Annotated in this window: 94 protein-coding genes and 1 pseudogene (2 of these 95 only partly in view); 61 read left to right on the top strand and 34 right to left on the bottom strand. The window is 67.0% G+C overall.

The window, feature by feature from the left end; genetic code table 11:
* The 19 genes from dnaA to AC5P7R_RS07420 form a co-directional block, all read left to right on the top strand.
* On the top strand, positions 1–1,079 hold the 3' portion of the coding sequence (gene dnaA / locus AC5P7R_RS07510) for a chromosomal replication initiator protein DnaA (RefSeq protein ID WP_019658797.1). 253 nt of this gene lie to the left of the window's left edge; 1,079 of the gene's 1,332 nt are visible here — the last part of the coding sequence; its start codon lies beyond the left edge, outside the window; its stop codon occupies positions 1,077–1,079.
* 275 nt (positions 1,080–1,354) lie between these two features.
* Entirely contained in the window at positions 1,355–2,455 is a 1,101-nt protein-coding gene (gene dnaN / locus AC5P7R_RS07505; protein WP_005411731.1) for a DNA polymerase III subunit beta, read from the top strand.
* 979 nt (positions 2,456–3,434) lie between these two features.
* Positions 3,435–4,529 (top strand): DNA replication/repair protein RecF, encoded by a 1,095-nt coding sequence (gene recF, locus AC5P7R_RS07500; protein ID WP_134732187.1) that lies wholly within the window; start codon positions 3,435–3,437, stop codon positions 4,527–4,529.
* Between the two features lie 112 nt (positions 4,530–4,641).
* Positions 4,642–7,101, top strand: coding sequence for a DNA topoisomerase (ATP-hydrolyzing) subunit B (gyrB, locus tag AC5P7R_RS07495; RefSeq protein WP_495213812.1), 2,460 nt, complete (start codon positions 4,642–4,644; stop codon positions 7,099–7,101).
* 67 nt (positions 7,102–7,168) lie between these two features.
* Positions 7,169–8,014: a CPBP family intramembrane glutamic endopeptidase gene (locus tag AC5P7R_RS07490; RefSeq protein WP_021204594.1), complete on the top strand. Its 846-nt coding sequence runs from the start codon at positions 7,169–7,171 to the stop codon at positions 8,012–8,014.
* Positions 8,015–8,085: 71 nt separating this feature from the next.
* Positions 8,086–8,892, top strand: coding sequence for a M48 family metallopeptidase (locus AC5P7R_RS07485; RefSeq protein WP_019658801.1), 807 nt, complete (start codon positions 8,086–8,088; stop codon positions 8,890–8,892).
* A 132-nt stretch (positions 8,893–9,024) separates the two neighbouring features.
* A complete protein-coding gene (locus AC5P7R_RS07480; RefSeq protein WP_329859424.1) occupies positions 9,025–10,212 on the top strand; it encodes a tetratricopeptide repeat protein in 1,188 nt (395 codons plus the stop codon).
* Between the two features lie 143 nt (positions 10,213–10,355).
* Entirely contained in the window at positions 10,356–11,024 is a 669-nt protein-coding gene (locus AC5P7R_RS07475) for an energy transducer TonB (RefSeq protein WP_010487418.1), read from the top strand.
* Positions 11,025–11,117: 93 nt separating this feature from the next.
* Positions 11,118–11,879, top strand: coding sequence for a TonB-system energizer ExbB (gene exbB, locus AC5P7R_RS07470; RefSeq protein WP_004132614.1), 762 nt, complete (start codon positions 11,118–11,120; stop codon positions 11,877–11,879).
* Between the two features lie 62 nt (positions 11,880–11,941).
* Positions 11,942–12,367 (top strand): ExbD/TolR family protein, encoded by a 426-nt coding sequence (locus tag AC5P7R_RS07465; protein ID WP_005411739.1) that lies wholly within the window; start codon positions 11,942–11,944, stop codon positions 12,365–12,367.
* 3 nt (positions 12,368–12,370) lie between these two features.
* The gene (locus tag AC5P7R_RS07460) at positions 12,371–12,784 is read left to right on the top strand and encodes an ExbD/TolR family protein (RefSeq protein ID WP_005411740.1); all 414 of its coding nucleotides are present in this window, start codon (positions 12,371–12,373) and stop codon (positions 12,782–12,784) included.
* A gap of 102 nt (positions 12,785–12,886) precedes the next feature.
* The gene (gene cls, locus AC5P7R_RS07455; RefSeq protein ID WP_026346894.1) at positions 12,887–14,347 is read left to right on the top strand and encodes a cardiolipin synthase; all 1,461 of its coding nucleotides are present in this window, start codon (positions 12,887–12,889) and stop codon (positions 14,345–14,347) included.
* A 40-nt stretch (positions 14,348–14,387) separates the two neighbouring features.
* The gene (locus AC5P7R_RS07450; RefSeq protein WP_010487410.1) at positions 14,388–14,657 is read left to right on the top strand and encodes a hypothetical protein; all 270 of its coding nucleotides are present in this window, start codon (positions 14,388–14,390) and stop codon (positions 14,655–14,657) included.
* A gap of 9 nt (positions 14,658–14,666) precedes the next feature.
* A complete protein-coding gene (locus AC5P7R_RS07445) occupies positions 14,667–15,410 on the top strand; it encodes a pyridoxine 5'-phosphate synthase (RefSeq protein ID WP_478405568.1) in 744 nt (247 codons plus the stop codon).
* A 145-nt stretch (positions 15,411–15,555) separates the two neighbouring features.
* Positions 15,556–16,647: a PA0069 family radical SAM protein gene (locus AC5P7R_RS07440; protein ID WP_227852630.1), complete on the top strand. Its 1,092-nt coding sequence runs from the start codon at positions 15,556–15,558 to the stop codon at positions 16,645–16,647.
* A gap of 157 nt (positions 16,648–16,804) precedes the next feature.
* Entirely contained in the window at positions 16,805–17,935 is a 1,131-nt protein-coding gene (locus tag AC5P7R_RS07435; protein ID WP_495213811.1) for a DUF6531 domain-containing protein, read from the top strand.
* An 81-nt stretch (positions 17,936–18,016) separates the two neighbouring features.
* Positions 18,017–20,020: a hypothetical protein gene (locus AC5P7R_RS07430; RefSeq protein WP_495213810.1), complete on the top strand. Its 2,004-nt coding sequence runs from the start codon at positions 18,017–18,019 to the stop codon at positions 20,018–20,020.
* A gap of 15 nt (positions 20,021–20,035) precedes the next feature.
* Positions 20,036–22,252: an RHS repeat-associated core domain-containing protein gene (locus AC5P7R_RS07425; protein ID WP_312542928.1), complete on the top strand. Its 2,217-nt coding sequence runs from the start codon at positions 20,036–20,038 to the stop codon at positions 22,250–22,252.
* A gap of 5 nt (positions 22,253–22,257) precedes the next feature.
* Entirely contained in the window at positions 22,258–22,440 is a 183-nt protein-coding gene (locus AC5P7R_RS07420) for a hypothetical protein (protein WP_021204611.1), read from the top strand.
* 62 nt (positions 22,441–22,502) lie between these two features.
* On the opposite strand, the gene AC5P7R_RS07415 is transcribed toward AC5P7R_RS07420, so the two are convergent.
* The 3 genes from AC5P7R_RS07415 to AC5P7R_RS07405 all read right to left on the bottom strand — a co-directional run bounded on the left by AC5P7R_RS07415 (position 22,503) and on the right by AC5P7R_RS07405 (position 25,797).
* Positions 22,503–23,210, bottom strand: coding sequence for a 2OG-Fe(II) oxygenase (locus AC5P7R_RS07415; RefSeq protein ID WP_019337497.1), 708 nt, complete (start codon positions 23,208–23,210; stop codon positions 22,503–22,505).
* Positions 23,211–23,318: 108 nt separating this feature from the next.
* Positions 23,319–24,335 (bottom strand): class 1 fructose-bisphosphatase, encoded by a 1,017-nt coding sequence (locus AC5P7R_RS07410; RefSeq protein WP_021204612.1) that lies wholly within the window; start codon positions 24,333–24,335, stop codon positions 23,319–23,321.
* A gap of 259 nt (positions 24,336–24,594) precedes the next feature.
* On the bottom strand, positions 24,595–25,797 hold the full coding sequence (locus tag AC5P7R_RS07405) for an amino acid aminotransferase (RefSeq protein WP_111099267.1): 1,203 nt from the start codon (positions 25,795–25,797) through the stop codon (positions 24,595–24,597).
* A gap of 172 nt (positions 25,798–25,969) precedes the next feature.
* Between AC5P7R_RS07405 and AC5P7R_RS07400 the strand changes: the two genes are divergently transcribed.
* Positions 25,970–28,060 (top strand): TonB-dependent receptor family protein, encoded by a 2,091-nt coding sequence (locus tag AC5P7R_RS07400; protein ID WP_478405570.1) that lies wholly within the window; start codon positions 25,970–25,972, stop codon positions 28,058–28,060.
* Between the two features lie 75 nt (positions 28,061–28,135).
* On the opposite strand, the gene AC5P7R_RS07395 is transcribed toward AC5P7R_RS07400, so the two are convergent.
* A complete protein-coding gene (locus AC5P7R_RS07395; protein ID WP_005411772.1) occupies positions 28,136–28,474 on the bottom strand; it encodes a hypothetical protein in 339 nt (112 codons plus the stop codon).
* Between the two features lie 147 nt (positions 28,475–28,621).
* Between AC5P7R_RS07395 and AC5P7R_RS07390 the strand changes: the two genes are divergently transcribed.
* The 3 genes and pseudogenes from AC5P7R_RS07390 to ligD form a co-directional block, all read left to right on the top strand.
* Positions 28,622–29,020, top strand: coding sequence for a hypothetical protein (locus AC5P7R_RS07390; RefSeq protein WP_021204615.1), 399 nt, complete (start codon positions 28,622–28,624; stop codon positions 29,018–29,020).
* Positions 29,021–29,159: 139 nt separating this feature from the next.
* Positions 29,160–30,080: a non-homologous end joining protein Ku gene (gene ku, locus AC5P7R_RS07385; RefSeq protein WP_021204616.1), complete on the top strand. Its 921-nt coding sequence runs from the start codon at positions 29,160–29,162 to the stop codon at positions 30,078–30,080.
* Positions 30,081–30,189: 109 nt separating this feature from the next.
* Positions 30,190–31,137, top strand: a pseudogene (gene ligD, locus AC5P7R_RS07380) (non-homologous end-joining DNA ligase); the annotation flags it as partial.
* A 75-nt stretch (positions 31,138–31,212) separates the two neighbouring features.
* On the opposite strand, the gene AC5P7R_RS07375 reads toward ligD, so the two are convergent.
* The 4 genes from AC5P7R_RS07375 to AC5P7R_RS07360 all read right to left on the bottom strand — a co-directional run bounded on the left by AC5P7R_RS07375 (position 31,213) and on the right by AC5P7R_RS07360 (position 34,478).
* Entirely contained in the window at positions 31,213–31,605 is a 393-nt protein-coding gene (locus tag AC5P7R_RS07375) for a hypothetical protein (RefSeq protein ID WP_031270839.1), read from the bottom strand.
* 103 nt (positions 31,606–31,708) lie between these two features.
* Positions 31,709–32,737 carry an alcohol dehydrogenase AdhP gene (adhP, locus tag AC5P7R_RS07370; protein ID WP_021204618.1) on the bottom strand — a complete coding sequence of 343 codons (1,029 nt, stop codon included), beginning with the start codon at positions 32,735–32,737 and terminating at the stop codon, positions 31,709–31,711.
* A 96-nt stretch (positions 32,738–32,833) separates the two neighbouring features.
* The gene (eda, locus tag AC5P7R_RS07365; RefSeq protein ID WP_111099265.1) at positions 32,834–33,472 is read right to left on the bottom strand and encodes a bifunctional 4-hydroxy-2-oxoglutarate aldolase/2-dehydro-3-deoxy-phosphogluconate aldolase; all 639 of its coding nucleotides are present in this window, start codon (positions 33,470–33,472) and stop codon (positions 32,834–32,836) included.
* Positions 33,459–34,478: a sugar kinase gene (locus tag AC5P7R_RS07360; RefSeq protein WP_026346897.1), complete on the bottom strand. Its 1,020-nt coding sequence runs from the start codon at positions 34,476–34,478 to the stop codon at positions 33,459–33,461. Before AC5P7R_RS07360 ends, eda begins: the two co-directional genes overlap by 14 nt.
* A 285-nt stretch (positions 34,479–34,763) precedes the next feature.
* Here AC5P7R_RS07360 and AC5P7R_RS07355 point away from each other — a divergent pair, with 285 nt between their 5' ends.
* Positions 34,764–37,514 carry a TonB-dependent receptor gene (locus AC5P7R_RS07355; protein ID WP_029550752.1) on the top strand — a complete coding sequence of 917 codons (2,751 nt, stop codon included), beginning with the start codon at positions 34,764–34,766 and terminating at the stop codon, positions 37,512–37,514.
* A 138-nt stretch (positions 37,515–37,652) separates the two neighbouring features.
* Entirely contained in the window at positions 37,653–41,456 is a 3,804-nt protein-coding gene (locus tag AC5P7R_RS07350; RefSeq protein WP_495213809.1) for a LamG-like jellyroll fold domain-containing protein, read from the top strand.
* 34 nt (positions 41,457–41,490) lie between these two features.
* Here the strand turns inward: AC5P7R_RS07350 and AC5P7R_RS07345 are convergent, their stop codons facing one another.
* From AC5P7R_RS07345 to AC5P7R_RS07335, 3 genes are read right to left on the bottom strand one after another with little or no spacing between them, the layout of a single operon-like run.
* The gene (locus AC5P7R_RS07345) at positions 41,491–42,078 is read right to left on the bottom strand and encodes a cysteine dioxygenase family protein (protein ID WP_111099263.1); all 588 of its coding nucleotides are present in this window, start codon (positions 42,076–42,078) and stop codon (positions 41,491–41,493) included.
* A 51-nt stretch (positions 42,079–42,129) separates the two neighbouring features.
* Positions 42,130–43,752: a carboxylesterase family protein gene (locus tag AC5P7R_RS07340; RefSeq protein WP_207049686.1), complete on the bottom strand. Its 1,623-nt coding sequence runs from the start codon at positions 43,750–43,752 to the stop codon at positions 42,130–42,132.
* On the bottom strand, positions 43,749–44,723 hold the full coding sequence (locus tag AC5P7R_RS07335; RefSeq protein WP_478436580.1) for an alpha/beta hydrolase: 975 nt from the start codon (positions 44,721–44,723) through the stop codon (positions 43,749–43,751). Before AC5P7R_RS07335 ends, AC5P7R_RS07340 begins: the two co-directional genes overlap by 4 nt.
* 174 nt (positions 44,724–44,897) lie before the next feature.
* Here AC5P7R_RS07335 and AC5P7R_RS07330 point away from each other — a divergent pair, with 174 nt between their 5' ends.
* From AC5P7R_RS07330 to AC5P7R_RS07290, 9 genes are all read left to right on the top strand, one after another.
* On the top strand, positions 44,898–45,725 hold the full coding sequence (locus tag AC5P7R_RS07330; protein WP_019337392.1) for a 2-keto-4-pentenoate hydratase: 828 nt from the start codon (positions 44,898–44,900) through the stop codon (positions 45,723–45,725).
* Between the two features lie 40 nt (positions 45,726–45,765).
* On the top strand, positions 45,766–46,767 hold the full coding sequence (locus tag AC5P7R_RS07325; RefSeq protein ID WP_021204623.1) for a TRAP transporter substrate-binding protein: 1,002 nt from the start codon (positions 45,766–45,768) through the stop codon (positions 46,765–46,767).
* Positions 46,768–46,777: 10 nt separating this feature from the next.
* On the top strand, positions 46,778–47,308 hold the full coding sequence (locus AC5P7R_RS07320) for a TRAP transporter small permease (RefSeq protein ID WP_031270840.1): 531 nt from the start codon (positions 46,778–46,780) through the stop codon (positions 47,306–47,308).
* Between the two features lie 3 nt (positions 47,309–47,311).
* A complete protein-coding gene (locus AC5P7R_RS07315; RefSeq protein WP_005421133.1) occupies positions 47,312–48,595 on the top strand; it encodes a TRAP transporter large permease in 1,284 nt (427 codons plus the stop codon).
* 17 nt (positions 48,596–48,612) lie between these two features.
* Entirely contained in the window at positions 48,613–50,202 is a 1,590-nt protein-coding gene (locus AC5P7R_RS07310) for a family 43 glycosylhydrolase (protein WP_019337389.1), read from the top strand.
* A gap of 39 nt (positions 50,203–50,241) precedes the next feature.
* Entirely contained in the window at positions 50,242–51,300 is a 1,059-nt protein-coding gene (locus AC5P7R_RS07305) for a LacI family DNA-binding transcriptional regulator (protein WP_019337388.1), read from the top strand.
* A gap of 197 nt (positions 51,301–51,497) precedes the next feature.
* Positions 51,498–52,346, top strand: coding sequence for a 5-dehydro-4-deoxy-D-glucuronate isomerase (gene kduI / locus AC5P7R_RS07300; RefSeq protein WP_019337387.1), 849 nt, complete (start codon positions 51,498–51,500; stop codon positions 52,344–52,346).
* Between the two features lie 71 nt (positions 52,347–52,417).
* Entirely contained in the window at positions 52,418–53,173 is a 756-nt protein-coding gene (kduD, locus tag AC5P7R_RS07295; RefSeq protein ID WP_005421125.1) for a 2-dehydro-3-deoxy-D-gluconate 5-dehydrogenase KduD, read from the top strand.
* Positions 53,174–53,274: 101 nt separating this feature from the next.
* The gene (locus AC5P7R_RS07290) at positions 53,275–54,375 is read left to right on the top strand and encodes a GDSL-type esterase/lipase family protein (RefSeq protein WP_111104108.1); all 1,101 of its coding nucleotides are present in this window, start codon (positions 53,275–53,277) and stop codon (positions 54,373–54,375) included.
* 55 nt (positions 54,376–54,430) lie between these two features.
* Here AC5P7R_RS07290 and AC5P7R_RS07285 read toward each other — a convergent pair whose 3' ends face one another.
* The gene (locus AC5P7R_RS07285) at positions 54,431–55,090 is read right to left on the bottom strand and encodes a DMP19 family protein (RefSeq protein ID WP_021204626.1); all 660 of its coding nucleotides are present in this window, start codon (positions 55,088–55,090) and stop codon (positions 54,431–54,433) included.
* Positions 55,091–55,121: 31 nt separating this feature from the next.
* Positions 55,122–56,015, bottom strand: coding sequence for a phenylalanine 4-monooxygenase (gene phhA, locus AC5P7R_RS07280; protein WP_021204627.1), 894 nt, complete (start codon positions 56,013–56,015; stop codon positions 55,122–55,124).
* Positions 56,016–56,140: 125 nt separating this feature from the next.
* Between phhA and AC5P7R_RS07275 the strand changes: the two genes are divergently transcribed.
* Both AC5P7R_RS07275 and AC5P7R_RS07270 read left to right on the top strand, forming a co-directional pair.
* On the top strand, positions 56,141–56,623 hold the full coding sequence (locus AC5P7R_RS07275; protein ID WP_004153377.1) for an Lrp/AsnC family transcriptional regulator: 483 nt from the start codon (positions 56,141–56,143) through the stop codon (positions 56,621–56,623).
* Positions 56,624–56,708: 85 nt separating this feature from the next.
* Positions 56,709–58,706: a hypothetical protein gene (locus tag AC5P7R_RS07270; protein ID WP_021204628.1), complete on the top strand. Its 1,998-nt coding sequence runs from the start codon at positions 56,709–56,711 to the stop codon at positions 58,704–58,706.
* Positions 58,707–58,747: 41 nt separating this feature from the next.
* On the opposite strand, the gene AC5P7R_RS07265 is transcribed toward AC5P7R_RS07270, so the two are convergent.
* Together AC5P7R_RS07265 and AC5P7R_RS07260 are read right to left on the bottom strand one after the other, a co-directional pair.
* Entirely contained in the window at positions 58,748–59,740 is a 993-nt protein-coding gene (locus tag AC5P7R_RS07265) for a patatin-like phospholipase family protein (protein WP_021204629.1), read from the bottom strand.
* Between the two features lie 173 nt (positions 59,741–59,913).
* A complete protein-coding gene (locus tag AC5P7R_RS07260) occupies positions 59,914–60,927 on the bottom strand; it encodes a TIGR00266 family protein (protein ID WP_021204630.1) in 1,014 nt (337 codons plus the stop codon).
* A gap of 159 nt (positions 60,928–61,086) precedes the next feature.
* Between AC5P7R_RS07260 and AC5P7R_RS07255 the strand changes: the two genes are divergently transcribed.
* Positions 61,087–63,357 (top strand): TonB-dependent receptor, encoded by a 2,271-nt coding sequence (locus AC5P7R_RS07255; RefSeq protein ID WP_478436129.1) that lies wholly within the window; start codon positions 61,087–61,089, stop codon positions 63,355–63,357.
* Between the two features lie 132 nt (positions 63,358–63,489).
* Here AC5P7R_RS07255 and AC5P7R_RS07250 read toward each other — a convergent pair whose 3' ends face one another.
* Positions 63,490–64,329 carry an acid phosphatase gene (locus AC5P7R_RS07250; RefSeq protein ID WP_021204632.1) on the bottom strand — a complete coding sequence of 280 codons (840 nt, stop codon included), beginning with the start codon at positions 64,327–64,329 and terminating at the stop codon, positions 63,490–63,492.
* A gap of 262 nt (positions 64,330–64,591) precedes the next feature.
* Between AC5P7R_RS07250 and AC5P7R_RS07245 the strand changes: the two genes are divergently transcribed.
* Positions 64,592–65,470 carry a lipase family protein gene (locus AC5P7R_RS07245; RefSeq protein ID WP_021204633.1) on the top strand — a complete coding sequence of 293 codons (879 nt, stop codon included), beginning with the start codon at positions 64,592–64,594 and terminating at the stop codon, positions 65,468–65,470.
* 11 nt (positions 65,471–65,481) lie between these two features.
* Complete coding sequence (locus AC5P7R_RS07240) at positions 65,482–66,684, top strand: DUF4785 domain-containing protein (RefSeq protein WP_019658840.1); 1,203 nt, start codon at positions 65,482–65,484, stop codon at positions 66,682–66,684.
* 128 nt (positions 66,685–66,812) lie between these two features.
* Here AC5P7R_RS07240 and AC5P7R_RS07235 read toward each other — a convergent pair whose 3' ends face one another.
* Entirely contained in the window at positions 66,813–67,598 is a 786-nt protein-coding gene (locus AC5P7R_RS07235; protein WP_020723483.1) for an ABC transporter ATP-binding protein, read from the bottom strand.
* A gap of 187 nt (positions 67,599–67,785) precedes the next feature.
* On the opposite strand from AC5P7R_RS07235, the gene AC5P7R_RS07230 reads away from it, so the two are divergent.
* From AC5P7R_RS07230 to AC5P7R_RS07215, 4 genes are all read left to right on the top strand, one after another.
* Positions 67,786–68,988 (top strand): DesA family fatty acid desaturase, encoded by a 1,203-nt coding sequence (locus AC5P7R_RS07230; protein ID WP_021204634.1) that lies wholly within the window; start codon positions 67,786–67,788, stop codon positions 68,986–68,988.
* Positions 68,985–69,317, top strand: coding sequence for an EF-hand domain-containing protein (locus tag AC5P7R_RS07225; protein ID WP_021204635.1), 333 nt, complete (start codon positions 68,985–68,987; stop codon positions 69,315–69,317). The genes AC5P7R_RS07230 and AC5P7R_RS07225 overlap by 4 nt, the downstream gene beginning before the upstream one ends.
* Positions 69,318–69,336: 19 nt before the next feature.
* Complete coding sequence (gene mutM, locus AC5P7R_RS07220; RefSeq protein ID WP_021204636.1) at positions 69,337–70,149, top strand: bifunctional DNA-formamidopyrimidine glycosylase/DNA-(apurinic or apyrimidinic site) lyase; 813 nt, start codon at positions 69,337–69,339, stop codon at positions 70,147–70,149.
* Positions 70,150–70,254: 105 nt separating this feature from the next.
* Positions 70,255–71,859, top strand: a complete 1,605-nt coding sequence (locus AC5P7R_RS07215; protein ID WP_019658845.1) for an OpgD/OpgG family glucan biosynthesis protein — start codon at positions 70,255–70,257, stop codon at positions 71,857–71,859.
* 520 nt (positions 71,860–72,379) lie between these two features.
* Here AC5P7R_RS07215 and AC5P7R_RS07210 read toward each other — a convergent pair.
* Positions 72,380–73,000, bottom strand: a complete 621-nt coding sequence (locus AC5P7R_RS07210; RefSeq protein ID WP_021204637.1) for a thymidine kinase — start codon at positions 72,998–73,000, stop codon at positions 72,380–72,382.
* A 101-nt stretch (positions 73,001–73,101) separates the two neighbouring features.
* On the opposite strand from AC5P7R_RS07210, the gene AC5P7R_RS07205 reads away from it, so the two are divergent.
* From AC5P7R_RS07205 to AC5P7R_RS07190, 4 genes are all read left to right on the top strand, one after another.
* Positions 73,102–75,078, top strand: coding sequence for a UvrD-helicase domain-containing protein (locus AC5P7R_RS07205; RefSeq protein WP_111202213.1), 1,977 nt, complete (start codon positions 73,102–73,104; stop codon positions 75,076–75,078).
* A 107-nt stretch (positions 75,079–75,185) separates the two neighbouring features.
* Entirely contained in the window at positions 75,186–75,926 is a 741-nt protein-coding gene (locus tag AC5P7R_RS07200; RefSeq protein ID WP_177179515.1) for a DUF3592 domain-containing protein, read from the top strand.
* 38 nt (positions 75,927–75,964) lie between these two features.
* A complete protein-coding gene (locus tag AC5P7R_RS07195; RefSeq protein WP_134732414.1) occupies positions 75,965–76,432 on the top strand; it encodes a DUF3592 domain-containing protein in 468 nt (155 codons plus the stop codon).
* A gap of 91 nt (positions 76,433–76,523) precedes the next feature.
* Positions 76,524–77,048 (top strand): GNAT family N-acetyltransferase, encoded by a 525-nt coding sequence (locus tag AC5P7R_RS07190; protein WP_227854070.1) that lies wholly within the window; start codon positions 76,524–76,526, stop codon positions 77,046–77,048.
* A gap of 117 nt (positions 77,049–77,165) precedes the next feature.
* On the opposite strand, the gene AC5P7R_RS07185 is transcribed toward AC5P7R_RS07190, so the two are convergent.
* A complete protein-coding gene (locus tag AC5P7R_RS07185; protein WP_021202273.1) occupies positions 77,166–77,819 on the bottom strand; it encodes a YceH family protein in 654 nt (217 codons plus the stop codon).
* A gap of 101 nt (positions 77,820–77,920) precedes the next feature.
* Between AC5P7R_RS07185 and AC5P7R_RS07180 the strand changes: the two genes are divergently transcribed.
* From AC5P7R_RS07180 to plsB, 4 genes are all read left to right on the top strand, one after another.
* The gene (locus tag AC5P7R_RS07180; RefSeq protein ID WP_134732410.1) at positions 77,921–78,844 is read left to right on the top strand and encodes a 5'-nucleotidase, lipoprotein e(P4) family; all 924 of its coding nucleotides are present in this window, start codon (positions 77,921–77,923) and stop codon (positions 78,842–78,844) included.
* Positions 78,841–79,566: an orotidine-5'-phosphate decarboxylase gene (gene pyrF / locus AC5P7R_RS07175; protein ID WP_021202271.1), complete on the top strand. Its 726-nt coding sequence runs from the start codon at positions 78,841–78,843 to the stop codon at positions 79,564–79,566. The genes AC5P7R_RS07180 and pyrF overlap by 4 nt, the downstream gene beginning before the upstream one ends.
* 424 nt (positions 79,567–79,990) lie before the next feature.
* On the top strand, positions 79,991–80,944 hold the full coding sequence (locus AC5P7R_RS07170; protein WP_019662244.1) for a hypothetical protein: 954 nt from the start codon (positions 79,991–79,993) through the stop codon (positions 80,942–80,944).
* Positions 80,944–83,580 carry a glycerol-3-phosphate 1-O-acyltransferase PlsB gene (gene plsB / locus AC5P7R_RS07165; protein ID WP_019662245.1) on the top strand — a complete coding sequence of 879 codons (2,637 nt, stop codon included), beginning with the start codon at positions 80,944–80,946 and terminating at the stop codon, positions 83,578–83,580. Before AC5P7R_RS07170 ends, plsB begins: the two co-directional genes overlap by 1 nt.
* Positions 83,581–83,696: 116 nt before the next feature.
* Here the strand turns inward: plsB and AC5P7R_RS07160 are convergent, their stop codons facing one another.
* Positions 83,697–83,900: a YdcH family protein gene (locus AC5P7R_RS07160; RefSeq protein WP_005407501.1), complete on the bottom strand. Its 204-nt coding sequence runs from the start codon at positions 83,898–83,900 to the stop codon at positions 83,697–83,699.
* A gap of 91 nt (positions 83,901–83,991) precedes the next feature.
* Between AC5P7R_RS07160 and ttcA the strand changes: the two genes are divergently transcribed.
* Genes ttcA through AC5P7R_RS07145 form a run of 3 tightly spaced genes read left to right on the top strand, consistent with a single transcriptional unit; the run spans position 83,992 to position 86,693 of the window.
* Positions 83,992–84,912, top strand: a complete 921-nt coding sequence (ttcA, locus tag AC5P7R_RS07155) for a tRNA 2-thiocytidine(32) synthetase TtcA (protein ID WP_171953210.1) — start codon at positions 83,992–83,994, stop codon at positions 84,910–84,912.
* 36 nt (positions 84,913–84,948) lie between these two features.
* On the top strand, positions 84,949–85,854 hold the full coding sequence (locus AC5P7R_RS07150) for a recombination-associated protein RdgC (protein ID WP_021202267.1): 906 nt from the start codon (positions 84,949–84,951) through the stop codon (positions 85,852–85,854).
* A gap of 59 nt (positions 85,855–85,913) precedes the next feature.
* Entirely contained in the window at positions 85,914–86,693 is a 780-nt protein-coding gene (locus AC5P7R_RS07145) for a M48 family metallopeptidase (protein ID WP_021202266.1), read from the top strand.
* 325 nt (positions 86,694–87,018) lie between these two features.
* On the opposite strand, the gene AC5P7R_RS07140 is transcribed toward AC5P7R_RS07145, so the two are convergent.
* Positions 87,019–87,885: a methylglyoxal synthase gene (locus AC5P7R_RS07140; protein WP_111102371.1), complete on the bottom strand. Its 867-nt coding sequence runs from the start codon at positions 87,883–87,885 to the stop codon at positions 87,019–87,021.
* Positions 87,886–88,052: 167 nt separating this feature from the next.
* On the opposite strand from AC5P7R_RS07140, the gene AC5P7R_RS07135 reads away from it, so the two are divergent.
* The gene (locus AC5P7R_RS07135) at positions 88,053–90,461 is read left to right on the top strand and encodes an ATP-binding protein (RefSeq protein WP_197575742.1); all 2,409 of its coding nucleotides are present in this window, start codon (positions 88,053–88,055) and stop codon (positions 90,459–90,461) included.
* On the opposite strand, the gene AC5P7R_RS07130 is transcribed toward AC5P7R_RS07135, so the two are convergent.
* The 3 genes from AC5P7R_RS07130 to AC5P7R_RS07120 all read right to left on the bottom strand — a co-directional run bounded on the left by AC5P7R_RS07130 (position 90,447) and on the right by AC5P7R_RS07120 (position 96,972).
* Positions 90,447–91,892, bottom strand: a complete 1,446-nt coding sequence (locus tag AC5P7R_RS07130; RefSeq protein WP_019661976.1) for an FAD-dependent oxidoreductase — start codon at positions 91,890–91,892, stop codon at positions 90,447–90,449. The genes AC5P7R_RS07135 and AC5P7R_RS07130 overlap by 15 nt on opposite strands.
* A 61-nt stretch (positions 91,893–91,953) precedes the next feature.
* The gene (gltB, locus tag AC5P7R_RS07125) at positions 91,954–96,408 is read right to left on the bottom strand and encodes a glutamate synthase large subunit (protein ID WP_495213808.1); all 4,455 of its coding nucleotides are present in this window, start codon (positions 96,406–96,408) and stop codon (positions 91,954–91,956) included.
* Between the two features lie 174 nt (positions 96,409–96,582).
* On the bottom strand, positions 96,583–96,972 hold the full coding sequence (locus tag AC5P7R_RS07120) for an I78 family peptidase inhibitor (RefSeq protein ID WP_026347258.1): 390 nt from the start codon (positions 96,970–96,972) through the stop codon (positions 96,583–96,585).
* Positions 96,973–97,083: 111 nt separating this feature from the next.
* Here AC5P7R_RS07120 and AC5P7R_RS07115 point away from each other — a divergent pair, with 111 nt between their 5' ends.
* Positions 97,084–98,142: a DNA topoisomerase IB gene (locus AC5P7R_RS07115; protein WP_019661973.1), complete on the top strand. Its 1,059-nt coding sequence runs from the start codon at positions 97,084–97,086 to the stop codon at positions 98,140–98,142.
* Here AC5P7R_RS07115 and AC5P7R_RS07110 read toward each other — a convergent pair.
* Positions 98,130–98,438 (bottom strand): putative periplasmic lipoprotein, encoded by a 309-nt coding sequence (locus tag AC5P7R_RS07110; protein WP_019661972.1) that lies wholly within the window; start codon positions 98,436–98,438, stop codon positions 98,130–98,132. The genes AC5P7R_RS07115 and AC5P7R_RS07110 overlap by 13 nt on opposite strands.
* Positions 98,439–98,634: 196 nt before the next feature.
* Between AC5P7R_RS07110 and AC5P7R_RS07105 the strand changes: the two genes are divergently transcribed.
* Positions 98,635–99,741 (top strand): SDR family oxidoreductase, encoded by a 1,107-nt coding sequence (locus tag AC5P7R_RS07105; protein WP_021203608.1) that lies wholly within the window; start codon positions 98,635–98,637, stop codon positions 99,739–99,741.
* A 30-nt stretch (positions 99,742–99,771) separates the two neighbouring features.
* On the opposite strand, the gene AC5P7R_RS07100 is transcribed toward AC5P7R_RS07105, so the two are convergent.
* Positions 99,772–100,839: a serine hydrolase domain-containing protein gene (locus AC5P7R_RS07100; protein ID WP_111102374.1), complete on the bottom strand. Its 1,068-nt coding sequence runs from the start codon at positions 100,837–100,839 to the stop codon at positions 99,772–99,774.
* Between the two features lie 189 nt (positions 100,840–101,028).
* Between AC5P7R_RS07100 and AC5P7R_RS07095 the strand changes: the two genes are divergently transcribed.
* A complete protein-coding gene (locus AC5P7R_RS07095) occupies positions 101,029–101,415 on the top strand; it encodes a BlaI/MecI/CopY family transcriptional regulator (RefSeq protein ID WP_019661969.1) in 387 nt (128 codons plus the stop codon).
* Positions 101,416–101,418: 3 nt separating this feature from the next.
* Positions 101,419–103,392 carry a M56 family metallopeptidase gene (locus tag AC5P7R_RS07090; RefSeq protein ID WP_495213807.1) on the top strand — a complete coding sequence of 658 codons (1,974 nt, stop codon included), beginning with the start codon at positions 101,419–101,421 and terminating at the stop codon, positions 103,390–103,392.
* A 92-nt stretch (positions 103,393–103,484) separates the two neighbouring features.
* Here AC5P7R_RS07090 and AC5P7R_RS07085 read toward each other — a convergent pair whose 3' ends face one another.
* The 3 genes from AC5P7R_RS07085 to AC5P7R_RS07075 form a co-directional block, all read right to left on the bottom strand.
* Positions 103,485–103,799, bottom strand: a complete 315-nt coding sequence (locus AC5P7R_RS07085; RefSeq protein ID WP_058983243.1) for an I78 family peptidase inhibitor — start codon at positions 103,797–103,799, stop codon at positions 103,485–103,487.
* A gap of 78 nt (positions 103,800–103,877) precedes the next feature.
* Positions 103,878–104,900 carry a ribonuclease H-like domain-containing protein gene (locus tag AC5P7R_RS07080; RefSeq protein ID WP_478419071.1) on the bottom strand — a complete coding sequence of 341 codons (1,023 nt, stop codon included), beginning with the start codon at positions 104,898–104,900 and terminating at the stop codon, positions 103,878–103,880.
* Positions 104,897–107,386 (bottom strand): DEAD/DEAH box helicase, encoded by a 2,490-nt coding sequence (locus AC5P7R_RS07075; protein WP_478405577.1) that lies wholly within the window; start codon positions 107,384–107,386, stop codon positions 104,897–104,899. Before AC5P7R_RS07075 ends, AC5P7R_RS07080 begins: the two co-directional genes overlap by 4 nt.
* A gap of 498 nt (positions 107,387–107,884) precedes the next feature.
* On the opposite strand from AC5P7R_RS07075, the gene AC5P7R_RS07070 reads away from it, so the two are divergent.
* Both AC5P7R_RS07070 and AC5P7R_RS07065 read left to right on the top strand, forming a co-directional pair.
* Positions 107,885–108,403, top strand: coding sequence for a hypothetical protein (locus AC5P7R_RS07070; RefSeq protein WP_111098117.1), 519 nt, complete (start codon positions 107,885–107,887; stop codon positions 108,401–108,403).
* A 39-nt stretch (positions 108,404–108,442) separates the two neighbouring features.
* Positions 108,443–109,117 carry a hypothetical protein gene (locus tag AC5P7R_RS07065; RefSeq protein ID WP_478436136.1) on the top strand — a complete coding sequence of 225 codons (675 nt, stop codon included), beginning with the start codon at positions 108,443–108,445 and terminating at the stop codon, positions 109,115–109,117.
* Positions 109,118–109,227: 110 nt separating this feature from the next.
* Here AC5P7R_RS07065 and AC5P7R_RS07060 read toward each other — a convergent pair whose 3' ends face one another.
* The 5 genes in view from AC5P7R_RS07060 to AC5P7R_RS07040 are tightly spaced (at most 7 nt apart) and all read right to left on the bottom strand, a layout consistent with a single transcriptional unit that may run on beyond the window.
* On the bottom strand, positions 109,228–111,036 hold the full coding sequence (locus AC5P7R_RS07060; RefSeq protein WP_478436137.1) for a hypothetical protein: 1,809 nt from the start codon (positions 111,034–111,036) through the stop codon (positions 109,228–109,230).
* Positions 111,033–113,195, bottom strand: coding sequence for a hypothetical protein (locus AC5P7R_RS07055; RefSeq protein ID WP_134729790.1), 2,163 nt, complete (start codon positions 113,193–113,195; stop codon positions 111,033–111,035). The genes AC5P7R_RS07060 and AC5P7R_RS07055 overlap by 4 nt, the downstream gene beginning before the upstream one ends.
* Complete coding sequence (locus AC5P7R_RS07050) at positions 113,192–114,313, bottom strand: BatA domain-containing protein (RefSeq protein WP_478436138.1); 1,122 nt, start codon at positions 114,311–114,313, stop codon at positions 113,192–113,194. Before AC5P7R_RS07050 ends, AC5P7R_RS07055 begins: the two co-directional genes overlap by 4 nt.
* Positions 114,310–115,206 (bottom strand): DUF58 domain-containing protein, encoded by an 897-nt coding sequence (locus tag AC5P7R_RS07045; RefSeq protein WP_021203293.1) that lies wholly within the window; start codon positions 115,204–115,206, stop codon positions 114,310–114,312. Before AC5P7R_RS07045 ends, AC5P7R_RS07050 begins: the two co-directional genes overlap by 4 nt.
* A gap of 7 nt (positions 115,207–115,213) precedes the next feature.
* Positions 115,214–115,343, bottom strand: the final stretch of a protein-coding gene (locus tag AC5P7R_RS07040; RefSeq protein ID WP_019661957.1) for an AAA family ATPase. Its footprint extends 854 nt past the window's final position; 130 of the gene's 984 nt are visible here — the last part of the coding sequence; the start codon falls outside the window, past its right edge; it ends in the stop codon at positions 115,214–115,216.

The raw sequence follows: 115,343 nt of genomic DNA, 5'->3' as shown, positions 1-115,343 counted from the left end.
ACGCGCCGGTTTCCACGTCGTCGGCGCCTGTGTCCAGCGAACCGCAGGTGCCGTTTGCCGGCAATCTGGACAATCACTACACCTTCGCCAACTTCGTCGAAGGCCGCAGCAACCAGCTGGGCCTGGCCGCCGCCTTCCAGGCAGCGCAGAAGCCGGGCGACCGCGCGCACAACCCGCTGCTGCTGTACGGAGGCACCGGCCTGGGCAAGACCCACCTGATGTTCGCCGCCGGCAACGCCATGCGCCAGGCCAATCCGGGCGCGAAGGTGCTGTACCTGCGTTCGGAACAGTTCTTCAGCGCGATGATCCGGGCCCTGCAGGAAAAGACCATGGATCAGTTCAAGCGCCAGTTCCAGCAGGTCGACGCGCTGCTGATCGATGACATCCAGTTCTTCGCCGGCAAGGACCGCACCCAGGAAGAGTTCTTCCACACCTTCAACGCGTTGTTCGATGGCAAGCAGCAGATCATCCTGACCTGCGACCGCTATCCGCGCGAGGTCGAAGGCCTGGAAGCGCGCCTGAAGTCGCGGCTTGCCTGGGGCCTGTCGGTCGCGATCGAACCGCCGGACTTCGAGACCCGCGCCGCGATCGTGCTGGCCAAGGCGCGCGAACGTGGCGCCGAGATTCCCGATGATGTTGCGTTCCTGATCGCCAAGAAGATGCGCTCCAACGTGCGCGACCTCGAAGGTGCGCTCAATACCCTGACCGCCCGCGCCAACTTCACCGGCCGCGCGATCACCACCGAATTCGCCCAGGAAACCCTGCGCGACCTGCTGCGCGCCCAGCAGCAGGCGATCAGCATTCCCAACATCCAGAAAACCGTTGCCGACTACTACGGCCTGCAGATCAAGGATCTGCTGTCGAAGCGTCGGACCCGCTCGCTGGCCCGCCCGCGCCAGGTCGCCATGGCCCTGACCAAGGAACTGACCGAGCACAGCCTGCCCGAGATCGGCGACGCCTTTGCCGGTCGCGATCACACCACGGTGCTGCATGCCTGCCGCCAGATCCGGACCCTGATGGAAACCGACGGCAAGCTTCGCGAGGACTGGGACAAGCTGATCCGGAAGCTGAGCGAATGATGCACGGATGCCGATGAGGCGTCATCGCACAAAACGGTGCAGAATCCGGTAGCAAGCGCGGGACACGTTGTGGATAAAAATGGCGTTTGAAATCGCGCTGGAGTTATCCACAGCTTTCCCCACCCTCTGGGGGTCGGTAATACAGAGGGTTTCGAGGCCAGAAACTCTTTTATTTACAAAGACTTAGCGTTGTTTTCCAGCGATTCTGTCTCTACCAGCACCACCAAGCTTTTGATTTATTCCACATTTTTTAAAGCATAGGGGCACGGAACCACATGCGTTTCACACTGCAGCGCGAAGCCTTTCTCAAGCCGTTGGCACAGGTCGTCAACGTGGTCGAACGCCGCCAGACCCTTCCGGTTCTGGCCAATTTCCTGGTCCAGGTGCAGAACGGCCAGCTGTCGCTGACCGGTACCGACCTGGAAGTGGAGATGGTGTCGCGGATCGCGGTTGAAGATGCCCAGGACGGCGAAACCACCATTCCCGCCCGCAAACTGTTCGAGATCATCCGCGCCCTGCCCGACGGCAGCCGGATCACCGTCTCGCAGACCGGTGACAAGATCACCGTGCAGGCCGGTCGCAGCCGCTTCACCCTGGCCACCCTGCCGTCCAATGACTTCCCGTCGGTGGACGAGGTGGAAGCCACCGAGCGCGTGGCCATCGGCGAAGCAACCCTGAAGGAGCTGATCGAGCGCACCGCGTTCGCGATGGCCCAGCAGGACGTGCGCTACTACCTCAACGGCCTGCTGTTCGACCTGCGCGGCGATGCGCTGCGCACCGTCGCCACCGACGGTCATCGCCTGGCCCTTTGCGAAACCGACCTGGCCAAGCCCAGCGGTTCCAAGCGCCAGATCATCGTGCCGCGCAAGGGCGTGACCGAGCTGCAGCGCCTGCTGGAAAGCGGCGATCGCGAGATCGAGCTGGAAGTTGGCCGTAGCCACGTCCGCGTCAAGCGCGACGATGTCACCTTCACTTCGAAGCTGATCGATGGCCGTTTCCCGGACTACGAAGCGGTGATCCCGATCGGCGCCGACCGCGAAGTGAAGGTTGATCGTGAAGCACTGCGTGCCTCGCTGCAGCGCGCTGCGATCCTGTCCAACGAGAAGTACCGCGGCATTCGCGTGGAAGTCTCGCCGGGCAACCTGAAGATCAGCGCGCACAATCCGGAACAGGAAGAAGCCCAGGAAGAGATCGAGGCCGACACCACGGTCAGCGATCTGGCCATCGGCTTCAACGTGAACTACCTGTTGGATGCCCTCTCCGCCCTGCGCGACGAGGAAGTGATCATCCAGCTGCGCGACTCCAACTCCTCGGCGCTGGTGCGTGAGTCCAGCAGCGAGAAGTCGCGCCACGTGGTGATGCCGCTGCGTCTCTGACGGAAACGCTGTTTCACGTGGAACCCAGAAGCGCCCGGGACCTCCCGGGCGTTTTTTTATGTTCCACGTGGAGCATTGTCGAAACAGATCGGAGAAAGTCCGGACGCGCCCTGCTCGGCTCCAGACCAACTCGATCTCGCTTGCTCGAAGCAACTCAGGATCCAGGACCCTGGGGAGGCGCCTTGCAGTGCTCGTCGGGCTCCATGTTTTTGGGGTTCTGGCAGCGAGTTCTTCGCATATCCCACTTCGCTGTCCTGATCTTCACTGCTGGAAGCAGCAGATCCTCTTCCTGGAGGAGGTCCTCCGCTTCTGCAAACGGCACTGTCCACAGACCGGCTCGGGGGCAATTTGGGGAAATCCTAGCTTCTAAATCTGGGTATAAATCTAAAGCCTGGTGGTGATGGTAGAGCCAGATTTCGTGGAAAAATGTATTATCTATTTGTTTTTAAAGGGATTTATGAGTCTGAAACCCCCTGTATAGAGGGTCCTCGGGCTGGTGGGGAACCTGTGGATAGTTTTGAGCGCTTAACAAAAGGGCTTTTTTATCCACAGATTGCCCATACCTTGTGTATAAGCCATACATCCCTGCTGTGGACAGCGTGGAACGAGCGTCCTGAATTTCTTGAAATCTGTGGAACCCTCCAAGGCATCGGATCGCAGATTTGAAGGAATCGGCGGGGTCATCCGTCGGAGCCACCCGCGAGGTGTCCAGCGGGTGGCCCTGCAGTGCTCGCGAAATCGGCGAAATCCGAGGGCCTGGACGCTGGAACCTCGCGCAGATTTGAAGAAATTTCGGGCCTTTGCAGCCCGGAACGTGCGAGCGCGTCATCCGCATTTCACGTGGAACGCGTCCATCGATGGGTGCAGAAGCTGCACCTTCGGCTCGACCGGCCTGCCACCGCGCCCGGCTTGACCGATGCAGTAAGCTGATGGATTCCCTGCCCCTCTACCGCCTCGTGCGGATGGTCTTTCGCGCCCCATGCAGATCCGCCGCCTCGCCTTGCATCAACTGCGTCGCTTCAGTGCGGTGGACCTGTCGCCCCAGCCGGGATTGAACCTGCTGACCGGTGACAACGGTGCCGGCAAGACCAGCGTGCTCGAAGCCCTGCATCTGATGGCGTATGGGCGGAGCTTCCGAGGCCGGGTACGCGATGGTCTGGTGCGCCAGGGCCAGGAAGCCCTGGAAATCTTCGTCGAATGGGACGAACAACGCGCGAACCACCCGCCGCACCGCCGGAAGGCCGGCCTGCGCCACAGTGGCCAGGACTGGAAGGGACGATTGGACGGTGAGGACGTGGCCCAGTTGGGCAATCTATGCGCAGCGCTGGCCGTCGTGACGTTCGAGCCCGGCAGCCACGCGCTGGTCAGTGGAGGCGGTGAACCCCGTCGCCGTTTCCTCGATTGGGGCTTGTTCCACGTGGAACCTGATTTCCTGTCCCTGTGGCGCCGCTATTCGCGTGCGCTGAAGCAGCGCAACGCCCTGCTCAAGCAAGGCGGGCCGCCACGGATGCTCGATACCTGGGATCATGAGCTCGCGGAGGCCGGAGAGCCTCTGACCAGTCGTCGCCAGCACTACCTGGAGCGCTTGCAGCAGCGCACCGTGGCGCTGGCTGCCAGCCTGGCGCCGCAGCTCGGCATCCAGGGCCTGGAACTCAGTGCGGGGTGGCGTCGGCATGAGCTTCCTCTGGCCGATGCCCTGCTTCTGGCACGGGAACGTGACCGCCAGGCCGGTTACACCTCGGTCGGGCCGCACCGGGCCGATTGGAGCGTGGATTTCCACAGCATTCCCGGTCGTGACGCGCTCTCTCGCGGCCAGGCCAAGCTGACGGCATTGGCGTGCCTGCTGGCACAGGCCGAGGACTACGCAGAGCAGCGCGGCGAGTGGCCGGTGATTGCCCTCGACGATCTGGCTTCGGAGCTGGATCGGACCCACCAGGCGCGGGTACTGGAGCGCCTGCTCAGCGGACCGGCACAGATCTTTGTCACTGCCACCGAAACCCCGGCAGCGCTGCAGGAGCTGACCCATATTGCCCGGTTCCACGTGGAACATGCACAGATCGTGGCTGTGCCATAGTGGGCACACCAGGGCCGCTCGACCCCGGCTGGTATAATTCGGGTTGGAATCCTTTCATTCTCGGCACACCGCTCCACGCGGTGGCCGACCTGCGGAGCCTACGGCAAGCGCAATGAGCGACGAACAGAACACCCCGGCAAACAACGGCAACTACGACGCCAACAGCATTACGGCCCTGGAAGGCCTGGAGGCTGTCCGCAAGCGTCCCGGCATGTACATCGGTGACGTGCATGACGGTACCGGTCTGCACCACATGGTGTTCGAGGTGGTCGACAACTCGATCGACGAGGCGCTGGCCGGCCACGCCGACCACGTTGCAGTGACCATCCACGCCGATGGCTCGGTCTCCGTGTCCGACAACGGCCGTGGCATTCCGACCGGCAAGCACGAGCAGATGAGCGCCAAGCTTGGTCGCGAAGTGTCCGCTGCCGAAGTGGTGATGACGGTCCTGCACGCAGGCGGCAAGTTCGACGACAACAGCTACAAGGTTTCCGGCGGCCTGCACGGCGTCGGCGTCAGCGTGGTCAACGCGCTGTCGCAGAAGCTGGTGGTGGATGTGTTCCAGAACGGCTTCCACTACCAGCAGGAGTTCAGCAACGGCGCCGCCGTGACCTCGCTGGCCAAGCTGGAAACCACCACCAAGCGCGGTACCACGGTGCGCTTCTGGCCGTCGACCGTCGCCTTCCACGACAACGTGGAATTCCACTACGACATCCTGGCCCGTCGCCTGCGCGAGCTGTCGTTCCTGAACTCCGGCGTCAAGATCGTCCTTGCCGACGAGCGTGGTGATGGCCGTCGCGATGATTTCCACTACGAAGGCGGCATCCGCAGCTTCGTGGAGCATCTGGCCCAGCTGAAGACCCCGCTGCATCCGAACGTCATCTCGGTCACTGGCGAGCACAACGGCATCGTCGTGGAGGTGGCGCTGCAGTGGACCGACTCCTACCAGGAGACGATGTACTGCTTCACCAACAACATTCCGCAGAAGGACGGCGGTACCCACCTGGCCGGTTTCCGCGGTGCGTTGACCCGCGTGCTCAACAACTACATCGAGCAGAACGGCATCGCCAAGCAGGCCAAGATCAACCTGACCGGCGACGACATGCGCGAAGGCATGATCGCGGTGCTGTCGGTGAAGGTGCCGGACCCGAGCTTCTCCAGCCAGACCAAGGAAAAACTGGTCAGTTCCGATGTGCGTCCGGCGGTGGAAAACGCCTTTGGTGCGCGCCTGGAAGAGTTCCTGCAGGAAAACCCCAACGAAGCCAAGGCGATCGCCGGCAAGATCGTCGACGCCGCGCGCGCGCGTGAAGCCGCGCGCAAGGCCCGCGACCTGACCCGCCGCAAGGGCGCGCTGGATATCGCCGGCCTGCCGGGCAAGCTGGCCGACTGCCAGGAAAAGGATCCGGCGCTGTCCGAACTGTTCATCGTCGAGGGTGACTCGGCAGGTGGTTCGGCCAAGCAGGGCCGCAACCGCAAGAACCAGGCAGTGCTGCCGCTGCGCGGCAAGATCCTCAACGTGGAACGCGCGCGTTTCGACCGCATGCTGTCCTCCGACCAGGTCGGTACGCTGATCACCGCGCTGGGCACCGGCATCGGCCGCGACGAGTACAACCCGCACAAGCTGCGTTACCACAAGATCATCATCATGACCGACGCCGACGTCGACGGCGCTCACATCCGCACCCTGCTGCTGACGTTCTTCTACCGTCAGATGCCGGAACTGATCGAGCGCGGTTACGTCTACATCGGCCTGCCGCCGCTGTACAAGATCAAGCAGGGCAAGCAGGAGCTGTACCTGAAGGACGACCCGGCGCTGGACAGCTACCTGGCCAGCAGCGCGGTGGAAAACGCCACGCTGGTGCCGGCCACCGGCGAACCGGGCATCGAAGGCCTTGCGCTGGAGAAGCTGCTTCTGGCCTACGCGGCCGCGCTGGATTCGATCGAGCGCAACGCACATCGTTACGACCGCAACCTGCTTGAAGCGCTGGTCGATTTCGTGCCGATGGACCTGGAGAGCCTGCGCAGTGCGGGTGAAGGCGAAGGGCTGGATGGACTTGCCAAGCGGCTCAACCAGGGCAGCCTGGGCAGCCCGCGTTTTACGCTGGAACTGCAGGAAGCCAACGACGAGCGCCCGGCCGCTGTGCTGGTGACCCGTCGCCACATGGGCGAACAGCACGTCCAGGTGCTGCCGATGTCGGCGTTTGAAAGCGGCGAACTGCGCGCGATCCATCAAGCCTCGAAGCTGCTGCACGGCCTGATCCGCGAAGGCGCCACCATTTCCCGCGGCGCCAAGTCGATCGAAGTGGACAGCTTTGCCAAGGCACAGAACTGGCTGCTCGAGGAGGCCAAGCGCGGCCGCCAGATCCAGCGATTCAAGGGCCTGGGTGAAATGAATCCGGAGCAGCTGTGGGACACCACGGTGAATCCGGAGACCCGCCGACTGCTGCAGGTGCGCATCGAAGACGCTGTCGCTGCCGACCAGATCTTCAGCACGCTGATGGGCGATGTCGTCGAACCGCGTCGCGACTTCATCGAAGACAATGCGCTGAAGGTCGCAAACCTGGATATCTGACACAATCCGGACACGGCCGGCGCGCGGGGAGGCGCGCCGGCTTTCGACTCTTGAACGCAGGTACCTGATGTCCGCATCCGCCCCGGTTTCCGCTCCGCCCCCGGTTCCGCCGTCTTCTGTCGCGCCGCGTGCGGTTTCGCCGTTGGCGGGGTTCTTCATCGACCTGGGCATCGCCGCTGTCACGTTGTTCGGCCTGAGCCTGATCAGCGGCGTGCTGTGGGGCTTGTACCGTGGCGTGGTGGTCGGTTACGCGACCGCGCAGGCCGGCGCTGGCGCACCCGACGCCAGTTCGGTGGCGGCGTCATTGGGCCAGCCCGGCGCACTTGCGCAGATTCTCATGGCGCTGTTTGCCACCGGCGGCGCCGCGCTGCTGCTGTACTTCTGGCGACGGCCGGCCAACGCCGCCGAACGTCATGCGTCGCGCCAGGCACTGCGCCGCCCCTCCACCTGGGGCTGGACCCTGCTGGTGGCGACCCTGATCGTGCTGGGCAGCAACGGTATCGCCTTCCTGGCCAAGCAGTTCGGCATCGAACCGGTCCCCACCAACCTGGCGCTGATGCAGAGCGCGATCGCGCGCTTCCCGTTGTTCCTGATGCTGTTCGCGGTGGTACTGGCACCGGCCTACGAGGAACTGCTGTTCCGCCGCGTGCTGTTTGGACGCCTGTGGAAGGCGGGGCGCCCGTGGCTGGGTGTTGTACTGAGCAGCCTTGCTTTCGCCCTGATCCATGAAATCCCTGGCACCAGTGCAAACGGCCCGGCCGAAATCGCACAGCTGTGGCTGGTCTATGGCGGCATGGGCGCCGCGTTCTGCTGGTTGTACCAGCGCACCGGCACGCTCTGGGCCGCGATCACCGCGCACGCCCTGAACAACGGCGTGGCGCTTGCCGCGCTTGTGTTTTTCGGGGCAACGTAACGCCGTGTCCGCTTGACGAAAGATTAAGCCGCTACGCTACACACTGCGCATATGAACACGGGGGTGGACCCATGAAACAACTGCTGCTGGCCCTTGTCATCACCACCCTGGTCAGCGCCTGCGCGACCACGACCTCCCCTACCGGCCGCCGGCAGATGGTGGGCGGTGTGTCGCAGGCACAGCTGGACCAGCTCGGCGCACAGGCGTTCGCCGAAACCAAGCAGAAGGAAAAGATCAGCACCGACGGCCGCCAGAACGGTTATGTGCAGTGCGTGGTCAACGCTCTGGTCGCGCAGCTGCCGCCTCAATACCGTGGCGTACGGTGGGAGACGGCCGTGTTCGTCGACAAGGAGCCCAACGCCTTTGCCCTGCCCGGTGGCAAGGTTGGCGTGAACACCGGCATCTTCACCGTCGCCAAGAACCAGGATCAGCTGGCTGCCGTAATCGGCCATGAAATCGGGCATGTCATTGCCCGTCACCACGAAGAGCGCATCACCCGCCAGATGGGCGCACAGACCGGACTGGCCGTGCTCGGTGCGTTGGCCGGTGCGGCGTACGGTGAAGGTGCCGCCAGCACGGTCAACCAGCTTGGCGGAATGGGCGCGCAGGCGGCCTTCCTGCTGCCCGGCTCGCGCACCCAGGAGAGTGAGGCCGACGTAATCGGCCAGCGACTGATGGCCCAGGCCGGCTTCAACCCGGCGCAGGCGGTCGATTTGTGGCAGAACATGATGGCTGCCAGTGGTGGCCGCAGCCCGCAGTGGCTGTCCACCCACCCTGATCCGGCCAACCGCATCCAGGAACTGCGGCGCGATGCGCCGGGGCTGACGCCGGTCTACCAGCAGGCGCAGGCCGCCGGGCTGCGGCCAAAGTGCGGATGAGTGCGCAGTTCTATGCTGTATTGCAGCACATAAAACGATTTCTCACGCCATCTGTTTCTGATACGTTTGGCGGCTCAGATTTTTCTGACAGTCCGACTTTGCCGCTATCCGGCGGTTCGATCGAGGTGAACGATGATTTTCCGTAACCACAAAGCTGTGCTTTCCGTCCTCGTCGCGACCGCCCTGACCGGCGCCGTGGTCACTGATGCCTTCGCGCAATCCTCGCGTTCCTCCGAGCGTGGCAACCGCGGCGGCAAGCAGGCCAAGGCCGAAGCGCTGTACCCCAACGCGACCCGCCAGGAGCCGACCGTCAAGGCATCGGCCAAGCTGGGCAGCAAGCTTCAGAAAATGATTGACAGCTACAACAAGGAAAAGTTCCCGGAGACGCGCACGCAGGCCGACGCGATCCTGGCTGACAGCGCCGCGAACGAGTATGACAAGTCGCTGGCCGCGCAGCTGGCGTCGCAGGCTGCCTACCAGACCGACGATACCCCGGCTGCCATTGCCTACCTGAAGCAGGTCCTGCAGTTCAACGGCCTGGACAACAACGGCCACTTCCAGTCCATGCTGATGCTGGGCCAGTTGCAGCTGCAGGAAGACCAGACCGCCGAAGGCCTGGCGACCTTGGACAAGTACTTCGCCGAGAGCAAGTCGACCAAGCCGGAAGAGCTGATCGCCAAGGGCCAGGCGCTGTACCAGCTGGAGCGCTACCAGGAAGCGATCCCGGTGCTGAAGCAGGCCATCGCCGGTGCCACCGAACCGAAGGACAACTGGAACCAGCTGCTGATGGCGGCCCTCGCCGAAGCCGGCCAGTCCGGCGAAGCGGTGAAGGAAGCAGAGGCTCTGGCCGCCAAGAACCCGAACGACAAGAAGGCCCAGCTGAATCTGGCCAGCATGTACATGCAGGCCGACCAGATGGAAAAGGCCGCCGCGGTGATGGACAAGCTGCGCAACAGCGGCCAGCTCACCGAAGAGCGCGAGTACAAGCAGCTGTACTCGATCTATGCCAACACCGAACACAAGGAAAAGGACGTCATCGCGGTCATCAACGAAGGGTTGCAGAAGGGCATCCTGAAGCCGGATTACCAGGTCTACCTGGCGCTGGCCCAGTCCTACTACTACTCCGACCAGGTGCCGCAGGCGATCGATGCGTGGCAGAAGGCTGCCCCGCTGTCCAAGGACGGTGAGACCTACCTGAACCTGGCACGCGTCCTGCATGCCGAAGGTCGTATCCCGGAGGCCAAGCAGGCCGCCCAGCAGGCGCTGGCGAAGGGTGTGAAGAACCAGGCTGATGCCAAGAAAATCATCAACCTGAAGTAAGTAGGAATAACGCCTGAATGCCTGCACAGTTGATGCGCAGGCGCTCAGGATTGGTATAAGCTTGGAGGTTCCTGCGGTGTCATGCACCGCTGATCAGGGATTCCGCCCCCGGCATCCCGGCCCCACTATTGAGCTCTTGGCGCATGACGGAACAACTAGTCGTTCACCGGTACGAACAACCCGATGACAAGGGGCTGAGCTGGCCTCGCATCGTCGGCATCGCGTTTGTAATTGCCCTGCATCTGGCCGCCTTCATGATGCTCCTCATTCCCGCCGTGGCTCCCAAGGCCGTTGCGGAGAAGGAGCGCAACGTCATGGTGACCATCGTCGACGCACCGCCGCCGCCGCCCCCGCCGCCGCCGCCGCCGCCGCCGACGGATACTCCACCGCCGCCGGTGAAGAATCTGTCGCCGCCGAAGCCGTCGCCGGTCCCGCCGCCGCCGCAGGCGCCGGTCGTGGACGTGCCGGAGCCGCGCCCGAACGACATCGTCACCCCGCCGTCGCCGCCGGCACCGCCGGCACCGCCGACCTCGATCGAGGCCAGCGTGGACATCTCGTCGAAGGCCATGAATCCGCCGCGCTACCCGCCGGCAGCCTTCCGCGCGGGTATCCAGGGCGAAGTGATCCTGATCATTGATGTCGATGCCAGCGGCAACGTCACCAATGTCACGGTGGAAAAGTCCAGCCGTAACCGCGACCTGGACCGTGCTGCGATGGAAGCGGCTCGCAAGTGGCGCTTCAACGCCGCTGAAGCAGGCGGTAAGAAGACGGCAGGTCGCGTTCGCGTTCCGGTCAACTTTGCGCTGAACTGATGCGCCCGGGTGGCCGCCGGCCACCCCCGCTCCCGGTTCGATTGTTTAGCTTAGCTACACCCTTTATCACCACACACAACAAAGGTAAGCGTCATGCTGCAGGAAATTTTCATCGCCGCTGCTGCCGGGGGCAATCCGTCCAACGCCCTGTCGCAGATGGGCTTCGAGCACCTGATCCACGAAATGACCACCAAGCCGGGTGATTTCGCGGTTTCCTGGGTCGTGCTGCTGACCCTGGTCGTCATGTCGGCCATGTCCTGGTACTGGACCGTCATCAACATCTTCCGTGCTACCCGCCTGAAGAGCGCCGCCGATCGCGTCGTCAGCCTGTTCTGGGACACCCCGAACGCGCAGGACGCCATCCGTGCGATGGAAGAACAGCCGGCTTCCGAGCCGTTCTCGAAGATCGCCCTGGACGCTGCCCAGGCGGCTGCCCACCACCAGCGCGCTGAAGGCGGCGCCACCGGCGGCGTGGGTGAGAACCTGAGCCGTTCGGAGTTCGTCGACCGCGCCCTGCGTCAGGCCGTGACCCGCGAAAGCAACAAGCTGCAGTCGGGCATGACCCTGCTGGCCACCGTCGGTGCAACCGCTCCGTTCGTCGGTCTGCTGGGTACCGTGTGGGGCATCTACGGCGCGCTGATCAAGATCGGTGCCACCGGCTCCGCTTCGATCGACGCCGTTGCCGGCCCGGTGGGTGAAGCGCTGATCATGACCGCGATCGGTCTGTTCGTCGCGATCCCGGCCGTGTTCGCCTTCAACTTCTTCAGCAAGATCAACAGCGCGACCATCAGCAAGTTCGATACCTTCGCGCACGACCTGCACGACTTCTTCGCCACCGGCTCGCGCGTCCGCTGATTGCGGCGCGCGTCACCCAGCGACGAACGTAAGTAGTCACCAAGATCTAGACGGAGCCCGTTATGGCTTTCAGTAGTGGTAACAGCGGCGGCCCCATGGCCGACATCAACGTTACGCCCCTCGTGGACGTGATGCTGGTGCTGCTGATCATCTTCATCATCACGGCGCCCCTGATGTCCCACAAGGTCAAGGTGGATCTGCCGGAAGCCAACCTGATCCAGAAGCCGGAAGACGCTGAAAAGCGTTCCGGACCGATCACCCTGGCAGTCAAGGAAGACGGCTCGATCTACTGGAACGACGAAGAAATCAACAAGCAGACTCTCGAGTCGCGCTTGGCGACCGCCGCCCAGCAGACCCCGCAGCCGCCGCTGAACCTGCGTGGTGACCGCACCACCAAGATGCGTGTCATCAACGACCTGACCAAGGTCGCGCAGGAGCAGGGCATGCTTGACGTCGGCTTCGTCGCGACCAAAGAAAAGGGGCAATAAGCCATGGCATTCAGTAGTGGTGGTGGCAAGGGCCCCATGGCAGACATCAACGTCACGCCCCTCGTGGACGTGATGCTGGTTCTGCTGATCATCTTCATCGTGACCGCGCCGATCATGACGTACCCGATCGCCGTGGACCTGCCGCAGCGCGTGCTCAACCCACCGCCGCAGCTGGTCGAACCGCCGCCGCCGATCGAACTGAAGATCGACGCCAGCAACCAGGTCTCGTGGAACAACAGCCCGATCAATACCAGTGAGCTGCAGCAGCGGATGGAGCAGGAGGTCCAGCGTGACCCGACCAACCAGCCGGAACTGCGCATCGACGCCAGCCCGGATTCCGAGTACGACGTGATGGCCAAGGTTCTGGCCGCTGCGAAGAACGCTCAGATGAAGAAGATCGGTTTTGTGCAGCAGTAATCGCTACACCGCAACACAACAGTCATGACGCGACTGCAGACGCCCCTGGAGACAGGGGCGTTTTTTTTTATGCCTGCCGGCCTGGACCGCTATGATCGGCGGATGCTCGCCCTCTTCGACTCCCTGCGTCATTGGCTCGACGGCATCGCCCACCTTGGCTCGATCCTGGCGGTGGCCTACCTGCTGTACCTGCTCGCGCTGACCGGCTGGATCATGCTGCAGAAGCGTGAGCCGGTCGCCACGCTGAGCTGGATCCTGTCGTTGGCGCTGCTGCCCTACCTCGGCTTGTTCATCTACTACCTGCTGGGCCCGCAGAAGGTGAAGCGGCAGCGTCTGCGCCGTGGCCGCGCGCGGTCGGGCATGGAGCACTACAGCGACGTCTGCCCACCCGACGCCGACTGCACCGAGCTGGCCAAGATCGCCCAGGCCACGACCGGGCTTGCGCCGAGCAGCGCCACCGAAGTGACATGGCTGGTGGACGGCGCGGCGACCTACGCGGCGCTGCTTGAGGCCGTCGCACAGGCACGCGACCACGTGCATCTGGAGTACTACATCTTCAACCCGGACCATGCCGGCACCGCCCTGCGTGACGCGCTGGTGGAACGCGCACAGGCCGGCGTGCAGGTTCGCCTGCTGCTCGACGCCGTGGGCTCTTCGGCCCTGCCCCGCCGCTTCCTGCAGCCGCTGCTCGACGCCGGTGGTGAAGCGATCTGGTTCCACCCACGGCAGCTGCTGAAGCCGTTCAAGCGCCCGTGGTTGAACCTGCGTACCCACCGCAAGCTGGTGATCGTCGATGGGCGCCTCGCCTTCACCGGTGGCATCAACATCACCGACGACGAGGATGAAAGCCGCAGGGCGGATGCCTACCGCGACCTGCACATGCGCATCCGCGGTCACGTGGTGCGCAGCCTGCAGCTGGTGTTTGCCGAGGACTGGCTCTACGCAAGTGGGCAGGACCCCTCGCGCATGGACATCGCCCGTCTGTGGCCGGCCGACATGCCGCTGCGTGGCGATGGTGCGATCAACGCCCAGGTGCTGGTCTCCGGTCCGGACTCGGGCTGGGAAACGATCCATCGCCTGCACGTGGCGGCGATCCAGGAAGCGCATGAGCGTGTCTGGCTGGTCACGCCCTACTTCGTGCCGGGCGAAGCGGCGCGGATGGCGTTGACCTCGGCCGCGCTGGGCGGCCTGGACGTGCGCCTGCTGGTGCCGAAGATGAGCGATTCCTGGTTCGTCACCCAGGCCGCCCGCTCCTACTTCGACGAGCTGCTGCATGCCGGGGTGAAGATCTACGAGTACGGCCCGCGCATGCTGCATACCAAGGCCTTCATCGCCGATGACGACGTCTGCATCGTTGGCAGTGCCAACTTCGATCACCGCAGCTTCCGGCTGAACTTCGAGCTGTCGATGATGATCAGCGACCGTGACCGGGTGGCTGCCCTGGCCGAACTGCTGCAGGGCGAATTCGACCGTTCCACGCGGGTGCACGACCAGGCCGGCCGTTCGCTGTGGCTGCACCGCCTGCCCGAGGCCTTCGCCCGGCTGGCCTCGCCGCTGCTCTGACGCAGCGCTACACTGCGGCGATCACCCGGGGAGCCCCACTATGTACTGGTTGTACCTGCTGCTGGCGCTGGGCTGTTTCGCCTTCGCGCTGAAGACCCCCAGCGCCGGGCTGATGACTCTGTGCCTGCTGGCCGCCCTCGCCTTCCTGCTGGCCTGGGTACGAGGCCGCTACGTGGCCCGCTTCGGTGATCTGCAGCGCGACCCTGCCACCCTGGTCGATGCCGAGGAACTGCGCCGCCTGCGCGAGCGGGCCCAGGCCCGCCCCGGTGACGACCACAACGATCACGATCCATCCCCTCTTTCCAAGTAGTTCCGTTCCATGACCCAGCTCAGCGTCAACGTCAACAAGATCGCCGTCCTGCGCAATTCGCGCGGCGGTGCCGAACCGGACGTGGTGCGTGCCGCCCAGGCCTGCCTGGATGCCGGCGCGCATGGCATCACCGTGCATCCGCGACCGGACCGCCGCCATATCACCGCCGAGGACGTGCTTGCGTTGTCCACACTGACCCGCGCGCGCGGTGTCGAGTTCAACATCGAAGGCAACCCGTTCGCGCCGCCGCGCGAGGGTTACCCCGGCCTGCTGCCGCTGTGCGCGCAGACCCGCCCGGCGCAGGCCACCCTGGTGCCTGACGGCGACGGCCAGATCACCTCCGACCACGGTTTCGACTTCGAACGCGACGCCGAGCGCTTGCGCCCGTTGATTGCCCAACTGAAGGCGATGGGCTGCCGGGTCAGCCTGTTCGTGGATGCGGGCAACCCGTCGCTGGAGCAGGCCGCCGAGGTCGGTGCCGACCGCATCGAGCTGTACACCGGCCCCTACGCAGAGGCGCATGCGGCGGGCGACGCTGCGGCAATGCTCGAACTGTTCGCCACTGCTGCACGCCGTGCGCAGGCCGTCGGCCTGGGCGTGAACGCCGGCCACGACCTGTCGCAGGACAACCTGCGCGATTTCCTGGCCAACGTGCCGGACGTGCTGGAGGTGTCGATCGGCCACGCGCTGATCGGCGAGGCGCTGTATGACGGGCTGGATGCTACGGTGCGCGGCTACCTGGCGCTGCTCTGACCGATGGATGCAGCCGAGCATGGGCTCGGCTCTACAAGGTACCCGTATCAACTGTAGAGCCGAGCCCATGCTCGGCTCAGCACCGCCCTGAACCCTTCAGGCGGCCGTCGCAGCCATTGAGACGGCCACGACGTACGCTGCCGCAATGGGTATTGCGATCAAGGGCCGAGGTTCCACGTCCCACCTTGCCGGGCGCTTTGAAAGCACCGTCAGCGAGGCGGTGGACGATGGCTGGGCGGTGGACGAGAGCGAGGAGTTCCTTGCCCCGCGTCTCCGCACCGAGGTGCGTGCCGAGACCGCGCGTAGCATCATCACCCGCAACACCTCGCCGGACGTGGGCTTCAGCCAATCGGTGAATCCGTACCGCGGCTGCGAGCATGGATGTTCCTACTGCTTCGCGCGCCCCTCGCACGCCTATCTGAACCTGTCACCAGGCCTGGACTTCGAGACCAAGCTGTTCGCCAAGACCAATGCGCCGCAGCTACTGCGCAAGGAACTGTCGAAGCCGGGCTACGTGCCGCAGCCGATCGCGCTGGGCATCAACACCGATGCGTACCAGCCGATCGAGCGCAAGTTCAAGCTGACCCGCCAGCTGATAGAAGTGATGCTGGAAACCAAGCATCCGTTTTCGTTGATCACCAAGAACGCACTGGTCGAGCGCGATATCGATCTGCTTGCACCGCTGGCGGCGGAGAACCTGGTCAGCGTGCACTTCTCGGTGACCTCGCTGGACCCGCATCTTTCCGCAAAGCTGGAACCGCGCGCATCGGCGCCGCATGCACGGCTGCGCGCGATGAAGCGTCTGCATGACGCCGGCATTCCGGTCGGTGTGATGGTGGCGCCGGTGATTCCGTGGATCAACGACAGCGAGCTGGAAGCCGTGCTGGAGGCCGCGCACGATGCAGGTGCCAGCACCGCAGGCTACGTGCTGCTGCGCTTGCCGCTTGAAGTGGCGCCGTTGTTCCGCGACTGGCTGGACACCCATCATCCCGATCGTGCCGCGCATGTGATGAGCACCATCCAGCAGCTGCGTGGCGGCAAGGACTACGACAGCCAGTTCGGTACGCGCATGCGCGGCCAGGGCGTGTATGCCGATCTGTTGAACAACCGCTTCAAGCTGGCGCGCAAGCGTCTCGGTTTCAATGCGCAGAACAGCCATTGGCCGAAGCTGGATTGCAGCCGGTTCGTGAAGCCGCTGCCGCAGAAGAAGGATTCGCCGCAGGGGTCGTTGTTCTGACGCACGCACCACTTGGCTGCCTGCCTTCGCTCGGCAATGCCAATGAAAGTACGTCTCCATCTATTGCAAGCTGCCATAGGGCCGTCATACACTCGCCACAAACATGAACACCCGATGACTGAATGATTCGGTCTCGGATGAGGAGATAGGCAAGCGCATGATGCACGTCGCAACACGGAACACTCTGCAGTCCCGTCTTCTTCTTCTGCCGCTCCTTTCCCTGCCGATGACATTGGCAACTGCGGCAAACACTCTCGAAACCGTTCAGGTCACCGCCAAACGCCCTGCTGGAGGTAGCGGTGTAGGTGGTTTTGGATTTGGCGGCGGCAGTGGTGTCCACCTGTCCGAGTCTCAAATGGACAATGGCGGCGGCGGTGCAATTCCGACCGAAACCGCGAAGGAGCAGCCGACCGATGACAAAGAGAAGGACTGCAACGGCCGCAAGGGCAATCCTGTCGTTCTCTACAGCGGCAACAAGGTCGAACCAGAACTTGATTTCGCCAGCAAGGGCGAAATGGGCCTGTTCCTGCAGCGCAACTACAATCACTACTGGAGCGCGACCGGGCTGTTCGGCAATCACTGGCTGAGCAACTTCGACTATTCGCTCGCATTCACCGATGCAAATCAGCTGGCGTGGGTGCAACGGCCTGACGGTCGTCGCATCAAGTACCTCAAGGATCCGGCCAGCGGTCGCTGGTATGAGGACAAGGCCCAGCCCATCGCGTACCTCTCCGCGAACGGCGATGGCACGTTTACGCTTCGAAACGAAAACAACGGTACGGAGACCTACAACGCCGAGGGCTACATCACCCGACTCAGCAATGAGCAGGGCGTGAGCTGGACGTTCTCCTATGCTGACCGTTACCTGCAGAAGGTGACGCACTCCTCGGGACGCAGCGTCAGCTTTGGCTGGGCCAACGGACAGGTCAGCCAGGTGACCGATCCGGCCGGCAATATCTATCGCTACGCCTATACCCCCAATGTGTTCGGGAACGGACGTGGCCGGCTTGCCAGCTCGACGCTGCCAGGCACACCAGCGACGACGATCAGCTACCACTACGAAGATGCCCGCTTCCCGGGTGCCCTGACTGGCAAGTCTTTTAATGGCGTGCGCTATTCCACGTTTGCGTACGACGCGGAGCGCCGCGCCATCAGCACAGAGCACAACGGTGGCATTGAGCGGTTCCGCTTCAGCTACGCCGTACGCAGCACCGAACCGGTGCTTCCGCCCCCCGCTCCGACTCGACCCGGCGGTGTCCGTGCCGATGAAGAGCGTGGATGGTGCTAACAGCGCACCGGAGGCTCACGGATCTGCTATCAACCGCGCTCGCTGCCTGTTGACTCGCTGCCGATGGAGAGCGCTCTCGGTATGACGGCCGCCGCTGCGCCGAGCCTTACGCGGCCCGTCGATATTGATGTCACTGTGACCAACCCTCTTGGTCGTAGCACCACTTACACGTTCAAGGACGGAAAGATGGTATCGACCAAGGGTGATCCGTCGCCGAACTGCCCTGCCAGCTACAAGGAGCAGAGTTATGACGCCAACGGATATCCGGATCTGGTCCATGATTTCCAGGACAATCTGACCAACTTCGACTACAGCGCACAGGGTTACCTGCTGAAGCGGGTGGAAGCGGTCGGGAGCTCGGCCGAACGTACGACGTTGCAGGAGTGGGATACCACGCGCAACCGACTCCTCAAGACAACGGTGGTGGGTGATCTTGAAGTTGCCTATTCCTATGACGATCGCGGAAACGTGGCCAGCGCAACCGAGCGCAATCTGACGGCACGTGGAGTGCCCAGCCAGACGCGAGTGACCCGAAGCACGTATACCTATCACCCAAACGGATTGAAGGCCTCCATCAAAGTCGATGGACCGCTTGCGCAGGACGACGTCACCTCCGTTTTCAACAGTCAGGGCGATCTGACCAGTGTCACCAACGCGCTTGGTCATACGATCAGCTATTCCAACTACAACGGACTGGGGCTGCCGGGGCGCATCGTCAATGCGAACGGTGGTGTGCGAGAGTTGACGTATGACGGCCGTGGCCGCGTTGTGTCCGACAGAACCAGTTCGGGAACCGGCTGGGCGACGACCGCCATTGGCTACACCGCTGCAGGTGACATCGCCTCGCTTACCCAGCCTGATGGCGTGACAGTCCGCTACGGCTACGATGCAGGGCGCCGCCTGACGCAGGAAGTCCGTTCAATGGGGGACGGCAAGTGGGCGTGGACCCGTCATAGCTACAACAACGCTTCCAATCGCACGCGCACCGAGGTTTCACAAACCGACTATCCGATGGATTCGATGGTGAGCGGCGTGATTGACGAAATCACTCATGATGCGCAGTGGAACTGGTTCGTGCGTGGCTGGGCCTGTTCCACTGGCTCGGCTGGGTCAATCCAGGTGGACGGTTACGCCGACGGCAACGTCTACCTGGGTAGCACTCAAGCAAACCTTGCCAGCGAGCCAGGAGTTGCAGCGGCTTGCCAAGCATCAGGGAGTGCCTATAGGTATCAGTTGCCGATATCGCTAGCCCAGAGGCAGCAGTTGGGCGGCCGCAAGGTCTCCGTCTACGGCCAATCTCCGCAGGGCCGCGGCCAGGACCGACCGCTCGCGAACTCTGGCGTGTTTGCGATTCCAACGGCAACCATCGTTGGTGACATCGGCGGCGTGACCCAGGACGGCAACTGGAACTTCTTCATTGAAGGCTGGGCCTGCTCAGTTGGCGTGGACGCCTCGATCGACGTACACGTCTATGCCGGTGGCGCAGCTGGTGGCGGCACATTCGTCGCTTCGGGCCGCGCCAACTTGGCGACCGACGGAAACGTTGCCAACGCGTGCCAGGCACGCGGAAGTGCCTATTGGTTCAAGATCCCTCTTGACGGCAACGTAAGATCGAATCACGGGGGCAAAGCACTATTCGTGCACGGTATCTCGCCTGTTGGCGGTCCGAACCTGACCATCAATCGCTCGGGCACGTTCACGGTCCCCGCAGTGGTGCGCAATGCAGAACTCGTCAGCGCTTCGGCATCACCCCGCCAGATATTCAATGGTGGCTCATCGGAGCTGACGTTCCAGTTCCGTAATACCGGGAACGTCGTGTGGAATCCTGGCGACACCTATCTCGCATTCGGAATTCTTCAGCTCAATGAAAGCATGGGCCTAGCTGGACCGGTGCCGCCCGGGGCGGTTGCAACCTTTACCAAGAGCGTTGGTCCGAAGAACACCGGGAATGGCAACGTCAGCTTCATCTACAAGGCGCAGATGGCCTCTGGCGGTGCTGCGTGGGGCATGGAGGGGAGGACGACATTGTCTGTTGAGAACAACATGGGAAGCTGTGGTCGCGTCACCTGCGAACAGCCTCGGTAACAAAGGACTGTCCATATGCCAGCACTGACGCTTGCCCTGATCGGGCTGAACGCTGTTGTCTCCGTCAACACATATGAGTACGACGAACTGGGCCGTGTGATCGTCGAGCGCGGCAACGGCGTACAGAATGTGCGCTATGCCTATGACGCGGAGGGACGCGTCACCCAGGTCACCGATTCGCAGAATCGGGTTACCCGGATGAGCTACGACGCTCGCGGTCGCTTGATCCAATCAATCGATGCTGCTGGAGGGACGACCCAGATTGCGTACGATCTCGCAGATCGCCCGATCCGTGTGAGCGATCCCCGCAATCTCGTTACCACCTACGAATTCGATGGTTTCGGCCAGATGTGGAAACAGGTGAGTCCGGATACGGGAACGACACAGCACCAGTACGATGCTGCAGGTCTGCGGACATCGACGGCGCGGGCCGATGGCAGCGTCGTCTCCTTCGGCTACGACGGTCTGGGACGAATGACTTCTGCGAGCGCAGAAGGCCGAACAATGGGTTATAGCTACGATTGGTGCGGCAACGGTAAAGGTCAGCTGTGCGGCACTTCAGGGCCCGGAACCGCCACCCATTTTGCCTATACACCGAACGGACAGCTGCAGATACGGCGCGACTTCACCGATCTGTCTGGTCAGAAGACGGACTACAGCACCACCTATGGATACGACGGCATCAATCGCCTGAGCCAGATCACCTATCCTAACGGTGACAAGGCGACCTACACATATGGCTCCCAAGGAAAACCAAGTGCGTTGATGGCGACGGTCGACGGGACTCAACGCTCAATCATCTCCCAGGCCAACTGGAAGGTCACGGGAGCGCATGAGTGGCTGGCCTATGGCAACGGGCTTGCCCGGGGCTACAACCATGATCAGGAGGGGCGGCTGACCGCAATGTCGGTCTGGGGACCCAATGGCAGCAAGGTCAGCTATTGGGACTATCAGTACAGCGGCGATGGCGAAATCACCGCCATTGTCGACGCTGTCGACCCGAACATGACCCAGTTGATCGGCTACGACGCGTTGAGTCGTATGACCAAGCTGACCCGCTTCGGTGTCATCAACAATCTTTCCTACGATGCCGGCGGCAATCACGACCGCTATCAGGCAGGCAATCAGCTGACCCAATACAGCATCGACCCGGGGAGCAACCGGGTGCTGAACTACACCAACCAGGACGGCAGCCGTCAGTACCAGTACGACGCATTGGGAAATCGTATCAGCGAGACCGCAGGCAGCCGGATCAGCACCTATGAGTACGATGCATTCAATCGCATGAGCCGCAGCAACATCGGTGGCACTGCGACTGACTACGTACTCAATGCGCAGGGGCAGCGCGTTGCGAAGGTCAACAAGAACATCAACAGCCGCTACTTCTACGCTGGCCAGAACCAGCTCATGACTGAGCTGAACAACGGCATGTGGACCAATTATTTCTGGCTCGAAGGTGAACTGGTGGGGCTAGCCCGCAATGGCCAGCACAACTACGTGCATACCGATCATCTCGGGCGCCCGGAGTTTGTCACCAGTCCAAGCCAGCAGACCGTCTGGAAGGCCTACAACTACGCCTATGGACGCAGTGTCCAGAAGGATGAGATTGGCGGGTTGAACATTGGCTTCCCGGGCCAGTACTACGACGCGGAAAGCGGCCTCTGGTACAACGGCTTCCGCGACTATGACGCGAGCATTGGCCGGTATGTGCAGAGTGATCCGATTGGATTGGCGGGGGGACTGAATACCTACGCGTACGCTGAAGGAAACCCCGTCACCGGGTTCGATCCATTGGGTCTCTGCAAGACGGATTATTTCGGAGCAATCCTGGGAGCAGCCGACATGGCGGCTGGCGTCGGTGCAATAACTGCGGGTAGTGCTGACTCCATCATTGCAGCGGTCGCAGGAAGCGAAGATGGCGGACTCGTTGGTTTGACGGTGGCGGCAATGGGCTTGGCCACCTTCCACGATGGAGCCAACAACCTGGCGACCGCGTTTGACGGGAAAGAGAGGACACCGGCTTTGGAAAAAGTGGGCGGATCACTGTTGGGATGGCAGGGAGCCCAGATAGGTCGCTACGTGAGCAACTTCAATACAATCACCAGTCTAAGCAAGGGAATTCGAAGTGTTCTGAAAGGAACCGCTAAGCTGTCTGATGCGCACGAAATCGCCAAGGGCATCAAAGAAAATGGCGGTGGGCCTGCATCTCCTTGTGACTGTGGTGGGAAATAGATGAAATGAAGATTATCTACTGGCTTGGCATCGCGTTCCTGTGGATGCTTCCATTGAACGTCCTGTTGCTGACGGCCGGCAAGCTGATGTCGGGTGGCAGGCTTGGAGAAGAAGAGCTCGTTGGCTTCGGTGTGGCAGTGTTCGGTGTAGCGGCGGGCACGATTCTCTATCGCCGTCGCCCACGGTAGAGGTTGCTCGACTGAAAGTGGAACGAAGTCGAGCAAGCGATATCGTCGAGCATGCTCGACGTTCATCCCCCAAACAACTTCTGCGCACTCTGGAACAGGATCCAACTCGTCGCGATGAACTTGTCCCCGCCCTGCGGGCGATTGCCACGATGGGTATGAGTGAACGCCGTCGGCGCAATCAGCAGGCTGCCGGTGCGTGGTGCGATCTTCCGCCCCTGGAACAGGAACTCGGTCTCGCCTTCGTCAAAGTCGTCGTTGAGGTACAGCGTCCACAGCACGTGCCGGTGCAGAGTCTCGGCCTGCGCATCCTTCGGGTACAGTTCGCAGTGCCAGTACGGGTAACCGCCCTCGCCCGCCGCATACCACTGCAGGTTGATCGCACCCGGGCGCAGGCAGGTGCGGGCCAGATCGGCCAGCTGCTGCGGCGGCATGTCGGGGAAGTCCTCGGCAGACAGGCGTCGCGGTTGGCCGTTGCTGTCCTGGATCTGCAACATCAGCGGGGCGATCAATGCCTGTGGATAACGGCGTAGATAAGTCAGCAGGCCATTGAACACCGCGATCTGCAGCTGCTGGTCGACATCCTGCCAGCCGTCCAGGCCACTGATACGCAGATCCTTGCTGTGCTTGAGTTCCGGGAACACGCCACTGCCCACGGCACCGGGCTGCAGGCCACGCGTGGCGCGCAGGCGTTCAACGATGGCCGCGCAGACCTCGCTGGGGACGGCGTTGTGGATGACTTCGATGAAATCGACCGGGCCCTGCTCGTGCATGCGTGCATTCCTTAGGCGGCAACGGCTTGATGGTGCCGTTTGCCGCCCTTGGTGTCACCCCACGGTCATGTCATCGATCTGCCATGAAAGCCGTCAGGCAACCGCCGATCAGCCCTGTGCGTCGTCGTGCGCGTGGTGGTAGCGCACGGCTTCGGCCACTTCCTCGCGCGAACCCAGGAACACCGGCACGCGCTGGTGCAGGTGGTCGGGCTGGATGTCGAGGATGCGCTCACGGCCCGTCGAGGCGGCACCGCCGGCCTGTTCGACCAGCAGGCCCATCGGGTTGGCCTCGTACATCAGGCGCAGCTTGCCGGCCTTGGACGGATCCTTCTTGTCCCACGGGTAGATGAAGATGCCCCCGCGGGTCAGGATGCGATGCACGTCGGCCACCATGCTGGCGATCCAGCGCATGTTGAAGTTCTTGCCGCGCGCGCCTTCCTTGCCCGCCAGCAGGTCGCTGACGTAGGCCTGCATCGGCGCTTCCCAGTGACGCTGGTTGGACATGTTGATGGCGAATTCCTGGGTGGCCGCCGGAATCTGCATGTTCTCGGTGGTCAGCACGAACTCGCCCTTCTCGCGGTCCAGAGTGAAGGCGTGGGTGCCATGGCCGACGGTCAGCACCAGCTGGGTGCTGGGCCCGTAGATGCAGTAGCCAGCGGCGATCTGCTTGCTGCCCGGCTGCAGGAAGGCGTCATCGCCCGGCAGTTCGACATTGGTCGGGCAACGCAGCACCGAGAAGATGGTGCCGACGGAGACGTTGACGTCGATGTTGGAGCTGCCATCGAGGGGGTCGAACAGCAGCAGGAAATCACCGCGCGGATAGATGTCGGGCACCGGCTGGCTGTGGTCCATTTCCTCCGAGGCGCAGGCGGCGAGGTGGCCACCCCAGGCGTTGGCTTCAAGCAGGATCTCGTTGCTGATGACGTCCAGCTTCTTCTGCGCTTCACCCTGCACGTTGCCGGTACCGGCATCGCCGAGCACGCCACCGAGGGCGCCCTTGCTGACGGCGATGGAGATGCTGGTGCAGGCGCGGGCCACCACGGCGATCAGCTGGCGCAGGTCGGCATTGATGCGGCCGGCGTGCTGTTCCTGGATCAGGAAGCGGGTCAACGAAGTACGGGACATGGGCGGGCAGGTCTCGGCAGCGGGAAAACGCCTATTGTCGCCCGTATGGCGGGGGCGTGCGTGAGCGCGGGAAGGCGTAATCGTTTCCAGATGCGTTGCGCTCGTGGCGCCTTCCTTCTGTAGAGCCGAGCCCGCGCTCGGCTGCTCTTCGTCCTTCATGCCGCACAAGCCGAGCGTAGGCTCGGCTCTACAGAGACCAGGGCGCAAAAAACAAAGGCGCCTTTCGGCGCCTTTGTCCTCAAGCCACTGGAGCGTTGCTTCAGCCCTTGGCGACGGTGGCCACGGCCTTGGCGACGTATTCCAGGTTGTTCTGGTTCAGCGCGGCCACGCAGATGCGGCCGGTGCCGACGGCGTAGATGCCGAACTCGTCGCGCAGGCGTTCGACCTGCTCACGGCTCAGGCCGGAATACGAGAACATGCCGGCCTGCTCGTTGATGAAACCGAACTGCGGCGCGCCGGCAGCGGCCAGCTTCTCGACCAGGCCCTGGCGCAGGGCATGGATGCGCTCACGCATCTCGGTCAGCTCCTGCTCCCACATCGCGCGCAGTTCCGGGTGGGTCAGCACGCCGGCCACCAGCGCAGCACCGTGGGTGGATGGGCTGGAGTAGATGGTGCGGATCACGCGCTTGACCTGCGACTGCACGGCCTTGGCGTCAGCGGCGGTCGGCGCCACCATCGACAGCGCACCCACGCGCTCGCCATACAGCGAGAACGACTTGGAGTACGAGTTGGCGACGATGAAGCTGTCGATGCCGGCTTCGGCGATGATGCGCACCGCGGCGCCGTCCTGCTCGATGCCCTTGTCGAAGCCCTGGTAGGCCATGTCGATGAAGGGGAACAGCTGCTTGTCCTTCAGCAGCTGTGCGACCTGCTTCCACTGGGTGACCGTGAGGTCGGCACCGGTGGGGTTGTGGCAGCAGGCGTGCAGCAGCACCACGGTGCCGGCTTCCAGCTTGCCCAGGTCCGCCAGCAGGCCGTCGAAGTTGACGCCGTGGGTGGTCGGATCGAAGTAGGTGTAATCCAGCACCTCGAAGCCGGCCGCGCTGAACACGGCGCGGTGGTTTTCCCAGCTCGGGTTGCTCAGCGCAACGGTGGCGTGCGGCAGCAGCTTCTTCAGCACGTCGGCGCCGACGCGCAGCGCACCGCTGCCACCAACGGTCTGTGCGGTGGTGACGCGGCCGGCGGCCAGCAGCGGCGAGTCCTTGCCGAACACCAGCTCACGCGTGGCCTGCGTGTACGCCGGCAGGCCATCGATCGGCAGGTAGCCGCGCGGTTTGGCTTCAGCGGCGAGCTGCTGCTCGATCTGCTTGACGGCGCGCAGCAGCGGAATGCGGCCGCTCTCGTCGTAGTAGATGCCCACACCCAGGTTGACCTTGGTCGGGCGGCTGTCGGCGTTGTACGCCTCGGTCAGGCCCAGGATCGGGTCGCCTGGGACCAGTTCCACGTTTGCAAAGAAGGACACGGCGGTACTCGTTCGGTAGACGGAAAGGGGGAGGAAGTGCGCTACGCGGTCTGCGGCGTTTCGGCCGGAAACAGCCCATCGTAACAAAGCCTGCCGGGGGCTGGCCGCCGCCATCGTCATCCACGGCCCCGTACCATGGCGTGCGTTGCCGCCCGACCCATCAACCTGAATCATGAAAACTGCCGCACGCCGCCGTAGCCTGCCGCTTTCCGCCCTGCTGCTGTCGCCCTGGGCGGTGATGGCCGCGCCTGCGCCCACCGCCCTGCCGGCGGTGCAGGTACAGGCTGCACGGGTGCCGGGCATCGACCCGTTCGCGCTGCCGGCCAGCCAGGACACGGTCTGGATCGATGCCAGCCGCGCTGGCACCGGCGCGCAGCTGTCCGAAGCGCTGGCTGGGGTACCCGGTCTGCTGGCGCGCGACCGGCAGAACTTCGCCCAGGACACCCAGCTGTCGATCCGTGGCTTCGGCGCGCGTTCGACCTTCGGGGTGCGCGGGGTACGGGTGTTGATCGACGGGGTCCCTGCAACCATGCCCGATGGCCAAGGGCAGCTGTCGCATGCCAGTCTGCTTGGTGCCGAACGCATCGAGGTGCTGCGTGGGCCGTTTTCCGCGCTCTACGGCAATTCCTCCGGGGGCGTGCTGCAGGTCTGGAGCGAACAGGGCCAGGCCGGCGACCCGTGGCGGTTGCGGCTCAGCGCCGGTGCCGACAACACGCTGAGCGTCGGTGCACAGCTGAAGGGGGCCGGCCAAGTACTGGACTACAACATCGCCGCCAATCACTTCCGCACCGATGGCTGGCGCGATCACAGCCAGGCACGCCGTGAATCGCTCAACGCGCGCATCGGGGGCGAGCTGGGCGGCGGGCGGCTGGAGCTGTTGCTCAATGCGCTTGATGCACCGGATGCGCAGGACCCGCTGGGCCTGACCCGTGCCCAGGTGGCGGCTGATCCGCGCCAGGCCACGGCAGTCGCGCACCAGTACAACACCCGCAAATCGGTGCGCCAGCAGCAGGCCGGCCTGCGCTGGACACGTGAAACCGGGCCGCAGCGCTGGCAGCTGATGGGCTATGCCGGCCAGCGCGCGGTACGCCAGTACCTGCCGATCCCACCGACCGCCCAGGCCAACCCCCTGCATGCCGGCGGGGTGATCGATCTGGAGGGCGGCTACGGCGGGCTGGACGCGCGCTGGGGCTGGCAGGGTGACCTTGCCGGCCGGCCGCTGGACCTGGTGGCCGGGCTCAGCGCCGATCGCCAGCGCCAGCATCGCACCGGCCATGAGAACTTCCTCGGCAGCGCCCTGGGCGTGCGTGGACGGCTGCGTCGTGACCAGATCGACGTCGTGCAGAACGTGGACCAGTTCGCCCAGGCCTGGTGGCAATGGAGCCCGCGCTGGTCGTTGCTGGCCGGCCTGCGCCACAGCACCGTGCGCTTCAACTCGGACGATCGCTACATCACCGCCCGCAACCCGGATGACAGTGGTCACCGGCGCTACCAGGCGACCACGCCGGCGGCCGGGATCAGCTTCGAAGCGAGCCCGCAGTGGCGGCTGCACGCGGCGGTGGGACGTGGCTTCGAAACGCCTACCTTCAACGAACTGGGCTATCGCGCCGACGGCCAGGCGGGATTGGCGCTGGATCTGGCGGCCGCCCGCAGCCGCAATCTGGAGATTGGAAGCAAGTGGCACGCGCAAGGCGGAGCCCAGCTCGATGTCAGCGTATTCCGCGCAGATACCAACTATGAGCTGGCAGTTGCCAGCAATATCGGCGGGCGCAGCACCTATCGCAACATCGGCCGCACCCGCCGCCAGGGCATGGAACTGCAGTACCGGCAGCCGCTGGGCGAACAGCTGGAACTGCAGCTGGCATGGACCTGGCTGCAGACTCAGGTGCGCTCGCCCTACCTGACCTCGAACACCTTGGTCGCCGCAGGCAGCCGCCTGCCCGGCGTGCCCCGCCAACAGGCCTTCGCACGCCTGCAGTGGAGCCCCGCTGAGTGGCAGTGGGCGCTGGAGGCCTCGGCCAGCAGCGATACTGTGGTCAATGACGTGGCCACCGAGCGCGCGCCGGGCTACGCCCTGCTGCACCTGGAAGCCGGCCGTCGATGGACGCTGCCGGGCGGTGAGCTGCGCGCCTTCGCCCGGCTGGAGAATGTGCTGGACCAGGCCTACATCGGCTCGGTGATCGTCAATGACGGCAATGGTCGCTTCTACGAGCCGGGACCGGGACGGCGAGCCAACGTCGGCCTGCAATGGTCGTGGCGCTGAGTTGGTAGTGCCGGCCGCTGGCCGGCATCGCTTTGTGTAGGGCAGCCCAGACGTTGCCGGCCAGCGGCCGACCGGTCAGTCGGGGGCCTTGGCCGGCACGAACGGCGAGGTCGGGTCGCTGGCCGGGAACGTCTCCTCCAGCGCCTCGTCCTGGTTGTCGCTGGCGCGCTGCTTGCGCTCGCGGCGCTTGAGCGGGCTCTCCTGGCCACCCCGGTGGCGGTCACCGCCATCCTTGCGGTCCTGGGCGGCCTGTTCAGCCTCGTGCTTCACCGGCAGGTGGTCGTGCTCGGCATCGAAGAACGGCGCGCCGGTGCCGCGGTAGTCGGCGTTGTCGGCATCGCGCTTGCCGCGCTGCTCGCCGGGAATGGGCGGGTGGTTCTCCCGCAGCGGGTCTCGCGAGGTCTCTCGGCTCATGGTCTGGTACCTGCCCTTGGGGGGATTCCACTACACCGCCCCGCAGGTAAAGCCGTTGCGAACCTGGCGTCATGAACATCTCGCTCACCCCCCGGTAACGGCACCGCGCGTATTCCTGCCCACCCGCCCCCGCTGCAGGAGCCGTCCATGCCCCGTCTTGAACGACCCGCACCGTCCGTGTTCAACGCCCTGCTCGATCCACTCGGCCAGCGCACTGCCCAGCGCCGCACGCGCCGCCAGGAAGATCCGCAGGCGGTGGCGCAGGACTACCTGCAGTACATGATCAGCGACTACGAGGAGAGGCGTGGCCAAAGCCACCGCAACTGGCGCGATCTGTGCCCGGTATATGCCTTCGCGCTGACGACCCATGCTGCGGATTGGCCACGCGGTGATGCTGCCGATACCTGCGAGGAACTGGCCGAGCATTGGGAACAGATGCGCGGGCAGTCGCGGCTGGGCTGGTCGCAGGCACGCCCGGTCGTGGAGGACGCCTGGCGCGCGCTGGACCATATCCCGGCGGCGGCGGTGAGGCCGTTGCTGCAGTAGTGGCGGGCACTTGAAGCAGCCGAGCGCGGGCTCGGCTCTACAGCCAAGTGGTCGCGCCACCTGACGTGCACGGCACGGACACGGTTGGTTTACGCCCTCCGGCCCACGCTGGGCACCCTGCCCCGCCAAAGGTACGCCCATGGCCCGCCCGATCTGGACTGGCACGCTCTCGTTCGGCCTGCTCAATGTGCCGGTGTCACTGATGTCCGGAGAGCGCAAGGTCGATCTGCAGTTCCGCATGCTCGACTCCCGCGATCGCAAGCCGATCCGCTTTGAGCGGGTCAACGCCGATACGGGCGAGGAAGTTCCCTGGAAGGACATCGTCAAGGCCTACGAGTACGACAAGGGCAGCTATGTCGTGCTGGAGGAAGGCGATATCCGTTCGGCGGCACCAGAAAGCCACGAGGCCGTAGAAGTGGAATCGTTCGTGGATGCATCGCAGATCGATCCGCGCTACTACGAGAAACCGTATTTGCTGGTGCCCGGCAAGAAGGCCGAGAAAGGCTATGTGCTGCTGCGCGAGACCCTGCGCAGCACCGGCAAGGTCGGTATCGCGCGGGTGGTCGTGCGCACACGCGAGTACCTGTGCGCGGTGATGCCGCATGAGGACGCACTGGTGCTGATGATCCTGCGCTATCCACAGGAACTGGTGGATCCGGAGGAGTACAAGCTGCCCACCGGCAAGCTGTCCGACTACCGCATCACCAGCAAGGAAACGGCGATGGCCGAACAGCTGATCGAGTCGATGGCCGGCGACTGGGATCCGTCGCAGTATCACGATGAATTCCGCGAGCGCCTGCAGCAGGTGTTGAACAAGCGCATCAAGTCCAAGGGGGGTACCACGCGGGTCGACGATGAGCCTGCACCGCGCGAGGACGCCAGCACCAATGTGGTCGATTTCATGGCGCTGCTGCAGAAGAGCCTGGATGCCAACAAGCGCACGCCAGCGAAAAAGACGGCAACGCGGAAAGCAGCCACCAAATCCACGGTAAAGAAGGCAGCCAAGAAGGCTGCGAAGAAAGCTGCAAAGAAGACCGCTGCACGCCGCAAGGCAGGTTGAGCATGTCGTTGGAGCAGTACCGGCGAGAGCGCCGACCTGGCGGCGGCGCAGGTCAGACGCCGGCGCCTGACGACACGCCCGCGCAGGGTGATCCGACGCGGCGGCCTACCTGCGCCAGGCTGGTTTCAAGCGGCTGCGCAGCGACACGCCGAAGGAGGACCTTGGAATGAACATCGCAGATACCGAAGCTGGAGGCGAGGTCCAGATTACTCATCCGGAGCGGGTGGTTTTTCCAAAGCAGAAGCTGACCAAGGGCGCCGTGGCCGACTACTACCAGCGCATGGCGCGCTGGATCCTGCCGGAAATCAGCGCGCGTCCGCTGTCACTACTGCGCTGCCCGGACGGCGTCGGCAAGGCCTGCTTCTTCCAGAAGCACCATGGTGCCGGCCTGGGCGATGCGGTACATGCGGTGCCGCTGCAGCAGAAGAGCGGGCGCGAGGATTACGTTTACATCGACGACGCACGGGGCCTGCTGCAGCTGGTGCAGATGAACACCCTGGAGTTGCATCCCTGGGGTGCAACCGTCGCCGACCCCGAGCATCCGGATCGGCTGGTGTTCGATCTTGACCCTGGAGAAGGCGTCAGCTGGGCACAGGTGAAGGCCGCTGCGCGTGACGTCCGTGACCGCCTGCAGGAGGCCGGCCTGAAGAGCTTCGTGCGGTTGTCCGGTGGCAAGGGCGTGCACGTTGTGGTGCCGCTGAAGCCCAGGGCCGACTGGGAACAGGCCAGGGTGTTCTGCGAGGCATTTGCCCGGGCGATGGCGGAGCGCGCGCCGGACCACTACGTGGCGACCATGAGCAAGGCCAAGCGTGGCGGCGTCATCTTCATCGACTGGCTGCGCAATACGCGGGGCGCCACCAGCGTGTGCTCGTGGTCGCTGCGTGCGCGTGAAAGTGCCGGTGTGGCGGTACCGCTGCGCTGGGAGGAACTGGCACGCGTCGGTGCGGCGGATGCGTTTTCGATGGCCAAGGCGCTGGCGCGCGCGAAGCGGCTGAAAGCGGATCCGTGGCAGGGCATCGATGCGTTGAAGCAGACGCTGCCGCGGATGGACCTGTAGAGCCGAGCCTATGCTCGGCTGCCTGTGTAAATGTGCATGAAAGCCGAGCACGGGCTCGGCTCTACAGGGGCGGCATCACCTTGCATCGCGCGAGGGACGACGGCCAAACCACCAGCCGGCCAGCAATTGCAGCGGCAGCGACGCCAGCAGCGAAATGACGAACCAGAGCGGGAAATCCGCACCCGCCGTCCACATCGCGTAGCCGCAGCCCAGCGCGATCAGCGACCAGATCGAGAAGCCGTGCGAACGCGGCCAGCAGGGCGCGTAGTAGGTGGCAAAGGCGATACCCGCGATGCCACCGAGCACGCTGAAGGCCAGGTCCCAGCCCAGCTGCGCGCTGTTGTTGTCCGGCGGCATGCCCAGCAGCGGCGGCAGCCAGCTGGCGACGCTGCTCACCAGCGCAAGTGAAAGAACACCGCCGAGCAGGGCAACGATGGACAGGAACAGGATCTTGAGCACGCCGGGCATGCGCGCATTGTACGGCCGCGCGGGTGCCCGCTGGCGATGAATCGGCATGGCCGCCGCGTCCGTGGGAGAGGGGGACGGAGCGGCGGCGGCCATGCACGGAGGGTCAGGCGGCGAAGTCCAGTACGACGCGGCCTTCGATGGTGCCCGCGTGCATGCGTGCGAACACGTCGTTGATGTTTTCCAGGCGATCGGTGCTGACGGTGGCGGCGACCTTGCCCTCGGCAGCGAACTGCAGCGATTCCTGCAGGTCCAGGCGGGTGCCGACGATCGAGCCGCGCACGGTGATGCCGTTGAGCACCATGCCGAAGATATCCAGCGGGAAGTTGCCGGGCGGCAGGCCATTGAGCGAGACAGTGCCGCCGCGGCGGACCATGCCCAGTGCCTGCTCGAACGCCTTCGGCGACACCGCGGTGACCAGTGCACCGTGTGCGCCACCGATCTCCTTCTTCAGGAAGGCGGCCGGGTCGGTGGTACGCGCGTTGACGGTGACCTGCGCGCCGAGCTTCCGCGCCAGCGCCAGCTTGTTGTCATCCACGTCCACCGCCGCCACGTTCAGGCCCATTGCGCGGGCGTACTGCACGGCCATGTGGCCCAGGCCACCGATGCCGGAGATCGCCACCCAGTCACCGGGCCTGGTGTCGGTGACCTTCAGGCCCTTGTAGACGGTCACGCCGGCGCACAGCACCGGCGCGATCTCCACGAAGCCCACGTCCTTTGGAAGCAGGCCGACATAGTTGGCATCGGCCAGTGCGTACTCGGCGAAGCCGCCGTTGACCGAGTAACCGGTGTTGCGCTGCGTTTCGCACAGCGTTTCCCAGCCCCCCAGGCAGTGTTCGCAATGGCCACACGCCGAGTACAACCAGGGGATGCCGACCCTGTCGCCTTCCCTGACGTGCCCGACCCCGCCACCCACGGCCACGACGTGCCCCACGCCCTCGTGACCGGGGATGAACGGCGGGTTCGGTTTGACCGGCCAGTCGCCCTCGGCGGCGTGCAGGTCGGTGTGGCAGACACCACAGGCCTCGATCCTGACCAGTACCTCGCCCGCCCCCGGGCGTGGTACCGAGACTTCCTCGATGACCAGTGGCTTGCCGAACTCACGCACGACAGCGGCCTTCATGGTGGAATTCATGTTCGGATCTCCGTAGTGCGCTTGCCCACAGAATGACGCCGGCACGAGGCCGGCGCTTTGATCACGATCAAACCTTTGAAGATCCGTGCGTCGGGTTCAGCTGGCCAGCACCGAGGCCTCGCGGGCGAGGCGCTCGATGGCCTCCCAGTCGCGGGTCTGCAGCAGTGCCGGCGTGGTCAACCACGAGCCACCCACGCACAGCACGTTGGGCAGGTGCAGGAACTGCGGCGCGGTCTGCGCGCTGATGCCACCGGTCGGGCAGAAGCGCACGTCGGCGAATGGACCGTGCCAGGCCGCCAGCAGCGCGGCACCGCCGGCCTGCACGGCGGGAAAGAACTTGAACGTGTCTTGGCCGTGCTCCAGGCCCAGGATCAGGTCCGAGGCCGTGGCCGCACCGGGCAGGTACGGCAGGTCGGCATCGCGCGCGGCCGCGTACAGTGCCGGCGTGGCGCCGGGGGACACCGCGAAACGCGCTCCGGCCTGCTTCGCCGCCTGCATCTGTGCCGGGGTAAGCACGGTGCCGGCACCGATCACCGCGTCCGGTACGGCCTCGACCATGGCCGTGATCGCGTCCAGCGCCTGCGGCGTGCGCAGGGTCACTTCGATCACCGGCAGGCCGCCGCGGAACAGGGCCTGGGCCACTTCGACCGCGTCATTCACGTTTTCGGGGGTGTACACCGGAATCACCGGTGCCAGTTTCAGGACCGCGCGTACGCGCGGATCAGCGGCGGACATCGAATCGCTCCTCGCCCATCAGGGCCAGCACGTCAGCTTCGCTGACAGGATTGAAATCGCCGGGGATGGAGTGCTTCAGCGCCCCGGCGGCCAGGCCGAACCGCACGGTGGCGTCGGCATCAAGGCCGGACAGGATGCCATGCAGGATGCCGGCCGCGAAGGCATCACCGCCACCGATGCGGTCGACGATGCCCTGCAGATGACGCAGTGGGGCCTGTGCGCGGGTTCCGTCGCAACCCAGCAACACAGCGCCCAGCACATGGTGGTCCACGCTCAGCACCTGCCGCTGCGTGCAGGCCATCCACTGCAGTTGCGGAAAGGCACCGAACGCGGCGGCAGCGGCCGCGTCGATCCGCTCCATCAGGTCCGGCTGGGTGAAGCGGGTGCCCAGTACGACCTCCATGTCGCGGTAGTCGGCGAACACGATGTCGGCCTGCGCGAACAGTTCGCGCAATACCGCCTGCGCATCGCCTCCCCAGCGCTGCCAGAGGCGGGGCCGGAAATTGCCGTCGAAGGAGACGCGGACACCGGCCTGTCTTGCCGCGCGCGCCGCCGCCAGCGTGGCCGCCGCCACGTGCGGGCCCAACGCCGGGCTGACCCCGGAGACGTGCAGCCACTGCGCGTCCTGCAGCAGCGCTGGCCAGTCGTAGTCGGCTGCAGTGCTGCGCGCGAACGCCGAATCCGCGCGGTCGTAGACCACTTCGCTCGCGCGCTGTACCGCGCCGGTGGTGAGGAAGTACAGGCCCATGCGGCCCTCGGCGTCCTCGCGCACACCGCGCGTATCCACGCCGTGCCGCCGCAGTTCACCCAGTACATGCGCCCCCAGCGCATTGCCGGCCACGGTGCTGACCATGGCCACCTGATGTCCAAGCCGGGACAGCGAGACACCCACGTTGGCTTCGGCCCCTCCCACATGGACCTGGAGTTGCGGCGACTGCAGCAGCAGTTCGTTGCCGGGGGCACCCAGGCGCAGCAACAACTCTCCAAAACACACGATACGACCCATCTCAGCTCCTTCACGCGTGCCACCAGCATGGGACACTGCATGGCGTGTAAGTGGACCACGCGAGGGGCGTGGCGATTGGCTAGCGGTGTCATTCTAGACCGAAGACGCCTTGAGAGCGCTTGGGCGATATGTCGAAACCTTTGTCCTGCAAGCGTCTTGGAGACATTGCAAATCTGTTGCGGTGCAAGATGCCCGATCCCGGTGGTGCTGCTAACGTCGGTTTTGACTAGCGGTGTCATTTCGCCGCGCAGCTGCGATACCAGACCTTTGGGAGAGGGGAAAGGCATGCAATCTCGGATCCATGGAAAAAAGACACCGGTTACCTTGCTGGCCCTGGGGGTGGGACTCGCCCTGTCCACCAGCGCGGCCGCCCAGCAGCAGACCGCTACCGACCTGGACACGGTGAACGTCACAGGCTATCGCGCCAGTGTCGAAAAGGCGCTGGACATCAAGCGCGGCGAGGCCGGCGTGGTCGATGCCATCGTCGCCGAAGACATCGGCAAGTTTCCCGACCTCAATCTGGCTGAATCGCTGCAGCGCATTCCGGGCGTGGTGATCACACGCGAAGCCGGCGAAGGCCGCAACATCTCGGTGCGCGGCCTGGGCCCGGATTTCACCCGCGTGCGCATCAATGGGATGGAAGCGCTGACCACCGTCGGCGCCGGTGACCAGAGCGGTGGTACCAACCGCGGCCGCGGTTTCGACTTCAACGTGTTTGCCTCGGACCTGTTCTCGCAGCTGGTGGTGCGCAAGACCGCCTCGGCTGACGTCGAGGAAGGCTCGCTGGGTGCCACTGTCGACCTGCGCACCGCGCGCCCGTTCGACTACGACGGCTTCACCTTCGCCGCAAGCGGCCAGGCCGGCTACAACCAGATGGCCGAAAAGGCCGACCCGCGGCTGGCCGCGCTGGTCTCCAACACCTTCGCCGATGGTACCTTCGGCGCCCTCCTGTCGGTGGCCTACTCCGAGCGCCAGGCACTGGAGGAAGGCTCCAACACCGGCCGCTGGGCCAACGGCCCGAGCAATGGCAACTTCGCTGCGTCATCGCCGTTCGCCGCCGCACGCGCCGCTGATGTATTCCACCCGCGCTTCCCGCGCTACGTGCAGATGGAACACGAGCAGAAGCGCCTGGGCGTGACCGGCTCGCTGCAGTGGAAGCCCAGCGATGCCAGTGAAGTATCGCTGGACATGCTGTACTCGAAGATCGATGCCACCCGCGACGAGCAGTACATCGAAGCGATTTCCTTCAGCCGTGGCAGCAGCAGCACCCCGCGCCTGGTCGGCAAGCCGAGTACCATCGTCAGGAACGGCGAGATCCGCAACGGCGCGCTGCTGTACGGTGAATTCGACAACGTCGACATCCGTACCGAGAACCGCCACGACGAGTGGAGCACCGAGTTCAAGCAGATCAGCCTGAACGGCCAGCACCGTTTCGGCGACGACTTCACCGTGTCCGGCAAGCTGGGCATCTCGCGCTCCAGGCACGAGAATCCAGTGCAGACCACCGTCATCATGGACAAGTACGACGTCAAGGGCTACAGCTACGACTACCGTGGCAACAGCCGCTTCCCGATCCTCAACTACGGCATCGACCCGACCGACCCCAACGGTTGGGAACTGGCGGAAATCCGCCTGCGCCCGCAGTACGTGGACAACGACTTCGATACCGGCCAGATCGACTTCAACTGGAACATCAGCCCCGGCTTCCGCCTGAAGGGCGGCGTGCTTGCCAAGGACTACACGTTCAAGACCACCGAACTGCGCCGTGCCAGCGAACTGGCCGTGCCGACCTTCGCCAGCGGCAGCAGGATCGTGCCCGTGGACATGATCAACCAGGCCGGCCTGAAGGGCATCAATGGCAATCCATCCAACTGGGTGGTGCCGAACCTGGATGCAATCGCCGACCAGTTCGACATCTACAGCAACAGCGGCATCTATGCCGTCGCGCCGCGCGCCAACAACGTGCGCAGCGTGGAAGAGAAGGACCGTGGTGCCTACCTGATGGGCGAGTTCAGCACCGAAATCGGCTCGCTGCCGCTGTCGGGCAACTTCGGCGTGCGCTACGTGCGCACCAGGCAGACCTCCACCGGGCTGTCGACGCTGGCCAGTGGTACCACCTCCACCACCGCCACCCGCACCTACGATGACACCCTGCCCTCGTTCAACCTGGTGGCCGAGGTCACGCCCGATTTCCTGATCCGCCTGGGTGCGGCCAAGGTCATGACCCGCCCGGGCCTGGGCAGCCTGACGCCAGGTGCAACCGTGGCCGTGGCCGGTGGTGCGCGCACCATCTCCAGCGGCAATCCCAACCTGGACCCGACGCGCGCCACCAATGTCGACCTGGGCTTCGAGTGGTACTTCGCCGAAGGCGCGATGGCGGGCCTGGGCCTGTTCTACAAGGACATCGAGACCTCGGTCCAGACCCTGCGCGAGAACCGCCCGTACACCGACAGCGGCCTGCCTGCCGAACTGCTGACCGGTACCGGCGCCTCGCCCACCGACGACTTCACCTTCACCCGGCCAGTCAATACCCCCGGCGGTGAGCTGTACGGCGCCGAGGCGAACTACACCCAGCCCTTCACTTTCCTGCCGGGCAAGTGGTCGAACCTGGGCGTGCAGCTGAACTACACCTGGGTCGAATCGAAGATCCAGTACATCAACTCGGCTGGCCAGCCGGTGATGAAGAACGATCTGCTGGGCCTGTCCAAATCGTCATGGAACGCAACGCTGTTCTACGAAGGCGAGACCTTCGCTGGCCGCGTCTCCGCCACCAACCGCGATGACTACCTCACCCAGGTGCCCGGTCAGGAAACCGGCTTCAACCTGGACGGCTACCACGGCATGACCGGCACCACGGTCATTGATGCGTCCATCCGCTACAAGATCAGCGACCAGCTGGAACTGAGCCTGGAAGGCATCAACCTGACCAACGAAGCCTCGGATGAATGGGTGTACTCGCCCGCCACCGGCCGCCTGCCACTCCAGTACACCGAAACCGGCCGCCAGTTCCTGCTGGGCGTGCGCTACAAGTTCTGAGCAACGCCGGCGGCGCGTACCGATACGCGCCGCGGTTCGCCATGACCGCTGCTGCGCCGCAAGGTGCCGCTGCGGCGTGGCCTTGCTACGGTCCGGCGGCCCGCCGCCGGCCGTCGCCCGTTGAAAGGAAATGTCTCCATGCCGCACCGCACGACCGTGTCCCGCTGCCTGCTGCTGGCAGTGGCCCTGGCTGCAGGCCCCGCGACGGCCGCCGCCGATGTCCCCACCCTGCTCTTCCATGTGGATGCCAATCACGGCCTGCAGGCCGTGACCGCTCACGGTGAGGCCGTAGCGAACTTTCGCGACAAGGTCGCGGTGGTCGACGACGGCCAGCATGGCAAGGCCATCCAATGGGAAGACGACGGCGTGCTTGCCTGGGACGCGCCGGGCAACATCCTGGCCCAGCGCGGCACGCTGGCCTTCGACTGGCGTTCACGCTACGCGGTGGGTGAAGCGCCGTTCGTGATCTTCCGCGTCGGCTACGCCGACCACAGCAGCTGGGACATGGCCTGGCTGCGCATCGACTGGAACGGGCACGGCTTCGATGCCTTCGTCACCGATGCCAACCTGGCACGCACACGCGTGTCGTTCCGCATGGATGCACTGCCGCGTCCCGACCAGTGGTTGCACCTGGCCTTCGCCTGGGATGAGGACCACGGCGTGCGCCTGTTCATCGATGGCCGCGAAGTGGCGCGCGCGCAGGCCACCGGCAATTACGATGCCGCGCTGGACCAGCTCGGCCTTGCCGGGCGGGTAATGGCACCGTACCAGGTGCAGAGTCGCTACAACTTCCTGCGTGGGAGCGATCTCCAGCACATCCGGGTCTACGACCGCATGCTGGATGCGCCGGCGGTGGCAACGCTGGCGCGCGGCCGCGAGCCAGCCAGCGCCGTGGCGATCGGCGATGGCACGCGCGCCTGGCGCCACCGCTTCGGCTGGGAAGGGGCTGCACCCCCAGCGTTGGCGGCCGGCGGCACCCGCATCCGCAAGATCGAATTCGCCGACACCCGCGACCTGAAGGCGTGGATGTGGAAGGCCACCGATGGCATCGCCGAAACCACCTGGCCGGGCGTGTACAACCGCTCGCGCCTGCCCGGCCGCAATGACTACTTCCAGCTTCCGGACTGGAACACCTATGTGGAAGGCGGCCAGCACCTGGACCTGACCCTGCCGGCCACCGAAACGGTGAACCGGGTGGAGATCCGTGGTGCGGCCTTCGGCACCCTTTCCCACGGGCCCGACGCCGGACATGCCACCGACGTGCTGGTCACGCGCCCGCGCGGCGTGGTGCGCAGCGTCGACGACATTGCCGCGCAGCGCGGCGGCGTGCTGCGTTTCAGCAACGTCGAGCAGGAAACACCGATCCAGGAAATCTGGGCCTACCACGTGAGCAAGGGCACCGAGCCGGAAGGCACGGTGAAGCAGACCTACATCATCGACAGCCGGGCGCTGCCCGACTACACCAACCTGGACGCATTGCGCCGCTACATCGACGGACGTTTCCCGGCCGCCGAACGCAGCACGGTGATGGCGCTGCCGAAGGGCGCTGGTTCCCGCCGCCGGGATGCCGGCACCCTGCCCGCACATCCGCAGCCGATCGTGCACGTGCTGATTCCTTCCGGGGTGGGTGACGCGCCGGCCAACCAGCCGCTGATCCGCAGCTGGGCCTACAGCTGGGAGAACATGCACGACGGCCTGGACGGCGTGGCCATCGACCTTCCCGCGCTGGACCTGCCGCCCACCCACGATGGACTGATCCCGCTGAACATCCGCATCAAGGATCCGATCTGGCCGGCGCGCGACATGATCGATGTATCGGTGTCGGTGCCGCCACGGCAGGCGCGCACGCTGTGGCTGGACCTGCGCGATCGCATCCTCACCCCGGACAGCCTGTGGCTGAGCATCGCCTCGGCCGCACCAGGCTTCGATGCCGATGCCCTCGACGGTGCGCAGGTCCGGCTGGTGTTCAAGCCGCGTGCCGACGCGCTGAAGGAGCACGTGGCCGACCGCTTCAACCAGGTCCGCGACAACTGGGGCTTCCTGGTGGAAGAGCACACCACGTCCAAGCGCCAGCGCCTGTACGCGCGCGTGTACGCGGACCTGAGCGACCTGCTGCGGGTGGATCCGGACCATGAACTCGGCCGCCTGTACTGGAACTACATCAGCTACAACAGCCAGGGCCGCCCGCCCTACACGGCGCCTGCCGTGCCCAGGGGCGTGCCGGCGTGGGCATTCAACCAGGTGCAGGACCTGGCGCAGGTGCGGCAGTTCGTCGACTGGTGGATCGACGAACGGCAGGTGGCCTACGGTGACTTCGGTGGTGGCATTTCGGACGATTCCGACCTGACCCAGCAGTGGCCGGGGCTGGCCCTGATGGGCGTGCAGCCGGATCGATTGAACGCCTCGCTGACCGCGCTGTCCGACGCGGTGTACCGCAACGGCATGTTCAGCAACGGCTTGAGTACCATCGAGACCGACGAGCTGCATTCCTATGAGGAAGGCATCAACACCAACAGCGCCATGCTCTACCTCAACTGGGGCGATCCGCTGACGCTGGAACGCCTGATGGAAACGGTGAAGGCCTTCGACGAGCGCATCATCCTGCGCAACCCGCAGGGCCACCTGCTGTTCTCCAGCAACTGGTTCGGTGGCAACAAGGTCTACCGCGAACCGAACTGGCAGTGGCAGAAGCCGTATTCTTTCCCGGTGCTGCACCCGGCGTTCCTGCTGGGCCAGTACAACGCCGATCCCACCGGCCGCGGGCTGGTGATCGGCCTGGCCGATGGCTATCTGGCCCACGCAGGCAAGGACGACAAGGGACGCTTCACCCTGCCCAACGAGATCAACTGGGCCAGCGGTGCCACCCGCGGCGGCGAGTTGAACAACGGCTCCGGCAGTGGCGACACGATGCACACCTTCTGGGCGGCGTGGCGCTGGAGCGGCGATGCGAAGTACCTGCAGGCACTGGACTACCGCGTGGCCCGTGGCGGTCCGGGCGCACTGGCCAACCTGGGCGAGAACGTCGTGGACGTACTGGGCCGGCAACAGGACTGGTATCCGCTGCTGCGCGCCGAGGCCGACGCGGGAAAAACCGGCTTCGCCAGCCTGATGGCCTGGCAGGCCAGCGGCGACAGGTCATACATCGCCGCCCTGCATGCCGACGGCCTGCAGGCGAAAGTGCAGCGCGCGTACATGAACACCGAGGGCCACTGGTGGTCCGACCGCGTGGAAGCGCCCAGTGAATTCCTCCAGCGCGCACGCCTGGGTGGGATCGCGCTGAAGCGCAACCAGAGTTGGCCCGGCCACACCGTCAGCTGGCGCTTCGACCGCGATGGAGCGGCCGAACAGGTCGCCCTGCTGGTGCATGCGCCGTCGCGTGAACGTTTCACCGTTACCAGCTACAACCTGGGCACGCGCACCATCGGCGCCGACATGACCGGCTGGAACGTGGCCAGCGGGACCTGGCGGATACGCAGCGGCGTGGATGCCGATGGCGATGGCCACATCGACGGCACGCCCGCCGAACGCCGCGTACAGCTGGAAACCAGCGCTTCGGTGGCGCTGCAGTTCCGTCCCGGGCGTACCGAGGTGTTCGAGTTCGAACGCGTGTCCGAGGGAACACCGGTGGAAACACGGCCGGACCTGGGCGTGGGTCGCGGCGACGTACGCATCGACGGCAGCCAGCTGCAGGTGACCGTGCACAGCCTGGGCCATGTCGGCACCGGCGTGGCCGTAGCAATGCTGGAAGACGCGCGCGGTCGCGAGATCGCCCGCACGGACGTGCCGGCACTGGGGGCACCCAGTGACCTGCAGCCGAAGACCGTGCAGGTCTGGCTGCCGTTGCCGGCCGGTGACCGCAGCGGCCTGCGCGTGCGCGTGGCGCTGGCCGACGGTGGCGAGGAAGTGACCCGGCTCAACAACGTGGTCGGCGTGCCGCGATGATGCCTGCATTACGCCGGGCGTGATCCGGCGTGGGTCAGGACGCCTCGGTCTCCAGCCGTTTCATCCGGCGCTGGTACCAGCCATCATCCAATGGCTCGAACACCGCGCTGCGTTCCATCACGCCCTCGTAGACATGCAGCGACACGGCCACGTCCGCGTCGCTGGCGTTGCACAGCGTGTGGTACTCGTGCGGCGGAATCAGGCTGCCGGCACTACCGCAGTGGCCGTACAGCGTGGGCTGGGCGGCAAAGCGATGACGTTCGCCATCCTGTTCAATCAGCGCATAGGGAGTGACGATCAGTTCGCCCTGCCAGACGCCTTCCACGCACCACATCGCATCGTGGTCGTGCAGCGGCGTGCCCTGGCCTGGGCCCCAGCACATGGCGATGACGCTGTAGCCCAGGGTCGGGCTGCGGTGCAGTTCACGGCGTGCGTAATGCCCTTCGACCGGGCGCCGCACGCAGGGGGGCAGCTGGATGGACGGATCGACGATGGCCTCGCGCAGCACCTGCTGCAGCGCACCGGTGATGGCCTCCGGCGTGCCCAGCATCACCGCGGCATCGATCGCAGCGAACAGCCGCTCCCGGCCGGTGAATGACGGTGGCAAGGACATCGTTCCCATGCCCCGACTCTAGCCGAGAGGGGTTAACAGAATGTTTGCACCGCGGTGTCATCACTGCGTGCCGCGCTGCACGAACGGTACTTTTGCATACAGCGCACGTTCGCCGGCACGAGGATCGTCCACCACGCCGCTCTGGCGATCGAACAGCATGGTCTGCCGCCGGGGCAGCGCGTAGGGGGGCCATTGCGGCATTCCGCGATGATTGGGGTCGCCGTTGCGCGCGAAGGCGATCAGTGCGTCGCTCATTGTCGCCGCCAGCGTATGCGCGTCCGCGCCGCCACCGGTGCGTGCGCCGGGCAGGCCGGCGTTGTCGAACACCAGCGGGATGTCCAGCGTGTGGAAGGCGCGCAGCCGGCCTTGCTCCACCGGTGAGCCCCAGTCCAGCTGGTAGGCCCAGGTGGGCGCGGCCCCGCTGGGCTGACGCGCACGCGCTTCCAGCTCCTCCACTGCGCCGCGCCAGGAACGTCCTGCGGTAGTGGCCGCGAAGAACACCTCCGAAGGCGTGTAATGCGGGTACAGGCGCCGGTACTCGGCGATCACCGTCTGCGGCAGCAGATCCACGAACTGCTGGCGTTGCAGCTGTGCCGGCAGCGTCTCCCAGGTCAAGGTGAAGTTGGCCGGATCGTTGCCGAGGAAGGCACGGGTCTCGTCGCGCGTATTGCCGATGACCATCGGAATGCTGGCCGACTGCCGCGGCGCCTGCGGCCAGAACGGATGCACCGGAAGGGAGACTTCGTCCAGTACCGGCCCGAAGTACAGCGACGTGCTTTCCACCCGCGATGGATCGCGGGCACGGGTGGCTGCAAGCAGATCCGTGGCCGGGAGCCGCAGCAGGGCGGACAGGTCCTTTGCACCCACTGCCTCCATTGCGATGGCAGCGCGCTGCGCGGCGGCACGCGGGCCGGCCGCGGTGACCTGCTGCCCGCTCATCGTCCACGCGCGCTGGAACAGGCCGCGTGCCGCCGGCATCGCCATCAGCGTGGCGATCTTGGCGCCGCCCCCGGACTGGCCGAACACGGTGATGTTTCCAGCGTCACCGCCGAAGATCGCCGCGTGCTCGCGCACCCACTGCAGCGCCTGTACCAGGTCGAGCTGGCCGACATTCCCCGACGCGGCGTAGCGTGCGTCGCCAAGTGCGCCCAGGTACAGGTAACCGAAGGTGTTCAGCCGATGATTGAGGGTCACCACCACCACATCGCCGCGGCGGCACAGCGCACTGCCGTCGTACAGCGGATCGCTGCCGGAGCCGTTGTTGAACCCACCCCCGTGTATGTAGACCAGCACCGGGCGGCGGCCGCCATCCCCCAGTGCGGGGGTCCAGACGTTGAGGAACAGGCAGTCTTCGCTGCCGGGGCCTTCCGCGCCGCCCTGCGGTGCGGCCGCGCCATAGTCCAGTGCATCGGCGATCCCGTTCCATGCCGCTTCCCGGCGTGGTGGCTGGAAGCGATGGGTGCCGGTATCGGCGCCGTAGCGCACGCCGCGGAATACCAGCACGCCTTGTTCATGCTGGCCGCGCAGACGCCCCCCGCGCACGCGGACGATCGGCAGGCGTTCGTCGCGTGCAGCGGGCATCGCCGCTGCCGGCAACGTCGCCAGCGTGGCCGTGGCCAACGCCCAGCGCGCGCTGTCGCGCAGGAAACGGCGGCGCTGCAGATCGTCGGGTGCTCCCGTCATCGGCTGCCCTCCGCATCCTTTCCTGCTGTCAGCCATGCCTGCGCCAGCGCTGGCCACTGCGCCAGGGTGGAGCCGGGCTGCAGGCGCATGCCGAAGCCGTGGCCACCATGGGCGAACACATGCAGTTCGTGCTCGACACCCGCCCTGGCCAGCGCCTGCGCCATCACCTCGCTGTTGTGCACGCTGACCACGCGATCGTCGTTGGCATGGATCAGCATCGTCGGCGGCATGTCCGCACGCACGTGCTCCTGCACCGAGTACTGGGTCGCCAATGCGGGGTCAGGGCGCTCGCCCAGCAATCGCCCGCGCGAACCACTGTGCGCATGCGCGCCCATGTCGATGACCGGGTAGACCAGCACCGCCCGTGCCGGGCGCGCGCTCAGCTGATCGATCGCATCGCGTGCGGGATAGACCTGCGCATCGAAGCCGGTGGCCAGCCGCGCAGCCACGTGGCCGCCGGCGGAAAAGCCCATGACCGCCACATTGTCCGCCTCCAGGCCGCGGCGCGCGGCCTGGTCGCGCACGACCCGCAGCGCACGCTGGGCATCGGCCAGCGCCGCCTGGCGGTCCCTGCCCGGCTGCGGCAGGCGGTAGCGAAGCACGAACAGGGTGAAGCCTGCCCGCTGCACCCAGTCCGGCACCAGCGCGCTGCCCTCCTTGTCGATTACCACCCGCTGGTAGCCGCCGCCCGGAATGACCAGCACCGCCTGCCCGTTCGGACGTGGCGGCGCGTGCACGATCATGTATGGCGCATCGATCCCGTCCACGAACCGGTCCGGATGGGCCGGATCGGCGCTGCGCTCAACCACCCGCGCCTTCCGTGCCGGAGCGCTCTGGCCAGGTACCTGGCCGTCCGGCCACAGCGGCAGGCGTTCGCCCGCCACCTCCCCGGCAAGCCGCTGGCCGTCGCGCAGCGGGACGTCGCTGGCACGTGCCGGGGCAAGCGTCAACAGAACGCACAGGAACAGCACAAGAGGGGGCAGACGCATGGCGGACCGGGCTCCAGCGAAGGGTGGGCAGCGTGCCGCAGGCGCCCCGGAAGCGGGTGTGATGCGCTGCGGCTTGCGTGATGACACCGGTTTACCATATACACCTCCTGCAGACGCTGTCGATGGGCAGTGCAACAACGCAGAGGGAGACCGTTCTTGAGCAACGAACACGGCACACAGGGGCAGAGGCCGGCGCCGGACGGTGCAGCCGCCATCGCCCGCGCCTTCACCGATGCACGCCGCGCAGGCAAGGCCCTGCCCGCGTTCCCCGGAGAGATCCCCGTCGATCTGGTGGCTGCCTACCACGTGCAGGACCAGGCCATTGGCCTGTGGAGCGATACGGTGGTCGGCTGGAAGGTGGGTTACATCGCTGCCGAGCGCCGCGACGGCTCCGGCGATGAGCGCCTGCTGGGGCCGATCTTCAAACGTCAGCTCTGGAATGATACCGGTGGAACAACCGACATCCCGGTCTTCGTCGGGGGCTTCGGCGCAGTCGAAGCAGAGTACGTGCTGGAGCTGTTGGAGGACGCGCCGGCCGGACAGCTGGACTGGTCCCCGGAACAGGCCGAAGCGCTGCCTGCGCGCCTCTATATCGGCGTGGAAGTGGCCAGCAGTCCGCTGGCCACCATCAACGAACTTGGTCCGCGCGTGGTGGTGTCCGACTTTGGCAACAACAACGGCCTGGTGCTGGGCCCGGAGATCGTCGACTGGACCGCACGCGACGAAAACTCGCTGCGTGCCGAGACACTGATCGAAGGTGAGGTGGTCGGCACCGGTGGCGCCACCCGCCTGCCCGGTGGCCTGCGCGCGGCCTATGCCTTTGCGCTGTCCCGTTCGGCCCTGCGTGGCCGGCCGCTGCGCAAGGGCGACCTGATCGCCACCGGCAATGCCACCGGCATCCACGATATCGAGGCAGGACAAACGGCGCTGGTGCGCTTTGCCGGCTTCGGTGACATTGCCTGCCGGGCCGTGCCCGCGGGATGACCGCGGGGCTGCCCTGGTGAACACGCGCGGGAGGGCGCAGATGATCACACGACGTAACTTCCTGGCCGGTGGCGCTGCTGCCCTGGCCACCCCGATGCTCGCCGCCTGTGGCCGCGGGCCGGGGGGCGATATGGCCGGTGGCGCGCTGTTGACCGCCACCGACGTGCATGTGGCCGACTACCCTACCGTCACCGCGGTGAAGTGGATCGGCGAAACGCTGCAGCGCGAAACCAACGGTCGCCTGCGCCTGCGCCAGTACCACTCCGGCCAGCTGGGCCGCGAATCCGAGGCGATCGACATGGCGCGCTTCGGTGCCATCGATATCACCCGCGTGTATGCCGGTGCGCTGAACAATGCCTTTCCGCTGACCCAGGCGCTGTGCCTGCCCTACGTGTTCACGTCGGTGGCGCACCAGCGTGCCGCGCTGGATGACGGCGTGGCCGAAGCCGTGCTGCGCGGCTTCCAGGGCCGCGGCCTGGTCGGCCTGGCGATCTACGATTCCGGTGCACGCTGCTTCTACAACACCAAGCACCCCATCGTTTCGCCCAAGGACCTGCACGGCCTGAAGCTGCGCGTCGCCTCATCGGACATCTTCATCCAGCTGATGCGCCTGCTCGGCGCCAATCCGACGCCGATGTCGCTGGGCGACACGTTCTCCGGGATGGAAACCCACATGATCGACGGCGCCGAGAACAACATGCGCAGCTTCCATTCCAGCCGCCACTTCGAAGCGGCGCACTACTGGTCGCAGAGCGACCATTCGTACGCGCCGGATGTGTTGCTGATGTCGCGCGCCAGTTTCGAACGCCTGTCGCCTGACGACCGCCAGCTGCTGCTGCAGACCGCGCGCGCGTCGGTGAAGGTGATGCGCGAGCAGTGGGATGCGTCGGAGGACGCCGCACGCCGCGCCGTCCTGGCCTATGGGGTGAAAGCCAACGAGGTGGACATGCCCGCCTTCCGCACCGCCGCCCAGCCGCTGCTGCAGCAGTACCTGCAGCAGCCGGAGATTGCCGCGCTGGTCGACCGCATCCGCGCCGCCTGAGGACACTGCCATGATCGAGACGACGACGCCCGCCACCGGGCCTGGCCAGCGCCTGCTGGACCGCATCGCCGACATCGCCATCTACGGCGCCGTTGCTGCCCTGCTGGGGCTGGTGGTGGTGCAGGGCTGGCAGGTGTTCGCGCGCTACGTGATCAACGATTCGCCCAGCTGGACCGAGCCGGTCACGCTGCTGCTGCTGGCCACGGCGATGAGCCTGGGCGCCGCCTGCGGTGTGCACACCAACCGCCACTTCGGCTTCTTCCTGCTGCATGCCTGCCTGGGCCCCGGCCTGCGCCGTGCGGTGGACGTGCTGGTGCAGCTGGTGGTGGCGGTGCTGGGAGGCTTCATCGCCTTCTGGTCGGGTGATCTGCTGCTCGACGGCCTGGACATCAAGACCGCCGGCGCCGATCTGCCGCAGAGCATCAACTACCTGCCACTGGCGGTGGGCGGCGGGCTGATGCTGCTGTTCGCGCTGAACCGTGCGTGGAACGCGCTGCAGGCCCGCGCCACCGGCGCCGAAGACGCTGAAGGAGATCGTTGATCCATGGGTATCACCATCCTGTTCTCCGTGTTTGCCGTGCTGCTGCTGCTCGGCGTGCCGGTGGCCTACGCGCTGGCCGCTGCCGCGCTGGCCACCCTGCTCTACCTGGATATCCCCAGCATCGTGCTGGTGCAGCAGATCTCGGCCGGTACCGGCTCGGCCTCGCTGATCGCCATTCCGTTGTTCATCTTCGCGGGCGAGATCATGATGCGCGGCGGCATCTCCGAGCGCCTGATCGCCCTGGCCTCGTCGCTGGTGGGGCGCTTGCGCGGTGGCCTCGGCCAGGTCTCGATCCTGTCCTCGCTGTTCTTCGGCGGCGTGTCCGGCTCGGCCATCGCCGACGTTTCGGCGGTCGGCGGCACGATGATCCCGCAGATGGTCAAGCGCGGCTACGACCGCGATTTCGCCGTCAACGTCAGCATCACCGCCGCGCTGGTGGCGCTGCTGGTGCCTCCGTCGCACAACCTGATCCTGTTCTCCGCTGCCGCCGGCGGGGGCCTGTCCATCGCCGACCTGTTCGCCGCCGGCATTGTCCCTGCGCTGCTGATGACGCTGGCGCTGATGGTCACCGGCTATGCGGTCGCACGTCGCCGCGGCTATGGCGTGGAGGTCTTTCCCGGCTGGCGTGCCGTGGCCCTGCGCATCGTCTCCGCCCTGCCCGGCCTGGGCCTGGTCGCGCTGATCTTCATCGGTATCCGTGCCGGCATCTTCACCGCAGTGGAAAGCGCAGCCATCGCCGTGGTCTACGCCTTGCTGGTGACCACCGTGCTGTACCGGCAACTGCGCTGGCGCGAGTTCTTCGACACCGTCATCCACGCTGCGCGCAGCACGGGCGTGATCCTGTTCGTGATCGCCACCGCTGCCGTGTTTGGCTGGCTGCTGGCCTACCTGCAGGTGCCCGCAGCCGCCGTCGAGTTCCTGCAGTCGTTCGCGCACAGCCAGTTCATGGTGCTGCTGATGATCGTGGTGATGCTGCTGCTGCTGGGCACCTTCATGGACCTGGCGCCGATGATCCTGATCTGCACGCCGATCTTCCTGCCGGTGGCGCGCGCCTACGGCATCGATCCGATCCACTTCGGCCTGGTGCTGGTGCTCACCGGTGGCCTGGGTCTGGTCACGCCCCCGGTGGGCTCGGTGCTGTTCATCGGCACGGCCATCGGCAAGATCAGCGTGGGCCAGAGCATGCGCACGATCTGGCCGTTCTGGTTCGCCGCGCTCGCCGTGCTGCTGGTCGTGGCCTTCTTCCCCTCACTGTCGTTGTGGCTGCCCGCCGCGCTGCGCGGCTGAGCCACGAGGAGACTGCCATGCGTGCACTGTGTATCGCCGCCACCATCACTCTGCTTGTGCTGTTGCTGCCGGCACGGCCTGCACCCGCGGCGGAGCCCGCGCGCGCGCCGGCGCAGTGGGCGCGGGGGCTGGAACACCAGCGCCAGGCGGACCGGGGCGATGGCACGTTCCTCAATCCGGTGCTGGCCGGTGACCATCCGGATCCCTCGGTGCTCAAGGACGGGGACGATTACTACCTCACGCTGTCGTCGTTCGACGCCTACCCCGGCCTCCCGATCTGGCACTCGCGCGACCTGGTGAACTGGCAGCCGCTGGGACATGCGGTCACTCGCAACGTGGGGGCGATCTGGGCGCCGGACATCGTCAAGCATCGGGGGCGCTACTTCATCTACTTCCCGGCCCGCACCGGCGAGCGCCGCAGCAACTTCGTGGTCTGGGCCGATGACATCAAGGGCCCGTGGAGCGCGCCGATCGACATCGGCCTGGGTGGCTACATCGATCCCGGCCATGCAGTGGGTGAAGACGGCAAGCGCTACCTGTTCCTCAGTGGCGGTGATTACGTGCAGCTGGCCGACGACGGGTTGAGCGTGGTCGGCACGCCGAAACACGTCTATGACGGCTGGCGCTACCCGCAGGACTGGGACGTTGAGGCCTACGCGCAGGAAGGCCCGAAGATCCACGTCCGCGACGGCTGGTACTACATGACCACGGCAGTGGGCGGCACCGCCGGTCCGCCGACCGGGCACATGGTGATCACCGCGCGCTCGCGTTCGATCCACGGACCATGGGAGAACGCGCCCAACAACCCGATTACGCGCACGCAGTCGGCGGCCGAGCCCTGGTGGTCACGCGGCCACGCGACGGTGATCGAAGGGACCGATGGACGCTGGTGGATGATGTACCACGGGTACGAGAACGGCTTCTGGACGCTGGGTCGGCAGGCCCTGCTCGAACCGATCGAATGGACCGCTGACGGCTGGTTCCGGGCCACGGGCGGAGACCTTGGTCAGCCACTGCGCAAGCCGGCCGGACAGGCGCTGTCGCCGCATGGCATGGCGCTGTCGGATGATTTCCGCGGCAGCACGCTTGGCCCGCAGTGGGCGTTCTTCAACCCGGCGCAGGATGAGTACCGCCGGCTGGGTTTCAGTGGCAACGGCCTTGTCCTGCAGGGCAAGGGCAGCACGCCGCGCGACGCCTCGCCGCTGACCACCATCGCCGGCGACCGGGCCTATCAGTTCGAGGTGGAGATGGAGATCGCCCCCGGTGCCGTGGGCGGCGCGCTGCTGTTCTACAGCGACCGGCTGTACGCGGGCGTGGGCAGCAACGGCGAGTCGTTCATCATGCATCGCTACGGCGAGGAGCGCCCTGCCCGACCGGCCCCGGGCCGCGGCGGCCGGCTGTGGTTGCGGGTGACCAACAACCGCCACATCGTCACCTTCCACTCCAGCACCGACGGGCACACTTGGCAGAAGTATCCGGTTCAGATGGAAGTGTCCGGTTACCATCACAATGTCGCGGGCAGGTTCCTGGCGTTGAAGCCGGCGCTGTATGCGGCCGGCGACGGTGCGGTAACCTTCCGCAACTTCCGCTACCGCGCGCTGGACTGAGCGCGGAGCCGGAATCCCCAGACTTACCGGGTTCAAAACATGTCAGTGCGCAACAAGAACGATGCCGCTACGCCGGCATTGGCGAAGGGCAAGGCAGCCACCATCAACGACATCGCGCGACTGTCGGGTGTATCCAAGAAAACGGTTTCAAGAATCATCAACAACTCGCCACTGGTGCGCAAGGACACGCGCGACAAGGTGGAAGCGTTGATGCGTGAAGTGGGCTATACGCCCGATCCACTGGCCCGCGGGCTGGCGTTCCGCCGCTCCTTCCTGATCGGCATGGTCTACGACAACCCCACCGCGCAGTACATCGTGGACATGCAGTACGGCGCGCTGGATGCATTGCGTGGATCCAGTTTCGAGCTGGTGGTGCATCCCTGTGACAGCCGCAGCCCCGGCTACATCGAAGGCGTGCGTCGCTTCGTGCAGCAGCAGAAGCTGCACGGCGTGATCCTGGTGCCGCGTGCCTCGGAAGACCAGGCGCTGGCGGACATGCTCGATGAGATCGGCTGCCGGTTTACCCGCGTGGCAGCGCTGCCGCTGGACGAAAGCTCGCAGATGGTGGTCACCCATGACCGCGATGGTGCGGCCGAAGCCGCCGACTACCTGCTCTCGCTCGGCCACCGTGACATTGCCCTGGTGACCGGTCCCAGCGCCTACCGTTCGGCCCATGAACGTACCGCCGGCTTCATCGACGCACTGTCGCAACGCGGTATCGAGCTGCCGAAGGACCGCATCATCGAGGCCGGCTACACCTTCGAATCCGGTGTCGCCGCTGCCGAGAAACTGCTGCTGGGCAAGCGCCGCCCGACCGCCATCTTCACCGGCAACGATGAAATGGCCGCCGGTATCTACAAGGTGGCGCTGCGCGCGGGCATCAACATTCCGCGCCAGCTGTCCATTGTCGGCTATGACGACAGCCCGCTTGCCTCGCGCCTGTGGCCCTCGCTGACCTCGGTGCGCCGGCACACGCGCGATACCGGACGCACCGCCGCGGCGATGCTGATCCAGCCCGAAGGCCAGGCCGCGCTGCCCATTGCCAGCGTGCGGCCGCACCTGATCGTCCGCGATTCCTGCCAGCCGCCGGAGGATTGATCCCCAAGGATCAATCCTGCAGGTCACGACCTCTGGTCGTGACACGCCCCTGCCCCATCCACCCGATCCACCCCGCCATGCCCGGGCCATCCCGGCATCGTGCGACGCAAAATGACACCGGTTTCCTGTCTGGCTAGAATCGACCGTGAACCGCGCCGGGGCCGACCCGTCGGCCCGCCCCCCGCTCTGGAGACGCCATGTACAGCAAGACCCATTACGCCACCCATCCCGATGCCATCCACGGTGCCAGCAACGACCAGCTGCGTGACCTGTACCTGCTCGATGGCCTGTTCAACGCCGGTGCCGTGACCCTCAAGTACACCCACTACGAGCGCTTCGTGATTGGTGGCGCCGCCCCGGTGGACGCACCGCTTGCGCTGCCCACCCAGACCGAACCCGCTTCGGCCGCAGGCCACCCGTTCCTGGAGCGCCGGGAACTGGGCGTGATCAACGTCGGCAGCGGCACCGGTACGGTCACCGTGGATGGCACCGGCTACACGCTGGGTCCGAAGGACGGTCTGTACGTGGCCATGGGCAGCAAGGAGGTCGTGTTCGCCTCGCAGGACGCCGCCAACCCCGCCCAGTTCTATCTGGCCTCGACCCCGGCCCATGCCCGCTTCGAAACCAGGCAGCTGTCCATCAAGGACGCCGTTGCACTGGACCGCGGCGCGCTGGAAACCAGCAACGAGCGCACCATCTACCAGTACATCGTGCCGGCCACCTGCCAGTCCTCGCAGCTGCTGCTGGGCCTGACCGTGCTCAAGCCGGGCAGCGTGTGGAACACCATGCCGCCGCACCTGCACGACCGTCGCAGCGAGGTCTACTTCTACTTCGACCTGGGTGACAGCGACCGCGTCTACCACTTCATGGGCGAGCCGGCCGCGCAGCGTCACATCGTGATCCAGAACAACGAAGCGGTCGTGTCGCCGCCGTGGTCGATCCACATGGGCGCCGGCACCAGCAACTACGCCTTCATCTGGGCGATGGGTGGCGAGAACCTGGACTACACCGACATGCACGTGCTGGACATCTGCCAGCTCAAGTAAGCCCGCCTGGCCGCCGCGCACCGTGTGCCGGCCGTCGACACCGCTCGTCTCTATCAAGGAACGCATACGCAATGGCTAATCCCTTCAGCCTGGAAGGCAAGGTCGCTCTGGTAACCGGTGGCAATACCGGTCTGGGCCAGGGCATCGCCGTGGCACTGGCCGCCGCTGGTGCCGACGTCGCCGTGGCCGGCATCGCCCCGCCCACCGATACCATCGAAAAGATCACCGCGCTGGGCCGCCGCTGCCTGGCCATCGAAGCCAACCTGATCAGCATCGAGCCGGTGGCGCGCGTGGTCCGCGAGACCATCGAAGGCCTGGGCGGGTTGGACATCCTGGTCAACAACGCCGGCCTGATCCGCCGCGCCGATGCGGTGGACTTCAGCGAGCAGGACTGGGACGACGTGATGAACGTCAATCTCAAGTCCGCGTTCTTCATTTCGCAGGCCGCCGGCCGCCACTTCATCGAACAGGGCCACGGCAAGATCATCAACATCGCTTCGATGCTGTCCTTCCAGGGCGGTATCCGCGTGCCGTCGTACACCGCCAGCAAGAGCGGCATCGCCGGCATCACCCGGCTGCTGGCCAACGAGTGGGCGGGCAAGGGCATCAACATCAATGCCATCGCCCCGGGCTACATGGCCACCGACAACACCGCCCAGCTGCGCGCCGACGAAGCGCGCAACAAGGCGATCCTGGAGCGCATCCCGGCTGGTCGCTGGGGCACGCCGGATGACCTGGCCGGTGCGGCGGTGTTCCTGGCCTCGTCGGCGTCGGATTACATCAACGGCGCCGTGCTGCCGGTCGATGGTGGCTGGCTGGCGCGCTGACGCGTGATCCGCGGTAGTGCCGGCCGCTGGCCGGCGTCCTGGCAATGCTTCCGCCGTTCATGAGGTTGCCGGGCAGCGGCCGGCACTACCGGAGACCGGACATGCGCACCCTGTTGCCTTTGTTGTTGCTGCTGTCGTGCACCACCGCGCAGGCGGCGCCCGTGCGGGTCTTCATTGCCGGTGACTCCACTGCGGCCGCATACGGCCCCGAGCGCGCGCCGCAGGCCGGCTGGGGCCAGGCGCTGCAGAGCTACCTGGACCCGGCGCGCTTGGAGGTGCACAACCACGCCAAGGGCGGGCGCAGCACGCGCAGTTTCATCGAGGAAGGGCGCCTGGAGGCCATCGCCGCCGAGCTGCGCCAAGGCGAGGTTCTGCTGATCCAGTTCGGCCACAACGATGCGAAGTTCGAAGACCGCACGCGCTACACCGATCCGGACAGCGACTACCCACGCCTGCTGATGCGTTACGTACAGGTGGCCCGCGCAAAGGGCGCCACGCCGGTGCTGGTCACGCCGGTGGCGCGGCTGCTGTACGACTTCGGTTCACTGCTGGATACGCATGGCCGCTACACGCAGTCGATGAAGGCGTTGGCCGCGCGCGAGCAGATTGCGCTGATTGATCTGAATGACCGCAGCATGCGCTGGATCCGCGCGCTGGGTGAGGAGGGCGCGCGACCCTACTTCCTGTTCGTGCCCGAACAGAACAAGGCCGACGGCACCCATTTAAGCGTGGCCGGCGCACATGCGGTGGCCTGCCTGGTATTGCACGAGGCGGTGCCGCTGCTACCCGCGCTGCAGCCGGCGCTGGTGCGGGATATCGACTGCGACGTGGTGGCGGAAGGGCAGGGTAGCGACCCAGCCCTGCCCTCGCAGGTGGTGCACGAAGACAGTGTTGTGCGCACGCAAGCAGGCCCGCACGGCGGTGCCGGCCCGACCACGGCGTATCCGCTCTTCGCCGATGCCGAAGGGCTGCCGTTCGTGCTGCGCAAGCGTGTGCTGCACAAAGGCGCGGGCATCGGCCTGCATCCGCAGCACAAGGACGAGATCTATTACATCGTCAGTGGGCAGGGCAGTTATGTGCTGGATGGCAGGCAGTACGACGTGCACGCCGGGCACGCGCTGCTGACCCGCAAGGGCAGCCACCATGCGCTGCAGCAGGTGGGTGAGGAGGATCTGGTGGTGCTGCTGGTGTACCCGCGCTGATAGAAACGTAGCCGAGCATGGGCTCGGCTCTACAGAACAGCGCCGGCGTGCATGGTCATCGTCGTTCGACAGGCTCCGGGCCGAAGTGCTTCAGCCCCAACCTGGCCAGGTCTTCCGGTCGCTCGAAATAGGCTTCGTCGAAGGCGTGCAGCGCCTCCTGCTCCTGTTCGGTCATCGCGCCGTACAGGTCGGTCAGTTGCTTGACCGCCGGGTCATCTTCCAGCCGGTCGACCAGCCCGCGCATGCCGGCCAGGATCGCGTGGGTCTTCGCCGCGCCCATCGCCTGCAGCGCACGCAACGCCAGCTGGCAGGTCGGGTCGCCCCAGTTGCACAGGAACTGCATGAAGCCGCCGTTGTTGATGTCGGCCTCCATGCGCCACAGCGCCACCAGCTGCTGGTCTTCGTCGGACAGCGCATCCAGCGTCCACGCGGCTGCCTTCAGTCGCGCCAGCGCGGCCTCGTAGCGGTCATCCCAGACCTGGTTGAGGATATCGACCACGCCAGCCTCGCGCGCCGGCAGCAGCGCCGGCCAGTTCACGCCCAGGCCATCGGCGGTGGCGACCCACCGCGCGCGTTGCCCTGCATCGGCTTCGAACAACGCAGGTACCCAGCGCAGCGGCTGGCGGGTACGGCGGCCATCGGCCAGGGTCAGCAGGATGAAGTCGTCGTCGAAAGCGACATCGGTTACGCGCAGCGAAGCAAATGCATCAGTCATGCCGTGCAGGATAGCCGCGCGGCAGCGCGCATCACACGTCGCCGCCGTCCGCCCAGCCTTCACCCGTGCCGGCCTGGAACACGTGATCGTCAGCCTGCACGTCACCGGCAGGCAGGTGCGCCTGGTCGGCCAGTGCCGCGTAGATCGGGGTGAAGTCCGGCGACGTCGCCTGCATCAGCTGTTCAAAGCTGTCGATGACGAAGTAGGTCTTCTGGAAGGTGTCGATGCGGTACTTCGTTCGCATGATCCGCTGCAGGTCGAAACCGATGCGGTTGGGTGCGGCCGATTCCAGCGAGTACAGCGACTCGCCCTTGGACGACACGATGCCGGCACCGTAGATGCGCAGGCCGTCGAGCGTGTCGATCAGGCCGAACTCCACCGTGTACCAGTACAGGCGGGTGAGGTTCTGCAGCGCGTCCGGGCCGATCGCGTGGGCTTTGACGCCGCCACGGCCATAGGCCTCCATGTAGTCGGCGAACACCGGGTTCATCAGCAGCGGCACATGGCCGAACAGGTCGTGGAACAGGTCCGGCTCGGCGATGTAGTCGATCTGGTCCGGGCGACGGATCCACCAGGTCACGGGAAAGCGGCGGTTGGCCAGGTGGTCGAAGAAATCCAGTTCCGGCAGCAGGCCTTCGACGCCGACCAGGGTCCAGCCGGTGGCCGCGCCCAGCACTTCGTTGAGCTGGTCGAAGCGCGGAATCATGTGCGCGTTCATGCCCATCTCGTCCTGCGCGTCCAGGAATTCCTGGCAGGCACGGCCGACCAGCAGCTCGCGCTGGCGCTGGTACAGCGTGCTCCAGGTGGCGTGGTCGTCGGCGCTGTAGGTGTCCCACGGCTGCTCGACGAGCGCGGTGGTGTACACCGGCACGTAGCCCTTGTCGGTCTGCTGGTGTTCGACGCGGCGGGGCTGGGCGAGGTCCATGGGGCACTCCTTGAAGGGATAGCCACGATGCTAGGGCAGGGCGCGCGCAACAGGGTTGCAAAAGTTGCGCCGATTGGCATTGTTGGCGCAATATCCTTGCGCAGTCACCATGTTGCGGAGCAGCAATGGCCGGAGAAGTCCAGTTTGATCGCACGGATATACGCCTGCTGGCTGAAATCCAGCGGGATGGGCGCGCCACCAACGCGGAGCTGGCGACTCGGGTGAACCTGTCGCCCTCGGCCTGCCTGCGCCGCCTGCAGCGGCTGGAAAGCGAGGGCGTGATCGTCGGCTACGGCGCGCGGCTGGAGCCGCGGCAGCTGCGCCTGGGCCTGCAGGCCTTCGTGCGCGTGCAGTTGGAAAAGCACGACCAGGCCGCCATCGGCCACTTCGTGGACAGCGTGCAGGGCTGGGACGAGGTGGTGGCCTGCCATGCGCTGACCGGCGACATGGACTACCTGCTGCACGTCTACGTGCGCGACCTGGAGCACTTTTCGCACTTCCTGCTGGACCGCCTGCTCAACGCCGGCGGCGTGGCCGACGCCAATTCCAGCTTCGTGCTGCGCACGGTGAAGGGTTTCCAGGCATTGCCGTTGTCGCAGCTGGAATGAGCGCAGCGGCGATTTGACGCGGCCGGGCGGGTAGCCGAGCATCACCGCCCTGCGCGCGCCGCAGCGTTCCTTTCCGGTTCCACGCATGTCCGAACTCCAGCACCCGGTGCCCACCACCATCTTCCTGCCGCTGCAGCGCAAGTCGCTGGCACGTTACATCGCTCACGGCACGCCGCCGCAGACGGCAGTGGAGCAGGCCGGGCTGATGGCCGCGCAGTTGTGCCGGACGCGCCTGCATCCAGCGGCCGAGATCGAACGCCTGCTGCATGATGCCTGCGCGCTGTTTGCCGGCAACGAAGGCGCCGCCGCGGAGCTGGCCGGCCCCGGTGGCGGAGGCCAGCCGGAGCTGGATGCCTGGCTGACCGCATTGGCCGCCCACGGCGTGCTGCTGGCGCCGGCGCAGATCCTGCAGGACGTCATCGCGCAGTCGCCACTGGAGTATCCGGGCCTGGCCCTGCAGCAGGCCTGCCAGGAAACCCTGACCGAGCATGAGATCCGCTTTCCCGCCACCTTTTCCAGTGACGAGGCGCTCACGCAGGATGACGTGGCCGCCGAGGACGCGCGTGCGGTCGAACACCATGGCCTGTACACCTCCGAGCAGGCCCGCGTGCTGCGCGCCATCGCCGCCAACCCCGATGAGCTGATCGACCTCGATGGCTATGCCGGCACCGGCAAGGGCCACCTGGTGCTGGCGCTGATGGAGGCGCGGCCCGGCCGCTACACCTACGTGGCGCCCTCGCGTGGGCAGGTGGAAGCCTTCCGCAGCCGCGTGCCGGCCAGCACCGCGGTGCGCCTGCTGACCCAGATCGAGTTCGCCAACCGCGTGGCGCAGCATGCCGCGCGCAGCGGCCACACCGGTGGCTTCGTTGCCAGCTACCGGCGCAGCACCCGCACGCCGCGCGAGATTGCCGGCCGCATCGGCCTGCAGGGCATCGGTGGGCGCAGCCCGGAGCAGGTGCTGCTGACTGCGTTCGAGGCCATCAACCGTTGGTGCGCGTCGTCGGCACCGGGCTTGGCGTTCCAGCATTTCGACCGTTCGGTGCCCGCCGCGATGCTCGACGTGTCACCGTACATGGCGGCTGCCGAGCACGTCTGGCGCTGCATGTTCGACGCCGAGCTGCAGCGGGGCACGCTGCTGAGCCTCAGCCCGGCGCACATCGGCAAGTGGTTGGCACTGCGCGGCGTTACCCCGCCGCTGGACATGGGCATGCTGCTGGTGGACGAGGCGCATGACCTCAGCCCGTCGTGGAAGCAGTTGCTGGCCGGCCATGCGCCTGGCGTGGTCAGTCTGGGCGATCCGCATCAGTGCCTGTCCGGCACGGTGCCGCGCTGGGGCGCGTCGAAGGTGCTGGAAATGCACCAGTCGGTGCGCCAGGGCAACCAGGTCGAGGGCCTGGTCAACCAGACCCTGGCGCTGGATGGACTGGGCCAGGACAGTGGGCCGTTCGTCGGTGCCGCCGACCGCGCCACCGGTGTGCTGCATTACCGCCACTGGGCGCAGGTACCAAGCGAGGGCCTGCGCATCCATGGCAGCGTCGCCGATCTGGCCCTCGATGCGGCGCAGCTGCAGGCGCTCGGGCTGCGGCCCTACCTGCATCCGGCATCGCTGCGCGCGCTGCGCGGTGTGTTGCAGCGCCCGCTGGATGCGTGGCGCCGTCGCCACGCCAGCGCATCGGACCCGGAGTGGGAGCGCTTCCTGGCCACGCAGGCCGACGAAGGGCAGGGCGCGCTGGTCGAACTGTTTGCGTCTGCCGATCGGGTGCAGTCACTGCTGCAGGCGCTCGATGACCAGGACACGCCCGCTGAAGGGCGGGTGGCGCTGTGCCTGGCCGAACACGCGAAGAACCTGCAGTTCGACGTGGTCTCACTGTCACCCGGTTGCTTCAGTGCGGGGCAGGGCGGGCGCATCTGGCACAACCCGGTGCGCGCGGTCTATCTGGCACTCACCCGTGCGCGACGCCAGCTGCATGTGCCGGCCGATGGCATGGAACAACTGCAGCACACGGCGACACTGCAGGAGCAGGCCCGTCAGGCGCGCAGGCGCGAGCGGCAGCAGGCCAGCGGTTACCGGCCTGCGCGCTAGAACGCGCGCGTCGCTGTCTGGCAGCGACACGCCGGCTCAGCTCAGCACTTGTCCTTGCGGCCCATCAGCCTGCCCAGGCGCGAGGCTTCCTCGCACTTCGGCGCGGCCACGGGTGCCGGTGCGGCGGCCGCGGCGCGTGCACGCTGCAGCTGCTGGATCTTCGCGCGGATCTGCGGCATCGCGGCCATTGCGGCCTTTTCGCCCTCCAGGATCGCGGTGCCACGCTGGCTGAAATCGGCGGCGCCGATGTCCAGCACCTTCGGGCGGATGACGATGTCGGCGCGTGCCAGTTCCTGCTCGCCCAGGCGCTGGCCCATGATCGAGATGGACTGGTTGACGATGCCCAGCATGTCGGTCGGCGCCTTGCCGCTGGCCTTGCTGGAGATGTCCACGGCGATCACGAAGTCGGCGCCGAGCTGGCGCGCGGCATCGACCGGCACCGGGCTCACCACGCCGCCATCGATGTAGTTGCGGCCACCGATCTTCACCGGTTCGAACACGCCGGGAATGCTGCTGGAGGCGCGCACGGCCTGGCCGACGTTGCCGCGCACGAAGATCGCGCGCTCGCCTGTTTCCAGCTGGGTCGCGACGGCGGCGAACGGCTTCTTCAGGCGCTCGGCGGGGCGGTTGGCGACCTGCTCGTTGACGTAGTCCTGCAGCTTCTGGCCCTGCACCAGGCCACCGGAGAACAGGCGCACGTCGCGGATGCTGGCTTCATCCAGCGCCACTGCCTTGCTCTGCATCTGGAACGCATCCATGCCGCTGGCATACAGCGCGCCGACCACGCTGCCGGCACTGGTGCCGGACACCACGGCCGGTTCGAAGCCATTGGCCTCCAGCATCTTGATCACGCCGATGTGGGCGAAGCCCTTGGCTGCGCCACCACCGAGGGCGATACCGATCTTCACCGGCTTGGCCTGCGGTACCACGGTTGGCGCCGGCGGCGGCGCAGGGCGGACCGGGTCGCCACCGCAGCCGGCCAGCAGGCCGATCAGGGCGACGGACAGCAGCATGCGGGGTCGGAACAGGCTCATCGGCAGTGCGCTCGCGGCGCCGGATTCAGGAAAGGGCGCCAGCATACCGAAGGTGCCGCAGGGCGGGCAGGGTAGGTCGGCCCGCCCATTCATCGGATGCTTCGGGTAGTGCCGGCCGCTGGCCGGCACCCTCGTGAAACAGCCGGCCAGCGGCCGGCACTACCGCGAGGCGGTCAGAACCGGTTGTCGCCGTCCAGCATCCGGCCCAGGCCGCCCAGCACCGAGCCTTCGCCGCGGTTCTGGCCGCCGCCCTGCGGCGCGGCCATCCACATGCGGCCGGCCAGGCGCGAGAACGGCAGCGACTGCAGCCAGACCTTGCCTGGACCGGTCAGCGTGGCCAGGAACACGCCTTCGCCGCCGAACAGCATGCTCTTGATGCCTGCAACACGGCGCACGTCCATGTCCACGGTGGGGTGGTAGGCCACCACGCAGCCGGTATCCACGTCCAGCCGCTCACCGGCAGCCAGCTCGCGCTCGACCACGCAGCCGCCGGCGTGGATGAACACCCAGCCGTCGCCCTCCAGCTTCTGCATGATGAAGCCTTCGCCGCCGAACAGGCCGGTCATGATCCTGCGCTGGAACTGCACGCCGATCTGCACGCCGCGCGCGCCGGCCAGGAAGCTGTCCTTCTGGCAGACCAGGCGGCCGCCGTGCTGGTCCAGCTTCATTGCCAGCACCGTGCCCGGGTAGGGCGCGGCGAAGGCGACCTTGCCCTTGCCGTGGCCGCTCTGGGTGTAGACGGTGGCGAACAGGCTCTCGCCGGTCAGCACGCGCTTGCCGGCGGCCATCACCTTGCCCATGAAGCCGCCGCCCTGGTCGCCGTTGGCGGCGCCGAACACCGTGTCCATCTGCACGGTGGCGTCCTTGAACATCAATGCGCCGGCCTCGGCAATGGCGCTCTCGCCGGGGTCGAGCTCGATCTCCACGAACTGCATTTCATGGCCGACGATGCGGAATTCGATGTCGTCGGCGCGGCCGCTGGCGGAGGGGACCGGCGGCGGGCTGTTCGGCATGCCCGGGGCCGCAGATTGCAGCTCCGGCACCTCGGCAATCGAGGTCCATCCGCTCATGCCCTGGCACCAGGCCAGCGCGCGCGGGTTGGCCTGCGCATAACGGCGCGCAGCCTGGTCATCAAGCGGGCCGATACGCTCGGCCTGGGCGGAGGCATGGAAATACCACTGGGTCATCGCGGCGGCTCCGCAGGGCTGGAAACCCCCGAGTCTAGCGAGGGCGCCCGGGCCGGGGCGACAGGCCCATGAACGGCGGGCATTTGCGGGGCAGGTGCTGTATTGCAACAATTATCTGGTAGCGCCGTTTTACCACCCCTCCAAACACAGCCTACCGCCATGTCCCCGACCCGTACTTCCCGTGGCCGCCTTCCGGTCGCGCGCCCCCTCGTTGCCGCTCTTTCCGCCCTGCTGCCGCTGGTTGCGGCCGCCCAGGAAACCCCCGCTGCCAAGGATCCGGTTGCCCTCGATGCCCTGCAGGTGACCGCGCAGCGGCGCGTCGAGAACGCCAAGGACGTACCGGTCGCACTGAGCGCGATCCAGGGCGAGAAGCTGGATGTGCTCGGCTCGGCCGGCGATGACATCCGCTTCCTGGCCGCACGCGTGCCCAGCCTCAACATCGAGTCGTCCTACGGCCGTGCCTTCCCGCGCTTCTACATCCGCGGCCTGGGCAACACCGATTTCGACCTCAATGCCTCGCAGCCGGTGTCGCTGGTGTATGACGACGTGGTGCAGGAAAGCCCGCTGCTGAAGGGATTCCCGCTGTTCGACCTGGCCAACGTGGAAGTGCTGCGTGGCCCGCAGGGCACGCTGTTCGGCCGCAACACCCCGGCCGGCGTGGTCAAGTTCGATTCGGCGCGTCCCTCGCAGGATGCCGACGGTTACGTGCGCGTGGGCTACGGCAGCTACAACAGCTGGAACGTGCAGGGCGCCTACGGCGGCCCGCTGACCGACCGCTGGTCGGCACGCGTCTCGGCCATCTACCAGCGCCGCGACGACTGGGTCGACAACACCCGCGCCGGTGCGCCCAACAGTGGCTTCGAAGGCTATGACGAAGCCGCCGGCCGCGTGCAGTTCCTGTACGAAGGCGACGACTTCGAAGCGCTGTTCAACCTGCACAAGCGCAAGCTCAACGGTACCGCCCGCCTGTTCCGCGCCAACATCATCCAGAAGGGTGGCAATTCGCTGGTCGAGAACTTCGACCGCGACAAGGTGGCCAACGACGGCGTCAACTTCTCCGACCTGGAGACCTGGGGCGGCAGCGCGCGCCTGCAGTGGAACCTCGGTTCGGTGACCCTGCATTCGATCACCGGTTATGAAACCGCCGAGTCGCTCAACCGTGGCGACATCGACGGTGGCTACGGTGCGGCCTTCCTCGGTGCCGGCAACTACGGTCCGGGCCTGATTCCGTTCTCGTCGGAGTCGGCCGACGGCCTGCCGCACCACCGCCAGTGGACGCAGGAAGTGCGCATCGAGTCCAACGAATGGGGCCGCTTCGACTGGCAGGTCGGCGTCTTCTACTTCGATGAAGACGTGACCATCAACAACTTCAACTACGACTCGCTGACCCCGGGCAATCCGCAGACCGGCCACGTGGTGCAGAACCAGCGCAACAAGGCGTGGGCGGTGTTCGCTTCGGGCGACTTCGATGTCACCGACCGCTTCAAGCTGCGTGCCGGCGTGCGCTATACCCAGGACAAGAAGGACTTCAGCGCCAGCGTGCTGCAGGCCGTTCCGTTCGGCACCCCGGTCAGCGGCCCGTACCTGGCCAACACCGACGTCAACGACGTCAGCTGGGACGTCAGCGGCGTGTACAAGCTGACCGACGACATCAACGCCTACGCCCGCGTCGCCAAGGGCTTCCGCGCGCCGTCGATCCAGGGCCGCCTGGCCTTTGCGCCGGGCCTGTCGCAGGCCGATTCGGAGAAGGTCATCTCGTACGAGGCCGGCATCAAGGCCGACCTGTTCGAGCGCCGCGCGCGCCTGGGCCTGAGCGTGTTCCGCTACAACGTTGACGGCCAGCAGCTGATCGCCGTGGGCGGTGCCAACAACACCGCCACCCTGCTCAACGCCGACAAGACCATCGGCCAGGGCGTGGAACTGGACCTGGAAGCCTACCTGGCCGACAACGTCCTGCTGACCTTCGGCAGCAGCTACAACGACACCGAGATCAAGGACAAGAACCTTGCGGTGGCGATCTGCGGCGGTGGCTGCACCATCAACGACCCGACCACGGTCATCAACGGCGGCACCTATGCGCTGGTGAACGGCAACCCGCTGCCGCAGGCGCCGAAATGGATCCACAACGCGACCCTGCGCGTGGGCTTCCCGCTCAGCGATGGCAGCGAGCTGTACGCCTACACCGACTGGGCCTACCGCAGCGCGGTGAACTTCTTCATCTACGAGTCGCCGGAATTCCGCGGCCGCAGTTCGCTGGAAGGCGGCCTGCGCCTGGGCTACAACTGGGATTACGGCCAGTACGACGTGGCGGTGTTCGGTCGCAACCTGACCAACCAGACCCGCGTGGTCGGCGCGATCGACTTCAACAACCTGACCGGCTTCCTCAACGAGCCGCGTACCTGGGGCGTGGAGTTCACCGCGAAGTTCTGATGCGGTGGTTGCGTTGATGCAATGCAGAAGGGCCGGCGCACTGCCGGCCCTTCTGTTTCCTGCTTCGTGTAGAGCCGAGCCTGCGCTCGGCTGCTCTGAGCCGAGCATGGCTCGGCTCTACAGAGGCGTGGCCTACAGCGCGCTCTGCGGGCGCACCTTCAGCACCGCATTCTCGGTGGCGCAGTCGCGGCTGGAGTGCAGGCCGGCCTTGCGCGCCGCTTCGATCTCCTTGCGTGCGGCCAGCAGGTCCTTGTTGAAGGCCGCGTTGTCGTGCAGGCGGGCCACGGCGGCCGCGCCCATGAAGCGGCCTTCGAGGATGTCGCTCTGCCAATGCACGTTGCACACCAGGCGGCTCTCGCCGTAGTTGCGGCCGCGGGCCTGGATGGCATCGGCGCGGTCCGGCGCGATCTCCGACAGGATCAGTGCCCAGGCCCAGCCGATCGAGGTGTGGCCGGACGGGTACGAGCCGTTCTTGCGCAGGCCGTCTTCGTCCTTCGGCGAGCAGGTCGGTTCACCGTTGACCATGAACGGACGCGGGCGCTGGTAGTGGTTCTTGGCCGCCTTGGTCGCCGCACTGGCGTCGATCCGGCTGCGCTCCAGCAGGCGATACAGCGCCGGGGTCTTCACCGCATCGACGTCGATGTCGGCGGCGCAGGAGAAGTGGTTGGCGCCTTCGGGGAAACCGAGTTCCGCATCGACGCCGGCCTGGGCGAAGCGCGGGCTGCCACGCAGCGCGCGGGCCTCACGGCTGACCTGCTCGTCCAGGGCGAACGCGGCCGAACCGGCCACCGGTGGTGCCGGTACCAGGTCGAGGCTGGCCGGAACCGCGCTCTTGTCCAGATAACCCACCGCCTTGGTGGTGATGTTGGCTTCGACGGCGGTCGGCTTGGCGGCGGTGGCGGCACAACCGGCCAGGGCAGCGGCCACGGCAAGGCCGAGCAGCGGGCGGGCAGGGTGGGAGATCAGCGACATGGACGGGCTCCGGAGAAAGAACATCGCGTCATGATCGCAGTCCCAGTGCGGCACCGCAGTGGCCATCGGTCATACGGCCAGAACCGGCATGGTCATCGAAACAAGATGAAAAACGTCATCAAGTGACGCCAGTCTCCTGAATCCGGGCGCAGCGCACGGACTTTCACGCGCCCGCGCCGTGAGCATCGGCACATCGGCAGGCACCAGAGGCCGTCCAGTTCCAGCCGGGTCGGGGGGATCCGAAGACAGAGGGAGAGACGCGATGCGCAGCACCGCAACAGGAAGTACCGTCCTGGCCCTGCTCCTGGGGCTTGCAACAGCGCCGGCGCAGGCCGCCGACGTGGTCGGCGTGGCCTTCGTGCATGGCACCGGCGCGCAGACCAACGCCACCCAGGACTACTGGCAGCCGACCATCATCGACACCGTGCGCCAGGGCCTGCCCAACAGCAGCAATTACGTGGTCATCAACTGCGATTTCACCCAGTACATGTGGAAACCGGAAGCGGCCGGCTGCCTGGCCAACCAGCTGACCCGTTTCATCGACAGCCGTGGTATCACCCAGCTGGTGGTGATCACCCACTCCAACGGCGGCAACGTGGTGCGCTGGATCCTGTCCAACCCGACCTACGACAGCCGCTATCCGAAGATCATCCGCACGGTGCGCAAGGTCAACGCGCTGGCACCGTCCTCGGCCGGCACGCCGCTGGCCGATGCGGTGCTCAACGGCAATACCTTCGAAACCTCGCTGGGCTGGCTGCTGGGCTACAAGAACGACGCGGTGCGCCAGCAGCAGGTGGCGAGCATGGCTACCTACAACGCGCAGAACCTGTACGGCACCGCAGGCCGTCCCGCCCTGCCCAAGCCGTTCCGTGCGGTGGTCGGCAGCGACGTGGAATCGGCGGTATGGGACAGCAACAGCTACTGCGGTGGCTACGCCGCCAATGTCGGCCTGGAGTTCACCCAGAACTGGCTGTCCTCCTGCTCCGATGGCTTCCTGGAGTGCAGCAGCCAGAAGGCCGCCGGCACCACCTGGTTCACCGACACGCAGCGCACCCAGGGGGCAGAGCCGCTCAGCCACAACCAGAGCCGCCGCGAGTGCTTCGGCCTCGGCACCCTGCTGCGCAACGACCTGACCCAGTGAGGGAGACGACCATGACGATTCATTCCACCCTGCTGGCCAGTGCGGTGCTGGCAGTCCTGTCCCTTTCCGCCGCGCAGGCCGCGCAGCCTCTGCAGGCGGCCCGCGTGGGCGACCAGGTGCCTGCGGCGCTGGTTGCCGCGCCATTGCCGGCCGATGACAGCGAACGTGCACCGCTGTCCTTCGCCTGGGCGTTGGACCCGGCACAACCGCTGCAGGCGGCCACGCCGTATGCCTCGGTCAGCCGCAGCTACTGGCAGCAGGTCGATGGCTCGCAGCTGCAACGCGGCCTGGACCTGCCGCTGACGGCGCCCGATGCGGTGATCCAGCTGAGCCCGGCCGCAGGTGCCCGCGCGCTGCCTGCCAACACCCTGCAGATGCGCGACCCGGCTGGCCGCAGCAGCGTGGCCCGCAGTGTCGATGCGCGCGCGCTGCAGGATGCCGGCATGCCGGTGAGTGATGGCAGCAGCATGCTGCGCACCGGCGCGACCAGTTCGGCCGGTGCGTACACGCTGCAGAGCACGCAGGCGCAGGGCCGCTATGTGGTGCAGGTGCTTGAGCCGAACAGCCCGCTGCGGCTGGAAGTGCAGGCCAACCAGGCGCAGGTGCTGGCCGGTGGCAACGTGCAGCTGCAGGCACGCCTGCTGGAAGACGGCGCCACCACCGCGCAGCTGGCCTCGCGCCGTGGCGGCCTGGGCGGTGAAGCCCTGCTGGTCGCACCGGATGGCCGCAGCTGGCCGCAGCGCCTGCTGCGCACCACCGATGGTGCCCTGCGTGCACAGGTGCGGATTCCGGCTGATGTCGGCAGCGTGCAGGGGCTGTGGGAACTGCAGGTGTTCGCCCAGGCCGATGGCGTGCTGCGCGACGGCAAGGTGGCTTTCGCGGTGGCACGGCCCACTGCTCGCTTCAGTGGCCAGGCGGCACCCGACCCGGCCAGCCGCCAGGTCGCGCTGCCGCTGCAGGTGGCCGCCGCCGGTCGCTACGAGGCGCGTGGCACGTTGTATGCCACCGGCCGCGATGGCCAGCTGAAGCCGGTGGCGCAGGCGCATGCGGCCGCGTGGTTCGATGGACCGGGGCGTGGCCAGCTGGTGCTGCCATTCGACCAGGCCGCGTTGCCGGCTGGCTTCGGCGCACCCTACGAACTGCGCGACCTGCAGCTGCAGGACCAGAGCCGGATGGCACCGATCGAGTCGCGCGCGCTGGCGTTGAAGTTCTGAGCAAGGGTGCAGCGGGCGGGGTTCCGGCCCGCTGTACCGTTTTCTGTAGAGCCGAGCCTATGCTCGGCTGCCGTTCCCCGCGGCCAGAAGCAGCCGAGCATAGGCTCGGCTCTACAGTGGCATGTCGATTATCCCGCGTACGCGGTCAGCCGGCCTTCCTGCTCGCATACCGTGATCGCGCCACCGAACACCGCCGACAGCGGTTCGTTGCGCAGCAGCTCGGCGCGGGTACCGTCAGCCAGTACGCGGCCGTCACGCAGCAGCACCACGCGTTCGATCTCGGGAATGATCTCTTCGATGTGGTGGGTCACCAGCACCAGGGTGATGCCCTGCTGGGCCAGCACGCGCATGGTCGCCACCAGCTGCTCGCGGGCGACCAGGTCCAGCCCGGTGGAGGGTTCGTCCAGCAGCAGCGCCTGCGGCCGGTTGACCAGCGCGCGCGCGATCAGCACGCGGCGGGTTTCGCCGGCCGACAGCTCGGCGTAGGCACGTTCACGCAGGGACAGCGCGCCGGTCATCGCCAGTGTCTCGCCGACACGTGCGCGCATGTCGGCGGTCACCTCGCGGAAGCCGGGCACCACGTAGCTGGCGAAGAAGCCGGACAGCACCGCCTGTTCCACGGTCAGCCCCGGCATGTCGGCCAGGTTGCTGCTGAGGTCGCCGGTGACGATGCCCAGCTGCGAGCGCAGCCGGTCCACCTGCCAGCGGTTCTGGCCCAGCACCCTCACCGCGACGGAGCCGTCGACCTGCGCCAGCGGGTACAGCTCGCGGGTGATCAGCTTGATGAAGGTCGATTTGCCACAGCCGTTGGGGCCGAGCAGGGCGGTGTGCTGGCCCTGCGCGATGCGCAGGCTGAGCCCATGAAGCACCTTCACCTGGCCACGCACCACGGTGGCGCGGTCCAGTTCGATCAAGGGGGGCAGCTCCGCGACGGGCGGGGCGGCGGAAATGCGGCTGGCGCGTGGATCAAGGCTCGACAACTCAGGTCCCCAACTGTGAACGGTGCCACGGATGGCGATGCCAAGCACCGCCGCAGGGATGCAGTTTGCAACGCAAGCGCCCATCATGTCTGCCATCCCCGCGTGGATCCGGAGAGCTGCCATGCCTGATGCCCTGATGTCCCTGTTGACCGGTGGTGTTCTCGGCCTGGGGTGGTGGGCCATGCTGGCCGTGCTGCTGGTCTTCACCCAGATCACCATCTTCTCGGTGACCCTGTACCTGCATCGCAGCCAGGCCCATCGCGGGGTCGACTTCCACCCGGCGCTGGCCCACCTGTTCCGCTTCTGGCTGTGGTTGACCACCTCGATGATCACCCGGGAATGGGTGGCCATCCACCGCAAGCACCACGCCAAGGTCGAGACCGAGGACGATCCGCACAGCCCGGTCACCCGCGGCATCGGCAGGGTGTTCTGGCACGGCGTGGAGCTGTATCGGGAAGCGCGTGGTATGCGCGCGGACATTGAGCAGTACGGGCGCGGCACCCCGGACGATGCGATCGAGCGCCACCTGTACACCCCGCACGCCACGCTGGGCCCGGTGCTGCTGCTGGCAATCAACAGCGTGCTGTTCGGCCTGCCCGGCGTGGCCCTGTGGGCGATCCAGATGGCGTGGATCCCGTTCTGGGCAGCCGGCGTGGTCAATGGCCTGGGCCACTGGTGGGGCTACCGCAACTACGAGTCCGCCGATACCTCCACGAACCTGACGCCGTGGGGGTTCTGGATCGGTGGCGAGGAGCTGCACAACAACCACCATGCCTTCCCCAGCTCGGCGCGCTTTGCGATGCGGCGCTGGGAATTCGACATCGGCTGGAGTGCGATCCGCCTGCTGGAGGCGCTGCGCCTGGCCAAGGTGCTGCGGGTGGCACCGGCCATGGACGTACGCCCGAACATCGCCGTGCCCGATGCCGAGACCCTTAAGGCGCTGCTGTCGCACCGCTTCCAGGCGATGACCGACTACCAGCGCAACGTGTTCATGCCGGCCCTGCGCGAGGAAGCGGCACAGGCCGGGGCCAAGCTGCGCCGCCTGCTGCCGCGCCGGCTGCGCCGTGGCCTGGTCAACGACGGTCGCTGGTTGAAGCCGGACAGTCGTGCCCAGCTCAGCGCATGGGTGGCACAGCGCCCGCGCATCCGCACCCTGGTCGAGTACCGGGGGCGCCTGGCCGCGCTGCTGGAAGCGCGCGGCCACGATGCGGCCGAGCGCCTGCATCAGCTGCAGGCCTGGTGCCACGAGGCCGAGGAAAGTGGCATTGCCGCGCTGCAGGCCTACGCCGCGCGATTGAAGGGCTACAGCCTGGTGGGCGCGTGAGGGCAAGGTACCGACTACTGCTGGCGGCGCTGCTGCCGGGTGCGGCGCTGGCCCAGGTCACCGATACCGCCAGCTATCTGCAGCGGATGGACAGCGATGGCGACGGCCGGGTGAGTGAATCCGAGTACGTGCAGTGGATGCTGTATGCCTTCGACCGCATGGACCGCAACGGTGATGGTGTGCTGACGGCCGAGGAGCTGCCCGGTGGCAAGGGCAGGGCGATCAGCCGCGAGCAGCAGCGGCAGGTGATCGTGCAGCGCTTCCACAAGCAGGATGCCAACGGTGATGGCTTCCTCGACGCCCGTGAGCTGTCCGCGCCGCCGCGTTGAGCGGGCGTAGAATCACCCCATGCCCGAACTGCCCGAAGTAGAAACCACCCGCCGCGGCCTGGCGCCGCACCTGCAGGGTCGTCGCGTGCATGGCGTGATCCTGCGCCGCGCCGACCTGCGCTGGCCGATTCCGCCGGAAGTGGCCGAGCTGCTGCCGGGCCAGCGCATCGAGGAGATCCGTCGCCGCGCCAAGTACCTGCTGCTGGACACCGCCGTCGGCAGCGCGGTGCTGCACCTGGGCATGTCCGGCAGCCTGCGCGTGCTGCCTGGCGATACCCCGCTGCGCGCCCACGACCACGTCGACATCAGCCTGGACAACGGCCGCCTGCTGCGCTTCAACGACCCGCGCCGCTTCGGCAGCCTGCTCTGGCAGCCGGCCGGCGAAGTCCACCCGCTGCTGCAGGGGCTGGGCCCGGAACCGCTGGACGACGTGTTTGACGGCGACTACCTGTTCGCCCGCAGCCGGGGCCGCAGTGCGCCGGTGAAGACCTTCCTGATGGACCAGGCGGTGGTGGTGGGCGTCGGCAACATCTATGCCGCCGAGAGCCTGTTCAAGGCCGGCATCAGCCCGCTGCGCGAGGCGGGCAAGATCTCGCGCGAACGCTACCAGCGGCTGGCCGGGGCGGTGAAGGAAATCCTCGGCTATGCGATCACCCGGGGCGGCACCACGCTGCGCGATTTCATCAGCCCTGACGGCGCACCGGGCTACTTCGAGCAGGAACTGCTGGTGTACGGCCGCGACGGCCTGCCATGCCCGAACTGTGGCCGCGCGCTGAAGCACGCCACCATCGGCCAGCGCGCCAGCGTCTGGTGCAACCACTGCCAGCGCTGAGCCGGGCGGCCAGCGGCAGCTGAACGGGCAGGAGACGTCTCCGCTGCCCGTTAACGTTTGTCTGCCTATCATGGCCGACCTTCCCTTCGTGCCTGACGCGCCTGCATGCAACGACGCGACTTCATCCGCAATGCCTCCCTCGCCCTGGCAGCATTCGGCCTGCCGTCCCTGCCCGCGTGCGCGGCCAGCAGGAGCGGCCAGATGGGCCTGCGCCGCCTCGGCCAGCCGCAGCCGTTCGACTTCGCTACCCTCAAGGGCCAGGCGCGCGCGCTGGCACAGGCGCCCTACAAGAGCCACAAGCGGGTGCTGCCGGGCCGCCTGGAAGGCTTGGACTGGGACCAGTACCAGTCGATCGGTTACCGCCAGGACCATGCGCTGTGGGCTGACCAGCCAGGCAAGTTCCAGGCCAAGTTCTTCCATCTGGGCCTGTACTTCCATTCGCCGGTGCGCATGTTCGACGTGGTCGACGGCAAGGCGCAGGAGCTGGCCTATGACGGCGCGGCATTCAACTACGGCAAGAGCGGCATCAAGGACGGCGAGCTGCCGGCCGACCTGGGGTTCGCCGGTTTCCGCTTGAACACCCGCAAGGACACCGACCGCGATTTCGCCGCCTTCCTCGGCGCCAGTTACTTCCGCGCGGTCGGCAAGGAGGGTCAGTACGGCCAGTCCGCGCGTGGCCTGGCGATCGATACCGGCATGGGCAAGCCGGAGGAATTCCCGGATTTCATCGCCTACTACCTGGAACAGCCGTCGGCTGATTCGGACACGATCGTGGTCTACGGCCTGCTGGATTCGCCCAGCGTGGCCGGTGCCTATCGCTTCGCGATCACCAACGGTGACGTGCTGCTGATGGACATCGACAGCGCGCTGTACCCGCGCAAGGCGATCGAGCGGTTGGGCATCGCGCCGTGCACCAGCATGTACCAGGTGGGCGAGAACGACCGCCGCATGGGCTGGGACTGGCGCCCGGAGATCCACGATACCGACGGCCTGTCGCTGTGGACCGGTGCCGGCGAATGGATCTGGCGCCCGCTGCTGAACCCGCGCAACCTGCGCTTCAACATGTTCGTGGACCGCAACCCGCGCGGCTTCGGCCTGCTGCAGCGCGACCGCAACTTCGACCACTATCAGGATGACGGCGTGTTCTACGAGAAGCGGCCGTGCCTGTGGGTGGAGCCGAAGGGCGAATGGGGCGAGGGCTCGGTGCAGCTGGTGGAGATCCCCACCGTGGACGAGACCTTCGACAACATCGTGGCGTTCTGGAATCCCAAGGAAAAGCCGCAGCCGGGCCAGGAGCTGCTGGTCGGTTACCGCCTGTACTGGGGCGCCGAGCCGCCGGCACGGCCGCCGATGGCGCACTGCGTGGCCAGCCGCACCGGCCTGGGCGGTGTGGTCGGCAAGAAGCGCGAGTACTTCAGCTGGCGCTTCGCGGTGGACTTCGAAGGTGGCGAACTGGCCAGGCTGATCGACAAGGGCGAGGTCGAGGCGGTGGTGGAAGCCAGCCGGGGCCGGGTCGAGATCGTGTCGGCGCGGCCGCTGCGCGAGATCAACGGCTACCGCGCGATGTTCGACCTGGTGCCGCCGGAAGGCAGTACCGAGCAGATCGACATCCGCCTGTTCCTGCGCAGTGGTGGCAAGACCCTCACGGAGACCTGGCTGTACCAGTACACCCCGCCGCCGGCCGGAGCGCCGGAGCGCACGCTGTACTAAGAGGGGGTTGGGTTTGCAGGGCTTGCAGCCCTGCACCTGCAGAGGCCAGAGCCGAAGCAACGGCAGAAGCTGGTTTCCTGTGGGGAGGCGCGGTGGGTCCGGTTGAGGGGGACGGCGTAAATACGTCCATGTAGCCTCGGTCGCGCCATCCATGGCGCTCACGCCCCCTCAACCGGACCCACCCCGCCTTCGACAGATCGCCGCGATCTGTCGGAGCACGGGGTCGGATCCCGTTGCTGCGCAACGGGCTCTGACCCCAGATGAATTTCGATATCTGACAGATGTGCCGACCAACGGTCGGCACCCACCAACAGCCGCGTGAAATTGTCAGAGGTGGGGCGGTGTGGGTGGGCAGGACCGTTGGAGCAATGGATGGCGCCATCGAGCCCCCAGGGACGGGTTTACGGCGTGTCCTGCCCACCCACACCGTCCCGCCATCCCGCGGAATGCCGCTTTGGCTTTGGCCGTTGCCGTTGCGTTGAGCAGGTGCAGGGCTGCAAGCCCTGCAAAAGAACACCCCTTACAGCGGCAGCGGGGCCTGCGCCGGATCGATACGCCCTTCACCGCGGGTGATCTTCTTGAACTCGGCGCGGCTGACCGACACGTAGCGGTCGTTGCCGCCGATCTCCACCTGCGGGCCGTCCTGTACTGCGTGGCCATGCTCATCCACGCGTACCGTCATCGTTGCCTTCTTGCCGCTGTGGCAGATGGTCTTGATCTCCTGCATCTCGTCGGCCCAGGCCAGCAGGTACTGGCTGCCCTCGAACAGTTCGCCGCGGAAGTCGGTGCGCAGCCCGTAGCACAGCACCGGAATGCGCAGCTGGTCGACCACCTCGCTGAGCTGCCAGACCTGGGCGCGGGTGAGGAACTGGGCTTCGTCCACCAGCACGCAGCCCATCGGACCGTTCGCCGCCAGGTCCTGCTCTACCCAGCGCTGCAGGTCGGTATCACGGTCGAAGGCCATGCCCTCGGCGCGCAGGCCGATCCGCGAGGCAACCACGCCGGCGCCGGCACGATCGTCCAGGCGCGGGGTCAGGATCGCCACCCGCATGCCGCGCTCGCGGTAGTTGTGGGCGCTCTGCAGCAGGGTGGTGGTCTTGCCGGCGTTCATCGCCGAATAGTAGAAGTAGAGCTTGGCCATCGACGGATTGTACGCCGCGGCCCCGCTTCGCCGAAGCCATTCAGCAACCCCGCCGGCAGGCCGCTGTGGTCGTCACCCCGCCCCGCTACAATCCCCATCCCATGCACGGTCTCAATCCCCCCCAAGCCGCCGCCGTCCTGCACATCGAAGGTCCGCTGCTGGTGCTCGCCGGCGCGGGCAGCGGCAAGACGCGCGTGATCGTGGAAAAGATCGCCCACCTGATCAGCTGTGGCCGCTACCCGGCACGCCGCATCGCGGCGATCACCTTCACCAACAAGTCGGCCAAGGAAATGCGCGAGCGTGTGGCCAAGCGCCTGCGCGAGCAGGATGCCGACGAGGTGACGATCTGCACCTTCCATGCGCTGGGCCTGAAGTTCCTGCAGATCGAGCACGCGGCGGTGGGCCTGAAGCGTGGATTCTCGATCTTCGACGCCGACGATGCCGCTGCGCAGATCAAGGACCTGATGCACGGGGCCAAGCCCGACGACATCGAGGACATGAAGAACCTGGTGTCGCGCGCAAAGAACGCCGGCCTGTCGCCCGAACAGGCGATGGCCGCCGCACGCAGCAACCGCGAGAAGGAAGCGGCCAGCGTCTACGAGCGATACCAGCTGAGGCTGACCGCGTTCAATGCGGTGGACTTCGATGACCTGATCCGTCTGCCGGTGCAGATCCTGGAAGAGAATCCGGACATCGCCCTGGCCTGGCGCGAGCGCATCGGCTACCTGCTGGTGGACGAATGCCAGGACACCAACGACGCGCAGTACCGCCTGCTCAAGCAGCTGGCCGGTGAGAAGGGCAACTTCACCTGCGTCGGCGACGATGACCAGTCGATCTACGCCTGGCGTGGCGCCAATCCCGAAAACCTGCAGCAGATGGGGCGCGATTACCCCATGCTGGAAATCATCAAGCTGGAGCAGAACTACCGCTGCTCCAACCGCGTGCTGCGCGCCGCCAACGCGCTGATCGCCAACAATCCGCATGAGCACCTGAAGAAGCTGTGGAGCGACCAGGCCGACGGCGAACGCATCCGTGTTTGGGAATGCCGCAACAGCGAACATGAAGCGGAGAAGGTCGCCGCCGAGATCGCCTTCGTGGCGCAATCGCGCAACGTGCCGTGGAGTGACTTCTGCATCCTGTTCCGTGGCAACTTCCAGTCGCGCCCGCTGGAAAAGGCGATGCAGCTGCTGCGCATTCCCTATCACCTGACCGGCGGCACCATGTTCCTGGAACGCCAGGAAGTGAAGGACACGCTGGCCTGGCTGCGCCTGCTGGTGAACCCGGATGACGACACCGCGTTCATGCGTGCGGTGCAGTCGCCCAAGCGCGACGTCGGTGCCGGCACGCTGGCCAAGCTGGCCGAGCTGGCCCAGGAAAAGGACATGCCGATGGCGCATGTGGCCGAAACCATCGGTGCCCTGCAGCAGCTCCCACCGCGCGCGGCCAACAGCCTGGCGCGCTTCACCGACATCCTGCGCGACCTGCGTGCACAGATGCGCCAAGTGACGTCCGGCGACATGATCCGCAAGGTGGCCAAGGAATCGGGGTTGCTGAGCGAGCTGCGCCAGCAGGCCAAGGAAGAGGCCAGCTACCAGCGCCGCGCCAACAACATCGAGGAACTGGCGCAGTGGTTCGAGGGCGGCCCGCGCGGTGCAACCGCCGCCGACCTGGCCGGCCAGCTGGCGCTGCTGTCGCGCAGCGACAAGGACGAGGGCGGCAACCAGGTGCGCATGATGACCCTGCACGCTTCCAAGGGCCTGGAATTCCCGTACGTGTTCATCGTCGGCTGCGAAGACGGCGTGCTGCCGCACCAGGTCAGCCTGGACGAGGGCAACCTGCAGGAAGAACGGCGCCTGCTGTACGTGGGCATCACCCGCGCCAAGATCCAGCTGTGGATGAGCTACAGCAAGCTGACGCGCAAGTTCGGCGAGCATGTGCGGCTGAAGCCGAGCCGGTTCTTCGAGGAGATTCCGGCCGAGGAGATCCAGCGCGATGGCGCGGACCCGGTGGCCGATGCGGCGCGGAAGAAGGAGCGCGCGACGGCGGGGTTGGCCGCGATCGAGGCGCTGTTCGATTGAGGATCGAAAAGCCACTAAAGTGGTATTCCAATCCGTCCGATTGACGCTTCTGGCCTTGAGCCTGCATCGGGTTAAGGCCTAGTGTGAGCGCACCCGGAGTGCGCGCCGTGTCTTTCATCGTGTCCAACGATATCCCTGCTGTTCTCACCCGTACCTTCCTCGGGCTGGGCCTGGTCCTGCTTGTTTCAGCGCTTCTGGCCTACGTTGGGGCCAGGCGCTTCCTCGATGCGGCGGTCATTGCCGATGGCAGGATCACCCATGTGGATGCCGTCAGCGTTGATCGCGGTGGTTCGCGCACTTCAGGGGTGAAGTTCCTGTACTGGGTGGACTTCACTACCAGCAGCGGGCAAGTGATGCGGTTCTTCGCAGGTCGTACCCGCCATCGTGCCTACATGACGGGCGATCATGTAGATGTGCTGTACCTGCCGGACCGCCCGGACAAGGCCCTGGTGCGTTCGCTCTCATCACCCTGGGGCCTGAGCGTCATACTGGGAGTGACCGGCGGCCCATTCTTGCTGGGGGTGGGACTTCTGCACCTGCCGCAGGCGGCGAGGGCATGGCGGCGCAGGCAGCTCCTTCGCCACGGGACACGGGTGCAAGCCAAGGTCCGGGCGATCAAGCGCGATCGCGGAGTATTCTCGGGGGGAAGGCATCCGTTCGTCATCGTCTGCGCCTGGCGCGATCCTGAAACCACTCGATGGCATGTCTTCCACAGTGCGTATCTCTGGGCCGATCCCCGTGCACAGGTGAGTGGACGTGAACTGGATGTCCATGTCATGCCGGGCAATCCGCGCTACTACCATGTCGATATTTCCTTCATTCGATCAGCGCCGGCACCTGCACGCTGATCGATCAACCCGGCCAGCACCATGCCCACCCTCCTCAGATGTTTTTTGCTGTTTTCTTTGCCGTGGGCCTGCTGATCCTTCTGGCCGCCGCCTGGCTGTTCGTGGACGTCCAGCGTTTCGCGCGCAAGGCCGTTTCCGTAACCGGAACGGTGGTGGCCGTCCAGGCAGAGGATGCCCGGTCGGAAATGGAGGGGATGCCCGCACGTGACATCACCCTGCATCGCCCGGTGGTGAGGTTCCAGACCGCACAGGGGCAGATGATTCAGTTCACTGCGTCCTTTGCTACCGGGGCACCACTGTACGTGGTCGGCGAACAGGTACAGGTGTTATATCCCGGCGGCATGCCTTCCAAGGCTCGTATCCAGCACCCGGGATTGCGCTGGGGCGCACCGCTGCTGTTGGCGCTGATGGGCATGGGGTTCTGCCTGATCGCCGCATGCGTCCATCGCCTGTGCGTGTGCTACTGGCCGATCCTGTTCGGCCAGCGTGACGGGGCATGTGGCTAGGCTGGGCATCGTAGTGGCCCACTTGGCCTGAGCGTGCTGCACGGCGGGCGCTGGCGTTGCAAAATCGAGGTATTCCTTCCGGAGTCCACCCATGCATCCCATCGAAAGCGAACGCCTGCGGCTGCGCCGCCTGGAACCAGACCGGGATGCTGCGCCGATGCTGGCATTGCTCAATGATCCAGGCTTCGTGCGCTTCATCGGCGACCGCAACGTGCGCAGCGAGGCGCAGGCGCGGGAGTACATCGCGCTGCGGGTGCTGCACAGTTATGCGTTGAATGGCTTCGGCATGTATGCCATCGAGCGGCTGTCCGATGGTGCCTGGGTGGGTAATGCCGGGCTGGTGCGGCGGGATGGCCTGCCGGGGCCGGATATCGGCTATGCGGTGCTTTCGCAATTCGCCGGGCAGGGCTATGCCGGTGAGGCGGCGCGGGCGGTGTTCGCGCATGCACGCGGAGCGCTGGGCCTGCACGATCTGTATGGCATCACCGATCTGGACAACGTGGTGTCCGGGAAGATCCTGCAGGGCCTGGGTATGCAGACGCGCGGGGTGATCCAGTTGCCGGGCGTGGACAGCCCGAGCCGGTTGTATGCAACGCCCGGTGCGGCGCAGGTCTGACCCTTGATGTTGGTAGGTGCCGGCCGCTGGCCGGCACAGTAGCGGCTGATGGTAGGTGCCGACCGTTGGTCGGCACTATTCAGATGCAGTGCCGACCAACGGTCGGCACCCACCCCCTCAACCGCGCAGTTCGGCCAGCTGCGCCTGCAGCTCGGCCACGGCCGCTTCAAGCTGGGCCACGCGCTCGGCCAGGCCCGGGTCGGCTGCATCGCTGATGCCACCGCCGCTGCTGGCGTACCTGGCCGCCAGCGCCGCACCGTCCACTTCACCGCACAGCAGGTGCATGTAGCGGTCTTCGCGCTGGCCGCTGGCACGCGGCAGCACCACCAGCAGCGCGCGCTGCTGCAGGCGATCGATGGCGTGGCGGGCCTCGTCGGTGTCGGCGAAGCGGTGCAGGCGCTCGCTGCGCGTGATCAGTTCGCCCAGGGTCTGCGGCCCACGCAGCAGCAGCAGCGCCAGCAGCACGGTCTGCTGCCGGGTCAGGTCCAGCGCGGCCTGCAGGCGGTGCTCGTAGCGGTCCGCGCGCGAGGAGAAGTGCTGGCGGGCCAGGCCCAACGCCTCCAGCTGGCGCAGCGCGTGCTGCACGCTGCCGGCGTCGATGTTCATCACCGGCTCGCGGGCAGTCTTCTGGTTGGCAGCCGATTGGGCGGCATTGACCGTCAGTGGATAGGTGTCCGGCGTGGTCGCCTCCTTTTCCACCAGGCAGCCCAGCAGGCGGGCCTGCACGGCGTCGAGCAGGGGGACGTCGGGGGTCTGGACGGAATCGGTCATGGCGGCCTCCGGAAGGGCAACGGGTCAACCGCCAAGCATAGCCGTCCCGGCGCCGCCTTTGCCGGTAAAATGCGCCGGTATATCTGATTGCCGGTGAATCCATGCGTCGTCCCGTTTCCCTGTCCCTGACCCTGCTCGCTACCGCGGCGCTGGGCCTGTCCGCCTGCAAGCGCGTGGATGCGCCTGCCGCTGAAGCCGCCGCACCGGAGGCCCCGGCCGCCGCTGCCAAAGCCGACGGCGCGCTCGATGCCACTGCCAATGACAACCTCAATGCAGTGCTGTGGATGCAGCGTGCGCAGGAGTACAAGGCGATCACCGAGCAGACCTACCGCGCCGCCGCCGACCACCTGGACGCCGCGCTGAAGGAAGCCCACTGGGATGCGCTGGTGCCGGAAGAACGCGGCAACGAGGCCAAGGGCCTGAAGCCGGCCGTGGTGCTGGACGTGGACGAGACCGTGCTGGACAACTCGCCCTACCAGGCGCGCCTGGTGCGCGACGGCAAGGAATACGATGAGTTGAGCTGGGACCAGTGGGTGGCCGAAAAGAAGGCCAAGGCCATCCCGGGCGTGGTCGATTTCGCCAAGGCCGCCAACGCCAAGGGCGTGACCTTGCTGTACATCTCCAACCGCGCCGTGCACCTGAAGGACGCGACCCTGGCCAACCTGCGCGAGCAGGGCCTGCCGGTGGCCGACGACAGCGTGTTCCTTGGCCTGGGCACGGTGGTGCCGGGCTGCGAGCAGGCCGGCAGCGAGAAGAACTGCCGCCGCCGCCTGGCCGGGCAGAAGTACCGCGTGCTGATGCAGTTCGGCGACCAGCTGGGCGATTTCGTGGAAGTGACCGCCAACACCAACGACGGCCGTGACGCACTGCTGCAGCAGTACCACGACTGGTTCGGCGAGCGCTGGTGGATGCTGCCCAACCCGACCTACGGTGGCTTCGAGCCGGCGCAGTTCAACAACGATTACAGCCAGTCGCGCCAGGCCCGCCACGACGCCAAGCGCGCTGCCCTGGACTACGCACCATGAGCCGCGCGCCACTGCCGCTGCGCGACGACGAGCGCCTGATCTTCGCGCTGGACGTGCCTGATCGCGCGCAGGCGCTGGAGTGGGTCGACCGCCTCGGCGACAGCGTGGCGTTCTACAAGATCGGCATGGAACTGCTGGCGTCGGGCGAGTACTTCCAGGTGCTGGACGAGCTGGCCCGCCGCGACAAGCGCGTGTTCGTCGACCTGAAGTTCTTCGATATCCCGGCCACCGCCGCGGCGGTGATCAAGCGCCTTTCGCAGTGGCCGGTCAGCTACGCCACCATCCACGGCTGGCACCCGGCGATGATGGAAGCCTGCGCCGCCGCCAACAGCAGCGACATGCGCCTGCTGGCGGTGACCGTGCTGACCTCGATGGGCCGCCCGGACCTGGCGCAGATGGGCATCGACCGTGAACCGGTGGAGGTGGTGGTCGAACGCGCGCTGGCCGCGCAGGCGGCCGGCATCGATGGCGTGATCGCCTCGGGCCAGGAGGCCGGCCCGATTCGCGCCGCGACCGGCGCCGGGTTCTCGATCGTCTGCCCGGGCATCCGCCCCGGTGGCCCGGTCGGCGATGACCAGAAGCGTACCGTTGGCGTGGCCCAGGCGTTTGCCGATGGTGCCGATGCCATCGTGGTTGGCCGTCCGATCCGCCTGGCCACCGATCCGCAGGCCGCGGCCCGGGCCATCCAGCAGGAAATCGCGTCGGCACTGGGTGCGCGCTGAGGTTCCGTTGCGAAGGCTGCAGGCCCGAACGCCATCCCGGCCCGCGCGGGATGGCGTTTTTGCATCTGTCTACCGAGCGGTTGTGCCCGAATCGCCGCAAAACCTGCCGTAGATTTCATTGCGTCCACCCCCATCATCAGGTGAATCAATAAAATCAATAGTTTAAGGCGCACTACGTGAAGTATTGCCTTAACTTGAGCGGCAGCGTAGGATCGCCGCCATCCGGTCCTCGGACCGGACATGTGCCACAACACTGTCCACCGGCCCTGCGCCGGTTTGAAGAGCCTGTGATCCCCGTGATCCCGGCTCTTTTTTTATTCCCGTCAGTGACTTGCACAGGCAACAGCGGAAACCGTGACGTCCCGGCTTGCCGCTGTCACGTCGCAGGCCGCAAGATGCGGACCGGTCCGGGGAGTCCGATTGCATGAGCGTGGCGGTGCGAGGAAGGTCTGCGCGTGGATGGGGGCTGGCAGCCATGCTGCTGCTGGCGGTGGCCGCGTGCCGCGAATCAGCCGATGATCCAGCCAAGCCGGCAGCCGAACCGGTCGCGGCGGTGCAGGCGATGGCCCTGCGCCTGGCCGAGGACGATCTGGTCGGCTACGCGAAGCTGTCGGTACCGCCCAGCCAGTACCAACGCCTGCAACAGGCCTGGACCGAAGGCCACAGCCAGTGGCCGCTGACCGAACTGCCGCTGGGTGACCAGCTGCTGCCGATGCTGGCCGCGCTGCGCAAGCCCAACGCCAGCGCCGAACTGCAGCGCAGCTTCGATCGCCAGCTGGCCGGACAGGCCGGCGCCGTTCGCCAGGCCGCGCAGTCGATGGGCAACTTCGGCGTGCAGTATCTGCGCCACCAGAAGGGCTATACGCCCGGCCAACAGGCGCACTACATCGCCCTGGTGGAAACCCTCGCCAGCTGGGCGCAGGGCGCACCGATCAGTGACCGCGCCCGCGCGCGCAGCACCATCGCCGCACTGGTTGGCGCGGCCGGCAAGGTTGGGTTCGATGATGAGGCCGGCCTGCAGGCCGCCGGCATGGAAGGCAGCCTGCAGCAGCTGGCGCCGTTCATCCACACCCTCAAGGCGGTGCTGGGCAGCTACGGACTGGGCGTGGACGAGGCGCTGCGCAGCGTGCGCGGTGAGCTGCTCTCGGTGGAGGGTGACAATGCGCTGGTACGCCTGCACTACGACCTGGCTGGCCGCGAAATGATCCTGCAGCTGCCGCTGAGCCGCCGCGAGGGCCACTGGTACCTGACCCGCACCCTGGCCGACACCGATGCGCTGCTGCGCAAGGCCGACGCGGCCCGCGCTGCGGCCTCGCCATCACCGGCTGAAGCCCCTGCTGGGGGTGGGGAAGCAGCAACGCCGCCGCCTAAGCCATAATGGCGCCGATGTCGAAACAGAACCCGCTGCCGTTTCCCGGCGAAGAATCCCAGTCGACGCCCGCCGATACGGTGCCGGCGTCCCCCTCGACCGGCACCGGCCCGAACCCGGTACCGCCGCCCGTGCACGCGCGTCCGGCCGGCCGCCGCCCGCTGTGGGCTCGCCTGCTGGGCCGCCTGGTCGAGCCGTGGCTGTCGCTGAAGATCGAGCCGGAGGACCCAGGCCAGTACAACGATGGCCGTCCGGTCGTGTACGTGCTGGAAGACTACGGCCTGTCCAACGCGCTGATCCTGGACAAGGCCTGCCGCCAGGCCGGGCTGCCCTCGCCGCTGGTGCCGCTGGCCGGTGACCCGACCGGGCGCAAGCGCGCCTACCTGGCGCTGTCGCGGCGCAGCTCCAGCAACTCGCTGATTCCCGAGCAGCGCGGCGCCAAGACCCACTCCGATTCGCTGGCCAAGGTCCTGCAGGCGCACCGCGTGCGCGACGACCTGGATGTGCACCTGGTGCCGGTGTCTATCTTCGTCGGCCGCGCGCCGGACAAGCAGAGCGGCTGGTTCGCGGTGCTGTTCTCGGAAAACTGGGCGCTGGTCGGTCGCTTCCGCCGCCTGCTGGGCCTGCTGCTGAACGGGCGCAATACCATCGTGCGCTTCGCCCCGCCGATCTCGCTGCGCAGCACCGTGGACGAAGGCCTGGAGCCGGAGCGCACGGTGCGCAAGCTGCAGCGCGTGCTGCGTACGCACTTCCGGCGCATCCGTGAATCGGTGATCGGCCCGGACCTGTCGACGCGGCGCCTGCTGGTGGACCAGGTATTGGCTGCCGAACCGGTGCGCGAGGCGATCGCCGCACAGGCCAAGCGCGACAATTCGAAGCCGGCCGATGCCTGGAAGAAGGCACACGCCTACGCCTGGGAAATCGCCGCGGACTATTCCAGCCCGGTCGTGCGCTCGGCCAGCTTCATGCTCAGCCACGTGTGGAACCGCATCTATGCGGGCGTGCTGGTGCACCACCTGGACAAGTTCAAGGCTGCCGCGCCGGGCCACGAAGTGGTGTACGTGCCCAGCCACCGCAGCCACATGGACTACCTGCTGCTGTCCTACCTGCTGTACGACCGCGGCATCGTGCCACCGCACATCGTGGCCGGCATCAACCTGAACCTGCCGGTGGTGGGTACCCTGCTGCGCAAGGGCGGTGCGTTCTTCATCCGCCGCTCGATCCGCGGCAACGCGCTGTACTCGGCGGTGCTCAGCGAGTACGTCGCGCAGCTGGTGGCCGGTGGCTATTCGCTGGAGTATTTCGTTGAGGGTGGCCGGTCGCGCACCGGCCGCCTGCTGCAGCCCAAGGGCGGCATGATCTCGATGACGCTGCGTGCGTTCCTGCGCCAGCCGCGCAAGCCGGTGCTGTTCCAGCCCGTCTACATCGGCTACGAGAAACTGATGGAAGGCGGCAGCTATCTGGACGAACTGTCCGGCCGGCCGAAGGAAAAGGAATCGATCTGGTCGCTGCTGTGGGGCATCCCCAAGGTGCTCAAGCAGAACTACGGCCAGGTGGTGGTGAACTTTGGCGAACCGATCGCACTGAACGACGTGCTGGCCGAGAAGGCGCCGGAGTGGAAGGGCGAGGCGGTGTCCGAGGACGAGAAGCCGGCCTGGCTGTCGACCACGGTGGATACGCTGGCCGAACGCATCCAGGTGCGCATCAACGGCGCCGCCGACGTCAACCCGATCAACCTGCTGGCGCTGGCGCTGCTGTCCACGCCGAAGCACGCGATGGGCGAGGCCGACCTGATCGCGCAGATCGAGCTGTGCAAGACCCTGCTGGTCGAGATGCCATATTCGGACCGGGTGACGGTGACCCCGCACTCGCCGGAGCGGATCATCGCCCACGCCGAGGAAATCAACGTCCTCACCCGCATCAAGCACCCGCTGGGCGATGTGCTCAGCGTCAGTGGCGATACCGCGGTGCTGCTGAGCTACTTCCGCAACAATGTGCTGCACCTGTTCACTGCCTCGTCGTGGGTGGCCTGCTGCTTCCAGAACAACCGCCGCATGAGCCGCGCCGGCCTGGTCCAGCTGGGCCGTACGGTGTACCCGTTCCTGCAGGCCGAGCTGTTCCTGCCGTGGAGCGAGGACGAGTTCGCCCAGCGCATCGACCAGACCATCAACGTGTTCGTGCGTGAGGGGTTGCTGCAGAACGTCAATGACGACGACGGCGGCATTCTGGCGCGCAACACCGGGCAGACCGACGAGGTGTTCCGCCTGCGCGCCATCGGGCACTCGCTGCAGCAGGCGTTCGAGCGCTACTACATCGCCATTTCGGTGCTGGTGAAGAACGGCCCCGGCGTACTTGGCGCCGCCGAACTGGAAAGCCTGTGCCAGCAGGCCGCGCAGCGCCTGAGCCTGCTCTATGCGCCGGCGGCGCCGGAGTTCTTCGACAAGGCCCTGTTCCGTGGCTTCATCCAGAAGCTGCGCGAGCTGCGCCTGGTGTGGCCGGACGAGAACAGCAAGCTGCTGTTCGACGAGCGCCTGGATGCCTGGGCCAAGGATGCCAAGTTCATCCTCGGCCGCGAGCTGCGCCACACCATCGAGCGGGTCAGCCCGGAAGCGGCGCGCCCGGACGAGCCGGCACCGCAGGATTGAACTGAATCCTGCGGTGGGTGTGGACCTTGGTCCGCACACCTTCCCGTCGTGCCGACCAGGGTTGGCACGTACCGGAGCAGGAGGCCAACCCGGGTTGGCACCCACCTGAACCCGGCTCAGGCCGGCTCGTCGGGAATCTGCAGGCTCTCCAGCCTGGCGATGCAATCCTTCAACTGCAGCTTGCGCCGCTTCAGGCGCTTGGCTTCCAGTTCGTCCTCGCCGTTGGCCGCCATGCGGGTGATCTGTTCATCCAGCAGGCGGTGCTCGGCGCGCAGGGCGGCGAGGCGTTCGACGATCTCGGCGGGGTCGTAGGTGTCCACAGGTCCCGAGCATACACAGCGATGATGACCGCCGGGAGAGGGGAATACCGACCCCCGGCCGGGGCCGCTCCGAGCCGTTAGAATGGAGCCCATGAGTGCCGTGATTTCCCTTCCCGATCCCCAGCCGCGCGCCGCCCGCGATCCACGCGTGGCCGAGCGCGAGCAGCACAAGCTGGCCAAGCGCCTGCGCCGCCAGGTCGGCGAGGCGATTGCCGACTTCGGCATGATCGAGGCCGGCGACAAGGTCATGGTCTGCCTGTCCGGCGGCAAGGACAGCTACACCCTGCTGGACGTGCTGCTGCAGCTGCAGAAGAAGGCACCGGTGCCGTTCGAGCTGGTGGCGGTGAACCTGGACCAGAAACAGCCGGGCTTCCCTGAGCACATCCTGCCGGAGTACCTGGCCGGGCTGGGCGTGCCGTACCACATCATCGAGCAGGACACCTATTCGGTGGTCAGCCGGGTCATCCCGGAAGGCAAGACCATGTGTTCGCTGTGCTCGCGGCTGCGTCGTGGCGCGCTTTACAACTACGCCGAAACCCACGGTTTCACCAAGATCGCGCTGGGCCATCACCGCGACGACATGGTGGCCACCTTCTTCATGAACCTGTTCCACCACGCCAAGCTGGCGGGGATGCCGCCGAAACTGCGCAGCGATGACGGCAGGCACGTGGTGATCCGGCCGTTGGCCTACGTGCGCGAAAGCGACATCGTCGACTACGCGCAGGCACGCCGGTTCCCGATCATTCCCTGCAACCTGTGCGGCAGCCAGGAGAACCTGCAGCGCCGCCAGGTCGGCCTGATGCTGAAGCAGTGGGAAAAGGACCATCCCGGCCGCATCGAGCAGATCGCGCGCGCCATGGGCGACGTCCGGCCCTCGCAGCTGGCCGACACTACCCTGTTCGACTTCATGGCGCTGGGCCGTCGCGACGACGCGCCGCTGCCCGATGCCCATGCCTGGCTGGCCGGTTCCCCGGCCGACGCCGACGCAGATCCCGAGACGCCCACCGTTTAAGGTCGGTCGCCCTTCCTCTTTGCCATCCGGAATTCCATGTTCTTTCGCAACCTGACGTTCTTCCGTTTTCCGACCGCCACCGATTTTTCCGAAGTCGATACCCTGCTGCCGCACGCCGTGCTCAAGCCTGTTGGCGCGCTGGAAATGAACTCGCGCGGCTTCATCTCGCCGTTCGGCCGCGAGGAAAAGGAGCAGCTCTCCCACCGCATCGCCGAACACCTGTGGCTGACCGTGGGCGGCGAGGACAAGATCCTGCCGGCAGCGGTGGTCAACGACCTGCTCGAGCGCAAGCTGGAGGAGATCGAGGAGAAGGAAGGCCGCCGCCCAGGTGGCCGCGAGCGCAAGCGCATGAAGGACGACCTGCTGCATGAACTGCTGCCGCGCGCCTTCGTGAAGTCCTCGCGCAACGACGCCTTCATCGACCTGCAGCACGGCTATGTGGCGGTGGATACCTCCAGCCGCAAGACCGGCGAGTACTTCATGTCCGACATCCGCGGCCTGCTCGGCAGCTTCCCGGCGATGCCGCTGAACGCCGAAGTCGCGCCGCGCTCGATCCTGACCGGCTGGATCGCCGGCGAGCCGCTGCCGACCGGACTGAGCCTGGGCGAAGAGTGCGAGATGAAGGACCCGGTGGAAGGCGGCGCGGTGGTCAAGTGCCAGCACCAGGAACTGCGCTGCGACGAGATCGACAAGCACTTGGACGCCGGCAAGCAGGTGACCAAGCTGGCGCTGATCTTCGAGGACAACCTGTCCTTCGTCATCGGCGACGACCTGATCGTGCGCAAGCTGAAGTTCCTCGACGGCGCCCTGGACCAGCTGGAGCATGCCGACGAAGACGGACGCCGCGCCGAGTTCGACGCCCGCTTTGCCCTGCAGAGCGCCGAGATCCGCCGCCTGTTCCTGTTGCTGGAAGAAGCCTTCAAGCTCAGCAAGGCTGACTGAACAGGCAGCGCGACGGCCGCCGGTCATCCGGCGGCCCGAAGCGGCGCTATGCTGGGCGCATGAGCCGTCTGCTGCGCCGCCTGATCAGCCCGACCCCGCCCGCCACCGTACAGCGCGACACCGTTCGCCTGCGCCTGGAGGATGCCGAGATCGAGGTCCTGCGCGTGCGTGATCCGCGTGCGCGGCGCATCAAGCTGAGTGTGGACGAACGCGGCGCACGCCTGACCCTGCCGCCGCGCGCGAGCCTGGTGATGGGCGAACGCTTCCTGGAACAGCACCGCGACTGGTTGGCGCTGCAGCTGCGGCAGTACCAGGGCCAGGGCCTGCCGCCACCGTTGCAGCCGGGCGAAGACGGTGTGCTGCCCCTGCGCGGCGAACTGCTGCCGCTGCGCTGGCAGGAAGGCCGCTACGCGCGCCTGGAGATCGACGCGCACGGCGCCTGCGTGCAGTGGCCGACCCGCGGCGGCGACGCCACCCTGCGCCGTCTGCTGCGCGAATTCTACGAAGCCCAGACCCGCGCCGACGTCGGCCGCTGGCTGCCGAAGTACCTGCCCACTCTGCCGCGCGCCCCCAGCCGCCTGCGGCTGAAGGTGATGTCCTCGCAATGGGGCTCGCTGGCCCCCGACGGCAGCATGGCACTGGACCTGGCCCTGGTGCTCGGTCGTCCGGAAGCGTTCGAGTATGTGCTGGTGCACGAGCTCTGCCACCTGATCCAGCCCAATCACTCGCCTGCGTTCTGGCACGAAGTGGAACAACGCTTCCCCGCCTGGCGCGAGCAGCGCGACTACTTCCAGCTGGAAGGCCGCAGGCTGAAGGCGATGCTTCGCCAGCTGCTGTAGAGCCGAGCCGATGCTCGGCTGACGCGCGTGGCGCGGGTTCCAGTCATCACGTTGAAGAGCAGCCGAGCATGGCTCGGCTCTACAGGGAGTGTCCGTGGTGGGCAGGGGCGTGAGCCGCATGGGCCCGAGGCATGCCTCGGGCGGGTTGGGCAGGACGCCCAACCCCGGTCTTGCCGTGTGCGCAGGAAAGCGCACACGAGCAAGCGGCGACCGAGCTTACAAGGACGTACTTGCAGCGACCCCTGCGCAATCCACCCCGGCCGGCCGAGCACGGCTTCCGATTTGAACGACCCACCACGAGGGGCGCAGCCGTTGGCCGAAACCCTCACCCCACCCGCAACGCCGCGGCCGCCGCCCACCGCGCCGCCACCCGCGGCGCCGTAATGCACACTGCCTGGTCGGTCACCGTCGTCACCGCACGCTCCAGCAGCTGGATATCCGCCTCATGCTGGCGCGCCACATGCGGGTCCTCGAAGAAGATCGCACGCTGGCAACGCCCCTCCAGTACCCGGTCGGCAATCTGCGCATCACCGCCCATCGGGCCACTCTGGTAGCGCGTCACCCACGGCGTATCACGCGGCCAGCCCCGGCTCCAGGCCAGTTCGTTCAAACGCTGGCCGGTGGTGCCGGTCGCCACCCGCTCGCCGAACCGGGCCAGCACATCGAAATGCTCATCGGCGAAGGCCAGCATCGCCGGCTTCATCGCATCATGCGCGATCAGTGCCAGCGTCTGGCTTTCGAACGCATGCAGGTCGTCAGCGCCGCGGTCTGCCGGCAGCCCGCCGTGGACGCGCTCCACTTCGACCCAGTCGCGTGCGGTGGCCACGGTCGAAATGAACGGCTTGCCGTGAATCACGCACTGCCGTTTCAGCGCCGTGGCTTCTGGAAACACCGAGGATGGGTCGACCGGATCGATCAGGTAGATCGCGCCATCCAGTGTCCGATCCGGACCCATGCCGACGACTTCGGCGACCAGCTTCATCAGGCCGCCCTCGCGTCCGTACGGGTAACGGTGCAGGCCCGCGTACCCGGTCAGGAAGCCCTGTCGTTCGATCGCGTCATGGGTGCGACCGACCGCATGCAGCGACACGCCCAGCTCGCGCAGGCCGGGCTCGCTGCTGCGCAGCCAACGGAACAGCGCGGCGCGCGCGTCGTGGTGATGAAGACGGTTGGCAGCCAGGCCGATGCGCATCGAACGCTCCGCAGTTACAGGTGAAGGCGGCAGTGTATGTCGGCATTCCCCTATCTGGATGCTTTTACAACTTTCTTCATTGCCGTCGGTCCGCACGTCGATAGCGTGGCAGGCAGCGGTACCGCAGCGCGGCCGTTCCTTCCGCCCGCGAGATGAGGATGCCTACCGTGAATGTCGCCGGCCTCCCGGCAGCCATTGCTGTCATGGCCAGCCTGCTGCTGCCTGCCACGGCCTCCGCCACGGGCTGCAGGACACCGCTGCGCATTGCCTGGCCTTCCGACCGCGCACCCTTGTCGTCCAGCGAACAGGGTGAGGCACGGGGGCTCGGCGCGGTGTACCTGGAGCTGCTGGGCCGGCAACGGCCGCTGCAGCTGCTGCCCGTGCCGGCCGCCAGCGTGGAACGGGATGAGCTGCCGGCCGGCACCCAGGCGCTGCTGGGATGGCCACGCTCGCAGCTGCCCGCCGGGTGGGTGGCCAGCACGCCCTACCTGCAGCTGCCACAGGTGATCGTGCGCCGGGAGGGTACGCCGCCGGTGCTGGGCCTGGAAGATCTGCGTGAGCGAACCGTAGCCAGCCCCAGCCGGATGCCGCTGCAGGGGCTGCTGGCCGAGCAGGCAACGGGTGCGCAGCTGCTGCCACCGGCAGCGCTGGACGATGCGCTCCCGCTGCTGGGCACCGGCCTGATCGATGCCGTGGTTGCCAACCTCGGCGAAGTCGAGGCCGCGTTGCGCCGCTACCAGGGCGATGCACTGCTGATTGCTGCGCCGGCCGGTTTCGATGATGCCCTGGTGCTGGCGACCACGCCCGCCTGCGCCGATGTCATCGCCGGCTTCGAGCAGGCGCTGTCGCAGCTGACCGATCCCGAGCGCGATCAGATCCGCGCGGCCTGGCTGCCGGACCGGCCGCGCAATTGGCCGTCATCGTCACCCCTGCGCTGGCTGGTGCCGGCCTCGTTGATCCTGCTCGCACTGGCGCTGGTACATGCCTACGGTTACTGGCGGGTGCATCGCGAAAGCGTGCGGCGCCGAGTCGTGGAGCAGCGCCTGCAGGAGGTGACTGCGAACCTGCCGGCGGTGGTCTACCAGGCGCGCCGTTCGGCGTGCGGTCACTACAGCTTTCCGCAGATCGCCGGCGACGTGCAGTCCCTGTTCGGAATCAGCGTGGAGAGCGCGCGCATCGATCACCAGTGGCTGCTGGCCGCAGTCCACCCCGAGGACCGCAGCAGGGTGATGGCCTGTATCGAGACAGCCGCATTGGCGCGTGGCCCGATCGATGTCACTTTCCGTACCCGTTCACCACAGGGCTGGCGATGGGTGCGTTCGCATGGGCGGCCGTTGCCCTGCGACGATAGCTACGTCGAGTGGAGCGGCTACTGGATCGACGTCAGCGAGGTGCAGTCACGTACCCGCGCGCTGGCCGACGCGCGCCGCGAGGCCGAGCAGGTGGCACAGGCCAAGGCGCACTTCCTGGCCACGATGAGCCATGAGATCCGCACGCCGATGAGCACGCTGCTGGGCATGCTCGAACGGCTGGCGGGCAGCAGGCTGGAGCCACGCCAGCAGCAGGTGCTGGCCACGGTGGATGATGCGGCGCGGATGCTGCGGCAGATCCTCGACGATGTACTGCACAGCCAGCGCCTGCAGGGCGCACCGCTGCAGTTGCGGCCCACCGATCTGGCGGCACTGGTGCGCGCGGTGCAGCAGCTGCTGATGCCGGTGGCCGCCAGCCGCAGCCTGCACCTGCAGGTGGTGCTTGATCCGGAGATGCAGCCGGGATCGCTGGCCGATGGCCTGCGCCTGCGCCAGATCCTGTTCAACCTGGCCGGTAATGCACTGAAGTTCACCCGGCACGGCCACGTGGAACTGCGGTTGCAGGTACTGCAGCAGCATGCCCGCGGGCAGCGGCTGCGCCTGCAGGTAAGCGACAGCGGCGTGGGCATCAGCGAGGAACGACAGCAGGCGGTGTTCGCCGCCTATGCCCAGGCGGAGCGCTCGACCACGCGGCGCTTCGGCGGCAGTGGGCTGGGCCTGGCGATCTGCCGCGAGCTGGCAACCTCGATGGGGGCGGAGCTGCAGCTGCGCAGCTCCCCTGGGCAGGGCACCACGGTATGGATGGATCTGGACCTGGAGGCCTGCGAGGCACCCATGGCCGCACCTTCGGCGGCATCAGCGGATGAGCATCCATTGCCGGCGGCGTGCGTACTGGTGGTTGAAGACCATCCTACCAACCTGCAGCTGCTGGAGCAGCGCCTGTGCGCGCTAGGGCTGCGGGTCCACGCCTGTACCGATGGGCAGTCGGCGCTTGAAGCATGGCAGGCGCAGCCGTTCGAGCTGGTGATCACTGACTGCCACATGCCGGGCATGGACGGCTTCGCACTGGCGCGGGCGATCCGCGCTGATGCCTGCCCGGCACGTGCGCAGGTGCCGATCATCGCGCTCACGGCCAGCGTGATGGAAAGCACCCGCGAAGCCTGTCGCGCGGCTGGCATCGACCACTTCCTGGCCAAGCCGGTGGAGCCGCACGTGCTGCGGGCGCTGCTGGCGGTACTGCTGGCGCCGGACTCAGTGGGCCAGTAGCCGGACGATGCTGGCGGCGGCATCGCGGCCCTCGGCCACGGCGGTCACCACCAGGTCGGCACCGCGTACCGCATCACCACCGGCGAACAGGCGCGGATGCGCGGTCTGGAACGGTAGGCGATCCTTGCCTCCGGCCACGATACGGCCGTTGGACCGGCCTTCCACGCCGTGCTCGGCCAGCCATGCCGGAACGGTCGGCGAGAAGCCGAAGGCGATGATCACCACGTCGGCCTCCAGCAGCGATTCGCTGCCATCGATCGGCACCGCGTTCTGGCGGCCGTTCGCATCCGGCTCACCCAACCGGGTCTCGACCACGGTTACGCCGATTACTTCGTCATCGGCGCCGGCTTCGATCGACAGCGGCTGCCGGTTGAACAGGAAGCGCACACCTTCCTCGCGTGCATTGGCGACCTCGCGCGCGCTGCCGGGCATGTTTGCTTCGTCGCGGCGGTAGGCGCAGGTGACCTTGGCCGCGCCCAGCCGTATCGCGCTGCGCACGCAGTCCATGCCGGTATCGCCACCGCCGAGCACCACCACGCGCTTGCCGTTGAGATCGGGCAGGGCGATGGTGTCTTCCCAGCCGGCAATCGGCCGGCCCTTCGGATCATCACCACCGACGATGCGGCTGTTCTGCACCAGGAACGGCAACGCCGGCAACACGCCTTTCAGGTCCTGGCCGTCGAGGCCGCCATCGGTGTAGCGGTAGGCGCCGGTGCCGACGAACACCGCATCGTGGGTATCCAGCAGCTGCTGCAGGCTGATGTCGCGGCCGATCTCCACGCCGAGGCGGAACTGCACCCCCATGCCCTCCAGCACGTCGCGGCGGCGACGGATCACGTCCTTGTCCAGCTTGAAGCTGGGGATGCCGAACTGCAGCAGGCCGCCGATCTGCTCGTAGCGGTCATAGACCACGGCGGCAATGCCGGCGCGAGCCAGGCGGTCGGCACAGGCCAGCCCCGCCGGACCGGCGCCGATCACCGCCACGCTGTGGCCGGTCGGCTGCACCGCGGCCAGATCCGGGCGCCAGCCACTGGCCAATGCGGTATCGACGATGTACTTCTCCACCGCGCCGATGGTGACCGCACCGAACTCCTCCAGCGTGCAGCTGCCTTCGCACAGCCGGTCCTGCGGGCACACCCGGCCGCACACTTCCGGCAGCGGGTTGGTGCTGTGGCACAGCGTGGCCGCCTCGTGGATGCGGTTCTCCTGCACCAGCTGAAGCCACTGCGGAATGGCGTTGTGCACCGGGCACTTCCAGCTGCAGTACGGGTTGCCGCAGTCCAGGCAGCGGCCGGCCTGGTACTGCGCGTCTTCCTTGCCGAACCTGCCGTACAGCTCACCCCAGTCGCCGGAGGTGCGCAGTTCCACCGGAATGCGCTGCGGCATGGTGCGGGGCAGGTCGAGGAACTGGAAAGCGTGCTTGCGGCTCATGGCGGGCTCTGTAATGCGAGGGGGAACGTTGCCGGCCAGCGGCCGGCACTACCGGAAAACATCACGCGGCGCGTCGCAGGGTTTCGGTCAGCGACTCGATGCTGGCGGCCTTCGGTTTGACCAGCCAGAACTTGCCGATGTAATCGCGGAACTCGTCCAGGATCTGCTGCGCCCAGATGCTGCCGGTCAGCTCGCGGTGGCGGCCGATCAGGCGGTGCAGGTGCTGGCGATAGTTCTCGAAGCCCTCGGCGGACACGCGATGGATGTCGATCAGCTCGTGGTTGTAGCGGTCGACGAAATCGCGATCAACGTCCAGCACGTAGGCCAGGCCGCCGGTGAAACCGGCACCGAAGTTCAGCCCGACCTTGCCCAGCACCAGTACCACGCCATCGGTCATGTACTCGCAGCAGTGGTCGCCGGCACCCTCCACTACCGCCAGCGCGCCGGAGTTGCGTACCGCGAAGCGCTCGCCCGCCCTGCCCGCGGCGAACAGCTCGCCGCCGGTGGCGCCGTACAGGCAGGTGTTGCCGATGATGGCGGTGCTGCGTGCCTCGAAGCGGGCACCGCGCGGCGGTCGCACCACCAGGCGGCCACCGGCCATGCCCTTGCCGACGTAGTCGTTGGCTTCGCCTTCCACCTCCAGGTGCAGGCCACCCACGTTGAACGCGCCGAAGCTCTGCCCGGCGCTGCCGCGGAAGCGCAGTTCCAGCGGTGCCTCGGCCATGCCCTGGTTGCCGTGCGCACGCGCCACCGCGCCGGCCAGGCGGGTGCCGATGCTGCGGTCGGTGTTGTGGATCAGGAAGCGATGCTCGCCGCCGCGCTTGTGTTCAATGGCGGAGGCAAGCAGGCCGTCCATCTGCGTGGCCAGGCTGTCCGGCGATTCGTACAGCCGCTGCGCGGCGCAATGGCTGCCCTCGTAGCGGCTGTCGGCCAGCAGGCGTGACAGGTCCACGCGCACGCCATCACGGGGCGCGGCCTCGATCTGCCGCAGCAGGTCGGTTCGGCCGACGATCTCTTCCAGCGAACGCGCGCCCAGGTAGGACAGCCAGCCACGCACTTCTTCGGCCAGCAGCCGGAAGAAGTTCTCCACGCGCTCCGGCTGGCCGGTGAAGTGGTTCTCGCGCAGGCGTTCGTCCTGGGTGGCCACGCCGGTGGCGCAGTTGTTGAGGTGGCAGATGCGCAGGTACTTGCAGCCCAGCACGATCATCGGCGCCGTGCCGAAGCCGAAGCTGTCCGCGCCCAGCAGCGCGGCCTTGACCACGTCCAGGCCGGTCTTCAGCCCGCCATCGGTCTGCAGCAGGGTGCGCCCGCGCAGGTCGTTGGCCAGCAGCGCCTGGTGCGCTTCGGCCACGCCCAGCTCCCACGGCACGCCGGCATAGCGGATCGAGCTGACCGGCGACGCACCGGTGCCACCGTCATGGCCGGAGATGGTGATCAGGTCCGCACCGGCCTTGACCACACCGGCGGCGATGGTACCAACGCCGGCATGGCTGACCAGCTTCACCGATACCAGCGCGGTCGGGTTGACCTGCTTGAGGTCGTAGATCAGCTGCGCCAGGTCTTCGATCGAATAGATGTCGTGGTGCGGCGGCGGCGAGATCAGGCCGATGCCCGGCCGCGCGTAGCGCAGACGTGCGATCAGTTCGTTGACCTTGTGGCCGGGCAGCTGGCCGCCCTCGCCGGGCTTGGCGCCCTGCGCGACCTTGATCTGCAGCACTTCGGCATTGACCAGGTACTCGGCGGTAACGCCGAAGCGGCCCGAGGCGACCTGCTTGATCTTGCTGCGCTTCGCAGTGCCATAGCGCGCGGGATCCTCACCGCCTTCGCCGGAATTGCTGCGGCCGCCGAGGCGGTTCATGGCGATGGCCAATGCTTCATGTGCTTCCGGCGACAGTGCGCCCAGGCTGATCGCCGCAGTATCGAAGCGCGGGAACAGGGTACTGGCTGGAGCGACCTCGTCCAGCGGCACGGGCGCGGCCGCCGGCACCAGCTCCAGCAGGTCACGCAGCGCCGATGGCGGGCGCGCATGCACCGCATCGCAGTACTGCTGCCACGCACGCGGGTCACCGCTGCGCGCCGCGCGCTGCAGGGTGGTCACCACGTCCGGGTTGTACATGTGGTATTCGCCGCCGTGCACGTACTTCAGCAGGCCGCCGACATCCACGCCCTGCTGCGCGTCCCAGGCCTGCGCGCACAGTTCGCGCGCGTCGGCATCCAGGCGGGCAAAGCCGGCGCCGCCGATGCGCGAGGCGGTATCGGGGAAGCACAGGTCCACCACTTCCGGTTCCAGGCCGATGATCTCGAACAGCTGCGCGCCGCGGTAGCTGGCCACCGTACAGATGCCCATCTTCGAGATGATCTTCGACAGGCCCTTGTAGATACCCTTGCGGTAGCGGCGGCCGATCTGCGATTGCTCGCCGCCCTTGCTGAGCTTGAGGATGCCGCGACGGCCCAGGTCGAACAGGGTCTGGTAGGCCAGGTACGGGTAAACCGCCGTGGCACCGAAACCGAGCAGGCAGGCCATGTGGTGCGGGTCACGTGCGGTGCCGGTCTCGACGATGAGGTTCACGTCGCAGCGCAGGCCCAGCCGAGACAGGTGGTGGTGGATGGCACTGGTGGCCAGCAACGCGTGCACCATCGGCCGCCCGGCCACCGGGTAGCGGTCGGACAGCAGCAGCATCACCATGCCATCGCGCGCGGCCTGTTCCGCTTCGCTGCAGATGCGTTCGATGCCGGCGCGCAGGCCTTCGTCTTCGCTGTAAGACAGGTCGAGCAGGCGGTTGGCCTGCAAGTACTGGTCCATCTTCAACAGCTGGCGCAGCTTGCGCTGGCTCAGTACCGGCGAATTGAGGATGACGTGGTTCACCGTCTCTGGGCCGGCATGGAAGATGTTGGTTTCCTTGCCGAGCTGGGTGGACAGCGACATCGCGCAGTCTTCGCGCAGCGGGTCGATCGGCGGGTTGGTGACCTGCGCGAAGGCCTGGCGGAAATAGTCGTACAGCGGGCGGCTGCGCTGGCTCAGCACCGCCATCGGCGTGTCGTCGCCCATCGAGCCGGTGGCTTCCTGCTCGGTCTCGGCCAGCGGCCGCAGCACCTGCTCCACCTCCTCGCTGCTGAGCTGGTACAGCTTGTGGTAGCTGCGCAGGGTGCCTTCGTCGAAGGGCTCTTCCACCAGCGACGGGTCGATCAGTTCGGTCTGCAGGTAGGTCACGCCCTGCTGCAGCCACTGCTTGTAGGGCGCGCGGCCGCGGTTGATGCGGTCGACCGCATCGGAGTCGAGCAGGTCGCCGCGCTTGAGGTCGATCGCGATCATCTCGCCGGGGCCGAGCTTGCCCTTGCGCACCACGCGCTCGGTCGGCACTTCCCACACGCCGGCTTCGGAGGCGACCAGGAAGTGGCGGTCGGCGGTGAGCATCCAGCGCGCCGGTCGCAGGCCGTTGCGGTCCAGCGTACACACCGCATAGCGGCTGTCGCAGGCGACGATGCCGGCCGGGCCGTCCCACGGCTCGCTGTTGAGGCCGTGGAACTCGTAGAAGGCCGCCAGGTCCGGATCCTTGAATTCCAGCGACTGCGTGGCAGGCGGCACCAGGATGCGCAGCGCCTGGATCAACTCCATGCCACCGGCGACCATCAGCTCCAGCATGTTGTCCAGGCTCTGCGAATCCGAACCGTGCATGGAGATGACCGGGTCGAATTCACCAATATCGAAGCGCGGCGTCTTCCACACCTTGCTGCGCGCCTGCGCCCAGCGACGATTGCCCTCGATGGTGTTGATCTCGCCGTTGTGGGCGAGCATGCGGAACGGATGGGCGAGCGGCCAGCGCGGCAGCGTGTTGGTCGAGAAGCGCTGGTGGAACACGATCGCGCTGGAGGCCAGCTCGCGGCGCTGCAGGTCCGGGAAGAAGCGGCTGAGCTTGTCCGGCAGCACCATGCCCTTGTAGCTGATCGCATCCGGGGTGAGGGTGGTGACGTAGAAGTCGGCGTGATCGCGCAGCTGCTGTTCGCTGCGGCGGCGGGCCAGGAACAACGCCAGCGCGAAGCCGGCATCATCCTGGCCAACCCCCGCATCGACGAACACCTGCTCGATGCGCGGCAGCGTGTCGCGCGCCAGTTGGCCGCAGACGCTGTCGTCGGTCGGTACCTCGCGCCAGCCAGCGACCTTGCAGCCCACCGCTTCCACCTGCGCCTGCAGCTGCGCGCGGCAGGCCTGCGCCGCGTCGGCGTCGTGCGGTAGGAATACCAGGCCGGCGGCGAAGCGTGTGGCGACGGCAATGCCGGCTTCGCTGGCGAGCAGTTTCAGGAACGCATCGGGGCGGCGCAGCAGCAGGCCGCAGCCATCACCGGTCAGGCCATCGGCGGCAACACCGCCACGGTGGGTCATGCGCGAAAGCGCGGCGATGGCGGTATCAACCAACAGGCGCGATGGTTGATCGTCGAGCTGGGCGACCATGCCAAATCCACAGGCATCGCGCTCGGAGCGCGGGTCGTAAAGCCCTTGGCGGTTGCGGGGGGCCATCTCTACCTCGATGCGTATAGGGTTGGCGGCGACACTCGTCCCCGCTCATTCCCTGGAGCGCATCGTGAGGCCACCGGATGCCTCGACTAGATCACAGGTTGCTGCAATGCCGCAATACACGGTTGCAGGTGCAACAGAACGCGCCGGCAACCCAGTGCCGGCGCGGGGCGGGACTCAGCCGCAGCGCACGCCGCTGATGGCGCCCTTGGCGTCCACTTCGATGTTCAGGCGGTCGCCGAGGAACTCCATCGTGGCCACATCATTGGGCTTGAGCACGCGTACCTGGCTGGCGCCTGCATCTTCCTGCGCCTGCTTGCCCAGCCCATCGGTGTAGGCTTGGCCGACCAGGCTCTGCACCTGGCTGGCATCGCAGGTGCCGACCGGCGGCGCCTCGATGGCCTTGCCGGCTTCGTCGGCCGGTGCCTTGGCGGCTTCGGCCGCCTGCTGGGCGTGGGCCGTGGCCGAATCCTGTTCATCCAGCGCCGGTGCCTGGCAGGCGGTCAAGGCCAGCACGGCCGGCAGCAGCAGGGCGGAGAGCGAACGGGCGCGAATCGGGAACGACATCATGACTCCGGAAGGGGTTGTGAAGACCCGAGCATAGCGGCGAACCGGCCCTCACGTGTTTGTCTTGTGTTATCGACAGGATCGCGGCACGGCGACCGCGACACTACTGGCATGCCGACCGCCTCCACTCCCGAACGACAGGCCGCGCGCGCGGCCGGCCTGCGCTATGTCGACGACACCCAGCCGGGCATCAGCCGGCGCCGCGCCGGAAAAGGTTTCAGTTACCGCGATGCTGATGGCCACGCGATACGCGACGCCACCACCCTGCAACGCATCCGCGCACTGGCGATTCCACCGGCCTACACCGCGGTGTGGATCTGCGCCCACGCCAACGGCCACCTGCAGGCCACAGGCCGCGATGCGCGCGGGCGCAAGCAGTACCGTTACCACCCCGACTGGGCGAAGGAGCGCGACGCCGGCAAGTTCGACCGCATCATCGCCTTTGGCGAGGCCTTGCCCACGCTGCGGCGGCGGTTGTCGCGGGATCTGAAACGGCCGGGTTTCCCTAAGGAAAAGGTGCTGGCCATGGTGGTCGCGTTGCTGGCCGACACCCTGGTGCGGGTCGGCAATGAGACCTATGCGCAGCAGAACCGGTCATTCGGACTGACCACACTGCGTAACCGTCATCTGGAGCTGCTGCGTGGCGGCCGGGTGCGCATGCGTTTCCGCGGCAAGTCCGGGCAGCTGCAGGAGGTGACCGTGGGCGACCGCAGGCTGGGGCTGCTGGTGCGGCGCCTGCAGCAGCTGCCGGGGCAGGCGTTGTTCCAGTACCGCGATGACGACGGTGCGCTGCAGCCGGTCGACTCCGGTGCGGTGAACGACTACCTGCGCGAGGTGATGGGCGAGGACTTCACTGCCAAGGATTTCCGCACCTGGGGCGGGACCGTCGCGGCGGTGCAGGCGTTTGCTGCCACCGAGCTGCCGGAACCGGCCAGCCAGCGTGCGCTGGCGCAGGCACAGCGCAGCGTGGTGTGCCAGGTGGCGGCCCGGTTGGGCAACACGCCGGCGGTGTGCCGCAAGGCCTATATCGACCCGTGCGTGTTCGTCGGCTGGGAGCGCGGTGAACTGGCCAAGCTGGCCGGCCTGCGCGGGCCGCGCCAGTGGGAGCAGGCCACCCTGCGCGTGCTGCGCAGGGCACGCCGGCTCAGCCGCAGTCGTCAGCCGCAGTAGATCGCGACGATATTGTTGGTGCGGCCCTTCTCGATGGTCAGGCGGTCGCCGCCTTCGCTGGCCGGTGGCACCCGCGGGCCGTCGTGGCGCAGGACCCGCACGTGCAGGCTGTCGCTGTCCACGCGTGCACGGGCCACAGTGGCGTCCGAGGCGGCCAGGCCCACCGCGCCGCGCACCCTGTCGCTGTGGCACTGGCCGGAAATCACGCCGTCGATCGGCTGCACCTGGGCCATCGGTGTGCTGCTGCAGGCGGCGAGGGCAAAGCAGACGGCGGCGGTGGCGATGGCATGTTTCATGGAGGCGTTCCCTGTGTGGTTGCGTGCAGGGTGCGACGGCGCACGTGGTGGCGGAATGAATGCCGTGCACATCGTGGACACGGCGCGCTCACTGCCGCCAACAGCGTGCGTAGAGAGACTGCAGGTGCGGCGTGCGCCGCCCCCCGGTAGTGTCGGCCGCTGGCCGGCAGCCCCGTTCCCTCCCGAGGAGACCTGCATGGCCACCACCAAGAAGACACCCGCCCGCCGAAAGGCATCGCCGAAAGTGCGTAAAGGCAGCACCCCGGCCAAGGCGGTCGCCGACCCCGATCGCCCCCGCGTAGTGAGGACCGCGACCCGCAAGGCGGCCGCCAGCGATCCGCGGGCAGCACGCGTCGCGGCCCGGCAGCGGCGCCTGCAGGACCAGGAGAAGGCCAAGGACGCCCGGGCGGCCAGCAAGGCCACGAAGAAGACCGCGACCCAGGCCGGCGCACGGCGCCAGCCGGAGGCGATGCCGGCGCAGCAGCTGGCCAAGCCCGGGCATGAGCACGAACTGGAGCTGGCGCCCCGCTTCCTTGCACCCGACTACGCGGGCAGCGGCAAGCTGCAGGGCATGCGTGCGATCGTCACCGGTGGCGACTCCGGCATTGGCCGTGCGGTGGCGGTGCTGTTCGCACGCGAAGGCGCGGACGTGGCGGTCCTGCACCTGGACGAAGCCGAAGATGCCGACATTACCCGCCAGCACGTGGAGCGCGAAGGCGGCCGTTGCATCGTGATCGCCGGTGACGTGCGTGATCCGCGTTTCTGCGACAAGGCCGTCAAGCAGGTGGCCAAGGCGTTCGGCGGCATCGACATCCTGGTCAACAACGCCGCGTTCCAGCTGCACTGCGAGCGGCTGGAAGACCTGGAAGACGCGCACCTGCAGGAGACCCTGCAGACCAACATCGGCGGTTACATCCAGATGGCGCGCGCGGTGCTGCCGCATCTGGGCGAGGGCGCCAGCATCATCAACACCGGTTCGGAAACGGGCATCTTCGGCAGCAAGGCGCTGATCGACTACTCGGCCACCAAGGGCGCGATCCATGCGTTCACCAAGTCGCTGGCCAGCCAGCTGCTGCCACGTGGCATCCGGGTGAACTGCGTGGCGCCGGGGCCGGTGTGGACGCCGCTGAACCCGGCCGACAAGCAGGCCGAGGACGTCGCCGAGTTTGGCAAGGACAGCGACATGGGCCGGCCCGCACAGCCGGAGGAACTGTCGCCGGCCTATGTGTTCCTGGCCTCTCCGGCCTGTGCCAGTTACATCAGCGGGGTGATCCTGCCGGTGATGGGCGGTCCACGTGGGTGAGACGGGGCTGCCGGCCGCTGGCCGGCAGCCTCAGGGCACGGTCACCGCAGGCGCATAGAGATCGGCAATGCGTGGAATGAACTGCTGCGGATTGGCACCGACCAGGTTGGTCAGCACCACCACCGCCACGCCGCGCTCGGGATAGACCACGAACGCCGCACGCGCACCGCCGATACCTGCCACCTGCAGGTCGGGCGATGCGCGCAGTACCGGCCAGCCCTCAGCCCACGGGCCGGCACGGCCATCCGCCAAGCGCTCTGCGCTCCACATCCGCCGCAGGGCCGCCTCCGGCAGCAGGCGGCCTTCGGTCAGCGCGGCCAGCCAGCGCGCGGTGTCGTCGGCGGTGGTGAGGATGCCGCCACCGGCCCACAGCGAAGGCGGTATGTCGTAGAACCAATGCGACAGGCGTGGCGGTGCATCGGCCGCGTCGGTGGCACGCGGGGCCAGGCTGTACATCGTCGCCGCATCCGGAATCAGGTCGTAGCTGTCGCCGAAGGTGGTGCGGGCCATGCGCGCGCTGCTGAACTGGCCGGTGGCGAGAAAACGTTCGTAGGGCATGCCGGATTGCTTCGCGATGATCCGTGCCAGAAGAACGTAGTTGGTCTGGTTGTAGGCGAAGCGCTGCCCGGGTTCGGCTTCGACCGGCTGCGCAGTGACGGCCGCCCACGCCTGCGCTTCTGAGCCAGCGCCCAACAGCCCGTTCGCATCAAGGATGTCCGGAAGGCCGGAGGTATGCGCCAGCAACTGGTGTACGCGTACGTCTGTCCACGCTGGTGGAAGATCATCCAGGTAACGCGAGGCCGGCGCGTCCAGATCCAATCGCCCCTCCTGCGCCAGCTGCGCGGCGGCCACGCCGGTGAACGCCTTGGTGGCCGAGTTGAGCGGGAAGCGGGTGTGGCGCGAAGCAAGCACGCCGTTCTCGACGTTGGCCAGGCCGTAGGCTTCAGACAGCACGATCTGCCCGTCCTTGACCACCGCGACCTGCAGCCCGGGGATGCGCTGCTGCATCATGATCTGGCGGATCAGGCGGCGGGTCTGGTCGTTGGCATGGTCCTGACTGGCAGAGACGGCGGTGAAGGGCAGGGCACTGATGAGCATGAGCACGACTCGGAGCATTGGACGGAACATGCGGAATTCCAGCGGGCGTTGCGGATCGGATGCGGACAGCGCGCCAAAGGTTTAAGTGCTCGGCGCCGCTACCGTTCGTCGGCCCATGACTTCCGGGGGGTTGACTACAGCTGTCGTCAAGCTGACAGTGGCGACACGTGTAGTCAAGGGAGTGGTGTCATGCGTGGCAAGACCATCGGGGACCAGGAGCTGGCCCTGCTGCAGTACATCGATGAACATGCGCCGGCCAGCGTCGGCGAGGTCGCCAGTGGATATGGAGAGGCCCGAGGCCTGGCCCGTTCCACCGTGCTGACGATGATGGAGCGGCTGCGGGCGAAGGGGTATCTTCAGCGCCGGCAGCAGGACGGCGTCTACCGCTACCAGGCCACCCGTGGCCCGCAGAGCGTGCTGCAGGGTGCCGTGGCCCAGTTCGTCGACAACACCCTGCAGGGCTCGGTGTCGCCGTTCGTGGCCTACCTGTCGCAGCGCCAGCAGGTCAGCGACAACGAGCTGGCCGAGCTGGAAGCGCTGGTCGCCCAACTCCAATCGCGTCGCCACGAGGGCTGAGCCATGGACACCACGATGCTGATCCCGATGCTGGAACGGCTGGGCTGGACCAGCCTGCAGACCGTACTGCTGGTGGCGCTGGTGTACGGCCTGTGCCGCGTGCTGCCGTCGCTGTCGGCGGCCACCCGCTGCCGCCTGTGGTGGCTGGTCTCGCTGCAGGCCGTGCTCGGCCTGTTCTGGAGCCAGCCGTTGCAGTTGCCCTGGCTGCCGGCCCCGCAGGCGGTGGCGATGACCGCAACCGACGTGGCCGCTGACATCGTCTACCCGCTGGCCCCGGAGGCCTCGGCACAGTTGCTGGCCGCGATGCCGATGCCTGCAGCGGACGTGCCGGCAGTGGCGTGGTGGGCCGTTGCACTGGCTGCGCTGTGGGCATCCGGCGTGCTGCTGATGGCGCTGCGCACCTTGGGTGAGTGGCGCCGCTGCCGCGCACTGCTGGCTGCGGCCTATCCCTGCGAGGACGAGGCGCTGGTACAGGCGCTGCAGCTGGCCTCCGATGCGCACGGCGTGCGTCCTGCGCCGCGGTTGTGGATGAGCACGCAGGTGGACGCACCGCAGCTGGTCGGGCCGTTCCGCCCGGTGCTGCTGCTGCCGGCCGGCGACAATGCCCTGCAGGGCGATGCGCTGGACCTGGCCCTGACCCACGAACTGCAGCACCTGCAGCGGCGTGACCTGCAATGGGGCCTGCTGCCTGCACTGGCCCAGCACCTGTTCTTCTTCCACCCGCTGCTGCGCCTGTCGGTGCGTGAATATGCACAGGCGCGCGAGGAAGCGGTGGATGCAGCGGTGGTTGGCCAACATGGCGCCAGCCGCCAGGCCTATGGCCGCCTGTTGCTGCAGTTGGGCGTGGCCCCGCAGCCGCATCTGGGCGTGGCCAGCGCCGCACCGAGCACCACCAGCCTCAAGCGTCGCCTGCTTTCGCTGCAGTCGCCCCGGTCCTGCCCGCGTCTGCTGGCGGTGGCGCTGACCGCTGCGGTGGTGGTGGTGGGCGTGGCGCCGATGCGGCTGGTCGCAGCGCCGGTGCCGCCCGCCCCGCCCGCCCCTCCGGCCGCGCCGAAGGCCGTGGCGCCGCCACCGCCTAAGGCCCCGGAAGCACCGTCCGCACCGCCGGCTGCCCCAGCGGCACCTGCCGCACCGGCAGCCCCGGCCGAACCTGCTGACGCGACCGGGCCCGACGATGCCGACGTGGCCGACGTCGACGATGCCACCGGCATGGCCGAAGACGATGAAGGCACGGCGTCGGCCGCCCGCTCCATCACCACCTACGGCCGCCTGGACCTGGGCAAGTCGCCCCGGGAGGCCTTTGTGCTGGTCGATGGTGATTCGACTTTCGCCAACGGCGGCATGGACGACGTGACGGTGGCCCGCAGGCAGCTCGGCAAGGGCCCGGCGCTGTGGTTCCGCCAGGGCGACAAGCGCTATGTGGTGCGCGACCCGATGCTGATCCAGAGCCTGCAGCGTGCCTACAGTGGTGCCGCAGAGCTGGGTCGCCAGCAGAGCGAACTGGGCCGCCAGCAGAGTGCGCTGGGCCGCCAGCAGGGCGAACTCGGCAGGCAGATGGGTGAGATGAGCCGCCTGCAGGGCGAGGAGTCGCGCCGCATCGCACTGATTGCCGCCGAGGCTGCACGCAATGCGATGGCCGCCCACGACATCAACCGTGAGGCCGCCGCGGAAGCGGCGAAGGCAGCGAGCGGTGCAACCGGCGATATGGCCGTTGCGCGTGAGGCTGCACGCGAGGCCGCTGCCGAGGCACGTCGTGCGATGCAGGAAGCCCGCAGCGAGGCCACGCCGTCCGGCCGCACCCGTGACATGCGGCGTCTGGCCAACCAGCAGTCTGAACTGGCCAGCCGCCAGGCGGCACTGGGCAGCCAGCAGGCCGCGCTGGGCGAGCGCCAGGCACGCGTGCATGCGCAGGCATCGCAGCAGGCACAGCAGGTGATCGCGCGTGCACTGGCCAGCGGCAAGGCCGAGCGCCTCTGAAACGGCGGTAGCGCCGGGCCATGCCCGGCGAGCGCAGCGGCACACCTGAAGAGGGAAGGCGCCGGGCATGGCCCGGCGCTACCAGCGGAACATCAACCGCAGCTGGCGCGTTCGATGCGGTTCTGCGCATCCACCTGCACGGTCACGCGGTCCTGGCGGAAGTCCATGGTCACCGCCATGCCTGGCTTGACCACCCGTGCACCGCGCGCGCCGCTGGCGGCCACCAGCTTCTTGATGGTGGCTTCGTCAGCCGTCTTGCCGGTGAAGGCCTCGAGCGCCTCCGGCCTGCATTCGTGCGCGGCGTCGGCCACGGGCGCTGGCGCGGGATCGGGGGCGGTACTGCTGCCGGCATGGCTGCAGGCGGCCAAGGGCAGGATGGCGAGCAGGACCAGGGGATTGAGGCGCATCGTCGGGCTCCAGGCGTGGATGGTGGCGGCAGTGTCACCGCTGCCACCGTCAGGGCATGTCAACGCTGCCCCGTGTCATTACTGCCCGACCAGCGCCAGTGTCTCGCGCTCGCGCTGTTCCTCGCGCACCAGCCGCTGCAGCAGCAAGGCCAGCGTCACCACGTCCTGATGATTGTGATCGGCCACCCGGCGCAGGTTCACGGCGTCGCCGCCACGCAGGAAGCGCAACCATGCTCCCGGTGCCTCCGAGCCCGGCAGGTCGTCCTCGCGCACCACGCGCAGCAGCTGGCGCTCGATGGTGGACAGCCTGCAGTTCTCCCAGGTGCCGCGATAGCGCCGGCGGGTGGGGTAGAGCAGGTCCACATGGTCCAGCGCCGTGATCGGATCGCGTTGGCGCGCCAGCCGGTAGCGCGCCTTCAGCAGCGGCGCATCGTAGCTGCGGCCGTTGTAGCTGCAGAACACGGTGGAGGGCTGCAGCCAGCTGGCGAAGGTGGCCAGCATCGCTTCTTCCGCAGCCATGGTGGACATCAGCAGCTGGCGGATGCGCAGGCCTTCGCCACGCTGCGGGCACACGTACCAGTCGGCCGCGCCGATCATGAAGGCACGCGTGCCGGTGCCACCGGCCAGGCCGGTGGTCTCGGTATCGAAGAACAGCAGGTCGCGCGCAGCTACGTGCTGGTCCTCGCGCTTGGCGAAGGCCAATGACAGCGGGGCGGTCGGGATTGGTTGCGGCTGCAGCGATTCGATCAGGAACAGGCCCGGTGCGATCTCCTCGCCGGGCAGCTGACGATCCTGTGCGCTGGCGCGTGCCGGCGTGGTACTGCCGCGGGAGCGCAGGCCGAGCAGGCGATGCAGGCTGCCTACTTCCGGCCGACGCAGCGGTACGGGTGCCGGTGCGGAGGCCGCAGCGCCGGTCGGCTTGTGGCGGATTTCCTGTTCGACCCAGGCGAACACCGAACGTTCGGCCGGTGGTTGCCGCGCATCGTTGGCGGCCACGGGCGCCGGTGGCGCAGGGGGCACGTCCGGCGCGGCCGGTGTGCTCGCCTTCGGGTCGCCGGCCTGCTTCCGCAGCAGGCGCAGCTTGTCCAGGCTCAGGCTCACGGTGCCAGCAACTCCATCGGCTCGCGCGTGGTGATCACCACGTCGGGCACATGCTGGCAGGCGTCGGCGTCGAACAGGTCGAGCACGCGCAGCGCCAGCGTGCGCGGCGAAGTCTCATCGTCTTCCTGCGCGGCCAGCACCGGACCCACGCAGGCCGGGCAGCCAGCCTTGCAGTCGCAGCGCTGCACCAGTTCGCGCGCGCGCTGCACCAGCTCGGCCTGGCGTTGCCACAGCGGTTCGCTGAGACCGACACCGCCGGGGAAATTGTCGTACAGGTACACGGTGGGCACGAATTCCTGCAGCAGCTCCACCACACCGGGATCACCCTCGCTGCCGCGCAGCTGGCCACGACCACTCTGGTCGGCGATCGCGAACCAGGAACCATCGCCATTGCCGACCGACTTCTGCAGGTCGCGCGCATCGGCCATCACCGCCACGGTGGCAACGATGTGCAGCGCGTAGGCGGCGCCGAGAAAACCATCCAGCGCATCCTGCTTGCTGGCGAACGCGCGCAGCAGCAACGCCTGCGGCAACTGCCACCACACCGCGGTGGTGTGCAGTTCCTGGTCGGGCAGGTTCACCGGTCCATAGCCGATGTTCTCGTGGGTGTAGTAGCGGATCTTCTTGTAGCCGGCCACGCGGCGCACCACGTGCACTTCGCCGTGGTGCGAATCGCCACGGCCGGCCACGCCACCGTCGAAACGGTCCAGCACCTTGAGCTTGGTGAAGTCGATGCTGTCGGTGTAGTAATCCACATGCGTGCGGGTGACGTAGGCCTTGCGGCCTTCCCAGTCCAGCGTTTCCACCTGATACGGGGTGGACTGCACCATGTGGATGGCTCCTTCATACAGAGTGAGCGCAGCGGCGGAGTAATCGACCTCGGCGATGATCTGCTGGCGGCCATCGCTGCGGTCGACCACCACGAAGTTGCCGTCGGCCACCGCACGCAGGCTGACCGCATTGGCCGGATAGCTGTCGGCAATCCATTCCCAGCGCTCGCCTTCGCGATGGATGACTTCGGTCTCTGCCAGCGCTTCCAGGAATACCTCCGGATCGATCGGGCCGAAGCCATCGCCGACCCGGAACGGCAGCTCGAAGGCCGCGCAGCGGATGTGGTCGAACAGGATCAGCGGCTGGTCCGGCGCGATACGCGCGTGCTCGGGCGAGGCCTCGGCGAAGAAGTCCGGATGCCGCACCACGTACTGGTCCAGCGGCTGCGAACTGGCCACCATCACCCCCAGCGCGGGCTGCTGGCGGCGACCGGCACGGCCAAAGCGCTGCCAGGTGGCGGCCACGCTGCCGGGGTAACCATTGAGGATGACCACGTCCAGGCTGCCGATATCCACGCCCAGTTCCAGCGCCGACGTGCTGACGATGCCGTCGATGTTGCCGGCACGCATCGCGCGCTCGGTCTCGCGCCGCTCGGTGGGCAGGTAGCCACCGCGGTAGGCGCGGATGCGCGGCGGTTTGCGCGGGTCGTGGTCGAAGATGTCCTTCAGGTACTTGGTCAGCACTTCGACCATCAACCGGGTCTGCGCGAACACCAGGGTCTTCAGCCCGGACTTGATCGCGATGCGCGCGATGCGGTTGCTCTGCGACCGCGCCGAGGCGCGCAGGCCCAGGTCCGGATTGATCACCGGCGGGTTCCACAGCAGCACCTGTTTCGGCCCGCTGGGCGCGCCGGATTCGGTGATGGCGGTGACCGGCGCCTCGATCAGCGCCTCGGCATGTGCCTGCGGGTTGCCGATGGTGGCCGAGCACAGGATGAACTGCGGTTGCACGCCGTAGAACGCGCAGATGCGCTTGAGCCGGCGCAGCACGTTGGTGACGTGGCTGCCGAACACGCCGCGGTAGGTGTGTACTTCGTCGATGACGATGTAGCGCAGGTTCTCGAAGAACTGCGCCCACTTGGTGTGATGCGGCAGGATCGCCTGGTGCAGCATGTCCGGATTGGACACCACGATGTCGCCATGCAGGCGGATCGCCTGGCGCGCATCACCCGGGGTATCGCCATCGAAGGTGAAGGCCTTGACGCCCAGATCGCCAGCACGGTTGAGTTCCAGCAGCTCGGCCACCTGGTCCTGTGCCAGCGCCTTGGTCGGGAACAGGTACAGCGCCTTGGCCTTGTCCTGCATCGCCGCGCTGACCACGGGCAGGGTGTAGCACAGCGACTTGCCGCTGGCGGTGGGGGTGACGATGGCCACGTGCTCACCACGCTGGCTGGCCTCCCAGGCCTCGGCCTGGTGGCTGTAGAGCTGCTCGATGCCGCGTGCCTTCAGGGCCGCGGCCAGGGCCGGCGGTACCGCATCGGGAATGGGGGCATAGCGGCCCTCGCGGCCGGGAATGGCAAAGCTGCCGGTGATGCGGTCCTGGTAGCGGCGCTGCAGGCGCGCGCTGAGCAGGGCGCCGTCACGGGCAGGCAGGCCATCGCGGGTGGCGAGCTTCTGCTCGGCATCGGCGGTGCGCTTGGCGAGTTCGTAAGCCATGGAAGAGGAAGCGGGGACGGATTGCGAGGGGTCACATGGCACCACATCCACGTCTCAGGATGTGAGACATCGCGCGCGAAGGGCGTGAACCGTTCATTGCCACGGACGGGTCCGGACGCTGCGCGATGTCCGCGTCAAGCGCCTCATTGCGGCGGAGGAACTGCACCATGCAGACCACAAACCGCATCGCGTGCCAGCCCAACGCCAGCAATGCCGCCGCCCGCCACCCAGACGCAAGCGGCCAGCCCAGCTCCAGGTGCTGCGACAACGGCGGCCGACGCGGCAGGCGTATGGAGGGAGCTGTCATCAGCGAGGCCTTACCGGGAAAACCGCAGGATGCCGTCCCCATCCCCCGGCGGGAATGAAGTTCGTTGCAAACTTCGGCGCCCAGGCCGCGCAGCGATGATGCGTGACACACCCTGAATGCCCCCGCCGATGCCAACGAAATCTGAAGCCCGCATCCGTATCCTTGTTCACTGGACGCAACCAACAGGGTGGATGGCTGTGGCACGACCGGGAACGCAGGGAGCACTGCTGGCCAGCCTGTTGCTGGCGGGCGTCGCGCAGGCGCAGCAGGCAGCGCCGGTAGCGGTGTCCGATCCTGTGCCCGCTCCCCCTGTTGATGCCCCGGCAGCACCTGCCGCGCCGATCTCCACCACCCTGCCGCAGGACAATGTCACCACACTCGGCGAAGTGCGTGCGCTCAAGCCCGATGACGAGCCTGTGGACCTGTACCGCTTCAAGAACCCGGTGAAGTTCGGCGACAACCGCTTCAGCCGTGACTGGAGCGAGCCGCCGTCGCCGGAGCAGGTCAGCATGGGCGGTGGCTACATCATGATGGGCGTGGTCAAGGGTGTGATGGCGGCAGCCAAAGGCATCAACAAACTCACCGGCGGGCCGGACCAGATCCAGGCGGCCGTGGCGCGGCCACCGCCAGAGCTCAGCGCCGAACAGCAGCAGCGCGCGCTGCGGTTCTCACAGGAGCAGGATGCCGGCGACACAGCGCCAGTGAAGTAGGCCGGTATATGCTGCTGGCCCCCCACCGGTAATGCTGTCATGTCCCTGCGTTCGTTCTGCCTGCTGGCCGCGTTGCTGCCGGCCTCCGCCTTCGCGTCCGATATCGCCGATGGCGGCGCCTGCCGCAATGGCGCATTCCCCTCCGAACAGAGCCGGTTCGCACTGGCGCGGGTGGTCGATGTACCGCGCCTGTACCTGCTCGGCGACATGGATGGCTGCCCCGCCAAGGGCGAACCGGCCTGCCGCCAGCGCAGCTATGTGGTCAACGGCGATACGGTGGTGACCGGTCGCGACCTGGGCCGTTACCGCTGCGCGTTCTTCCCGAACAAGGTGGGCGGCAGCGCCGGCTGGGTCGACCGCAGCAAGCTGCAACCGTTGCCGGTAGCCGTGCCCACGCTGCAGGACTGGACGGGCCACTGGAAAGATGGCGACAACGGCCTGCGCATCACCGTGCAGGGTGGACAACTGCACGTGGATGGCGACGCCTACTGGCCCTCCGCCAACCCCACGCCGGAACAGCGCCCGTATGGGCCGAACCTGGGCCAGGTGGAAGCGCGTGCCATACCGCAGGGTGCCGATGTCGAGTTCGCCGAGGACACGTGCCGGGTTCGCGTGCACTCGCTGGGTGAGGTGCTGATCGTGGCCGACAACAGCGAATGCGGTGGCATGAACGTGCGTTTCAACGGTGTGTACCGGCGCGCCGGAAAACGTTGAATGGCGCATGAGGGATGGGGCCGGTAGATCCACGCCACGCGTGGATGCTGTGCGCGATCCAACGGCGGGGTCGGAGCCCTTTCGCGAACGAAGGGGATCCGACCCCAGGCTCAGCGCCGCCGCTCCAGCCACCACAGCAGCGAGGCGCACAGCACGAACGCCAGCCACCACGGCCAGCGCGAGCCCGGCACGGGTTGCACCACCGACGCGTCTGCCAGCGTGCTGGCAGCCAACGCCCGCGTGGTCGCATCGATCATCACCTGTCGATGCAGCGTCGGTGCATCCTTCGGGTCGAACACATAGCGCCAGACAACGCTGTCGCCATGCTGCAGGCGTTGCCAGCCTGCCTCACGGGGCCACCAGCCGGCGCAGCGCAGCGCCGACGCCGTGCCATCGACGATCAGGGGCACGTCGTCGCCGCGTTTGTTGAAGGCCTGCAGTGGTGCCTGCACACCGCACAGCGCCTGTCGTTCACCTGCCCAGGCGATCGGCTGCGGTGACCACAGTGCATCAGCGCTGTCCTGCGCGCGTGCCAACGTGGCCACCGCGTCGCTCCAGAGTTCGCCGTGGCGGTCATCGCGGCCGGCCAGCACCCAACGCCAGCTGTCGGTGATGGGCAGCAGGCCGATGCGGCCCTTGCCGACCGCGCGCCAGCCACCGATGGCGTTGCCAGCTCGATCGTGCAGCAGTGCGCTGCCGCCCGGCGCCTGCAACGCCAGTGCTTCCAGCGAAGGCAGCGCGGCACTGTGCGAGCTGCGGTCGGCCTCTTCGCCGTAGCCGGTGGGCAATGTGCCGGCGGCGAGCGGGCCACGGCGTGCGGCGAGGATCGCGCCTTCGCCATCGCCGGGAAGTTCGAGGGGGTGGCTGCTGCCATCACCCTGCACTGGCAGGCCCAGATCGCGCAGGCGCTGGCGTGCACTGGCCGAAGGTGCGCCCGCACTGCGTACCAGCACACCCAGTCCATCGCGCAGCGCCTGGCGCACGGCGGCCAGCTGGCCCGCACTCAATGCTACGAGGCTGCGCTCGTCCAGCAGCAGCAGATCGCTGCGCGTGAGCGATGCTGCATCAATCGCCACTGCGCCATCGCCGATGCTGAGTCCGGCCCCGGTATCCGCCTGCACCTGCACACGGATGCCGGCATCGGCTGCCCAGCGGCGCAGGTACTTCAGCTCTGGCCCCGGCGCGCTGGCGCGCACCATCAGGCGCAGCGGTGCGGACGGCAGGGTCTGCTGTGGCACCGGTAGGCTGTCCACCACATGGCCGTCGGCATCGAGCAGGCGCAGCTGGAACACGCTGCGGCCTTCGGCGCGGGCGATACCACTCAGCTGCACGCGGCCGTCGTCGGCAACCTCCGTGCGATCGACCACGCTGCCGGCCGGGTCGAGCAGTTCTGCTTTCGCCTTGGCCACGCCACGCGCCTGTGCCTGCACGTCAAAGCGGGCACCGGGTGCGACATCGGCCGGCGGTTGCAGTGCGATCCAGCCGCGCGGCTCCGGTGCGGCCTGCCAACGTACATCCAGCGGCAGCACCGTGTCGCGGTCACGTGCGGCCAGACCTGCACCGACCAGCGTCAGCGTGGCGGCCGGATGCTGGCGCAGCGCGGTGGCCAGGTCGGGAACGCGCTGTGCGCCGGGCACATCGGCAGCTTCGGGCAACAGCAACAGCGGGCCTTCGCTGGCCGGGGGTGCGCCGGCCTTGCCGGCATCGACGCCAAGCACGACCAGCCCGCCTGCGGGCTGCTGGCGGGTGGGCGGCATCAGGCAGAAGTACAGCAGCGTGGCGACGATGACCTGCAGTGCGATCACGCTCCACCGGCGGCCAGGGTGCGTTGTGCTTCCACGCAACTGGCGCACGCTGGCGATGACCACGACCAGAGTGAGTGCCAGCGCAATCCACAGGTTCAGGCTGGTGGCGGTCATGGCTGCGCCTCCAGCGCATCGAGGTAGCGCTGGCCCATCGCATCGGCCGCACTGCGCCGCATCGCCTGCGGCAGTGGACGCTGCAGCGCGCGCCACAGCTGCGCACGCAGGCGCTGGCGACAGTCGATGCAGTCGGGCTCGATGCGCAGCTGCTCGATGGCCGCAGCCAGATCCAATGCATCGGGCAGGTAGGCCGCGTTGCGCTGCTGCCAGGCCGCGAGCGCATCGAGATCCGGTGCGCCGTTGTCATCACCGAGGCGCTGCCAGGCTTCAACGATGGCCGGATCGGGCGGGGTGCGCGCGGCCAATGGCAGTTCGCGACTGGCCAGTCCGGCGCGATCACCGCCCAGCCGGCGGCTTTCATCGATGGGTGGCAGCTCCGGCCCGACCCGGGCCAGGTAGATGCGCTCGGCCTGCTGCACCTGCTTGATGAAGCCCAGCGCCTTGTAGGCAAATGGCAGCGCCTGCTGCGGGCGGCCCTGGCGCAGCTCACCTTCGGCCGACCACATCTGGTCAAGCGCGGCCTTCAACGTGGCGCGGGTCTGCGGATCGAGCAGGGTCGCCGCCTCGGCGTGGTCGTGGGTGTGGCCATACTCGGAGAGCACGTCGGTGTCGCTGCCGAACACCGGTGGCGTATCGGCATTGGCCGGCTTGCCGCCGTGATCATGGTCATGCGCGTCGTGCGCGCCGGCCTCGGCGCCATGGTCGTGATCGTCGTCGTGGTCGCCGGCGGACGGCGTATCGCTGGTGGGCAGGTCGCTGGTCGGCGGTGGCTTCGGTGCACCTTCGCTTTCCTCGCCCAGGAACTGGCCGTAGCGCAGGCGCAGGATGCGCTGGTCGACACCGATCGCATCGCTGCGCTTCACGAAGTCCTCGTCGGCCAGGCTGCGTCGCTGCCGGATCAGGGCTTCGGCATCGATGATGATCTGCCGCTGGCTGCGGAAGTACGCAGGCAGGGTCTTCTTGATGCGGCCTTCGAGCTCCGCACCGAGCGCGACTTCGGCGCTGGGTAGGCGCAGGATCACGCTGCTGCTGCGCCCGGTCTGCGGCGTGGGTGCATGGTTGTCTCGCACTTCCAACTGGGCGATCACATCGTTGCCGGGCTGCGCGCCCAGCGCAGCCAGATCCAGGGTATGGGCGAAACGTCGCGCGGTGGCTTCGCCGCTGCCGGCAAGCGTGATGCCGCGCTTCACGAAGGTGATGTTCTCCCCGCTGCCCTGGGTGGTGGTGATCGACAGCGTTGCCTGCGCCGCGACACCGTAATCGTCGTTGGCTTCGAAGCGCAGTGCCCACTGTCGTTGCCCCGGCGTGCCCAGCACCAGGCTGGCCGTGGGCTCCAGTACGCGCACGCTGGGTGCACGGTCGGCCACCACATCCAGCCGATGCAGGCGGGTCTCTGCCAGTGCCGGTTCGCTCACCACGCGGTACAGCACCGGCGCGCGTGCCACATCCTGCGCCTGCCACTGTCCTTCGTGCTCGCTCAGCGGCAACCTGCGACCATCGTGGAACTGCAGCCATGCCTTGTCCGGTGCGCGGTCGAAGCGCAGCGACCAGGACAGTCGGCTGTCGGCGGCGACCTTGGCGTCCAGCGCATTCTGGGTAAGCGTGGCCTGGCCGGTATAGGCCGGTGCGTCGATGCGCAGGCGGGCGGACTGCAGGCGTAGCGGGCCTGCGGCGGCCGTGCTGCCCGGCGCTGAGGTGCGGACTGGCGCGGAACCGGGGTTCGAACGTGGCCAGCCGACTGCCAGCACAACAATGGCCAGGCCTGCGATCCAGCACAGCGCCAATGCCCCAGGCGGCCAGTGTGGACGCAGCTCCGGCATCGCGCGTTCCAGCGTGGCCAGCACATGCGCACGCTGGCGCTGCTGCAGCGGATTGAGCGTGGCGGCATCGGCGAACAGCAGATCGGCACTGTCCTCGCTGGCACCGCTGCCATCAAGGTGGCGTTGCAGCCACTGCCGGTCCAGTTGGCGGGCATGCGCAGTGGCGAAGCCCGCACACGCGACCAGGCTGATCGTACCGACGACGCAGGCGATATCGAAACCTGCCAGACGCAGGGCCAGCCCCGCCGCAGCCAGCGCCCATGGCAGGCCCAGCAGCAGGGTGATGAGCGCACGGCGCCGGCGCGCACGTTGCCAGGCGTGCTGCAAGGTATTCATGCGGCCACCCTGCGGCGGGCGCTGCTGGCCATCCAGCGTTCCAGGGCGAACAGCAGCACGATAGCCAGCAACAGCCAAGGCGTCGGCTCACGCAGCGGTGGTGTTGCAGCAGGCAATGCGGCCCGCTGCGGTGCCTGGTCACGTGCATCGCCCAGGCGCGGAGCCGTGGGTGGCTGCAGCGCCAGCAGCAGGGCACGCGGCAAGTTCGGATCGCGCAGCGCGGCGTTGCTCGTGGTATTCCAGTCGCCCGGCAGCGCCAGCAGATAGCCGTGGCCGACGCGTTGTTGCCACAGCAGCGGTGCGCCCTCCGCGTCGCGCAGCAGGATGCGGGCGTCGGCAGCGGGCATGCCGGCGGTGATGACACGACCGCCGTCGCGCAGCCACGCCTGCCAGTTCGCCGGCAGTGCATCGCTGCGGCTCCACACGCCGATCTCGCCGCGTTCGGGCAGGGCATCCACCGACAGCGGAGCGAGCGTTGCCTGCACGCCCCACGTGCGCCGCAGTGCGTTCAACCAGTGCTGGGCAGTGGCGGATGCCTCGCCGTGCGCGCGCAGCTGCGGCAATGCCGCTGCAGTCTGCGGCGGTGTGACCGGCATCGGCTGCGTGTGCCATTGCACGTCGCGCGACAGCTGCAGGCGGGCGCCATCCAGGCCGGGCAGGGGATCGGGAACGTGCACGGTCAACGCGGTGCCCGCAGGCAGCTGTGCGTCCAGTTCGCGCAACAGGCTGGGCAGGGATGCGCTGGATGCCGGTGGTGCCTGATCGATGGCGGGGAAGCCAGGTGCCAGCCAGTGCCAGTTGCCATCCTCGGCCGCTCCACGCAGTGCCGTAGCATCCAGGCCCGGCGCTACCACGGTCCATGCAGCGGGGGGCGCTGCCGGGCCCGTCAGCGCGGGCCGCGCCAGCAGCAGCGCCAAGGCTGCCAGTAGCAACAGCCGCACCAGCAGCAACGGCCAGTCATCGAAGCGGATGCGCTGGCGCGGCCGTATCTGTGCACGCAGCCAGCGCAGCGCGGCGAAATCCAGTGGCGTATACGTATGGCGGCGGGCCAGGTGGATCAGCAGCGGCAGCAGCCCTGCGGCGAGAGCGGCCAGGCCGAGCGGGAACAGCAGGGTCATGCAGCGCCCCCACGGCCGAATAGCGCTTGCAGCGGCTGGTCCAACGGTTGGTCGAGCCAGCCGGTGGCACTGGCGATGCCGCTGGCCTGCAGGCGCGCACGTAATGCGCTGCTTGCGTCAGCGAAGCGCTGCAGGTAATCGGCGCGGATCGCCGCGCCGTCGCCCAGCAGTTCCTCGCCGGTTTCCGGGTCGCGGAAGCGGTGGCCGGCGTCGAACGGGAAGTCGCGCTCGTCGGCGGTCAGGATCTGCAGCAGTGCCACTTCGCGGCGTGCGCTGGCCAGCTGTTCCAGCAGCACAATGCCGGCCTCGTCAAAACCGTCGCCGATCGCCAGCAGCAGGTCGCCCGGGCGCACGCGTTCCCACAGCGGCCGAAGGCGATCGGCCGCAGGCCAGGCGCCGCGCACCTGCAAGGCATGCAGTTGCAGATGCACGCGATCACGCTGGCGTGCGCCGTTCGCCGCGGGAACCAGCCGCAGGCCATCGCCATTGATCGCCAGCAGGCCGAAACGGTCGCCCTGCTGCAGGGCCAGTTCGACCAGGCATGCGGCCACGCCGCACATGTGGTCCAGGCGCGTGCGTTGCGGCACCGCGCGATCGGCCTGGCCGGCGGAGGCGGTGGCATCGAGCAACAGCCAGACCGTGATCGGGCTTTCGCGTTCGGATTCGCGCACGAAAAAGCGGTCCGAGCGCGCGTACAGCTTCCAGTCGATCTGGCGCAGTTCGTCCCCGGGCTCGTAGGCTCGGTACTGAGCGAATTCGAGACCGGCACCGCGGCTGCGGCTGGCGTGCTGGCCGATGCCGCTCGCCCCGCTGGCCAGGCGCGGCCGCAACCGCAGCAGGCGCAGGCGCGCACGCAAGTCCGGTGGCAAGGTCAGCGGGGTACCGGCGTTCACGCGTGGCTCAACCCGGGAACGGCACGGCCTGCAGCAGGGCGGCGACCACGTCGTCGGCACGCTTCTGCTCGGCTTCGGCGGCGAACGACAGCAGCAGGCGATGGCGCATCACCGGTGCGGCCAGTACCTGCACGTCC

It is taken from the genome of Stenotrophomonas sp. YJH_SMC_27 (assembly GCF_059369815.1).
This window is presented reverse-complemented; position numbering and strand designations above follow the sequence as displayed.

Excerpts from the sequence above, each read along its gene's own strand:
- AC5P7R_RS07355 (WP_029550752.1), top strand. The coding sequence starts at position 34,764 with ATGCAATCTCGGATCCATGGAAAAAAGACACCGGTTACCTTGCTGGCC.
- AC5P7R_RS07305 (WP_019337388.1), top strand. The coding sequence starts at position 50,242 with ATGTCAGTGCGCAACAAGAACGATGCCGCTACGCCGGCATTGGCGAAG.
- AC5P7R_RS07215 (WP_019658845.1), top strand. The coding sequence starts at position 70,255 with ATGCAACGACGCGACTTCATCCGCAATGCCTCCCTCGCCCTGGCAGCA.
- AC5P7R_RS07180 (WP_134732410.1), top strand. The coding sequence starts at position 77,921 with ATGCGTCGTCCCGTTTCCCTGTCCCTGACCCTGCTCGCTACCGCGGCG.
- AC5P7R_RS07190 (WP_227854070.1), top strand. The coding sequence starts at position 76,524 with ATGCATCCCATCGAAAGCGAACGCCTGCGGCTGCGCCGCCTGGAACCA.
- AC5P7R_RS07430 (WP_495213810.1), top strand. The coding sequence starts at position 18,017 with ATGACGGCCGCCGCTGCGCCGAGCCTTACGCGGCCCGTCGATATTGAT.
- adhP (WP_021204618.1), bottom strand. The coding sequence starts at position 32,737 with ATGAATTCCACCATGAAGGCCGCTGTCGTGCGTGAGTTCGGCAAGCCA.
- AC5P7R_RS07090 (WP_495213807.1), top strand. The coding sequence starts at position 101,419 with ATGGACACCACGATGCTGATCCCGATGCTGGAACGGCTGGGCTGGACC.
- plsB (WP_019662245.1), top strand. The coding sequence starts at position 80,944 with ATGGCGCCGATGTCGAAACAGAACCCGCTGCCGTTTCCCGGCGAAGAA.
- AC5P7R_RS07120 (WP_026347258.1), bottom strand. The coding sequence starts at position 96,972 with ATGTCGTTCCCGATTCGCGCCCGTTCGCTCTCCGCCCTGCTGCTGCCG.
- exbB (WP_004132614.1), top strand. The coding sequence starts at position 11,118 with ATGCTGCAGGAAATTTTCATCGCCGCTGCTGCCGGGGGCAATCCGTCC.
- AC5P7R_RS07345 (WP_111099263.1), bottom strand. The coding sequence starts at position 42,078 with ATGGGAACGATGTCCTTGCCACCGTCATTCACCGGCCGGGAGCGGCTG.
- AC5P7R_RS07410 (WP_021204612.1), bottom strand. The coding sequence starts at position 24,335 with ATGTCCCGTACTTCGTTGACCCGCTTCCTGATCCAGGAACAGCACGCC.
- AC5P7R_RS07350 (WP_495213809.1), top strand. The coding sequence starts at position 37,653 with ATGCCGCACCGCACGACCGTGTCCCGCTGCCTGCTGCTGGCAGTGGCC.
- AC5P7R_RS07425 (WP_312542928.1), top strand. The coding sequence starts at position 20,036 with ATGCCAGCACTGACGCTTGCCCTGATCGGGCTGAACGCTGTTGTCTCC.
- AC5P7R_RS07260 (WP_021204630.1), bottom strand. The coding sequence starts at position 60,927 with ATGACCCAGTGGTATTTCCATGCCTCCGCCCAGGCCGAGCGTATCGGC.
- AC5P7R_RS07075 (WP_478405577.1), bottom strand. The coding sequence starts at position 107,386 with ATGGCTTACGAACTCGCCAAGCGCACCGCCGATGCCGAGCAGAAGCTC.
- kduD (WP_005421125.1), top strand. The coding sequence starts at position 52,418 with ATGGCTAATCCCTTCAGCCTGGAAGGCAAGGTCGCTCTGGTAACCGGT.
- AC5P7R_RS07195 (WP_134732414.1), top strand. The coding sequence starts at position 75,965 with ATGTTTTTTGCTGTTTTCTTTGCCGTGGGCCTGCTGATCCTTCTGGCC.
- AC5P7R_RS07400 (WP_478405570.1), top strand. The coding sequence starts at position 25,970 with ATGAAAACTGCCGCACGCCGCCGTAGCCTGCCGCTTTCCGCCCTGCTG.
- kduI (WP_019337387.1), top strand. The coding sequence starts at position 51,498 with ATGTACAGCAAGACCCATTACGCCACCCATCCCGATGCCATCCACGGT.
- AC5P7R_RS07100 (WP_111102374.1), bottom strand. The coding sequence starts at position 100,839 with ATGCTCATCAGTGCCCTGCCCTTCACCGCCGTCTCTGCCAGTCAGGAC.
- AC5P7R_RS07460 (WP_005411740.1), top strand. The coding sequence starts at position 12,371 with ATGGCATTCAGTAGTGGTGGTGGCAAGGGCCCCATGGCAGACATCAAC.
- phhA (WP_021204627.1), bottom strand. The coding sequence starts at position 56,015 with ATGGACCTCGCCCAGCCCCGCCGCGTCGAACACCAGCAGACCGACAAG.
- AC5P7R_RS07115 (WP_019661973.1), top strand. The coding sequence starts at position 97,084 with ATGCCGACCGCCTCCACTCCCGAACGACAGGCCGCGCGCGCGGCCGGC.
- ttcA (WP_171953210.1), top strand. The coding sequence starts at position 83,992 with ATGAGTGCCGTGATTTCCCTTCCCGATCCCCAGCCGCGCGCCGCCCGC.
- AC5P7R_RS07420 (WP_021204611.1), top strand. The coding sequence starts at position 22,258 with ATGAAGATTATCTACTGGCTTGGCATCGCGTTCCTGTGGATGCTTCCA.
- eda (WP_111099265.1), bottom strand. The coding sequence starts at position 33,472 with ATGTCCGCCGCTGATCCGCGCGTACGCGCGGTCCTGAAACTGGCACCG.
- AC5P7R_RS07340 (WP_207049686.1), bottom strand. The coding sequence starts at position 43,752 with ATGACGGGAGCACCCGACGATCTGCAGCGCCGCCGTTTCCTGCGCGAC.
- AC5P7R_RS07435 (WP_495213811.1), top strand. The coding sequence starts at position 16,805 with ATGATGCACGTCGCAACACGGAACACTCTGCAGTCCCGTCTTCTTCTT.
- AC5P7R_RS07185 (WP_021202273.1), bottom strand. The coding sequence starts at position 77,819 with ATGACCGATTCCGTCCAGACCCCCGACGTCCCCCTGCTCGACGCCGTG.
- dnaN (WP_005411731.1), top strand. The coding sequence starts at position 1,355 with ATGCGTTTCACACTGCAGCGCGAAGCCTTTCTCAAGCCGTTGGCACAG.
- AC5P7R_RS07250 (WP_021204632.1), bottom strand. The coding sequence starts at position 64,329 with ATGTCGCTGATCTCCCACCCTGCCCGCCCGCTGCTCGGCCTTGCCGTG.
- AC5P7R_RS07130 (WP_019661976.1), bottom strand. The coding sequence starts at position 91,892 with ATGAGCCGCAAGCACGCTTTCCAGTTCCTCGACCTGCCCCGCACCATG.
- AC5P7R_RS07095 (WP_019661969.1), top strand. The coding sequence starts at position 101,029 with ATGCGTGGCAAGACCATCGGGGACCAGGAGCTGGCCCTGCTGCAGTAC.
- AC5P7R_RS07290 (WP_111104108.1), top strand. The coding sequence starts at position 53,275 with ATGCGCACCCTGTTGCCTTTGTTGTTGCTGCTGTCGTGCACCACCGCG.
- AC5P7R_RS07275 (WP_004153377.1), top strand. The coding sequence starts at position 56,141 with ATGGCCGGAGAAGTCCAGTTTGATCGCACGGATATACGCCTGCTGGCT.
- AC5P7R_RS07315 (WP_005421133.1), top strand. The coding sequence starts at position 47,312 with ATGGGTATCACCATCCTGTTCTCCGTGTTTGCCGTGCTGCTGCTGCTC.
- AC5P7R_RS07375 (WP_031270839.1), bottom strand. The coding sequence starts at position 31,605 with ATGCCCGGCGTGCTCAAGATCCTGTTCCTGTCCATCGTTGCCCTGCTC.
- AC5P7R_RS07270 (WP_021204628.1), top strand. The coding sequence starts at position 56,709 with ATGTCCGAACTCCAGCACCCGGTGCCCACCACCATCTTCCTGCCGCTG.
- gltB (WP_495213808.1), bottom strand. The coding sequence starts at position 96,408 with ATGGCCCCCCGCAACCGCCAAGGGCTTTACGACCCGCGCTCCGAGCGC.
- AC5P7R_RS07240 (WP_019658840.1), top strand. The coding sequence starts at position 65,482 with ATGACGATTCATTCCACCCTGCTGGCCAGTGCGGTGCTGGCAGTCCTG.
- AC5P7R_RS07285 (WP_021204626.1), bottom strand. The coding sequence starts at position 55,090 with ATGACTGATGCATTTGCTTCGCTGCGCGTAACCGATGTCGCTTTCGAC.
- AC5P7R_RS07265 (WP_021204629.1), bottom strand. The coding sequence starts at position 59,740 with ATGAGCCTGTTCCGACCCCGCATGCTGCTGTCCGTCGCCCTGATCGGC.
- AC5P7R_RS07050 (WP_478436138.1), bottom strand. The coding sequence starts at position 114,313 with ATGACCCTGCTGTTCCCGCTCGGCCTGGCCGCTCTCGCCGCAGGGCTG.
- AC5P7R_RS07085 (WP_058983243.1), bottom strand. The coding sequence starts at position 103,799 with ATGCGCCTCAATCCCCTGGTCCTGCTCGCCATCCTGCCCTTGGCCGCC.
- AC5P7R_RS07480 (WP_329859424.1), top strand. The coding sequence starts at position 9,025 with ATGATTTTCCGTAACCACAAAGCTGTGCTTTCCGTCCTCGTCGCGACC.
- AC5P7R_RS07310 (WP_019337389.1), top strand. The coding sequence starts at position 48,613 with ATGCGTGCACTGTGTATCGCCGCCACCATCACTCTGCTTGTGCTGTTG.
- AC5P7R_RS07110 (WP_019661972.1), bottom strand. The coding sequence starts at position 98,438 with ATGAAACATGCCATCGCCACCGCCGCCGTCTGCTTTGCCCTCGCCGCC.
- AC5P7R_RS07490 (WP_021204594.1), top strand. The coding sequence starts at position 7,169 with ATGTCCGCATCCGCCCCGGTTTCCGCTCCGCCCCCGGTTCCGCCGTCT.
- recF (WP_134732187.1), top strand. The coding sequence starts at position 3,435 with ATGCAGATCCGCCGCCTCGCCTTGCATCAACTGCGTCGCTTCAGTGCG.
- AC5P7R_RS07105 (WP_021203608.1), top strand. The coding sequence starts at position 98,635 with ATGGCCACCACCAAGAAGACACCCGCCCGCCGAAAGGCATCGCCGAAA.
- gyrB (WP_495213812.1), top strand. The coding sequence starts at position 4,642 with ATGAGCGACGAACAGAACACCCCGGCAAACAACGGCAACTACGACGCC.
- AC5P7R_RS07145 (WP_021202266.1), top strand. The coding sequence starts at position 85,914 with ATGAGCCGTCTGCTGCGCCGCCTGATCAGCCCGACCCCGCCCGCCACC.
- AC5P7R_RS07170 (WP_019662244.1), top strand. The coding sequence starts at position 79,991 with ATGAGCGTGGCGGTGCGAGGAAGGTCTGCGCGTGGATGGGGGCTGGCA.
- ku (WP_021204616.1), top strand. The coding sequence starts at position 29,160 with ATGGCCCGCCCGATCTGGACTGGCACGCTCTCGTTCGGCCTGCTCAAT.
- AC5P7R_RS07255 (WP_478436129.1), top strand. The coding sequence starts at position 61,087 with ATGTCCCCGACCCGTACTTCCCGTGGCCGCCTTCCGGTCGCGCGCCCC.
- cls (WP_026346894.1), top strand. The coding sequence starts at position 12,887 with ATGCTCGCCCTCTTCGACTCCCTGCGTCATTGGCTCGACGGCATCGCC.
- AC5P7R_RS07395 (WP_005411772.1), bottom strand. The coding sequence starts at position 28,474 with ATGAGCCGAGAGACCTCGCGAGACCCGCTGCGGGAGAACCACCCGCCC.
- AC5P7R_RS07065 (WP_478436136.1), top strand. The coding sequence starts at position 108,443 with ATGTCCCTGCGTTCGTTCTGCCTGCTGGCCGCGTTGCTGCCGGCCTCC.
- AC5P7R_RS07440 (WP_227852630.1), top strand. The coding sequence starts at position 15,556 with ATGGGTATTGCGATCAAGGGCCGAGGTTCCACGTCCCACCTTGCCGGG.
- AC5P7R_RS07450 (WP_010487410.1), top strand. The coding sequence starts at position 14,388 with ATGTACTGGTTGTACCTGCTGCTGGCGCTGGGCTGTTTCGCCTTCGCG.
- AC5P7R_RS07205 (WP_111202213.1), top strand. The coding sequence starts at position 73,102 with ATGCACGGTCTCAATCCCCCCCAAGCCGCCGCCGTCCTGCACATCGAA.
- AC5P7R_RS07445 (WP_478405568.1), top strand. The coding sequence starts at position 14,667 with ATGACCCAGCTCAGCGTCAACGTCAACAAGATCGCCGTCCTGCGCAAT.
- AC5P7R_RS07325 (WP_021204623.1), top strand. The coding sequence starts at position 45,766 with ATGATCACACGACGTAACTTCCTGGCCGGTGGCGCTGCTGCCCTGGCC.
- AC5P7R_RS07475 (WP_010487418.1), top strand. The coding sequence starts at position 10,356 with ATGACGGAACAACTAGTCGTTCACCGGTACGAACAACCCGATGACAAG.
- AC5P7R_RS07245 (WP_021204633.1), top strand. The coding sequence starts at position 64,592 with ATGCGCAGCACCGCAACAGGAAGTACCGTCCTGGCCCTGCTCCTGGGG.
- AC5P7R_RS07060 (WP_478436137.1), bottom strand. The coding sequence starts at position 111,036 with ATGACCGCCACCAGCCTGAACCTGTGGATTGCGCTGGCACTCACTCTG.
- AC5P7R_RS07390 (WP_021204615.1), top strand. The coding sequence starts at position 28,622 with ATGCCCCGTCTTGAACGACCCGCACCGTCCGTGTTCAACGCCCTGCTC.
- AC5P7R_RS07485 (WP_019658801.1), top strand. The coding sequence starts at position 8,086 with ATGAAACAACTGCTGCTGGCCCTTGTCATCACCACCCTGGTCAGCGCC.
- AC5P7R_RS07055 (WP_134729790.1), bottom strand. The coding sequence starts at position 113,195 with ATGAATACCTTGCAGCACGCCTGGCAACGTGCGCGCCGGCGCCGTGCG.
- mutM (WP_021204636.1), top strand. The coding sequence starts at position 69,337 with ATGCCCGAACTGCCCGAAGTAGAAACCACCCGCCGCGGCCTGGCGCCG.
- AC5P7R_RS07210 (WP_021204637.1), bottom strand. The coding sequence starts at position 73,000 with ATGGCCAAGCTCTACTTCTACTATTCGGCGATGAACGCCGGCAAGACC.
- AC5P7R_RS07150 (WP_021202267.1), top strand. The coding sequence starts at position 84,949 with ATGTTCTTTCGCAACCTGACGTTCTTCCGTTTTCCGACCGCCACCGAT.
- AC5P7R_RS07140 (WP_111102371.1), bottom strand. The coding sequence starts at position 87,885 with ATGCGCATCGGCCTGGCTGCCAACCGTCTTCATCACCACGACGCGCGC.
- AC5P7R_RS07070 (WP_111098117.1), top strand. The coding sequence starts at position 107,885 with ATGGCTGTGGCACGACCGGGAACGCAGGGAGCACTGCTGGCCAGCCTG.
- AC5P7R_RS07415 (WP_019337497.1), bottom strand. The coding sequence starts at position 23,210 with ATGCACGAGCAGGGCCCGGTCGATTTCATCGAAGTCATCCACAACGCC.
- AC5P7R_RS07320 (WP_031270840.1), top strand. The coding sequence starts at position 46,778 with ATGATCGAGACGACGACGCCCGCCACCGGGCCTGGCCAGCGCCTGCTG.
- pyrF (WP_021202271.1), top strand. The coding sequence starts at position 78,841 with ATGAGCCGCGCGCCACTGCCGCTGCGCGACGACGAGCGCCTGATCTTC.
- AC5P7R_RS07465 (WP_005411739.1), top strand. The coding sequence starts at position 11,942 with ATGGCTTTCAGTAGTGGTAACAGCGGCGGCCCCATGGCCGACATCAAC.
- AC5P7R_RS07360 (WP_026346897.1), bottom strand. The coding sequence starts at position 34,478 with ATGGGTCGTATCGTGTGTTTTGGAGAGTTGTTGCTGCGCCTGGGTGCC.
- AC5P7R_RS07230 (WP_021204634.1), top strand. The coding sequence starts at position 67,786 with ATGCCTGATGCCCTGATGTCCCTGTTGACCGGTGGTGTTCTCGGCCTG.